Source organism: Arthrobacter sp. Bi83 (assembly GCF_918698095.1).
Taxonomy (GTDB): Bacteria; Actinomycetota; Actinomycetes; order Actinomycetales; family Micrococcaceae; genus Arthrobacter.
The window spans coordinates 172,441-287,783 of the sequence record NZ_CAKKLY010000002.1 but is presented as its reverse complement, the minus strand read 5'-3'; the positions used below and the strand labels follow the sequence as shown (position 1 = coordinate 287,783).

Below are 115,343 nucleotides of genomic sequence, written 5' to 3'. Positions count from 1 at the left end.
TTCGTGGCCGACCGAGAACCGAGCGTGACGCTGTGCCCAACCTCCACCAGTCTGCCTGCCAGGGTTCTGCCCACAATGCCCGTGCCAAGAACTGCGATCTTCATGCCAACCTCCATCGTCGGTGTGTTGCGGAACACTTACATTCTCCGTCCGGCGGAGGCCGGTGCGGGCGCTTAACACCGGCGGAGTTCCCGGCTCTGCCCATAGACTGGAACCATGACCGAGCTAAACCATGATCTGCCTGACACTGAGTCCTACGACCCCGCCGCGAGCTCGCTGGCCGGGCACGTGGATCCCGAAGTGATGGCGGAGCTGTTGTCGATCCGGTCCAGCATCGACAACATCGATGCAACCCTCGTCTACCTCCTGGCGGAACGGTTCAAGGCGACGCAGAAAGTGGGCTTCCTCAAGGCGGCCCACCGGCTTCCCGCGGGCGACCCCGGCCGGGAAACGGCGCAGATTGCACGGCTGAGACGGCTCGCGGAAGATGCCCAGCTTGACCCTGCCTTCGCGGAAAAATTCCTGAACTTCATTATCGGCGAGGTGATCCGCCACCATGAGGCGATCGCCGAGGACCATCTCAATGCCGCCGCGCGGGGTACTAACGGCCAGGCCGATGCCGTCCGGCCGGCCGGCCCGGTCTCCGGCCCCTCAACACCGCTCAACGCCTAAGCCGTGCCTGCAGCAGAAGAGGCGCAGCAGCTCCAGGTGACTGCCACCGCGCTGGGCCCATGGCCGGGGCATGATCCGGTTGAGGCCGCCCGCATCATCCGCGGCGAACTGGGCAGCCCGCATCTTCCGTTCCTCGCCGAACTGCCGGACCGTGGCGTCGGCGCCGACGCCATAGGGCGCACGGCGTCCCTGCTCGTGGAGATGGCGGTGGACGTCCAGCCCTACGGCTGGCGCATTGTCGACCGGCCCGGTCGCGATCTCACCAGGGCGAGGTCGGCGCTCTCCACGGACATCAACGTGCAGGCGGATGTTGCAGGGGCAGAGGACACCCCGGCGGCTGAATTCAAGGTTCAGCTTGTGGGCCCATTGAGCCTGGCCGCCGGACTGCACCTCCACAACGGTGAGCGGGCCCTGATTGACTATGGCGCACGGCGCGACATCGCAGCCTCCCTTGCTGCCGGCGTGGGGGAGCACCTTGGACGCGTGGCCAGCGCTGTTCCGGGCGCACGGCTCGTAGTTCAGCTGGACGAACCGGATATCGCGTCGGTACTGGCCGGCACCATTCCGACGTCCAGTGGTTACCGGACGCTGCGCTCCGTCGCCGGCCAGGAGGTGGCGGATCTTTGGCGGGTAGTGGTGGATGCCCTCCGGGCCGCCGGCGCCGCCGAGACTGTCATTGCCGTACCGGAAATCGAGGCGCCGTTTGAACAGATTCTCGCCGCCGGTGCCGACGGGATAGCCGTTCCGCTCAAGGCACTGACGTCACGCCAGTGGGAACAGCTGGCCGAGGCCGTCGAAGCCGGCAAGCGGCTCTGGGCCGGTGCCCTGGCAGTGGAGAACCCTGCCTCTGAATTGCCGAGGGCCGCGGAGGTCGCAGACGCGGTGTGGCGACCTTGGCGGCAACTTGGGCTGCCGGCGGCGTCGTTGGGCACGCTCCGGATCACCCCTTCCGCGGGACTTGAGGGGTACGCGCCGTCGGGTGCTTCAGCGGTGCTCACCCGGCTGACGCACGCGGCCGATGCCCTGAACCAGCTCGCATTGGGCTGAACCCGCAACCGGGCTGAACCCGTCACCGGACTGACCCGCAACCGGACTGACCGCGGACCGGCAAGAAACCCGGACCGGGCAGAACCTGCAACGCGGCAGGGTTTCTCGGGCGGTCAGCTCCGCTGCTCCCACCGGTCCGGCGCGGCGTACGGTGGAAGGAATCCAGGCGCTGAAGTGCCGTCCGGATAGGACTCGAGCCTGTAGTCGAAGCTTCCGGCGTAGACCAGGACGAGGCCGATCTGGGGCTGGATGACCTTCACCTGGATCCGGTGGCGGCCATAGTGGCCCGCCGAAGCGTCCCACCATTGCTCGGCATAGGCTTTTGCGTCCAGCGACGCCGGCAGCGGCAGGCGCAGCGGCCCCAGGAACAGCCGGGACGCATCGGAGATACCCCGGAGCCTGCCCTCGGGCGTGGCGCTGAGGTTCAGGTCGGTGACCAGCCGGCGATATCTGCCCACATAATCCACGAGCTGCGGCCGTCCCTCCGCCCCGCGGGCGGTCGGGGAGCGCACGCTTGTCGTGTCCTGGAAGATCCTGGTGCGGCCGGGGAGGAATATCTGCCGCCGGGCTGTCAGGCTGGACCGGCCGAACGGGTCGAGGTGCGCGTGGTTTTCTATCCGGAATGGCACGCGCTCGCCGTATTCGGGAAAAAATGCCTGCTCCCCGGATGTGATCCGCAGCAGTGGGCTCAGCCAGCGTTGCCGGCAGCCCACGACATCGAAGATGCCTTCACCCACGCCATAGCGGCCTGAACCGGGCGCCAGCGAAAAGTAGTCCTGCAGCTCCGGCTGCAACCTGGCGAAGCCGGCGCCCATGGCCTGTTCGTAAATCGGCGTGTTCACGGGGACCTCCTGATGGGCGGATCTGTCTGGCTGAATCCTAGCGGCTGCCCGCATCCCCGGACGGAATCGATGTGCGGTCCTGCGCCGCCGCCATGCCGAGGATCCCGTCAATAAGACAAAGCAAGGGCAATAAGGGAATATATAACTATGAAGGCACGCATTCTGGTAGTTGATGATGACGAGGCGTTGGCTGAAATGATCGGCATTGTCCTGCGCAATGACGGCTTCGAGCCTGTCTTTTGCGCGGACGGCGGGCAGGCCTTGGAAGTCTTTCGCTCCTCGAAGCCGGATCTTGTGCTGCTGGATCTGATGCTCCCCGGGACCGACGGTATCGAAGTGTGCCGGCAGATCCGTGCGGAGTCCGATGTTCCCATCGTCATGCTGACTGCCAAGTCGGACACCTCGGACGTCGTCCGGGGCCTGGAGTCCGGCGCCGACGATTACGTGCCTAAGCCCTTCAAACCCGCCGAACTGGTGGCCCGTGTCCGGGCGAGGCTCCGGCCCGGCGACCAGAAGGCTCCGGAGACGCTCCGCATCGCGGATATCACGATTGACGTCGCAGGCCACGCGGTGAACCGCGGCAGCGAACGGATTTCCCTGACGCCCCTGGAGTTCGATCTTCTGGTAGCCCTGGCCCGCAAGCCCTGGCAGGTGTTCACCCGCGAACTGCTCCTTGAGCAGGTCTGGGGTTACCGCCATGCGGCGGATACCCGGCTGGTCAATGTCCATGTCCAGCGGCTGCGGTCGAAGATTGAACGTGATCCGGAAGCACCGGAAGTAGTATTGACGGTTCGTGGTGTCGGCTATAAAGCAGGTTCCTGAACCCCAGGGCCAGAATCCCTCTGACGCCCCGGAGGGTAGCGGCACCGGCGCCAAGGCGCCGGATTCCGTGGCGCCGGGACGCCCTGCGACTGACCTTGAGGGGACCGGCTCCGATGTCACCGGCGCCGCTGAAACTGACGGCGTAGTGACCGCCGCGGACAGTTCCCGGAAGCCCCATTCTCATCCGGCTCCGGAGCATACTGACGCCCTCGCAGCCAGCCTCGCCCGGTTACCGTCGCAGGCCCGGATCTGGCGGCGGCGGGCACTGATCGTCTCACTCCGGGTTGCGCGCCTGGTGCGTAGCGGACTGGACAGGGTTTTCCCCGGCATCCGGTTCCTGCTGTACTCCTTGCAGCGAAGGTGGCGGCGTTCGCTGCAGTTCAGGACAGTCCTGACGACACTTCTGCTTTCGATGAGTTCATTTGCGATCGTCGGGGCGTACCTGTCCAACCAGATTGCCAACAACCTCTTCCAGGAACGCCTGACCCAGGCGGAGTCCGAAACCCGCTACAACGTCAAGCAGGTGCAGGACACGTTCGACGGCGCCCAGGTCACCGACCAGTCCAGCGTGATCACGCTTGTCTACGACACCCTGAATGCAGTTGAGGGCAAGGGCTCGGTGATCCAGCGCCGATACGTGTTTGAGGCGATGCCCGAGCAAACCAAGCCCCGCAACCGCTGGGTCGAGTCCCGGGCATCTGACCAGCTAACGGTCAGTGTCATTCCCAAAGAGCTCCGGGCCGCGGTGCAGGATTCCGGCAAGGAGCAGTTCTGGGCGTCCACAGAGTTCCCGGTGGGAACGGAAGACCGCCCGGGTATCGCCGTCGGCAACAAGGTGACGTTCAACGGCACCGTCTACGAGCTGTATCTGATCTACGATCTGAACACGGCGCAACAGACACTGAACGAGATCCAGAACGTCCTGTGGGCTGGCGGTGCAGCCCTGATCCTTATGATCGGCGCCATCGCGTGGTACGTCACCCGGAACGTTGTTAGCCCCGTCAGCCATGCGGCGGTAGTGTCCGAAAAACTCGCCGCCGGACAGCTGCAGGAGCGGATGGTGGTCAAGGGTGAGGATGAAGTGGCGCGTTTGGGAGCGTCCTTCAACCACATGGCGGCCAGCCTCCAGGAACAGATCACCCAGCTCGCAACACTGTCGCAGATGCAGCAGCGCTTCGTTTCCGACGTCTCCCATGAGCTCCGGACCCCGCTGACCACCGTGCGCATGGCAGCTGAGGTGTTGTACGACGCCCGCCACGATTTTGACCCTATTAACAAAAGGTCCGCGGAGCTGCTGTACAACCAGGTGGAACGGTTCCAGTCGCTGCTGGCGGACCTGCTCGAGATCTCCCGGTTCGACGCCGGCGTCGCCATGCTGGACGCCGAAGCCACAGACATTGTTCAGCTCATTGCCCACGTAATGGAGGGAGTAGCTCCCGTTGCCGAAGAGTACGGTTCGGGCATGACACTCAATGCGCCGGAGGGAAGCATCGTGGTGGAAATGGACGCCCGGCGCATCGACCGCATTCTGCGGAACCTTGTGCTGAATGCCCTGGAACACGGGGAGGGAAAGCCGGTCAACATCTCGGTGGCGTCCAACGGCACCGCAGTGGCTGTCACCGTCAGGGACCACGGGATTGGCATGAGTCCGGCTGAAGCGGCGCGGGTCTTCGACCGCTTCTGGCGCGCCGATCCCGCCCGGGCCCGGACTACGGGAGGCAGTGGCCTGGGCCTGTCCATCGCGACGGAGGACACGAAACTCCACAATGGCTGGCTCCAGGCGTGGGGCAGTAAGGGCGCCGGCTCCAACTTCCGGCTGACCCTGCCCCTGAAGCAGGGCGACACGATCACGAAGTCGCCGCTTCAGCTTGAGCCGGCGGAGGTTGGCCTGACCTCTTCCACCGACCACACCGTGCTCGTGCTGGGACACAGCGTGCCTGCAGCGGCTGATCCGGGCGAGCCCCACGAAGCCGCGCAGGTGATTGAAGCTGTTCAGGCCGGCGAAACGTCGGCGCGCGAAGCAGCCGGCACAAGGGAGAGGCCATGAGCGGCAGGGCACTGTGTGGCAGGGGCATCCTGGCAACCATTTTCGCCGTCGTGCTTCTGTTTGCGACGTCCTGCGCCCAAATCCCGAGATCGGGACCCGTCGGGAAGAGTACCGACGAGAGCGCGGGAAATCCGAATGCCCCGGTATTTTTCCCGGTGGCGCCCCGGACGGGCTCAAGTCCCGAAGCGGTCATCGAGGATTTCTATCTTGCGGGCAGCGGCTACGAGGACGACTACGCGGTGGCCCGGCAGTACCTCACCCAGGCCTCTTCGGTCGCTTGGAAGCCTGACCAGCGGACCCTGGTGTTCCGATCGGAGCAGGTGGTAAAGACCGGCGTCGAGGGTGTCTTCAACTATGAACTTGACGTTGCGTATTCAGTGGATTCCGACGGCGTCGCCACCCAGATGCCGGCGGGAACCAGGGAGAGCATCCCGGTCACACTGACCCAGGTCGACGGGGAATGGCGGATTTCCAAACTTCCGGACGGCACCGCCATTCCCGAAGAGACATTCAAGGTCATTTACGGTGCCTACCCGATCTACTTCTACGATCCCGCCTTCACCTACGCCGTTCCTGATGTGCGATGGTTCATCAAGAAGAAGACCGTCAAGTCGATGACGAGTGCCCTGCTCGCCGGCCCCGCGCCCTATCTCAAGGGCGCCGTGGTCAGTGCCTTCCCGTCAGGCATGAAACTGGCGCGGGAGTCGGTTCCGGTGGTCTCAGGAGCGGCCCAGGTGGACCTGTCAGCCAAGGAACTCACCGAAGCCTCCACCGAGGACAGGCTCCGGATGCAGACCCAGCTGGCCCTGACGTTCCGCAGCCAGCCGGATGTCATCAATGTGGAGCTAAGGGCCAATCAGGACCTTGTGCGTGTTGAAGATAATGGGACGGTGCTGCCGCCGGTCCAAAACAGGAATGCCCCGGCACGCCAGATCGCCGTCAGCAACAACGAGTTGGTGCGCTACGAAAACAACAGGATTTCTCCGCTTCCTGACATGCAGTCCGTTGCGGGCCTGAAGCCGCGGTCGCCTGCAGAGTCGCCGGTTTCGCAGTCGGTGGCCTTCCTGGACGGCAGCCGCAGCACACTGTATTCCATGGTTCCCGGGCAACCCCCGAGGGCCCTGATCACGCGGAGCACGCTGTCCCATCCGTCGTTCAGCCTGCATGACTGGGTCTGGACCGCGGGACCCGGAGTGCAAGGGGTCACCGAGCTCACTGCCTTCCGTCCCACCGGGATAGCGCAAGCTGCCTCCGTGCCGTCGGTGACACTGGCTCCCTCCTGGCTTGCGGGCCGTACGGTCAAGGATTTCCGCGTCTCCCGCGAGGGCGTCCGGGCGCTGGTTATTTCCGAGCAAAACGGTTCCACCCGGGTCCAGGTGACAGGCATCATCCGCAGCGCGGACGGGACTCCCAAGGAACTGACGGCCCCGATCACGCTGCAGGCCAGTGACAGCCCCAACCAGGGCGTCTGGGTCAACGACACGACCGTTGCGGTGATGAAGGGCGCCGCCTCTGCGAATGTCACCCCGGAGCTGCTTTCCCTCACCTCGCCCCAGCCCCAGAAGCTGGCCCCGTGGCCAGGCTTGGTTGCTCTCAGCGCCGGCAACGGACCCGAGGAGATCTTCGCGCAGTCCGCGGACGGCGTCTTCCAGCGGCTCGGAAATGGTTGGTCCCCTCAGCTGAAAGGACCCAAGGACCCCTCGTTTCCCGGCTGAGTGATTCGACGGGTTTTCCACAAACGGCCCTTGGTTTCTTTCCCGGCGCCGCCATTCAAGGGACGCTTGCTGTGTGGAGATTCGACGCAGGGCGCCGGCAGTCAGCATGCCAAGGGACCCGGACCTGCTGCCTGAGCCGGTCTGGCCTGCCAGGCACCGCGGCCAACATCCGCAGCGGCTGCTGAGGGCCGCCGATTCGCTGGCCGGCGCGGCGGCCGAGGTCGTGGCCTTGGCAGTGCCGGTTGAGTGCGTCTGCTGCGGCAAGGAGGACCGGGCTATCTGCCCGGGCTGCGAGCGGCAGGTCCGGCTGCTGACGCGGCACCCGTTCCGGGCCGAGCCTGCGGCACATGCCCTGATGGACGTGGACGGGTCAATCATTCTGCCCGTGGTGGCAGCGGGCATCTACCGAGAAGAGTTGGCTCAGTCGGTCCTTGCGTTCAAACGGCATGGACAGCGGCCGCTCACGGCTGTTCTGGCGAAGGCCCTTGGCCGGGCGATCCTCGCCGCGGCTGCCGGAGCCGGGGACATCTGGCTCGTGCCCGTGCCCAGCAGCCATGGCGCCTACCGCAAACGAGGGTTCAGCCCGGTCCACCTGATGCTGAACTTCCTCATCCGCAGCAACGCCCTCCACGGCATGAGCTGCCACGATGTGTTGCGGAAGGTGAGGACGCCCGGAGTAGCCTCAGCCGTTCCCGGCGGTCAGAAAGGCTTGGGAAGAGGGGACAGGTCCCGGCGCGTCCGTGGTTCCATGCGCGCTGTCAGGAAGGGGCGTGCGGGCGGATTGCGGGGCCGCCCGTGCATCATTGTCGACGACGTCCTCACCACGGGTTCGACGCTCGCTGAAGCCGCCCGGGCAGTGCATCAGGCAGGGGGAGTGGTCCGCGGGGCGGTGGTCCTGGCTGCCGCCCGTGCGCCTGATGCTGCACCCCCGCTGGCCCGGTCCGAAGCGGACTGCCGGTACCGGAGACATACAAAAAAATAAACAGCGAAAGGATGAATAACTCGTTGCTATGAACTAACGTCGGGTATGGGTACCAAGATCAGTTGTACCTTTCGATAGCGGCTCGGAAAGGGGCTCGACTGTCATTCAGATCGTCCCCACGAAGCGCCGCCGTCGTGTCACCGAAGTCATTTGGAGGGCACCATGGAGTTCATGATCAGCGGACGAAATCTGACGGTCTCGGACCGATTCCGCGAATACGCCGGCGAGAAGATCTCGAAGATCGAGTCGCTCGGGGACAAGGTCCAGAGGGTGGACGCGAAGGTTTCCAAGGAAACGAACGCGCGCCAGACCGGTGACCAGCTCACAGTCGAAGTGACAGTCCTGGGCCGAGGCCCCGTAATCCGTGCCGAAGCAAGCGCCGCAGACAAGTTCGCCGCGTTCGATCTCGCCTACAACAAGCTGCTTGAGCGGCTCCGCAGGGCCAAGGACCGCAAGAAGGTCCATCACGGTCGGCATACGCCCAAAGCAGTACGCGAGGCCACGGCAACATTGGAGCCTGCCAGCTCTAACGAACCTATTTACGTCGAAGCGAGCCACCGTGACGAGCCTGCTCAGGAGCCGGTTGAGAAGTCTCCGTACGACGTCGACAACGACATTCCCGCCGGCGACTCGCCGGTCTTGATCCGCCGCAAGGTGTTCCCTGCCGCTTCCCTCACGCTGGATGATGCCGTGGACAGCATGGAACTTATCGGGCACGACTTTTACCTCTTCGTGGACAAGGCCACGAATGCGCCGTCTGTGGTCTACCGGCGCCGGGGCTGGACCTACGGTGTCATCACACTCGACCATTACTGCGAGCCCGGCGAGAACACCGCCGAGGAGAAGATCCACGCCTACCGCTCCGACGATGCGGCTGCAACAGCCTAGGATGGTGCCCTAACAAACGAAAGGGCTGACATGGGTGCAACGCTGAGCCTTTCACAGGCCCGGCGGATTGCCCTGGCAGCCCAGGGACTGGACAAAGGACGGCCCGCCGCGCCCGTGACTTCACGGACGGTGGGCCGTACCTTTGCCCGGATCCAGCTGGTCCAGATCGACTCCGTCAATGTCCTGGCCAGAAGCCATTTCCTTCCCTTCTTCTCGAGGCTTGGCAATTACGACCGCACCATCCTTCAGCAGATGGCGGGCAAGCATCCGCGCCGGATGATGGAATATTGGGCCCACGAAGCGAGCTTCATCAGGCCTGAACAATTCCAGGACCTTGTGGTGTGGCAGAACCGCACTTGGGTTGGCGCTTCCGCAATGGATCCAGGCCTGAAATCCGGCGTCACCCGACTGGTGCTGGATGCCCTCGCTGGCGGAAAGCCGATGACTGCCTCCGAGCTCACAGCGGCCATCGGCCACGTGGAGGACCGTAAACACGTCAACTGGGGCTGGAACTGGAATGCCGTCAAGCGCGTCCTGGAGCACCTGTTTGAAGAGGGTGTCGTCTCTTCGGCTGCGCGCACGGAGCAGTTCGAGCGCAAGTATGCGCTGACCCGCGACGTGTTGCCGGCCACGGCCGCGCAAGCGGCACCGGACCCCGCTGCAGCCATGGACAGGCTTATCGACGCGGCCGCACAGGCGCACGGGATAGGGACCGTACGGTGTTTCGCCGACTACTTCAGGACACCGATCAAAGCCGCGGCTGTATCGGTTCAGCATCTCGAGGAGAGCGGACGGCTTGAAGCGGTGACGGTGCAGGGCTGGGACCGGAAGCTGTACCGCCATGTTGACGCCCGGTTACCGCGCGCTGCAACCGGCCGGGCTTTGCTCAGCCCTTTCGACTCACTGGTTTTCGAACGCCGGAGGCTGGAAGAGCTTTTCGGGTTCCACTACCGGATCGAGATCTACACCCCTGAACCAAAGCGCCGGTTCGGTTACTACGTTCTCCCTTTCCTGCTCCGGGACCGCCTCGTGGCCAGGGTGGACCTCAAAGCAGACCGGGCCGGCGGCAAACTGCTGGTCCGGGCGTGCTTTGGCGAGCCGGACGCACCGGAGGACACCGCCGTCGAACTTGCCGCCGAGCTTCGGCTGATGGCCGAGTGGCTGGGGCTGGAGGACGTGGTGGTGTCTCCGGCCGGAGACCTCGCCGGAAGTGTCTCGGCCGCCGTCCAGGAAACAGGAGAGCAGTATCCGCTCTCAGGGAACAGGGGCAACGTGCTCTGCGTCTCTCCCGTAGACTAAACACGCCAGAATTCGGCAGCATGAGACTGGGAGCAACTTCACGTGGCATCACTAATCGAAAAACTTCTCCGCACGGGTGACAAAAAAACCCTGAAGCAACTGCGGAACTATGCCGATTCCATTAACGCCCTTGAAGACTCATTCAAAACCTTCACCGACGCCGAACTGCGTGAAGAAACGGACCGGCTCCGGGCCCGCCACCAGGATGGCGAAAAGCTGGATGATCTCCTCCCAGAGGCTTTCGCCGCCGTGCGCGAGGCGTCTTCCCGCACCCTTGGCATGCGGCACTTCGACGTGCAGCTCATGGGTGGTGCCGCACTTCACCTGGGCAACATCGCCGAAATGAAGACCGGTGAAGGCAAGACCCTCGTGGCCACAGCTCCTGCCTACCTCAACGCCCTGGCCGGCAACGGCGTGCACGTCATCACGGTCAACGACTACCTGGCCGAATACCAGTCCGAGCTCATGGGCCGCGTCTACCGCTTCCTCGGCCTCACCAGCGGCTGCATTCTTTCCAATCAGGACCCGTCCGTCCGCCGCGAGCAGTACGCCGCGGACATCACCTATGGCACCAACAACGAGTTCGGCTTCGATTACCTGCGCGACAACATGGCATGGGATAAGTCGGAGCTCGTCCAGCGCGGACACCACTTCGCGATCGTCGATGAGGTCGACTCCATTCTTATCGACGAGGCCCGGACCCCGCTCATCATCTCCGGTCCCGCCCAGGGCGACACCAACCGGTGGTACAGCGAATTCGCCAAGGTCGTACTGCGGCTGCAGCCGGAGAAGGACTACGAGGTCGACGAAAAGAAGCGCACCGTCGGCGTCCTGGAAGGCGGGATTGAAAAGGTCGAGGACTACCTGGGCATCCAGAACCTCTACGAGTCCGCCAACACTCCGCTGATCGGCTTCCTGAACAACGCCATCAAGGCCAAGGAACTGTTCAAGCGGGACAAGGACTACGTCATCCTTGACGGCGAGGTTCTCATTGTCGACGAGCACACCGGCCGCATCCTGGCCGGCCGCCGCTACAACGAGGGCATGCACCAGGCCATCGAAGCCAAAGAAGGCGTCGAGATCAAGGCCGAGAACCAGACGCTCGCCACCGTGACCCTGCAGAACTACTTCCGCATGTACGGCAAACTGTCCGGCATGACCGGCACGGCGGAAACTGAAGCCGCCGAATTCATGAGCACGTACAAGCTCGGAGTGGTTGCCATCCCCACCAACCGGGACATGCAGCGCCTCGACCGCTCGGATCTCGTATACAAGAACGAAACCGTCAAGTTCGATGCAGTGGTCAGGGATATCGCCGAACGCCATGAAAAGGGCCAGCCTGTCCTGGTTGGTACCACCAGCGTCGAGAAGAGCGAGTACCTCTCACGGCTGCTCGCCAAGGAGGGCATCCGGCACGAGGTCCTTAACGCCAAGAACCATGCCCGGGAAGCGGCCATAGTAGCCCAGGCCGGCCGCAAGGCCGCCGTGACGGTGGCCACCAACATGGCTGGCCGTGGAACGGACATCATGCTGGGCGGCAACGCCGAGTTCACGGCCATCGCCGAACTCGCCAAGCAGGGGCTGGATCCGGAAGAGAACTCGGAAGAGTACGAGGCCGCGTGGCCGCAGGCCCAGGAGGCCGCCAAGCAGGCGGTCAAGGAAGAGCACGAGGAAGTACTGAATCTCGGCGGGCTCTACGTTTTGGGCACCGAACGGCACGAGTCACGCCGGATCGATAACCAGCTCCGCGGTCGCTCGGGCCGTCAGGGCGACCCCGGCGAGTCCCGTTTCTACCTCTCGTTGACTGACGACCTCATGCGCCTGTTCAATTCCGGAGCAGCGGAACGCCTGATGAACAGCTCTGTCCCCGATGATGTGGCCCTTGAATCCAAGCTTGTTTCCCGCGCCATTGCCTCGGCCCAGGGTCAGGTGGAGGGCCGGAACGCTGAGCAGCGCAAGAACGTACTGAAGTACGACGACGTCCTCAACCGGCAGCGCGAAGCCATTTACGGCGACCGTCGCCGGATCCTTGAGGGTGACGACCTGCACGAAAAAGTGCAGTTCTTCCTTGAGGACACCATCAACGCCCTCATCGACGGAGCCACCGCTGAGGGCAACGGCGACGACTGGGACTTCGACCAGCTTTGGACGAACCTCAAGACGCTCTATCCCGTGAGCGTGACCGCGCACGATGTGATCGATGAGGCGGGCGGAAAATCGCGCATCACGGTCGAGTTCCTCCGGGAAGAGATCCTGTCCGACGCCAAGTTGGTGTACCAGGCCCGTGAGGAAACCATTGGCTCCGAGAGCATGCGCGAGCTTGAGCGGCGCGTTGTTCTGTCGGTCATCGGTCGGAAATGGCAGGAACATCTATATGAGATGGACTACCTCAAGGAAGGCATCGGCCTGCGTGCCATGGCCCAGCGTGATCCGCTGGTCGAATACCAGCGCGAGGGCTTCACGATGTTCCAGGCCATGATGGAAGCCATCCGGGAGGAGAGCGTCGGTTTCCTCTTCAACCTTGAGGTCGAAGTTACGCCTGCGGAAGACGTAGTGGTTGCCGATGCCGCCGGTGCGCACACGGAACACCACGAGCCGCAGATCCACGCCGCCGGGCTGGAAGCGCCTGAAAAGCCGGCACAACTGCAGTACACGGCGCCCGCGGAAGGCGGCGGGACCCAGACCCGGATCGAGGGTCGCGCGACGGGACGCTCGGGAAACCCTGCCAAGGCAGCCTCGCAGGACCGCCGTGACGGCAAGAAGAAGCGCTAAGAGCCGCACAGTCTGAATGACAGCGAGGGACCGGAGCAAATGTTCCGGTCCCTCGCTGTTTGCGCTTCCTCATCCGATTTCCAGGGCCGTCACCCGCCAGACTTGTTTGCTGCGTTCGAGCCGGACAGCGACTGCGCGGGTCCGAAGTTCGTCGATGACCACCGCACTTGCTTCATAGATGTCCGGAGTTACCTCGCAGGCGCGCACAGACCGGACCGTCGGGTTCCGATGGAGGCGTCCCAGCTTGCGGGGAGTCCGGGAAGCTTCCCGCCTGGTAAGGCAAGCCCGGTGCTGCAGCGCCACTAGGCACCGTTGGTCTAGCCGCCGCGCCAACTGGTTTATGGGCCTGGTTCCGGCAAGCACTTCTATGGCTGCCTGGACTGTGGATCTGGTAATGGCACAAATCTCCCGCAACTCGTCGGACGCATTGATGCCTATGGACGGGATTGCCGGGTGCGCTATGGTGCCCGCGCTCCGGACTGAGGTTACGGCCGTCATGATTCGGTCCTTTGGTTGAAGTGGAACTGCGGGCACGGCGTATTGCGGTGACGAAGGTGCGCAGAGGCGATAGTGCGAAGGGGCGCGGGTGCGAAGGTGCGATAGTGCGAAGGGGCGCGGGTGCGAAGGCGCGCAGGGGCTGCCGGAATCAGGGAGCCCTGAGGACTTGGCCAGGCAGGAGCACATCAGGGTTGTTGCCTATGGCTGCCCTGTTTGCGTCAAACCAGCGGGGCCACTCCAGGGCGATTTCGACGTCGGACGCCTCCGGCCCCAACGCCCTTGCGGCGATGGTCCAGAGCGAATCACCGGCCCTGACCGCTACCTTATGGTGCGCCGCGTCGGGAAGTTCGAGGGCCGCTCGGACCGGCGCGGAGGTCACCAGCCGGGGAGCTGCAACGGGCGGGCGCGGCTGCCACTGCGGCTGAACGTCCGATGTGGAGGGCACCGACTGCCCGGCGTCCGGCACCGACTGCCCGGCGTCCGGAACCGACTGCCCGGTGCCGACGGCGTCAGGCCTAGAAGGCGCGGCGGACTGGCGGATCAAGGCCGGGATCGGGCCGGTGAGGGACTGGCCGTCAGTCGGCGCCCACGCGGCCGAGACCGCCGCGGCGCTAGTGGAAGACAGGCTGGCGTCAGGCGGGGCAGCGTGAGCAAGGGGCGCACCAATGAGCTGTACTCCCACGGCAGCGAGTGCCAGCCGCCGCATGAAGGCGGGACTGAAACGGCCACTCAGCGCGGCGGCACGATTTCGGCCCGTCCGTTCAAGCAATGCTGCCGCAAACGCCGCCACGAGCGACGCTACCCACCAGACCGCGATGATGAACCCGGCAGCTATCGCCACCAGGCCGAGAAGATCCTCGAAGACCATCGACTGCCGCCGCGATGCGGATCGCTGCCAGCGGTCGAGGAGGCCGGCGCCGGACAACACCAGGAAACAGCCGAGTCCCAGGACAAGGAGCGCCATGGCTGCATCGCACCGGACTGTCCTGGGATTAGATGGCTGCATGGCTTTGCCCTTCGTTTAATGCTGTTTGATGTTGTTTGATCAATATTGATGCGATTGGTCTCCGTTTGCAATAGTTGGCTGATACTTGTCTTCAGAAGGCGGTTGCATTGACCCGCCTCTCCGGTCCGCCTACGCTGGCGCCATGCGATGGAATGCTCTATTTGAGGACTTGGAGGCGCAGATAGCCGAGGCCGAGGTCTTGGGACGCGAGTCCGAAATATCGGAGCGATCCAGGGCGGACACGGCTTCCATCGGGTTGGCCGACCGGCTCCGCGGATCACTGGGCCGGTACGTCGGCGTTCATCTTGGCTCCGGATCGGCGTTCACCGGGACGCTAAGCCACGCGGGTGCGGAAAGCCTGGTGCTCGACGAAGCGGCGCACCAGGTATTGATTCCCTACGCCGCTGTGTCCCGCTACGTGGGGATGGGCCGGATGGCCGTGGGCGAACCGTCGGCAGTGCGGCGGAAGGTGGGCCTGGCAAATGCGCTGCGGAGCCTTGCCCGTGACAGGGCGGGGCTGACGGTACTGATGGCCAGCGGCGCGGCGGGGGAGGTGCGGATCCCCGGAGTCATTGACCGCGTGGGGCAGGACTTTTTTGATCTCGCGATCACGGCGCCGGGCGAAGCGCGCCGGGCGTCCAACGTCATGGACGTGGCTACGATTCCGTTCGGCTCGTTGGGTGCCTTGCGGTCGATGCGGCCTGGAGAACTCTAGCGATTCCGGTGTGGCGCGGGATCAGACTGACTTGGACTTCGCCTCTTCGATCATCCGGCTGGCCTCCGCGTAGCGCTCTTCTATGTACTGCTCGAGCATCTTCTCTTCGACGCGCCACTGACCGCGGCCGCCCACCTGGATGGCCTTCAGTTCCCCGCTGCGGACAAGCGCGTAGGCTGCGGGCGAGTTGATCTGGAGCTGCTCGGCTACATCTGCAAGCGTGAGGAAACGGGGCATAGGTCAATTCTGCCACCCGTGATGCCGAATGATGCCGTTATCCACAGTTTGATGATGTTTGCGCCTATGACTTTCCGTTTGGGCATGCATGCCGTAACAATGATCATGACCGGCGCACCGAAGGCGCCCTACGCGTCAAGGGGGAGCAGTACGCATGAGTGCCAGCGCCACGGCCACCGGGGCCCGTCTGAAGAAGCCTTCATGGAAGGATCCCCGGCTTTTGGTTGGGGTGCTGCTGGTCCTTGCCTCGGTGGTTGGTGTCATATCGCTCGTCGGCAGTGCAGACAAGACCACCGAAGTGTTTGCCGCCCGTGAGGCGATTGCGGTGGGAGAGAGGCTCACGCCGGAAAACGTCAGCCGGGTCAAAGTGCGGCTGGGGGAGGTGGAGCCGCACTACATCACGGCGGAGACCGGCATGCCCGACGGCCTGGTGGCGGTCCAGCGGATCGGTAAGGACCAGCTGTTGCCGAGGGAAAGTCTGGGCAGCGTGGACGCCCTCGGCAGGAAGCCGGTCGCCATCACCGTTCAGGAGGCGCTGCCGGAGCAGGCTGTTGCAGGGACCCGCGTTGACGTATGGGTTTCTCTGCCCGATGCCCGGAACGGCTTTGCGCAGCCGAAGCTGCTGCTGCCGGGTGCGGAAATCGCCCACGTAGCACCGGGATCGACAGCCCTAGGTTCCTCCAAATCCACTGTTCTGATGGTCCTTGTCGGAGACAACCAGATGCCGTCCCTTCTCGGCGCGCAGGCGAACGAGGCCAAGATCTCCGTGGTGTGGAATCCTGCCGGCGGTGCCAAATGAGCATCCCCGTTGTCACGGTGGGACAGGCCCAGGAGGACCTGGTTGGCGGCCTGGAGAGGCTCCACGGGCCAGTCACCGTGGTGCGGAGGTGCACGGAGCTGACAGAACTGCTCGCTGCCTGCCAAAGCGGGCTCGCCCGGGCAGCCGTCGTGGCCGGGGGGAGCGAGGAACTGACAGCCTCCCTCGTCGACAGGCTCGGCGCGGTGGGAGTCGCGATCATCGCCCTGACCGACAATGTGGAGGAGGCGGCGCGGCTGCGCGGCATCGGTGTGTCCGCAGCCATTTCCACCGTCGAATCCGCAGCATTGGCCGAACGCATCTCCGAAGCGGTGGCACAGTTCTCCGGACACGGGATCACCGCCCCGGTTCCGGGCGAGCGGGGCTTCGCCGAGACGGGTGCCGCCTTGAGGGCGGATGCCACCGACGTCGACGACGCCCCGGCGCCGGCCGGAACCGGAAAGATCATCGCCGTGTGGGGGCCGGCCGGTTCTCCCGGGCGCACCCTGGTGGCCGTGAACATTGCCGGTGAACTTGCTGCAGAGGGAAAGTCCGTCCTGCTCGTCGACGCCGACAGCTACGCTGCAAGCATTGGCGCAGTCCTCGGACTGCTGGACGAAGCGGCCGGCCTGGCGCAGGCATGCAGGCTGGCCGACCAGGGCCTCCTGGACCGTGAAGCGCTGCTTCGCGTTGCCATGCCGGTTGCCATTAAGTCGGGGACCTTCCGCGTTCTGACCGGCATAACACGGGCAGACCGCTGGACCGAGCTCCGGGCGGCTGCAATGGCACTTGTACTGGAACGGGCCAGGGAAGTGGCCGATGTTGTCGTTGTGGACACGGGCTTTTGTCTCGAGGCCGACGAGGAGCTGAGCTTCGACACTATGGCGCCCCGTCGGAATGCCGCTACGCTCAGGAGCCTGGAAATGGCCGACACTGTCTTCGCCGTCGGGTCTGCGGATTCTGTGGGCGTCCCTCGGCTTGTGCGGGGACTCGCCGAGCTGGACACTGCGGTGCCCGGCGCGAACCCGGAGGTGGTGATGAACAAAGTCCGGGCCGCCGCCGTGGGCCGCTCACCCGAACGGCAGCTGCGGGAGGCGTGGGAGCGCTACGGGCCGGCAATCGGCATCAAGGCGTTCCTTCCCGCGGACCCAGGGGCCAGTGACGCCGCCCTGATTTCCGGGTCGTTACTCCTGGAGGCGGCTCCGGAATCTCGGCTGCGGTCCGCCATTGCCGCTCTCGTTTGTGCACCTGTCCAGCGAAATAGCCGATCCTCTGTGTTCCCTTCCACAGCAAAGCGCAGGCTAAGGGGCTAGGCTCACGATTAGGGCTGCAACGGTGCGGCCGCGAACTTGTGATGGAGGCGTTTGTCGATGTCGTCTGGGTCCAGCGTGGAGGATCAGTCCCGTTCAATCGGAGCCGAAGAGGGCTTCTTTGGGGACTACTATGAGCACCTCGCGGAGGAGGATGCCCGTTCGTACCCTCGTGAGATTTTGAGCTCACGTGCAGAGACGCACCGCCGGGTCGCGGCGACCCGTCAGCCCGGCACTGCCAACATCTCGATTGTTGAAGAAGCCGACTGCAGCGTGGTGTACATCGTCACCGACGACATGCCCTTCCTCGTGGATTCGGTCAACGCAGAGCTGGTCCGGCAGAACTCTGCCATTCACCTCGTGCTCCACCCCATGTTCGTGGTCACGCGCAACCGTCAGACCAATGAGCTGGTCAAAGTGGACAGGGTTCCGTCCAATATTGGTATTTCCAGCGGTGACACCGCTGCATTGCCCAGTCTGTCCCGCCTGATTGCCCAGGGCGACAATGCTTCGCACATGGAATCCTGGATCGCAGTGGAGATTGGCCGCACCAGCGCGGAAGCCAGGGGGCGCCTGACCGGAGGACTGGAACGGGTGCTTGGCGATGTCCGCGCCGCCGTCGAAGACTGGCCGAAGATGCGGAACAAGGCCCGGCAGATAGCCGAGAGGCTCGACAAGATTGCCCATCCGGCCCAGATTGCAGAGCTGCGGCAGGCCCAGGATCTGCTTCGGTGGCTGGACCAGGGGAACTTCACCTTCCTCGGCTACCGCGAGTACGATCTCGTCAACGATGCCGGCGAGGATGTCCTGGAACTCCGGGAGGACAGCGGGCTGGGGTTGCTCCGTGCCCGCCGCGAAACTCCCCACATCCAGCACCTCACGGATGCGGGCCGGCGGAAAGCGCGCGAAAAAAGAGCTTTGGTGATCACCAAGGCCAACTCGCGCTCGACGGTGCACCGGCCGGCCTACCTCGACTACATCGGCGTCAAGAGCTTTGATGCCGCAGGAAACGTCAACGGCGAACAGCGTTTCATCGGGCTTTTCGCCACGAGTGCCTACACCGGTTCAGTGCGGAACATTCCGATCGTCCGGGAAAAAGTCGAAGCTGTCCTCCGCAGCGCCGGCTTCCCGCCTGATTCGCACTCAGGTAAGGACTTGGTGGGAATCCTCGAGACGTACCCACGCGACGAACTCTTCCAGATTGAAATCCCGGACCTCGCGGCGACGGCGACCGGCATCCAACGCCTGCAGGAACGCCGCCGCACCCGCCTGTTCCTGCGGCCCGACATCTACGGACGATTCATGTCCGCCGTCGTCTACCTGCCGCGCGACCGGTACACCACGAACGTCCGCCTCCGGATCGAGAGGGAACTTCGCGAGACCTTCCACGCCGAATCCATCGACTACGAAGCACGGATGACGGAGTCGGCGCTTGCCCGCCTCTTCTTCAGGATCCGGTTGCCAAAGGGCGCAGACGTCGGGCACGTCAACGCCGAGGACCTTGAGAAGCGGCTCGTCCGGGCGGCGCGGTCCTGGGGCGAAGGCATCAGTGAAGTCCTGCGCGACAGGAGCGCCAACGCCGGCACCAAAGAACTCGCCGACATCTGGGCGGAAGCGTTCCCGGCAACCTACCGGGTGGACTACGAGGTTGAAGACGCCCTGGAGGACATCGAAAGGTTTGAAAAGTACGGGGCCGCAGCCGAGCGACGTGCCGGAGCGAAGCAGGAGCGCCCAGGCGTCCACGTCTATCTTCCGGAAGGCGCCGGGGCAACGCTCGAAGAGGATGCCCGCGTCAAGCTCTACATGCTCGAACCCAAAAGCCTGAGCCAGATCCTTCCCTATTTCCACAACCTGGGGCTTGAGGTGCTGGATGAGCGGCCCTTCGAGATCGAAACCTCAGACAGCCGGGATTTCTTTCTGTATGACCTCGGACTGAAGTACCCGGCGGGGGTGGAGCCGCTGTCAACGGGCCAGCTGCTGGCGGACTCCTTCGGTGCGGCGGTTTCCGGCGCCGTCGAATCGGACAGCTTCGACCGCCTCGTGCTTCGTGAAGGCATGAGCTGGCGTCAGATTGTTGTGCTGCGGGCATATGCGAAGTACATGCGGCAAATGGGCAACACCAATTCTTTCGAGTTCATGGCAGACACGCTGCTGGCCAATCCGGAAGTCACGAAGGGGCTCAGCGCGCTGTTTGAGGCGCGCTTCGACCCAGCTCTGACGGAACTGGAGCGCTCCGAACGGCAGGAAAAGGTCCGTGCCGAGCTGGCCGCATCCATCGAAAGTGTCGCGACCCTCGACGCGGACCGCGTTCTCCGGACCTTCACCAACCTGATCGAGTCAACGCTGCGCACCAACTTCTACCAGGACAAGCCCTACCTGAGCTTCAAGCTGAACCCCTCAGGCATTGAAGGCCTGCCCTACCCGCGGCCCAGGTTCGAGATCTGGGTCTACTCGCCGCGGGTCGAGGGCGTCCACCTGCGCTTCGGCAAAGTGGCGCGCGGCGGTCTCCGCTGGTCCGACCGGCGGGAGGACTTCCGCACGGAGATCCTGGGGTTGGTCAAGGCCCAGACCGTCAAGAACGCGGTGATCGTTCCGACGGGCGCCAAGGGAGGCTTTTTCGCCAAACGGTTGCCTGATCCGGCGGCGGACAGGGCAGCCTGGATGGCCGAAGGCATCGAAAGCTACAAGACGTTCATCCGCGGCTTGCTCGACCTCACCGACAACCTCGTTACGGGCACCGAGGGTGAACAGCTCGTTCCGCCGGGGAATGTTGTCAGGCACGACGACGACGACTCGTACCTTGTGGTGGCGGCGGACAAGGGCACGGCAACCTTCTCGGACATCGCGAACGGGCTTGCGGCTGAATACGGATTCTGGCTGGGTGACGCCTTCGCCTCCGGCGGGTCGGTGGGCTACGACCACAAGGCCATGGGCATTACGGCCAGGGGAGCGTGGGAGTCAGTCAAGCGCCACTTCAGTGAGTTTGACCTGGATACGCAGTCCGAGCCGTTCACCGTCGTCGGAGTGGGCGACATGTCAGGTGATGTTTTCGGAAACGGGATGCTGCTGTCCAAGCACATCCGGCTGCTGGCCGCCTTCGACCACCGGCACATCTTCCTGGATCCCAACCCGGACGAGACCAGCTCCTATGCTGAACGCCAGCGTCTGTTCGAGCTGCCGCGCTCGTCGTGGGACGACTACGACAAGGGACTCATCAGCGAAGGCGGCGGGGTTTACCCGCGCCAGGCCAAATCGATTCCTGTCTCCGCGCAGGTCCGCGCCGCACTGGGCCTGCCCGAGAGCACCACCCAGCTGAGCCCGCCTGAACTGCTGCGGGCCATCCTGCTGGCGCCGGCCGACCTGCTGTACAACGGGGGCATCGGCACGTATGTGAAAGCGAGCACCGAGAGCCACGCCATGGTCGGAGACAAGGCTAACGATGCCATCCGCGTCGATGGGCGCGACCTTCGCGTGAAGGTGGTGGGCGAAGGCGGAAACCTGGGCATGACGCAGCGTGGCCGCATCGAGGCGGCCCTGCAGGGCGTCATCCTCAACACGGACGCCATCGACAACTCGGCAGGCGTCGACTGCTCGGACCACGAGGTCAACATCAAGATCTTCGTGGACCGGATGGTCGCGGCAGGAAAACTTGAGCCGGACGAACGTGCCGAGTTCCTTGCCTCCATGACCGATGAAGTGGGGCGTCTTGTCCTCGAAGACAACATCGACCAGAACATCCTGCTGCTCAACGACCGTCAGCGTGTGGCCGAATGGAGTCCAAGCTACGAACGGCTGATGGACTGGCTGGAAAAGTCGGCGGATCTGAACAGGGACCTTGAGGCGCTGCCGTCCACTGCGGTCCTTCGCGAACGGCTCGAGCAGGGGCAGGGGCTGACATCCCCGGAGCTGTCGGTGCTCGCCGCCTATGCCAAGATCGAGCTCGCAACTGCTCTTCGTGACAGTGATCTCGCTGACGATCCGTGGTTCAGGCAGACGCTGCGCGGATACTTCCCCGAGCAGCTGCGGGAGCGGTTCGACGCCGAACTGGACACGCATCCGCTGCGCCGGGAAATCATCGCAACGGTCGTCGCCAACGACATGATCAACATGGGCGGCATCACTTTCGCCTTCCGGACCATGGAGGAAACGTCAGCGAGCGAAGTGGCCGTGGCCAAGGCGTTCGTTGCGCTCCGTGAGGTGTATGAGCTGGACGTCATCGTGTCCGAACTCAATGACCTTCCGGCGTCATTCCCCACCGAACACTGGAGCACGGTCCACCTCGACATCCGGCGGCTTCTGGACCGGGCCGTGCGCTGGGTGCTCGGGCAGGGAACCACGTCCCGCCCCATTGCCGACATCGTCGCCGAGTTCAAGCCGCTCATCGATCCGATGCGTGCGCGTGTCTTGGACTACCTGCGAGGGGACGACCGCGAGCGGGTGGCCGCGTGGCTTGAAAAGGCGCGGTCGTGGGGTCTGCCAGAAGATCTTGCCCACCGCTGGGCCGAGCTTTTCGAGAGCTTCGTCCTGCTGGACATTGCCAAGATCGCACACGCCCGCCAGGAGCCGGTGGAGGAAATCGCGCACGTGTACTACACGGTGTTTAACCGCTTCCATGCCGACTCCCTGCTCGAACGGATCAGTTCGCTGCCGAGGAGGGACCGGTGGCAGGCTCTGGCCCGGGCTGCGCTGCGTGATGACCTCTACTCGACCGTTTCGGACATGACGACGGCGGTGCTTGAGTCGACTGCCTCAGGGTCACCGGCCGGAGATCGCCTCAAGGGCTGGGAGCAGCTGAATGCCGAACAGCTGGGCCGCGCGAAGAGCATGTTCGACGAGGTCAATGCCCTTGAAGCGGACGATATGGCCTCGCTGTCGGTAGCATTGAGGCTCTTGAGGTCAATCGTCCGACGCTAGGGCGTTGCCCGGTGTCGAAAACTGGAGGTGCAGTGGCAATCTTTACGGACCCCATCAGGGAACACGCTGATTTCGGGCCGGGGGATGCCGAATGGCTGCACCTCCTGGTGGGTGACTGGCAGATGGTCGCCGACCTCGCTTTTGCCGACCTCGCCCTCTGGTTTCCGCATCCGGATTACGGTTACGTGGCGCTTGCCCACGTGCGGCCCTCCACGACGCACACGGTATTCCATGCCGACTTCGTCGGGGAGGGCATCCGGTCCGATCTTCAGCCCCTAGTGGACAAGGCGTGGGCCAGCCGCACGATCGAGCGCTCCAGTGAAACGAACTGGAGCAGTGACATGGCGCTGCGGGTGGAGGCCGTGCCGATGGTCAGAAACGGCCGGACGCTGGCCGTGGTCACGTCACACATGGATCTTTCGAGTTCGCGGATGCCGTCCCGGCTTGAACTGACCTACCGACAGTGTGCCTACGACCTGCTGCGCATGGGCACCTTGGGCCTGTGGCCCGATTTTGCCTCGCCCACGGGTTCGCGCCGGGGGGCCCCGCGGGTGGGCGACGGGCTCATCCGGCTCGATGCCGAGGGGATCGTGCAATACGCGAGCCCGAACGGTGTCTCCGCGTTCCGAAGGTTGGGCGACGGCGAGTCACTGGAAGGACGCTCCCTCGCGGAAGTCACCGCCGGCCTGCTGAAGGACCGACGCCTGGTGGACGAAACACTCCCGCTGGTTGTCACCGGACGCATGCCGTGGCGCAGCGAGATCGAATCCAGGGGAGTCAGCCTGTCCCTGCGGGCGATCCCTCTCCGCGATGAGCAGCAGCGGTTCGGGGCACTCGTGCTGTGCCGCGATGTGTCCGAGCTGCGGCGCAGGGAAATGGAGCTTGTTACCAAGGACGCCACCATCCGGGAAATCCACCACCGGGTCAAGAACAACCTTCAGACCGTCGCGGCCCTGCTGAGGATGCAGTCCCGCCGGATGGTGAGCGACGAGGCGAAGCAAGGGCTGGAACAGGCCATGCGGCGAGTCGCAACCATTGCCCTGGTCCATGAGACTCTCTCCCAGGGACTCACGCAGAGCGTCGACTTCGACGAGCTCATTGGGCGCCAGTTCCGGCTCTCGGCCGAGGTGGCATCACCGTCCCAGCAGGTGCGGACGCAGAAATCAGGGCTGTTCGGGGAGCTTCCAAGCGACTTTGCCACCCCGCTGGCGCTCGTGATCAATGAACTGGTGACGAACGCCGTCGAGCACGGCCTGGAAGGGCGGACCGGAACTGTCTGGCTGCTGGCTGACAGATCCGAAGGCGATGACGGGGCTGAGCTGCTTACGGTGACCGTTGCGGACGACGGGGTAGGTCTGCCGGACACCCCGCACGTCGAGGGCCTCGGACTGCAGATCGTCCGGACCCTGGTGACGAGCGAGCTGGCCGGCACCATCCATTGGAAGCCCCGGGACGGCGGCGGTACCGCCGTGCAGATCGTGCTGAGTCTCGCAGGCCGCTGATGCCGCCGGGCATCGAACGCCCGGGCATCAAAGCAAAATTATGAAAAGGCGACGGCCGCGGACCCTCGGTCCGCGGCCGTCGCCGAATCTGTTGAACTGTCCGTCAGGAGGCGCGGCGTGCGCGGGCAGCCCGGCGCTTCAGCGCCCGGCGCTCGTCCTCGCTCATGCCGCCCCAGACGCCGGCATCCTGGCCGGACTCCAGTGCCCACTGCAGGCAGGTGTCGACGACGGGGCACCTGCGGCAGACGCTCTTTGCTTCCTCAATCTGAAGGAGCGCGGGGCCGGTGTTTCCCACCGGGAAGAAAAGCTCCGGGTCCTTGTCGAGGCACGCTGCGCGGTTACGCCAATCCATGCTGATCAGTCACTCCATTCCTGGTAAGTCATTTGCCACTTGTGAAAATATTCACTAGGGCCTACAAAGGAAAGGGGCCCAGCGGGCCCCCTTGGTCATCTGGATCAAGCGTTTCATGTTAACGCTGTGTAAACAAGGGGTAGTGGTCCACGAAATCCCCCTGAAACGTGAGCGATGCATCACACCGGGCAACAGCCCCCACCGTCTGTCCGACTATGTCCGGTATGGTGCCAGTGTGTCAAGACCCCCAGCCAGCCCGTCCAGCCCCGACTCTGAGCCCAGCGATGACGGGTTTCCCCGGCGCCCCGACAGGCCTGAGCACTCCACTAGCGGCACTGCGCGCCCGCGCTCCATGGCCGTCATTTCAGGGATTGTCGCAGCCGAGGCCACCGCCCTGCTGGCGGCTGCCGCGTGGTACGGAGTCCAACTCCTGACCGGAGCCCCTGTCCTGTCCTTCTGGGGTGCCGTCTTCACACTTGCGTTGCTGCTGGCGTTCGCTTCCTGGCTGTACGCCGTTGCGGTGTTCCTGTTCCGGGGCTTCCGCTGGCCGCGGGCAGGTGCCCTGGTGGCACAGCTGTTCGTGCTCACCATTGGATTCCCCACCCTGACGGGTGGCTACCCGCTGGCGGGTGCGGCCATGCTGATCCCCGCCGCTGCGGCCATCGTGCTGCTCTTCGACAAACGGGTCATACGCTTCGCGTCCCGGGCCGCCGGTTCGCCTCCCGCGCTCTGATGCCTTTGCGCGTCAGCCGGGCTCGGGATTATCGGCGTTCGGCGTCGGCCGGGCTCGTGCCAGTAGATCCTGCGTCTGCGTTTTGAGGGCGCCCGGCTGGCTGCAAGCGAGCTGAACGGGCATTGCCCTGCCGTCCGCAAGAAGGACTGCCCGGCCCGGGGGCGGATTGGGTTCCAGCTCGAACCTAATGCCAAAGAGGTCTCCGTCCATCGGGCTCCGCGGCGCGATGAGGATCCCGCTCCCATGATTGCGTGCGGCCATGGCGAGGGGGACTCGCTGCATCAGGGCCTGCCCAAAGCCCGCGGACAGAACGACGGCCCAGCCGAGGGTGTTCAGTTCGAGAAGCTGCTGGTTCGTGGAGACGGACAGCAGATCCGCGTCGTCGACGAGCAGGACCGCATCCCTGGCCAGACGTCCTTGGACCGCTTCCCGGTGGATTTGTGCCCAGAAGTCTGCTGCGCTGGGGTCCGGGTCCGGGTCCGGGTGCAGGTCCGGGTGCAGCCAGCCCGCCGCCGATGGGTTCAGGGCGGGAAGAGCACCCAGCAACGAGGTCTTGCCAGTCCCCACGCCGCCCACAACGGCGAGGACGCCGCCGGCGGGCAGGCGGACCGCGACGGGGGTCAGCTCATCGCCGCCCACACCTATGTACAGCCGTCGGTTTCGGTGGCCACGTTCATCCGCCGCGTCCGCCGGATGGAGAGTGTCCGGAGCAGGCACGGCTTGTGTTCGACCGATCAGCATGAGGAGATTCGCCAGCGGAACCTGAGTAGGCAAGGGTTCCACTCTGAAAGGAATGCTGCGTAACGGAGCCTGGGCCGCTCCGGCGATGCTGCCCTGGCCATCGCCGGCATGGAACTGGCACACCGCAGGGTGGCTGCCGGACAAGGACCCGAAGGCCACGGCGCGGCCGGCGACCGCCGGAACTTCGGACATTTTGGGCCACGCGAACCGGCTCTCTTCGCTGGTACCCCTAGGAAAGTACACGCGGTTGGGAACGGCGGAGATGAAACGCGAGGTAACCAGTTCACGGTCTCCCGAAATGAGGACGGTGATGGCGGCGCGGTGTCCGTCGCGCACAATGTCCTGGACCAGCTCTTCGGCCCACATCAGCGGACCGGCGCGCATGGCGGAAACCCAGGAACCCCACCCTGAAATCGCGAGGACCAGGGGAGTGGCCTGCGCCGCTGCCGCCCCGCTAAGCCGGCGGGACATCTCACTGCCCAGCCGTTCCAGCACTCGGACTCCACGGCGCAGTTCGTGGAGGCCGACGACGGCCCCGGCCCGGCTCGAGGAAACCAGGCCGGACAGGGAGCCGTCGGCGTCCAGGACGTAGAGGTGGGATTCTGCCGGCTGCGTCGCCAGCTGCCCCAGAGCCAGCGTCATCGCGTCGGTCGCATCGCCTGACGTGCCGCCGATCAAAGCGAGGTGGCCGTCGTTTGCAGGGCGCCACCAGAGCGTGGCGACCCTCTGTTCGTGGGGCAGGTCAAGCCAGCCGAGCTCCACGCAGCAGCCATCATCTTGCCTACCGGAGGAAGCCGGCGGCGCGGATGAGGCCGAACGGACGTCTGCCGGGGAAGGGCCGAATGCAGTGTCACTTCCCGTTCGGGGGCGGCGCGGGAAGGTGGGTGCATCCGGCAGTGGTGGAGCGACCGGGCTGCGGACGGTGCCGCCCGCCGCTGTCCACAGCGACGCTGTCAACTCGATCAGGGGCCTGACGGCGGCTGCCGGCGTGAGCGGCGCGGGGCCGCGACGGTCAGCGGTACGGGATGCCGTCCTCCCGAGTTCATCGCTGGTGCGGCGCACAATGACCCTGCCCTGCCGAAGGCCCGGGGATGGGGAAAGGGAGAGCGCTGCCCCCTGGAACTCTTCCGGGGCCTGTGTTCCCCGAGCAAGGTAGGCCCGGCCTGGTGCTTCTACGGAAATCGTGGCAGCAGCGCTGATTCCTATGACGTCAGCCGACTCGTGGGCGGACTGGACACGGAGGGCAATGCTGGTGGTGACGTTGGCGCGGATGTCAGCGTTGAGCGCACCCTGCGGACGCTGGGTAGCCATAATCAGATGGACGCCCAAGGACCGGCCGATGGTGGCGATCCGCATCAGTTCGTTCAGGCTCTCCGGCGCGTCTTCCACCAGCATCCTGAACTCATCGATGATAAGGACCAGCTGAGGGAGAGGAGGTAGGCCAGGTGTTCCGGACAGTCGATAAGCGCGGAGGTCCGGTGCCTGGACTCTCGCGAGGAGTTGCTCCCGGTAGCGGACTTCCGCGCGCAGCGACGCCATGGTGCGGTCAAGTTCGCTCCTCGTAAGGTCCGTAAGCATGCCCACGCAGTGGGGGAGTGCGGTCATGGGGCCCAGTCCTGACCCGCCCTTGAAGTCGAAAAAGAGGAGGTTGACGCGGTCCGGCGGATAGCTGAGGGCCAGTGCCACAGTGAGGCTCCGCAGCAGCTCTGACTTGCCGGAGCCGGTGGTGCCTGCCACGAGCACATGCGGACCGTCAGCCTCAAGATCCAGCAGCCGGGGACCGCCGGCGCCAAGTCCGATGGGGATGGCAAGGCCCGGCGCGAGTCTTCCTCTGGCCCAGCGCCGCGCTGTGGCGTCGGTTGACGGGTCAAGGAGGTCACTAAGCGGACATGCCGCCGGAACTGAGGGACGGGCAGCCGGGGCGCCGCCCCTGCCTTTTACGAACTGCCTGCAGTATCGGTCGAAGACGTCAGGGGGCACCAGATCGGCGACGAAGGGTTGGATTGCGCCACGGGACCGAAACCAGGCCTGGCGTTCACCCAGTTCAATGTCGGTGGCTGAAGGTCCGCCTCCGGAACCCGTGAACCTGATGACGCGCCAGCCGCGACGCCGTGCGGTCTCAGCTACCCTGTCCTGGCACTTTGTCCCAGTGACCAACAGGATTCCTGCAGCTCCTCCGTCGAGGCGGGAACCGGCAAGGACCACCTCGATCTCGCCGGCGGCCGCATGCAACGTGACGGCCGGAAGATACCTGGCCGCCAGGGGCAGGGCTGCGACCGGCCCGCAGACCGCAATCTGAGTTCCCCGGGCCTGCGGATATCCGCTGAGCTGCATGAGAAACGAGCGCATCAAGCCGAGGACGTCCGTGTCCGATCCCCGAATCGAGACGATCGGAATCCCCGGATCCAGCACGAGTGGAACACGTCCAAGCGGCGGCGGCCGGAACTCCGGATCGTCGGGCTCCAGGCGGACGTTTGCTACCTGTTCGGCCAGCCCGAGCCGGAGCCAGACGCCGGCGGCGTCCGGAATCTCATCGTGTTTTCCCGAACCTGAGGCGTCCAAAGCCAGATGGGCAGCCGACGGAGCTGACCGCCGTCGTCGTTCCTTGTCCGTTGCCGACGCTGCTGCAACGGCCGACCGCATTTCGCGCCGGTGCCTCCGGCCCGTGATCAAGGGGACCAGAAGTGTCACTGCCGAGACTGCTGTGAACGCCAGAAACATCCACATACCGGTCAACAGAGCGAGTCCGACCCCGGCAAGAAGGGGGAGCCCGGCGCTGAGAAACAATGTGGTCCGGTTTTCCTGCCGCGCCGGCCGCGGCACCGTCAAAGGCTCTGCCACCGACAGCCCAGCGGCGCTGAATCCGGAGCTCCGGGAGCCAGAACTGCTGGCCACCACAACGGACATGGTGGAATTTCCGCAGCGGATGAGCGAACCGGTCGAGATGACGGCATTCCTGACGCGTGTGCCGTCCACTTCAGTCCCGTTCGCGCTGTCGAGATCCTCAATCGTCAGGGCCGTGTCCGAGACATCGATCCGTGCGTGTTCCCGGGACAGGTCCGCATCCGGGATGGTCAGCTCCGTGTCGGTCCGCCCAATCCGGTAGCTTCCCCGTCGCAGTGGAAGCACCGTTCCGGCGCCCGGGCCGCTGTGAACGGCCAACAGCAGGACTGCTGGGACCTCCTCGGGTGTCCGCCTCCGTGGTCTTCTGGCCTCAATGGCCCCGTCGACCAGGACCGCGCCATTGACAAGGGGAACCTGTCCAACGGTCAGGGCCGTGAGCGGCAGGCCGTCCACCGTCAGCATCCGGGTCGCAAACCCGAGGGAAAGTTCATGGTCCAGTTCGGATCCCGGGCATCCGTCCCCGGCCGAAACCGTCAGTTCCACGGGTGCGTCGGCCAGCCCGGATCCGGGTCCGCGGACCAGAGTGCAGTGCAGGGTCACCGGCCGGCTCTCCGTTCTTGAGGGCAACTTGGGACCACGCTAATGCGGCTGCCGCAGGAACCGCCCTGATGAATGTGCGTATGTGGATAACCAGCCACGCCTGGCCGGGCGACCGCCTGAACCCCTGTGGCGGTCCTTAGCCGAGTCGGCGTTCCGTCAGGTCAGCGGATAGTGTTAAGGCAAAACCGGGGGGTCGCCGTGTGGCTCCTCCCTGCCAGTCATGAGAGAAAAGGCATCAGAATCGTGAAGATTGCTGTAATTGCGTTGGGGAAAATCGGGCTGCCGCTGGCGGTCCAGTTTGCTTCCAAAGGCCATGACGTTGTCGGCGTCGATGTAAATCAGCAGGTCGTTGACCTCATTAACGCCGGAACCGAACCGTTCCCCGGTGAGGCCCACCTGCAGGAGAAACTCTCTGAACTCGTGCCGGCAGGCAAGCTCCGCGCCACCACCGACTACGCCGAAGCTGTCCCCGGCGCCGATGCTGTGGTGCTCGTGGTGCCGCTGTTCGTCGACGCGGAAGCAAAGCCTGACTTTGGCTGGATGGACAGCGCAACGGCTGAACTGGCCAAGCACCTGACCCCGGGCACCCTCGTCTCCTACGAAACAACCCTCCCGGTCGGGATCACCCGCACACGGTGGAAGCCTGCGCTCGAGGCGGGCTCCGGCCTCGTCGAGGGCACGGATTTCCACCTCGTCTTTTCCCCCGAGCGTGTCCTGACCGGCCGCGTGTTCGAGGATCTGCGCAAGTACCCCAAGCTCGTCGGCGGTCTGTCCGCGGCGGGTGCGGCCAAGGCCGTCGCGTTCTACGAGGCCGTCCTGGACTTCGATGAGCGTCCTGACCTCCGCCGTCCAAACGGCGTCTGGGACCTGGGCTCGGCGGAGGCCTCCGAGCTGGCGAAGCTGGCCGAGACCACGTACCGCGACGTCAACATCGGGCTCGCCAACCAGTTTGCCCGCTTCGCGGCCACAGCCGGCATCGACATCTACCAGGTCATCGAAGCATCCAACTCCCAGCCATACAGCCACATCCACCAGCCGGGCATCGCGGTAGGCGGCCACTGCATCCCGGTGTACCCGCGCCTTTACCTCTGGAACGACCCGGAGGCCACCGTGGTGCGGGCCGCCCGTGCTGCCAATGCCGACATGCCCGACTACACTGTGGGCCTCCTTGAAGGTGCCTACGGCGACCTGACCGGCGCCCGGGTTGTCGTTTTGGGCGCGGCCTACCGCGGCGGCGTCAAGGAGACGGCGTTCTCCGGTGTCTTCGATGCCGTGGCTTCCCTCGAGAAGCGCGGCGCTGCCGTGTCGGTTCATGACCCCCTGTACACGGATGCGGAACTGGACAAGCTCGGCTTCGCGGCCTACCACGTCGGCGAGCCCGTTGATGCAGCCGTCGTCCAGGCAGACCACGCCGAGTACCGGGAACTGACACCCGCGGACCTGCCCGGCATCAAGGCCTTCATCGACGGCCGCCGCGTGAGCTCTGCTGACCGCTGGGACGGGGTCACCTACCGCGTCATTGGCAAGGCCTGACACTGACTTGCTGCTGCGGCCCTGCCGGGCCTCAGCGTCAGCACCTTTTGAAAGGAACCAAACTATGACGACGACCATTGCTCCGAGCGCTGATGTTTCGGATCAGGCCATCCTCGGCGACGGCACGAAGGTATGGCACCTTGCCCAGGTCCGCGAGCAGGCGAATCTTGGTGAAAACTGCATCGTAGGGCGCGGTGCCTACGTCGGCACCGGTGTGCAGATCGGCGCCAACACGAAGATCCAGAACTACGCCCTGGTCTACGAACCCGCACGGCTGGGCAAGGGCGTTTTCATCGGACCGGCGGTGGTGCTGACCAACGACACCTACCCGCGGTCGGTCAGCCCTGACGGCTCGCTTAAGAGCGCCCACGACTGGACGCCGGTGGGCGTGACCATAGAGGACGGCGCCTCGATCGGTGCCCGCGCCGTGTGCGTGGCCCCCCTGACAGTCGGCCGCTGGGCGACGGTGGCGGCCGGTGCCGTCGTCACCAAGGATGTTCCCGCGTTCGCCCTCGTGGCGGGCGTTCCGGCCCGCCGACTCGGTTGGGTCGGCAAGGCCGGCCAACCGCTGCGGCAGGAGGGCGACTTCTGGGTCTGCCCCGCCACCGGCGCCAAGTACATTGAAGACGGAAATTCCCTGAAAGAATCTGAGGAGAACGCATGAGCTACGACTTTATCCCCGCCGCGAAGCCGATCATCGGCGACGACGAGCGGGCCGCCGTCGACGCTGTTCTGGCCACCGGCATGCTCGCCCAGGGCACGCAGGTCGCGGAGTTTGAGAAGGAATTTTCTGCGGTCCTTCTCGATGGCCGTTCCTCGGTAGCCGTCAACTCAGGCACCTCCGGGCTCCACCTGGGGCTCCTGGCCTCCGGGGTTGGCGCCGGCGATGAAGTCATCGTTCCCTCGTTCACCTTTGCCGCGACCGGCAACTCTGTTGCGCTCACGGGTGCCACTCCGGTGTTCGCCGACATCGAACTGGACCACTACACGCTCGACGTTGACCACGTTGCCTCGCTCATCACGGACAAGACCAAGGGCATCATGCCCGTCCACCTGTACGGCCACCCGTTCGACGTCGAGGGCTTCACCAAACTTGCCGCCGAGCGTGGCATCGACCTGTACGAGGACGCGGCCCAGGCTCACGGCGCCAGCTTTAACGGCCAGATGGTGGGAACGTTCGGCAAATTTGCCATGTTCAGCCTTTACCCCACCAAGAACATGACCTCCGGTGAGGGCGGCATGGTCTCCACCCCCGACGCAACGGTCGAACGGAACCTGCGTCTCCTGCGGAACCAGGGCATGGAAAAGCAGTACGAAAACGAACTTATCGGCTTCAATGCCCGGATGACTGACCTGCACGCCTCCATCGGACGGGTCCAGCTCAAGAAGGTCCTGGGTTGGACTGAACAGCGCCAGCAGAACGCTGCTTTCCTCACCGAGAACCTGCAGGGTGTTGGCACGCCTAAGGTTGCCGAGGGCGCATCCCACGTTTACCACCAGTACACGATCCGGGTCACCGAGGACCGCGACGGACTGGCCAAGGCCCTGCGCGAGGAGTACAACATCGGTACCGGCGTGTACTACCCGGTCCCGAACCACCGCCTCCCGTCGTTCAACCGCACGGAAGACCTGCCCAACACTGAAACCGCGGCCAAGGAAGTACTCTCCCTGCCGGTGCACCCCTCATTGGGTCAGGGTGACCTGGAACGCATCGTCACGGCGGTCAACAAGCTTGTCCAGGCAGGTGCCTGATGGCAAACCTTCGCGTTGGCCTGATCGGGCTGGGCATGATGGGCCGTCACCATGCCCGCGTGGTGCGGGAACTCGACGGCGTCGACCTCGTGGCTGTCGCGGACTCCTTCGGGGATCCTCACGGTGTCGCAGGCCAGCTGGACTTGCTCTCTTCCGTTGAGGAACTCATTGCAGCCGGCATCGACATGGCCGTCGTGGCCGTACCCACCGGCCTGCACGAGGAAGTAGGGCTGGCTCTGGCCGAGGCCGGCGTCCACACGCTCGTTGAAAAGCCCATCGCCGACAGCGCCGAGGCCGGGCAGCGTCTCGTCGACGCCTTCGCGGCAAAGGGCCTCGTGGGGGCTGTTGGCCACATCGAGCGGTTCAACCCTGCCCTGCAGTCGCTGCGCAAGCGCATTGAAGCCGGCGAGCTCGGCGATGTCTACCAGATTGCGACCCGGCGTCAGGGGCCGTTCCCCGCCCGGATCGCCGACGTCGGCGTGGTCAAGGACCTTGGCACGCACGACATCGACCTCACAGCCTGGCTCGCGCAGAGCCGGTTCGAGTCGATTTTCGCCCGCACCACCACCCGCAGCGGCCGTCCGCATGAGGACATGGTCGCGGCCACCGGGCAGCTCAGGAACGGCGTCATCACCAACCACCTGGTCAACTGGCTCTCCCCGATGAAGGAGCGCCTGACCATTGTCACCGGTGAGAAGGGCGCCTTCGTGGCTGACACCATCACCGCCGACCTGACGTTCTTCGAAAACGGCACGGTTGCCACAGAGTGGGAGTCCATGGCGGCGTTCCGCGGAGTCTCCGAAGGCAACGTCACGCGCCTCGCCATCGCCAAGCCCGAGCCGCTGCGGACCGAACACGAAGCCTTCCGCGACGCCGTCCTTGGCCTGCGCAGTGACGTGGTCACAATGCAGGAGGGGCTGGATACCCTCAGGGTTGCCGAGGCAGTCCTGGAGTCCGCAACGAGCCGGCAGATCGTGAAGATTGCCAATTCGTGACTGCTAAGAAACCCCCGAAGGTCGCCGTAGCCTCACGCCTCTTCACCCCGGAGGTGGGGGCGGCATCCTTCAGGCTGCAGGCGCTGGTGGATGGCCTGAGGGCAAACGGCGCGGAAGTCAGCGTCGTGACCACCAGGCCGCCCAAGGGCTCCCCGGCCTTCAGCCCGCAGTACAGGCTTTCCCGCTGGCCGGTGCTGCGGGATGCCGGCGGCAACGTGCGCGGCTATGTCCAGTACATGAGTTTCGACGTGCCGGCCTTCTTTCGGCTGCTTTTCACCAATGCCGACGTCGTCGTGTCCGAACCGCCCCCCACGACGGGCGTGGTGGTTGCCCTGAGTTCGGCGCTGCGACGTCGTCCGTTCGTCTACTACGCGGCGGATGTCTGGACCGAGGCCCTGTCAGCAACGGATGTTCCGGGCGTCGTCATCCGGGTGATGCGCGCGGCCGAGGGCTTTGCGCTGCGCAGGGCCGCCAAGGTGATTGCGATCTCGGACGCCGTGGCCGAAAAGGTCCGGCAGTTCGGCGTCCACGCGGACCGCGTGGCCGTCGTCGGGAACGGCATCGACACTTCGGTCTTCGGGCCGGCCGGGGATTCAGCGGAAACCCAGGCACCGTATTTCGTCTACACGGGGACCATGTCGGAGTGGCAGGGCGCGGACGTCTTTATCCGGGCGCTGCCTGCCGTTCTGGCTGAGCACCCGGGTGCGGGCATCCGGTTCTTCGGCCAGGGTTCCGATGAGCCGCATCTCAGGGAACTCGCCGCGGAAACCGTTCCCGGACACGTGCACTTCGGCGGGGTCATTCCTCCGGCGGATGCGGCGCAGTGGATCCGCGGCGCTGCGGCAGCCCTGGTCAGCATCAAGCCGGGCCAGGGCTACGACTTCGCGAAGCCGACCAAAATCTACGCCGCCGCCGGATGCGGCACCCCCGTGGTCTTCGCTGGCGCCGGAGAGGGCGCTGCCCTGGTTGCGGACAACGGACTGGGTGAAGCGCCAGGTTACGACGTCGACAGTGTCGCCGGGGCCATGCTCCGCGTGCTGGCCGCTGAATACTCAGGAAATGACGACGGCGGCCGGGCCGCCAGAGCGGGCTGGGTGCAGCAGCACGCCTCGCTGGAAACCTCGGGGCAGCATGCCGCGCAGGAGGTTATTTCGACCGTAGTCCGTTCAGAACCTGCGGCCAGCGAGCCGAAAGTAGGAGAAAAACAATGACCAGCGACTATGCGGTCACCGTCGTTATTCCGGTGCATCAGCTGAACCGTCCCATCGCCCGGGCCGTGGAATCGGCGCTTGCTGCCGGTAAACCTGGGCAGGTGAAAGCCCTTGTGGTCTGCCATGAGATTTCCGGGGACGATGTCCGCAAGCGACTCACGGAACTGCCGCAGGAACATATCGAGCTGCTGGAATTCGCGGACGGTATTCCCTCGCCCGCCGGACCCATGAATGCCGGGCTGAAGAAGGTTGCGACCCGCTATGTCGCCCTCCTCGGCTCCGACGACTTCCTAGAGGCAGGCGCCCTTTCACAGTGGATTGGTCAGGCCGACTCCAGCCGGGCCGATGCCGTGGTCGCCCGGCTGCGCACGCAGGGCGGAATGCCGATCCGCTCTCCACGGCTGCGCCTGTTGCGCACCGGAGCGCTGCATCCCGTTCGTGACCGCGTCGCATACAGGACTGCGCCCCTTGGCCTCATGAGGCTGTCCACCGTCGAGCGGCTCGGCCTGCAGTTTATCGGCGGCCTCCGCACCGGTGAGGACATGGAATTCAGCCTCCGTTTGTGGTTTAGCGGTGGCAGGATCGAAATGGGCCGGCCCGGCGGAACCTACGTCGTGGGGGAGGACGCCGTCGAGCGCGTGACGGGCCAAATGCTGCCGTTGACGGAAGAGTTCCGGGCGCTTATGGGCGTGGTCACGGCGGAGTGGGTCCGGGAACTGCGGGGCCCCGCCCGGCACGCCATCGCCGTTAAGATCCTTCGCGTTCACGTACTGTCGGCGATGTACCGGCGCGGAGGGACCTTTCCTTGGACTGCCGATGACCGGGCAGCCTTGGCTGCGGCGGTGGATGCCATCAAGGCTGTGGCTCCGTCGGTGGAGCGGCCGCTCAGCGTCGCCGAGCTGGAGCTGCTGCGGCTCGCGGAAACGCCTCAATCCAGTCTGGAGACCTTTTCGAACGGATTGTCCGTCTGGCCGTCGGGAGGCTACCGGACGCAGATCCTGACACCCCGGCTGTGGGACAACCTACGGTTTGAAAGCAATTTCAGGTACTACGGCGCCGAAAAGTTCGCTTCGATCCGCCGCTGAGTGCCAGACCTCGGGGCAGCGGCCGATACCGGCCACGCAAAGCGGATCGGGTAATCTTGACCGGGCGGACATAGACAAATTGCCTGCCAACAAAAATACACAGGAGAGTTGTGAACGCTGATCTCGTCGTAGTCGGTTCAGGTTTTTTTGGCCTGACAATCGCGGAACGCGCCGCCACGGAGCTTGGGCTTAAGGTTGCAGTCCTGGACCGCCGTCACCATATCGGTGGCAATGCATACAGCGAAAATGAACCGAAGACCGGCATTGAGGTCCACCGCTACGGCGCCCACCTCTTCCACACCTCGAACGAACGGGTCTGGGAGTACGTGAACCGCTTCACGGCCTTCACCAACTACCAGCACAAGGTGTACACCAGCCATAAGGGCGAGGTGTACCAGATGCCCATCAACCTTGGCACCATCAACCAGTTTTTCCGCGCGTCCATGGGACCCGCGGAAGCCAGGGCGCTGATCCAGGAGCAGGCAGGGGAGCTTGCGGGCACTGATCCGCAGAACCTGAACGACAAGGGCATCCAGCTGATCGGCCGGCCCCTCTATGAGGCGTTCATCAAGTACTACACCGGCAAGCAGTGGCAGACGGACCCCAAGGACCTGCCGGCGGAGATCATTTCCCGCCTTCCCGTCCGCTACAACTACGACAACCGCTACTTCAACGACTCGTATGAAGGTCTCCCGGTTGACGGCTACACGGCGTGGATCGAGCGCATGGCCGATCACCCGAACATCGAGGTTCACCTCAACACTGATTTCTTCGACGGCGGGGAATTCGGCCAGGCTTCTGTGCGTGGCCAGGTCCCCGTCATTTACACGGGACCGGTGGACCGGTACTTCAACTACGCCGAAGGTGACCTCTCCTGGCGCACCATCGACCTTGAGGAAGAGGTCCTGCCCGTGGAGGACTTCCAGGGCTGCGCAGTGATGAACTACCCGGACGAGGAAGTCCCCTACACACGAATCCACGAATTCCGGCACTTCCACCCCGAACGCGACTACACCAAGGACGCCACGGTGATCATGCGGGAGTTCTCCCGTTTTGCGGAGAAGGGCGACGAACCCTATTACCCGGTGAACACCGCCGTCGACCGTTCGAAGCTGCTGGCCTACCGGGACCTGGCCCGCGGTGAAGATTCCGTGCTGTTCGGCGGACGGCTGGGGACGTACAAGTACCTCGACATGCACATGGCCATTGGATCGGCCCTGAGCATGTTTGACAACAAGATCAAGCCGCACTTCAGCGGCGGTGCGAAGCTGGAAAGCGGAGGAGTAGACGCATGAGCGTAGCGACAGAGTTCCGGCAGGGAGCCGAATCGGCCACAGACGATACCGTCTGGAAGACAGTCCACCGGGTGGTTTTCCCGGTCGACGGCGACACGGACACCCTGCCCCTGTACGTTGACTTCGATGCCGCGCGCCGTGTCGTCGACGGCCAGGAGTCGACCTCCAAGCGCGGCGGAGCCACGCCTATCGCCACTCAGCGCAGCCAGGTCCGTTCGGACTTCATCCTCGGCCGCCGCCGGCTGTCGCTGCCGGCCCACCGCAGGGTCTCGTTTGGAACGTACTTCAACGCATTCCCCGCCAGCTACTGGCGAGCCCACACGGACGTGCAGAAAGTCCGGCTCAGCATTGAGGTGGATGCCGAGGCAACGGTCATTGTGTACAAGTCCAGCCCCCGCGGAAGTTCCAACCGCGTTCAAAGCATGCATGTCACGGGAGGGGCCACCGCGACGTGTGAACTGTCGCTGACCACCTTCGCCGACGGCGGCTGGTACTGGTTCGACCTCGTCGCCCACGGCGACGACGTGACCCTGCAGCAGGCTGACTGGGCGGTTCCGGAACCGGAAGGCTTCAGCCCTGGCACGCTTTCCATCGCGGTCACCACGTTCAACCGTCCGGATTACTGCGTCAAGCACCTGCGGACGTTCGCCGAATCAGAAGACCTGCTCGCGGTCATGGACCGGCTCATCGTCACCGACCAGGGTAACCAGAAGGTCAGGGACGAGCAGGGCTTCGAGGAAGCCGCCGCTGTGCTCGGCGACAAGTTCAAGCTGATTGAACAGGGAAACCTCGGAGGCTCCGGCGGGTTCGCCCGCGGAATGCACGAGTCAGTACAGGACGGCCAGAGCAAGTATGTGATGCTCCTGGATGATGACGTCGTGGTGGAGACCGAGGGCGTGCTGCGTGCCGTCAACTTTGCAGACTTCACGCGGAGCGCCACCATTGTGGGCGGCCACATGTTCAACCTGTTTGAGCGATCGGTGATCCACAACTTTGGTGAAGGCATCAACGAGTACCGGTTCCAGTACGAACCGATCGGCGAGGGGCAGATAGCCCACGACTTCGCTGCCAGCAACCTCCGGACCACGCCCTGGATGCACCGGCGGATCGACGTCGACTACAACGGCTGGTGGATGTGCCTGATCCCGACCTCGATCATCAAGGAGATCGGGCTCGCCCTCCCCGTCTTCATCAAGTGGGACGACGTCGAATACGGCATCCGCGCCAAGGCCAACGGATACACCACCGTGAGCCTGCCCGGAGCAGCCGTGTGGCATATGCCGTGGACGGAGAAGGACGACACCATTGACTGGCAGGCGTACTTCCACCAGCGGAACCGGTGGGTGGCGGCCTTGCTGTACTCACAGTACGAGAAGGGCGGACGGCTGCCGGTCGAAAGCTTCCTGCAGGACGTCCGCCACCTGCTCTCGCTGCAGTACTCGGCCGTGGAGCTCCGCAACCGCGCCCTCCAGGACCTGCTCGACGGGCCTTCGCACCTGCACCGGACCATCGGCGGCAAGCTTCCGGAAATCCGCCAGGTCCGTTCGGGCTTCCCGGACGCCCAGGTCACCAAGGACATCACCGAGTTCCCCGCCGTCAAGCGCGTGCACCTGCCCAAGTTCGGCATGGTCCCGACGCGGCCCAAGAACATCGTTCAGACAGTGTCCAGTGCGCTTTCCGGTGCTGTTCGCCAGCTGCGAGGCGTAAACCCGGAGGCCTCCCAGCACCCCGAAGCAGTCGTGCCTGCGGCAGACGCGCGCTGGTGGCGGCTGTCGCACCTGGACTCGGCCATCGTCTCTGCTTCCGACGGAACCGGCGCATCCTGGTACCGCCGGGACAACGTCCGTTTCCGCAAGCAGCTGCTGCGGAGCATGACGCTGCACGCAAGGGTCCTGGCGCGCTGGGACGAACTCTCGGCGGCATACAAGGGTGGACTCAGTGAGTTCACGTCACCCGAAGCCTGGACGAAGACCTTTGAGTCCATGTCCGACTCCAGCCCTGAACAGCAGAAGCCCAATAAGTGACGAACGGACGTACATCCCCGACACGCCAGGGCGCTGACCGCGCCCTGGTCGTTCCGGGAACCGGGAACGGTCTTGCCGACGTTTTCCGGTCCAGGTTCCTTCTGAAACTCCTGGTCCGCAAGGAGCTCAGGATCCGCTACCGCGGATCCGTCCTCGGACTGCTCTGGACCTACGTCAAGCCTGGCGTGCAGTTTGTTGCCTTCTACCTGGCGCTGGGCGTTTTCCTTGGCCTCGAGCAGAGCCCGACAAACAGGGGCGGCTTGCCGAATTACGCCGTCTACCTGTTCTCCGGGATCATCATGGTGAACTTCTTCACGGAGTCCCTGAGCACTGCCACCCGCTCGATCGTCAACAACAGTGGCCTGATCAACAAGATCTACCTGCCCCGCGAGCTGTTTCCGGTCTCGTCGGTTTGGGTGTCGGCGGTGCATTTCCTGCCGCAGGCGTTCGTGCTGGTGGTCGCTTGCCTGTTCAGTGGGTGGCGGCCGGGCCTTCTCGAGGCGTACACAGCCGTTGCGGGGTTCCTGATCATTGCCCTCCTCGCCACGGGCCTGGGGCTCTTTTTCGGGGCCGTGAACGTCTATTTCCGGGACTCGGAGAATTTCGTCGACCTGCTGCTGATGGTTGCCACCTGGGTTTCGCCTGTGCTGTATTCCTGGCGGATGGTCCAGGCCAAGGCGGGGGACTTCTGGTTCTCCGTGTACCAGCTCAACCCCATCACGATCGCCGTCGAGTCGTTTCACCACGCGTTCTGGCTTCCCACCACGGCGGGGGCGGAGGGCAGCCCGCCCAACCTGGTCACCGTCTGGATCCCGGTGGGCCTGCTCGTGTCCCTGCTCATTCTGTTCCTCGGCCAGTGGACCTTCCGCAGGCTCGAAGGCCGTTTCGCGCAGGAGCTGTGACATGACCACCGCCATAGAAATACGCAACATCAACAAGCAGTTTGTCCTGCGCCACACCAGATCACTCAAGGAAGCACTCGTGTGGCTGATCCGGGGACGCAAGGGCGACCTCTCCAAAAAGTTCCATGCCCTCAGGGACCTTTCGATCGACGTCGAACACGGTGAGACAGTGGCGCTCCTGGGCCTCAACGGTTCCGGCAAATCGACGCTGCTCAAGCACATTTCCGGGGTCATGCTGCCCGATTCGGGCACAGTCCGCACCGGTGGCCGGGTGGCAGGGCTGATTGAGGTAGGTGCGGGATTCCATCCTGACCTGTCAGGACGGGACAACGTCTACCTGAACGGCGCGATCCTCGGCATGACGGAAGCGCAGATCAAGGAAAAGTTCGACTCGATTGTTGAGTTTGCCGAGATTGGCGAATTCATCGACACCGAAGTGAAGTTCTATTCCTCCGGCATGTACCTTCGGCTGGCGTTTTCCGTTGCAGTCCACACGGACCCGGACGTGTTCCTCGTTGACGAGATCCTGGCCGTAGGCGACGAGCCGTTCCAGAAGAAGTGCCTTGCGAAGATCAAGGAGCTGGCCGCCGCGGGGAAGACCCTGATTGTCGTCAGCCATGACCTGGATCTGGTGTCCCATGTCTGCGAACGCGGAGTGATGCTTGAACATGGCTCGGTGGTCATGGACGGCCCCGTTGACGAAGTCATCAGCAGGCTCCGGAACCGATAGATCCGGGTCAGGACCGCCGGCCGAGGCCCATGCTTGGCCGGCCGGGAACTGACCCACCGTTTTTCTGCGGACCGGACGAATTCGGACGGACCGTGTACCTACATAACCCAATCTTGGAGGAAATGTGTCCTGGCTGACGTCGCTGCCGGCCCTGTTCATCGCGGTAGCAGTGGTGCTCCTCCCGGGCGCAGCCCTGGGATGGGCGCTGGGCTTCCGGCGGACCAGCCTTCTCGGTTTTGCACCGGCCCTGTCGCTGTCCATTGCGGGCATCGGCGCTATTCTCGCCCCGTTTGTCCACGTGGGCTGGAGCATCTGGGTTGTTATTGCGACCACCCTGGTGGCTTCCGCCGCTGCATGGGCCATCATGCGGACGCGCTGGACCCGACCCCGCCGGACGCCGACGGATGATACCCAGGAAAAGTGGACCGTGCTGGCAACGGCAGCGATTGGGCTTGCTGCCGGCGCCTTTCTGATTGCGCGCCGGTACGTCCAGCTGGTCGGGGTTCCGGACAACATTTCCCAGCGCTATGACAATGTCTTTCATTTGAACGCTGTCCGCTTCGTGCTGGACACGGGCAACGCCTCCACGTTGAACCTGGGAAGCATGGCAGGGGGAACAGGAGGTCTGTCCTCGGTGTACCCCGCCGTGTGGCACTCGCTGGCCGCACTCGTGACCCAGTTGACGGGCGCATCCGTGCCGGTATCAGTCAATGCGGTGAATCTGGTGGCCTCGGCGGTGATCTGGCCAATATCGGTGGTGTTCCTGACGCGGGTGGTTCTTGGACCGCGGCCGATCGGCCTGCTGGCGGCCGGCGTCATATCGGCCGGGTTCCTTGCCTTCCCCTACCTCCTGCTCGTGTGGGGACCGCTGTTCCCCAACCTGCTCTCGGTCGCTGTGTTGCCGGCCGGTGTTGCCGCAGTGGTCCTTGTCTGCCGGCTGGCGCCCACGTTGCAGGACGTCCCGGTCCGGAGCTGGCTCGTACTCGTGCTTGCACTTCCCGGACTGGCGCTGTCCCACATGAGCGCCATCAACGCACTGCTTGCCTTCAGCGTCCCCATCGTGCTGTGGAGGCTGGCACTGCACGTCCGGACGATGGTCCGCGCCAAGGCTTCTCCTGGGAGGTTCGCCGTCACCGCAGTGGCAACGGCAGCCGGGATTGCACTTGCACTGGTCATCTGGGACAAACTCAGGCCGGCAGCCTACAACGGCTGGACCGCCCATCAGACGGTGGCCGGAGCCATTGGTGAAGTCGTCGCGAATGCGCCGATGAAAACCGACGTTACCGTGGCGATCTCCATTCTGGCTTTGATCGGACTGGCCCGAATCGTCCGCCAGCGGCCCCAGTTCTGGCTGTTTGGCTGCTTTTTCGTCGCTGGATTCCTCTACGTTGTGGACGCCGGTTTCGAGGCGGGGTGGGCCAGGGCATTCTTCACGGGAACCTGGTACCAGGACACGTACCGGCTGGCCGCGTACGTGCCCATCTTCAGCGTCGTGCTCGCTGCCCTGGGTGTCCTGGTCCTTGCGGACTGGGCCACGGGAGCTTTCGAGCGCCTGACACCGCGGCTGCGGGGGAGCGCCCTGATGAAGGGCCGCGGAGCCCTTCTTCCCGGCCTCGCCGGCATGGTCATCGCCTGCGTGGTTCTCGCCTGGGCCACCCAGACCGGCCCCGTCCGCGACTATGTCGCGTCCAACCATATTTTCTATGAGCGCGACACCAAGGATTCGATCCTTTCCTCGGACGAGTACAAGCTGCTGGCCCGTATCGATTCCCGGGTTCCGGAGGATGCTGTCATCGCAGTCAACCCCTGGAACGGCGGGGCGCTGGCCTATGCATTTGCGGACCGGAAGGTCCTTGAGTTCCACATGGGTCAGCGGGAATCAAAGAGTGAACGTGTCATCGCGGACTCGCTCTCCAAGGCGGACTCGTCGCCGGCTGTGTGCGATGCCGTGCGGGAGACGAAGGTTTCGTACGCGCTCGACTTCGGCAAGCAGTACCTGTTGAACCATCCGTCCAGCCGCACGTTCCCGGGACTGCAGAACCTGGATGCCTCCAAGGCCGTGGAACTGGTGGACCAGGAGGGAGCGGCCAAGCTGTTCAAAGTGGTGGCCTGCGACCCGGCCACCGCCGCCAAATAGCTTTCTACCGCAAGCGGGACCAGAACCCACGCGAAAGGCCTCCGGAGAGGCAGCCTGTCAGCTGCCGTTCCGAAGGCCTTTTCCATGGGCGGGGCCCAGGGAACCTAGCGGCCGAACGCCTCGATCAGCGCCGCGACCGTACGCTCGGCGGCGTGGCCGTCGCCGTAGGGCGTGGCGTCGGTTGCGGGCGGCGCGGGACGGCGGACAGTGTCTGCCAGGATGCTCAGGTCCTCGCTGACCAGGACGTTCCAGCCCAGTTCGACCGTCTCCACCCATTCAGTTTCCGGACGGATGGTGGTGCAGGGGGTGCGGAGCAGGAAGGCTTCCTTCTGGAGTCCGCCGGAATCGGTGATCACGCCGGCGCTGTTCCGGACGGCATGGACCAGCTGCGGGTAGGCCAGCGGTGCAGCAACCCGGACGGAACCCTGCTCCAGATCGAGGCCGTGCTTGGCCGCCAGGCTGACGAGCCGCGGGTGGGCCAGCACGAAGACCGGCTTTTCCAAGCTGGCCAGGGACTCGATGATGGCTCCCAGTCGCTCAGGAGAATCGGTGTTGTCGGGCCGGTGGATGGTGCAGACGTAGTATTCGCCCGGCGCTGCATCGACGGGCAGGGGCTGCTCGGTGGCGTCGAGCATGTCGCGGACCTTGAAAAGCACGTCGGTCATGACGTCGCCGACAAGTACCGTCCGCTCCGCGAGGCCTTCCGTGGCGAGGTGCTTCACCGCCACCTCGGTGGGTGCAAGCAGGAGGTCAGCGCTGTGGTCCGTCAGGACGCGGTTGTGCTCTTCCGGCATCCGGCGGTTGAAGGACCGGAGCCCGGCCTCCAGGTGGGCAACGGGGATGTGCATCTTGATGGCCGCGATGGCCGCCGCGAGGGTTGAGTTGGTGTCGCCATAAACCAGGACACAGTCCGGGGCTGACTCCTCAAGGATGCCTTCCAGGCCGTGCAGCATGGCACCTGTCTGGGCACCGTGCTTGCCGGAGCCGACGCCAAGATTGAAATCCGGTGCCGGGATGCCGAGATCGCGGAAGAACACATCGCTCATGAGCTCGTCATAGTGCTGGCCCGTGTGGGCGATCAGGTGTTCGGCCTGTCCGGCCATCGCCGCCGCTATCGGTGCAAGTTTCACAAACTGGGGACGTGCGCCAACGACGCTGAGAATTCGCATGGATTCAAGTTTAGAGGCAGGCCGTCCATATTTCCGCCCGCGTGGGCTCCGGGCGGGCACCGGGACCCGCATCGGCGTCGGCCCGGCCACCGGTTCCGACGGCGGCTGCGGCCATCAGGAAACCCTGAAGACGCCCGCTTTCGCGCGGAGGCGTTCAGCCAGATAGTGCCTCAGGACAGAGTCGCGTGACAGGACAGCCAGCGGCTTGGCGGTGACAAAATCGCCGCTTCTGCCGGCATTCCTGTGATGTTCGACGGCGGCACGCAGTGCCGGGACATCCGCCGCCTTTGCGGCGGCGCGGGCCAGGTCAGCGTCGCGGCGGCTCAGCGCCGGCAGTGACCCGCCTGCGAAGGCCAGCAGCCGGTCGGAGACGTCAGCCCAATAGCTGCGTTCAGCGTCGTCCCACAAAGCCCTGCCTTGAGCGTCAGCCGCCGCTGAGCCCCGCCGGACCAGGGCGCCGATGCCATGGACACGCAGGATTTTCAACGCCACGGCCCGGCGCTCGGAAACGGTCGCGGCGCGGAGCCAACCCGAGGTGAGGAGACGCTCGAGCCAGCGGAATTCATCTGCCAACGGGCTAATGGAGCTGGTAACGCGGCCGGCCCCGGAGTCATCGGTCTGGTGGTACGCGGCCGCTCCGTAGGGGTAGCAGACGGCGCCGGAGCGGAACCACAGCTTGAGGGTGGCTTCGATGTCTTCGCCGGTGCGCAGGCCTTCGGCATACCGGAACCCGACTGCTGACAGGGCAGAGCGCCGCAGCAGGCCGTAGGGAACACTTCGGTACGCGAGGCCGTCCTTAAGCGGATCCAAAACCGCCGGCTTGGAGGGCCGGATCCGGGGAGACGGAAGGATGGTGCCCTCAGGGGTGCGCAATGGCGCGATGACGGCGGAAGCGCCAGCGGCCTGCGCTGCCTTCCACCAGGCCGCCAGCGATCCGGGCTCAAGGTAGTCGTCGGAATCGAGGAAGCAGAGGTACGTTGCCGTGCTTTCGTCCAAGGCGAGGTTGCGGGGACCGGCAGGGGAGGGGATGCCGTCGTCGCACCGCAGCCAGGTGACGCCGTCGGAAGCAATGCCTTCCTGGGTCAGGTCGGGGGCGCCGGCCCCTCCAATGTTGTGCAGCACAACCGTCGTCCCCAGGGCCACCCCGAGCTCCGCAAGCCCCGGAGCCTGGTCGAGCACGGACCGGACCGCGCGAACGAAGGGCCGCTCCAGATCATGGACAGGGATGACTACTTCGATGCTCTGGCTCATGGGGTGCGTGCTCCTCGGCAGGGTTTCATGGGTCCCGCGATAACCTTACTGGGTGGACAACGAAATACAGGACTCAGTGCTGCTCGACCTGGTGATCGCCGTGCACACCCCCGACCGGCCCGTGGGGCGCGCCGTTGCGTCGCTGGTCGACGGCGGTCTGCCTACGGCTCCCGGTGCGCAGCGGCGGCTGCGGATCAACGTGGTTTGCCACAACACGGATGTGGATCCGATCCGGGAGCGTGTGGCTCCCGAGCACCGTGGCCTCGTGCGCTTTCACCACTACGTGGACGGCATCAAGAGCCCCGCGGGCCCCTTCAACCACGGAATCGCCGAGTCCTCCGGCACGTGGGTGGCCATTATGGGCAGCGATGATTCCGTCGAACCGGGCGCGCTGGCACGATGGGTTGAAGCTGCTGAGCGCGATCATGCCGACGTGCTGATAGCCCCCATGGGCCACGCCGGCGGTGGTCCCATCCGCACACCGGTGGTCAGGCGCACCCGCCACGCCCGGCTCGATCCAGTGGCCGACCGCCTGACGTACCGGACAGCGCCGCTCGGACTGTTGCGGCTTACGCTCGTGCGCCGGCTGGGACTCACATTTCCGACCCGCTACGCCACCGGCGAGGACCAGTCGTTTTCGGCGAAGCTGTGGTTTTCGGGCGCGAACATCAGCTACGGCCGCGGCCTCCCGCGATACCTGGTGCACGCCGACGCTGCCCTCCGTGTCACCCACACGCCGCGCCCCGTGGCAGAGGACTTGGCATTCGCAACCGACTTGGTCACGTCCGGATGGTTCGAGGATTTGCCTCACCGGGCCAGGGAAGCAATTGTCACGAAGATCATCAGGGTGCACATCTTTGGGCACGTCCTGCTGCGTGCCGAGGCCGGAACATGGAGTTCGGCCGATGCCGCCGAGATGGCGCGCGAATTGCAGAAACTGCTGTTCCGGGCACCGCACGCTGCGCGACCGCTTTCACTCGCGGACAGAAGACTGCTCGACGCCGTGGCCCGCGAAGAGGCGGACGTGGTCGTGATGAAGGCGCTGGCATTGGCCCGGCGCCGGTTTGCGAGCCCGCAGACCTGGCTGCCGCGCAGCCTGTCGCACGCCCTGCATCCCGAGGCGCCACTGAGGTTCATGAGCGCCTCGGCGCTGGTCTAGCGCGTAACGCCGGGATGAGCACGGCTTCCACGCTCCGGCGCCCCCTGAAAACTCTCCGATTCCGTCGAAAGAACACATGAAGATCCTTGTAGTCGCAACGTGGTATCCCCATGACGAAAATCCCACCGAGGCGCCGTTTAACTCCGAGCACGTGGAAGCCATCCGGGGACGCGGACACGAGGTCCGCGTGATCCACGTCCGGCTCGGCACCACCCTCGCCATGCCGCGGCAGTCTTCCGGCCTGTGGGAGGGCACGCCCGTGCGGCGGGTGGCCGCGGACCCGAAACGGCCGTCTACCGTCCTGGCTGCCAGCCGGACGCTGGCCAAGGAAATGGCTTGGGCTGACGTGGTCCACACCATGGCGTTCTCCTCGATCCTCGTCACGATGATGCCGTGGGCCGCACGCGCGCTGACGGGCCGCCGGCCAGCATGGGTCCATACAGAGCACTGGAACGGCGTCGTGAACCCGGCCAGTGTCTCGCCACTCTGGGCCAAGCTGTCCTGGGTGCGCGGCGTCCTGCGTTTGCCCCACGTCGTCACCGGTGTGACCGGGCAGCTCACGCGCGAAATGCAGCGGTTTGCGCGCCCCCACGCCGCCGTCGTGGTGCCGTGCGTGGTCAAAGCCCGCGGCGCCGTCGTCCCTTCCTCCTTCGGTACGCCGCTCCGCCTCGCTGCCGTGGGCGGGCTCATTGCCCGCAAGCGGCCGCTGGAAGCGGTGCGGGCCATTGCCTGGCTGCGCGACCACGGCACGGACGTGCACCTGACGTGGGTGGGTGAAGGCCCGCTTCGCGGGGAATGTGAGGCCCTGGTTGCGAGGCTCGGGCTTGAGGACCAGGTGACGTTGACAGGCTCGGTGAGGCCTGCAGAAGTTGCCGGTCAACTGTCTGACGCCGACCTCTTCTTTCTTCCCACTGCCCAGGAAAACTTCTTCACTTCGGCCGCAGAGGCACTGGCGGCGGGCCGCGCTGTCGTGGCCACCCGGGTGGGCGGCTTCAGCGACTATGCCGACGGCTCCAACAGCAGACTGGTCGACGACGTGTCCCCTGAGACGTTGGGAGGAGCGGTCCTGGATGCCCGGGACGCATTCAAGGATGTGCCTGCCGGAGACATTGCCGGTCCCATCCGCGAACGGTTTTCGCCGGAGGCAGTGGGGGAGCTCTTCGACCGCGCATATACGGCTGCTCTGGCCCGTGCCTGAGGCCACGGGCGTTACAGGCATCATTGCACACACTCTCGGAGGGGAACTGTGAAGTCAGAACCCAAGGTTCTTCAGTTCAATGACTGCGCCTTTGTGGCGCGGAACATGGTCCGCGCTGCGGCGCGCGCGGGCATCAGCTGGGACTACCTGCCGCCGGAGCAGGTCCGTCCGATGACAGTGGCGCCGAAGAATCCGCTGCTTGCCAAGGCCCGGTTCATCCCGTACGTTGCACGGCGGGCCGTCAAGCTCCGGGCAGCCGACGTCGTGCACGTGCACTACGGCACGAGCGTCAGGCTGATTAAGGAACGCGGAATGCCGCGGCGCCCGTACGTCCTCACCCTGCATGGAACCGACATTCGGAAGCAATGGGCTGATCCGCAGTTCCACGGGGAGATCCAAAGGGCGATCGACGAAGCAGCCCATGTTTTCTTCGCGAACAATGACACCGCTGAGAACGCGCGTCGCGCCCGCCCCGATGCTGAGTTCCTCCCCGCGCTCGTGGACGCAGCGGCGCTTCCTTCGTGGAACCCGGCCGGGCGGCCATCCATTCTGTTCGTCTCCCGCTGGGATGACGATAAGGGAGTGGAGCGGCAGTTGGGCCTGGCCCGCAAGCTGACTGCCGCCGTCGGCAGCCGGGCTGAAATCCTTGGCCTGAACTGGGGACCCGGGGCCGAAGCCGCCCGCCGGAGTGGGGTGACTCTTCTGGAACGGATGCCGCAGGAAGAGTTCCACCGGATCATGTCGCAGGCCCACATGACTGTGGGCCAGGCCACCAACAACTTTGCCACCAGTGAGTTTGAGGCACTGTGCATGGGTGCCCCGCTCGCGGCCCTTGGGGCGCGGCTCCCGCGGCCCGACGATGGCACGACGCCGCCGGTGATCGAGGGAACCGAAGACGACGTTGTAGAGCAGGTCGTAGCGGCCTTGGAGGATCCCGTGGCGGTGTCCGATCGCCTGGGCGGGTCCGCCTGGGCGCTGCCGCGGTACGATGCGGCCGCCTTCGTGCAAAGACTGGATGCGCTATACACGGGGATCGCGGCCGGAAAGGCCTAGCGGCCGGTGAGGCCCGGCGGCCGGGAGTGGTTAGCTGCCGGCCGCGTCCTCGTCCTGCCGTGCCGGCGCCGGTCCGGCAGAAACTGCCGCGAACGGTTCCTCGCCGGCTTGGGTGTGCAGTCCGGCAAGGGCCGCCTGCTGGGCAAAATCCGGGTTGGTGCGCACAACCTCGTCAAAGGTTCCCTGCGAGAGGATGGTGCCTTCCTTCATGAAGCACACTTGATCGTTGTTGCGGATTGTCGAGAGGCGGTGCGCGACGGAAATAACAGTGATCTCGCCGTGCAGTTCATTGATGGCCTTGGCGACGGCCGCCTCCGTGGCAGTGTCCAGTGCGCTTGTCGCTTCATCCAAAACCAGTACCAGCGGATCCATGTACAGGGCGCGCGCGATTCCGAGGCGCTGGCGCTGGCCGCCGGACAGGGCGAGACCGCGTTCTCCGACCCGGCCGTGGATGCCGTCCTTGCGCGACTCGATGGTTTCCAGGAGTTGGGCCCGCTGCAGGGCTGTGCGGACGCGCTCTTCGTCGATGTCACTGCCCCAGGTGAGGGCGACGTTCTGGGCGACGCTTCCGTCGAAGATTGAGACTTCCTGGGGCACGTAGCCGACCCGCTTGCGCCAGTCGGCGAGGACGTCCTCAAGCGGGACGCCGTCGAGGGTCATCGTCCCGGCAGACGGAGTCAGCAAACCCAGGAAGATGTCGATCAGGGTGGACTTGCCCGCACCGGACTGGCCCACCACTCCTATCGACGAGCCCATGGGAAGCTGCAGATTGATGTTCCGGACGGCGGGCTGGCCGGCACCGGGATACGTGAACTCGACATTCCTCAGTTCCAGCATCTTGGGCTCGTGCCGGATGGGCGTCCTGCCCAGTTTCTCCGCGTGCTTGCGGAATTCGGCGGCGTCTCTGATATCCCGCATCACGGTTTCTGTGTAGGGAAGGGTGGACTGCACCACGGTCAGTTGCGACTGCATAGCGGTGAGGGCGGGAACCATCTTGAAGCCGGCTAAGCCGAAGATTGCCACGGACGACATCGCCGTCTCGATGCCGCCGATCAAGTAGCCGACGGTGCCAATGAGCAGGAAGCCGCCGATGAGTGCCATGTCGATCACGAACTTGGGCACCGCGCCCATGAAGCGGATGTTCGAGCGGGAGCGTGCGGCCGTTTCGCGGCTGTCCATCACGATGGCACCGACTTCGTCCGCCTTGTCCCGGAGCGTGATTTCCTTCAGGGCCGCCAGCATCTCGGACACCAGGGTGGTCATGCGCATGGCGGCGTCGCGGTTCACCTTGCCGGCCTCGTAGGACTTTTTGGAGAGCCAGAGGTAGAGGAATGCGGCGATGGCACCAAGGTATATGAGGGTGGCGACTGCTGTTTGCCACGATGCTCCGATGAGGACCACCAGGACGGAGACAAAGGTCAGTGCCATTGCCGGCAGGGTCACCGCAGGTAGCAGGACGCCGGACACGGTATTGGCGATGCCGACGTCGATCATCCGCACAAGCTCAGCGGTGGAACGCTTCATCCGTTCGGTCCATGGCGCGCGGATGTAGCTCTGGAAAAGTATGGTTCCGATATCGAGTTCGTAGTCTGCGAACTTCCTGGTCGAGACCCACTGCAGCCAGATGTTCAGCACCGACTTCAGGATCATCGCCATGGCGGAGCCGACGAGCAGGAGCAATCCGAACTCCTGACTCATGGATCCGAGAATCGGCAGGCTCATGTCCCCGCCCTTGAGGATCTGGTTCAGCACCAAGGCGAACACGCCGAGGGCACCCGCGTCGAGAAGCGCTAGGACAGCCGACAGAACACCGAAGAGCAGGAGGAACCTCCGCGCATTCGGGGGCAGAAGGGGCAGCAGTTCGCGCATGGTGTGGCGCAGGTGTCTCAAGAATTACTCCGAACGGAAGGGACAGAATCCTTCCCAATACTACGCGCCGCGCCCTGCGCCGGCTGTGCCAGCGCCGCCGACTCCCGCCCGTTATCCGGGCAGGCGCTTCGCCGGATCACTGCGGCGGACCGCCGTTGCCGCAAATCGCCCATGCCCGGTCTGAATGAGAGGATAAAGGGCATGAGCGACCAAATCCGTGTTACCCAGCTATTCGACTGTGCCGACGTTGGTAAGACAATCGTGAAGGCCGGCGTCAGCCGTGGAAAGCCGTGGAAGATAATCCAAGGTCCCTGGACAAGGGGCGGAACGAAGGCTGCGTATTACCGCTTTCGGCTGGAGCAGGCAGCGGCTTACCCACGCACGCAGCTTTGGCACGTGAATATGGGTGGCAGGGCCAAATGGGCGCGCGGAGTATTCTCCCGTCCGTACGCCCTCACCCTTCACGGAACAGATATCCGGGAAAATTACTGGCAGGTCCAGCACCACGCAGTGATGAAAAGCGATATCGACGGCGCCGGGCACGTGTGGTATATGACTCCCGACCTTCGGGATAAAGCTGAAAGTGTCAGGGCAGACGCTGAATACTTCCCGATACCGGTCGAGCCGGATGAACTGCCGGCGTGGCGCCCCGCGGCCAGGCCACGCGTGTTTTTTCCCTCGCGGTGGGATGCGTCGAAAGGCGGCGATTCCCTGCTTAAGGTCGCGGCGGACGTGGTTGCCGCGGTTGGACACAGCGGTGTTGACGTTGTCGGGCTGGACTGGGGCGACCGGGCTGCCGAAGCCGCCGGCCTGGGCGTCACGCTGTTGCCCAGGATGCCCAAGACCGAGTTTCTCCAAGAACTGGCAACCGCCCATGTCGCGGTGGGGCAGGTGGCCGGAATCCTAGCCACCAGCGAGCTTGAGGCCTTAGGAATCGGCGTTCCTGTGGTCTTCGCGGATCCCGTCTCCGGATACCCGGATGACCTGGCCACCGTGTCCGTCGCGAGGGCCGACGTCGGTCAGGCCGTGCTCGAATCGCTTAAGGATCCGCAGGCGCTGTCCCGGCAATTGGACGGACCCGCTTACGTACGTAGGAGCCATAGCGCCGAGGTCATGCTCCCGAGGCTTGAGGCAGGCTACGCCAAAGCCCTGGAGAATGCGCGATGACCAAACCGCATTTGCTCTACATTGCCTTTGCCTTTCCGCCCAGCACCGCGTCCTCGGTCTACCGCTGCACAGCCGTGGCCAACGCCTTCGCCGACGACGGCTGGGACGTGACAGTGGTTACTGTCGACCCACAGGTCTGGTCACAGATCTCGGGGGTGGATGAGAAGCTCGCGGAATCCGTCCACCCCGGCGTTCGCATTGTCGCCGTCACCGACGGCGGTGCTGAGGAACCCGCAAGGGGCGACCTGCGCCGGTACTCGCGGTTCAGGGTCGAGGCGCCGTACCTGTGGAAAGAGGCACTGCGCCGCCGTAGCCGCCGGAAGTTCCCGGAAGATTTCCACGGATCCTGGCTGGAGCCCGCCAGCGAGGCAGTCCGCTCCGTCAATGCAGACAAGCCCGTGGACCTGGTCATGGCCTCTGCCAGCCCCTATGTAGCCTTTGGTGTGGCCCGGGCCCTTGAAGGCGTCCCGTATGTCATGGACTACCGCGACGCCTGGGCTTTCAACACCATCAGTGGTGCAGAGGACTTTACTCCGGGTAGCGCGCTCGGACAGCGCGAGGCCCAATACCTGCAGGATGCGGCGCAGGTCTGGTTCGTCAACAGCCAGATCCGTGACGAATACGCGTGGCGCTATCCGGAGTCCGCGCACCGGATGCGGGTGGTGGCCAACGGCTTCGACCCCCAGCCGGGTCACGCGAAGCCCGCTGTCCGACCGACTGAGCGCCCGCGCTTTGGGTACCTCGGCACGCTCCAATACGTGAACATGCCGCTTCAGGAATTCCTCTTCGGCTGGAGTGGCGCCTTCGGGCCGGACGATCCGATGGCTGAGGCAGTCTTCCGCGGAAAGCTGAGTGCTTCCGGAGCCGCCGGCGCGGAGATTCTGGAGATCTTTGGAGCATCGAGCGACAACGGCCTTCGGTACGACGGGCCGATCTCCAAACGCGACGTCGCAGGGTTCTACGGAAGCATGGATGCCCTGATTCTCCTGCTTTCCAGCGGAAAATACGTTACCGGTGGGAAGACCACGGAGTACCTTGCCACTGGGCTGCCGATCGTCTCCGTCCACGACATGGAGAACGCAGCAACAGACCTCCTCCGGGACTATCCGCTTTGGTTCCCGGCGAAGGAACTCACGCCGGAAGGCATTGCCGTCGCCCTGCGCGATTGCGCCGCGGCTTTGAAGGACCCGGACGAAAAGCGGTGGGACGCTGCCTGGGCCTATGGCCAGCAGTTCCTCCGGAGCACGATCCTGGAACCGGTGATAGCCGAGCTCCGGGGGATTGCCGGGTACGGCGGGGCACGTGCGCTGCCAGCCAAGGAAGAAAGGACTCAGGCGTGAAGCCAGCAAGACCGATTTACCTGAGCATCGTCGTAGGCCGCAGCAGCCACCCGCAGGCCGTCATCGATGATTTGTGGAAGCGCGCCGTCGGCGCAGTCGGCCACGACGCCGGGCCGGTGACGGGCACCGCCGTCTACACCGTCGACGGTGAGAAGACCGTCACGGTTCTGGACGACCGACTGAGCGTGGTGGCGCTGCCAATAGCGGGTGGCGGGCGCGTCTCCTCGCTGGTGTCGGCCGCAGCTGGGAAGCCGGGGCCGGTTGGAGTTGCCGGCCGGCTTTTCAGGGACAACTTGGAGTCCCGGCGCCTGGCGCGGTCGCTGGCGGGACGAGCCGACCTGCAGGAGAGGCTCCGCGGTTCCGACGTCGTCGTTGCCGCCGACCTCACGGCGGACCGCGTCGTCTGGCAGTTGCGGAAACGCACCGACGCCGAGCTCGTACATGGCCCCATCGCGATGCTGCACGCGCTCAGGCAGAGTGTGGGAAAGCGATCCCTAAGCCTCTCGTCGATGAGCCCGAGCCATGGCGCCTGTGGAATACTTGACGGGTGAGTCGAACCTGGATAGTCATCCCCATGTACAACGAGGCGTCTGTCGTCGGCACGGTCATCGAGGGGCTGCGGAAAGAATTTCCCAACGTTGTGTGCGTTGATGACGGCAGTACGGACGGGTCCCAGGATGTTGCACGGCAAGCCGGGGCAGTGGTCGTCCAGCATCCTGTGAATCTGGGGCAGGGCGCGGCACTGCAGACTGGCATTGAGTATTCGCTTCAGGATCCTGAGGTGGACTGCATCGTGACCTTCGATGCCGACGGACAGCATCGCGTGGCAGACGCATTGGCTATGGCAGACCGCATACGTTCCGGGGAAGCCGACGTCGTACTCGGGTCCAGGTTCCTGGACAACAGGACGAAGCTGACGCCGCTGAAGCGCCTCGTCCTCCGGACGGCCGCCGTGCAGTCGCGCATGGCAACGGGCATGGCGCTCACCGACGCGCATAACGGCCTGCGGGCTTTCAGCCCTGGTGTTGCCCGTGGCATAAACCTGCAGCAAAACCGCATGGCGCACGCTTCTGAACTTGTCCACCAGCTTGCGGAGATGAACCCGCGCTGGGTCGAACAACCGGTTGAAATCGTCTATACGGACTATTCCAAATCGAAGGGCCAGTCCTTGCTGAACTCGGTCAATATCGTCGCTGACCTCTTTTTTAGGTGAAATTGTGCAGATCATTGTCCAGATAGTTCTTGTCCTGGCCGTTGTAGTCATGTCGCTGGCACTGATGCGCGGCGGCTCGAATGCCCGGCACCTCGCCATCCGGCGCATCATGCTGGTTCTGTTTGCCTTGGTAGCAGCGTTTTCGATCTTCTTCCCCGAACTGCTAACCCGGGTGGCGCACCTCATGGGCATAGGTCGCGGAACGGACCTCGTGCTTTACGGCCTTGTGGTGAGTTTTCTGGTGTTCATGGCCACCACGTACCAGCGGTTCCGCCACATGGAGGCGACGCTCACAAAGCTGTCACGCAGGATCGCACTTGATGAGTTGCCGCCTCCGGGTAAAGATATGGCTCTGCGCAGCAAGAGCACGGACTCCGATCGCCACCTGACCCCGCCGGCGCGCGGGGGACAGTAGTGCCTGTTCGGGTCAGCGAGCCCAGCGAACTGCACGCTCCCGACCGCAGCCCCGATCGTGCCCCTTTCGGGAATGTGGGCTGGACATCCTGCGCGTCGGGAGCATCTGCGGCGTCGTGTCGATCCACGTCTTCGGCTACATCGTGGGCCGGGCGCCGCGCGAGAGCCTGCGCTGGTGGATCGCCGTGGTGCTAGACGTAGGTTGGATCTGGGTTGTGCCCGTTTTTGCCATGATCTCCGGGGCGCTCATCCTCGGGTCCCGCATGGTCTCGAACCAGCCGCGTCTGTTCTACCGGCGCCGGGCAGTTCGGCTCATCCCCTACTCGTTGCGTGGAACCTTATCTATCTCATCGGAGTAAGGCTTTGGACGCGGGCGAGGACCTGCCACTGCTTCCGCCTTCCTTGCAGTGGCGCTGGTTGTTTACATGCTTCCGGGGGTACTGGGCCCCTATGGGGCCGTTAGTCCCGTCCGCCTCAACTTTCTGACGCACTGGACTCCGTACGTGGGCTACTTCTTGGCCGTGTACGCGTTGCGCAATGTGCGCCTCACGGCGTGAAGCTGGCATTGGCAACCGTGACAACGGGCGGAATTATTGCCGGAACCATCTGGCACTACGGCAACAGGGGAGAATTCCGCCTGCTCCACGCCGTAGTTTCCGTCTCCTACCTCGGGATCGGCGTTGCCATACGGGACTGGGAGTGTTCGTCGTGACGCTGTCTCTTGCTGCCAAACTGAAAGTCAGCCGCGCCGGGAAGGCTCTGACAGAACTGTCGAATGCAACTTTCGGCGTCTTCTTGGTACACCTCGTCATCTTTGAAGTCATCCGGCTTCAATTTCCGGAAGTTGCAGCCGGTAAATCCCTCACCGCCATCTTCGCTGCCTATGCCGTTACACTGGTCGGCAGATGTTAACGCCAACCGAAAATAGGGCCAGGAACGCCAACTGAAAATAGGGCCACCGACCATTATGGAAGGTGATCAATTTGGATGATTGGGCGGAGATACGCCACCTGTTTTCGACGGGCAAGCACTCGAAGCGGGAGATCGGCAGGATCGTGGGGGTTTCCCGCGGAACCGTGGATCGGGCGCTGGAGTCGGATCGGGCGCCGAAGTATCAGCGGGCGTCGGGTGTGTCGAGTTTTGATGCGTTTGCTCCTCGGGTTCGGGAGTTGTTGGCGAAGACGCCGACGATGCCGGCGGCGACGTTGGCGGAGCGGGTGGGCTGGTCTGGTTCCGCGTCTTTGTTCCGTGCGAAGGTCGCCGTGATCCGGCCTGAATACGCACCGCCGGACCCGGCCGACCGTCTGGTCCACGAGCCGGGGTTCCAGGTCCAGTGCGATCTCTGGTTCCCGCACGAGCCGCTGCCCGTCGGTGCGGGCCAGAACGACACGCCCCCGGTACTGGTGATGACCTCTGCGTTCTCGGGATTTATCCAGGCCCGGATGCTGCCGTCGCGGACAACGCCGGATCTTCTGGGCGGAATGTGGACTCTGCTGCAGGACGCACAGGCGGTCCCGTTCCGGCTCTTGTGGGACAACGAGTCCGGCATCGGCAGGCGCAAACCGACAGAGCCGGTGGCCGCGTTCGCCGGGTCGCTGGGTTTGGAGATCAAGCTGCTTCCGCCGCGGGATCCGGAGTCCAAGGGCATGGTCGAGCGGATGAACAGGTTCTTCCGGCAACGCTTCATGCCCGGCCGGGAGTTCCGGTCACCAGCGGACTTCAACGGCCAGCTGGAGGACTGGCTGCCCAAAGCTAATCACCGCTACTCGCGGTCCCGCCACGGACGCCCTGATGAGCTGATCGTCCTGGACCGGGAAAGGATGCGGGAACTGCCGCCGGTGAGCCCGGAGGCGGTGTTCCGGAACGCCGTGCGGCTCCCGCGGGACTACTACGTTCGCGTGTTCTCCAACGACTATTCCGTGGACCCTTCGTTCATCGGGCGGATCGTTGACGTCGTCGCTGACCTGGACACCATCTGGGTGACCCACGAGGGTGTCATCATCGCCACCCATGTCCGGGCATGGGCCCGGCATCTGGTGGTGACCGATCCTGTCCGTGTGGCCCGCGCGGCGGTGATGCGCCGGGACTTCCGGACCCAAAGGGTGCGCCGCCCCGAACCAGAGGAAGCAGTGCAGGTGCGGGACTTGGCCGCCTACGACGAGATTTTCGGCATCGATCTCGGCCAGCCGAACCTGGTCCTGGAGGTGGCCTCATGAGCGGGACACCGTCACAGATCGAGTACTACGCCCGCGCCCTGCGCGCCCCGCGGATCAGCGACGGGTTCCGCCGGCTTGGGGACCAGGCCCGGGACGCCGGCTGGTCCCATGAGGAGTACCTGGCCGCGGTCCTCTCCCGTGAAGTCTCCGAACGCGAAGCCTCCGGGGCTGCCACCAGGATCAAGGCCGCGAGGTTCCCGGACCACAAGGACCTCGAGGAGTTCAACTTCGACCACCAGCCCTCCGCGGACCGGAACCTCATCGCGCACCTGGGCACCGGGGTGTTCCTCTCCGAAGCCAAAAACGTGGTCCTGCTCGGGCCACCCGGCACCGGCAAAACCCACCTCGCGGTCGGCATCGGCATCAAGGCAGCCAAGGCCGGGCATCGGGTCCTCTTCGACTCAGCGACCGGCTGGGTCGCCCGACTGCAGGAAGCCCACTCCCGTGGGAAACTCGCCCAGGAACTGGTCAAACTCCGCCGCTATGGATTGCTCATAGTCGATGAAGTGGGCTATATCCCGTTCGATCAGGACGCCGCGAACCTGTTCTTCCAGCTCGTATCGAGCCGCTACGAACACGCATCCATGATCCTGACCTCGAACCTTCCGTTCGCCCGCTGGGGCGACGTCTTCGGTGACCTGACCATCGCCTCGGCCATGATCGACCGGATCGTCCACCACGCCGAGGTCATCAGCCTCAAAGGCAACAGCTATCGGCTCAAGAAACACCAGCCCGCCGCCAGAACGGCACAATAGAACCACAACCCCGTGGCCCCGTTTTCAATTGGCACTAATGGCCCTATTTTCGGTTGGCGTTAACAGCAGATTTGCCGTTTCGCAGGCTGCTCGCCGCGTTCCGCTGCTCAGAAGCATCTTCTAGTCCTTCCGGCCGTCCCACGCATTCGCCCGAGGGGCGCCCGGTACATCGTCAGTGCCCGGCTGAACGGCGCACGGGCGTCTGGGATAATGAGTCATATGACTGAGCTCCCCTCGCTGCTGATCCTGACCTTCTCACCCCTACGCTCGGATCCGAGGGTCCTCAAGCAGGTCGAGCTGTTCAAAGACACGTACCGGGTGTTCACGTGTGCCTACGGTGGGGCCCCGGAGGGAACCGAAGGTCACTTCGCTTTGCCCGATGACTCGCGCGGCTGGCCGTCGGACAAGCTGGGCCTTGTGTCGCGCCGCTATTCCCGCGTTTATGACGGATTGACTGCCGTGTCGGCTGCACGGAAGGTCTTGCCGCACGGCGAATTCGACATCATCCTGGCGAATGACCTGAACACGTTGCCGCTGGCGCTGGAGCTCGAGCCGCGGCTCGGGGTCCATGCGGACCTCCACGAATTCGCACCGCGCGAAAAAGAGGACGACCTGAAATGGCGCCTGTTCGTTGCACCGTTCATGCGATGGCTTTGCCGCCGCTACTTGTCCCTCGCCGCCTCCGTCACCACCGTCTCGCAAGGCATAGCTGACGAGTACACCAAGGACTACGGGGTGGCGGCCGGAGTCGTGACTAACGCGGCACCATACTCCGAGCGGGACGTGCGCCCTGTCGGCTCGCCGGTGCGCCTGATCCACAGCGCTGCCGGGCAGCGCTACCGGAAGCTTGAAAACTTCATCGAGGCAATGCGGGACGCACCGGATTGGCTCACCCTTGACATGATCGTCATGCCCAACGAGCCGGATTACGTCGCTGAGCTCAAGGAGAAGGCCGCAGCAGTGCCGGCGATCCGCTTCCGCGACCCAGTGCCGTACAGCCGGCTGGTGTCCACCCTGAGCGAATATGACGTCTCACTCGTGTTCCTGCCGCCCACCAACTTCAATCTCAAGAACGCGTTGCCGAATAAGTTCTTCGAAGCCGTCCAGGCGCGCATCGGCCTGATCGTAGGCCCATCACCGGCCATGGTGTCACTCGTGGAGCAGTACGGATTGGGCGCCGTGACACCCGATTTTTCTGCCGGCTCTTTGCGCGAAACACTCCATAGCCTAACCGCCGAAAAGATATCCATGTGGAAGAGGGCTGCGGATGCTGCAGCCCGGCCGCTCTCGGCCCAATCCCAGGTGATGGCGTGGCAGAAAGCGGTCGAGGACATCGTGGGTTCCCGCCACGCCCGCGCCTAGGCTGTTACAAGCCCGCCGACGCCATTGAAGAACGGCGGCTCCCCAATGGGAGCCGCCCTTCTTGCCTGGGGCCGGCGTCTAGCCCGCGGCGGACGACGCCGAAACGAGTGCCGCCGTGCCCACCGATCCTGCCGTCCACGCTGTGCCCCACCTGCTGCCGGCCAGCACCGGGTAGTAGCGTAGCTCTCCCGAGGTACGCACAGCCAAGACACCCTTGCTGGCAGCGCCGGAAAAACCTGCGGTGGCGGAGAACTGGCGGAAGTTCTGCCATCCGGAGCCGACTACTTTTCTGGTTTCCGGGATGAATTTGTTGAGTCCGGTGGAGCGGTAGAGCTTCATGGAACCCGCTGTATTGACAGCCAGAAGGTCCTGCTTTCCATCGAAATCGTAGTCAATCATGGCCAACTTCAAGCCTCCCCAGCCGACGCCAATACGAACAGGGGCGCCGACCGCCCCTCCGGATGCATTTGCCCAATAACTCAACTCACCGTTGGCGCCATAACCGACTAGGCCCGGATATGTGGACCCGGAAACCCATTTGCCGGGAACGATCGTGCTTCGGTCAAAGCCTGCTGTGGCGACAGCAATCTGTCCGCTGAAGCCGCCCGTTCTTGAACCCAGGTACGCAGACAGCGCGCCGGTGGACCTTTGGGCGAGGACGTCTGGAACGCCATCGCTGTTCCAGTCCACAACGTTGAGCGATTTCATTCCTGACCAGCCGATCCCAATCTGGTAGGCGCCGCCGACGCCCGCAGAGCCGCCTGCCGGGCGGCTCCATAGTCCGCCTGCCGAATCAACTGTGAGCACATCCGCTGTGCTTGTGATCGCCCGCTCTGAGGCCAGGAGGGCGCTTCCGGAAATGAGGACGCCGGACCAGCCTGCCGTGAGCACGGACTTGGCACCCAGGACGCCCTGGTTCAGGGGGTAGTAGTTCAGTGTTCCTGCACGGTCCCGCGCCAGAATTCCATGTGAACCCGGGGCTGTGAAGCCCTTGGCAGGACTGATGCTGTTCATCGTGTTCCACCCGGTGGCAAGGAGCTTCCGGGACTCGGCGACAAGCGCTCCTGAGCCGCTGGAGCGGAAGAGCGTCATCCGTCCCAGATAGTCAACGGCGACCACGTCCTGGTTGCCGTCACCGTCTGCATCGGTCATGGACACATGCATCCGGGCGAACCCGGAACCGAGGCTGGTGGCCGGGCCAAGGCCTGCCCCCGATGCATTCGGGTAGAACTGGAGGTTGCCGGTAGCCGTGCGGATAACCACGCCCGGATACTTGGAAGTCCGGACCCAGGGGCCCACCGTGATGTCCGCGCCGGAAAGGCCTGACGCCAAAACGGTCCTCCCGGCAAAGCCTCCGGCTGACAGCCCGGCCTGGACGCCGAGCACTCCCGTTGTGCTGAACGTGACTAGGTCCTGGATTCCGTCGGCGTTCCAATCGGCAACGTGAACGGAAGCGATCCCTGTAAATCCTGTGCCGATCTTTGTGGCGGCTCCCATGGATCCTGTGCCTGTGGCGCGGCGGTAGAGGCTGCCCGCTGCATCTACGGTCACGACGTCAGTGGCCGCGGTTATAGATGGCGTGGGCACCGGCGCCGGAGGCGGCGGGGTGGTGTTGATGGTCTCGCCGCCCGCGATGAGGTAGCCGTTCCAGCCGACGCCGATGCTCGTGACGGTGCCCCACCTTGAGTTGCCGGGCACCGGATAGTAAGAAAGCTGGCCCTCGGTGTTACGCGCCATGAGGCCGTTCGTTCCGGCCCCCTTGAAATTCGTGGTGACCGTAACGCTCGTCATTTTGTTCCAGCCACTGCCAATAGTCGTGCGGGCCTCGGACAGGAAGGCGCCACTGCCGCCTGAACGGAACAGACGGAGTGCGCCGGTGGAGTTCTGGGCGAGGATGTCCTGATTGCCGTCGCCGTCGAAGTCGATCATGGTCAGGTTCTGTCCGCCCCAGCCCTGGCCGATGGAGGTTCCGGCGCTGAGTGCTGAACCCGAGGCATTGCGCCACAGGCGCAAGCCGCCTGCATCATCCCGTGTCATGACCTGCGGAAAGTAGCTGCTGTTCAGCCAGTAGCCGATCGTCAGCTGGTAGTTGTTCCACCCCGACGCCGCTAGCACGGGGCCCGTGGCGAACCCGCCTGCTGCGATCCCCAGATAGACGTTGACGCGGCCCGAATTCCATTGGGCGACGAGGTCCAGGACACCATCTGCGTTCCAGTCGATGGCATTGATCGAACGCAGGCCCCTCCAACCCTGGCCAATTTGCTTCCGCGTGCGAAATGTTCCGCTCCCGGTCGCAGGATAGTCCCACAGGATGCCCGACGCGTCCGCTGCAACCACGTCTCCCAAGGACATGATGGACGGTGTAGGCACGGCGCCGTCTGCCTGGGATGCAAACTTCTGCAGCCCGGCGAGCGTGCCGTTCCAGGCATTCGAGTCGCCCGCGAACGGGCCGGTGCTGCTGTACTGCCAGACGCTGTATGTTCCCCAGCCGTTGGGCATGTTGCCCACGTAGCGCGAGTAAGCGGCAAGATGCAGCGGTTGCCTGCTGAAGGCGCCGGAGTTTCCGGTGCAAGTGGTCCACCAGTCAGTGGTGGTGTAGATCATGGGCAGCCGGCCTGTCCTGGCCAGAACCCTGTTAGAAAAGGCAGCGATCCAGTTGACCATCGCCGCTTGACTCATGTTGTAGCAAGTGTTGCCAAGCGAAGGGTACGGGTTGTACTCAATGTCCAGAAGGGGCGGCATTGTCTTGCCGTCCCCGCTCCATCCGCCGCCATTGTTCACAAAGTAGTCGGCCTGGGCGGACGCCGTCGATACGTTTGGGAGAGCGAAGTGGTAGGCGCCGCGGATCAGGCCGGCGCCCGCTGCTCCGTCGTACTGGGACCCGAAGGTTTCGCTCTTGTATGTGGTCCCCTCCGTCGCCTTAACGTAGGCAAACCTGGCGCCGAGGTTGAACTGGGCCGCCCAATTGACAGCGGATTGGTGGCTGCTGACATCAAGGCCCTGAATGCCGGGGGCCATCCACGTGTTGGCGGCTTCCGGGGACAATGCATACGTCGACGCTGTTCCGGACTGCCTGACAAGTTGGGCGGAACGGCTCTTGGCGCCTTGGCCCATGTAAGAGCCGTTCTTTCCGATTTCCGCCCGGAGAGCTTCCATATCAACTGCCGGGGGTGCGGGCTCCTGCGTGGACGCTGCTGTTGCTCCAGCGGCACCAGTTAGGGGTCCGGCAGTGCTGCCAGGGCTCGGGCCTTCCGGCGGTGCCGGAGCAGCCTGAACAGGGAGTACGCCGCCGATGCACAGCATCGCAGATAGAAGAGCCGAGCCCCCTAGAAGACTTAGGCGCCTGGCCCTCAGAACGAGGGCTGGGGACAGACTGCTGTTCGAGGAACGATTCATCTAGTACTCCGTAGCCTTAAACTGCCGGCTGAAGAGGCGTCAGGTGCTGGACTGTTCCCCCGAGCTGAGCCCCTCTTCACACCTGCAGCGATGGTCGCGGCAATCCTAGCATCGGCGGTAGGGAAGTGACGAATGTGACTGTTGTGACGTTTGTCTAGTTCGGACCACAATGCTCCGCCTAACTGCCATTCAATGCCGGGCGGGCCCTTAGACTTGTGGCCATGAAAGTTTTGGTCACCGGGGGCGCCGGCTATATCGGATCACACACCGCACTTTGCCTGCTTGAGGATGGGCATGAGGTGGTCGTGCTGGACAACCTCATGAATTCCAGTGTCGAGGCGGTGCGCCGCGTCGAGGAGCTCACCGGCAAGAAAGTGGATTTCCGTGAGGGCGACCTTCTGGACGCGGACGCCGTCGACGAGGTGTTCGTGGAAGGCGGCTTCGACGCCGTTATCCACTTCGCCGGCCTCAAGGCCGTGGGGGAGTCGGTCGAGAAGCCCCTCTGGTACTACAAGAACAATGTTGTGGGCACGCTGAACCTGCTGGAGAGCATGGAGAAGGCGGGCGTACGGCGGCTGGTCTTCAGCTCGTCCGCCACGGTTTATGGGGCATCGGAGCATGTTCCCCTGATCGAGAAGTCTCCCCTCGACGCGACTAATCCCTACGGGCGGACCAAGGAGCAGATCGAGGACATCCTCTCTGACCTGAGCGCCGCCGATCCGCGCTGGAGCATCGCGCTGCTGCGGTACTTTAATCCGGTGGGTGCGCACGAATCCGGGCGGATTGGTGAAGACCCGCACGGCATTCCCAACAACCTGCTGCCGTTCGTGGCCCAGGTGGCGGTGGGCCGCCGGGAGAAGGTCATGGTGTTCGGCAACGACTATCCCACGCCCGACGGCACAGGAGTGCGGGACTACATCCACGTCATGGACCTCGCGGCCGGCCACCTGGCCGCCCTGCACTACCTGGAGACCAAGACCGGCGCTTTCCGGTGGAACCTCGGGACCGGAAGGGGCTCCTCCGTGCTGGAAGTCATCGAGGCCTTCGGCGCCGCGGCCGGGCATCCTATTCCGTACGAGTTCGCACCCCGGCGGCCCGGCGATGCGGCAGTGAGTTACGCCGACGCCTCGGCGGCTTTGGCCGACCTGGGCTGGTCTGCGCACCGGGATCTCGCGCAGATGTGCCAGGATCACTGGCGCTGGCAGAGGATGAACCGTGAAGGTTACGACGGTTCTTAAAGCACATCGCTGACGTGGACTGCCGCTCAGAAGCGGTCGGATGCGGACAAATCACACGGACGGACCATCTGTGCGCCTATGTATCGGTATCGTGCCACGTTCGGCTCTGGGAGTTTGCGCCTGTACAGAAATCAGCCGCCTAGTTGCCGCCTGACGTCTCCCGCAACGTGGTCCCATCGAAGACAGAAGAATGCTCTGAAACGACAAGGAACAATTTCCCGATGTTGGATGAACAGCAGGCCAAACGGCATCCGCAGCAAAGATCGGGAGCCCTGGACTTTCTTCGCGTCGTGGGAATAACGGCAGTTGTGGCAGGACATGTCGCTGCCTGGGCGGGCCCAGCCACTCGTGACACCATTTATCCTTGGCACGTTCCGTTATTCTTTTTTCTTTCGGGCTACTTGTGGTCAGGAAGGCGGAACCTGGGAGCGGAATTTAAGAATCGCGCGAAGTCCCTGCTGATTCCTTACTTCTTCTGGCTGATTCCAGTCGCTGCATTTTGGTTTTGGCAGACGAAAATTATCAACCCGGGGGCGTTCAAGACTCTCCTGCTGGGAGGATACTATCTCCGTGGCCCGTTCGCTGCTTTCTGGTTCGTTACCGCCCTTTTTGCCGCCGTTGTTCTACTTCGACTAATTCAAGGCATTCCGGTGGTCTGGCAATGGGCCGCTGCTGTGGGTGCCCTTGTTGTAACTTATTTCGCAAGCGACTGGGTAGCCAAAATCCCGCTCGCGGTCGGCATTGGCTGTGCGTGCCTCGTTTTCGTTATAGCGGGCCGGGAGTTCAGGAAGGTGCGGTATCGGTTCAAACGACCTGTCCTGACTGGAATCCTCTTACTCCTGATTTCGGCAACCGTAATCGGAGCTGGGTGGTCGACCTTCCTCGACCTGAAATATGCGAAGTTTGGCGTGCCGATTGTTACTGTGATTGTTGCGGTAGCCATTTGTGCTGGAATGGTTTTAGTAGCTGAGGGCCTGGTCCCGCTCGCTGGCCAGCGACTTAACGCCGGGGTCAGCACTTTGGCTAGTTGTGGACTGATGGTTGTGCTTACGCATGCAGTTGCACAGGCGGTCTTCAACAGATTCGATGCAGATCCGGGGCTCGTCTTTGCTGGCTCGCTTCTTGCACCATGGTTGATGGCTCTTCTCGTTCTGAGAACTCCTTTGGCTCCGCTGATGTTGGGCACGCCTCGGATCGACAAGACAGGACCGAAGACGACGGCCGGGTCCCTCATCGCCACAAAGTAACGGTTGCTGAACCGTCTAACGACGTTCACTTGTTCAGCCTGAACGTGTGAACATCGCTGCCCTCCTGCTGCGGAACCAGCTGGGCAATGGCCTCGACACGTGAGATGCGTGCGCTTCCTGTTTATCCACAACTTCCCCCATATGACTTCATTCGGGGGTCGCCATCCTTTAGCTTTAACCCAATTGGACTGTCTCCGCTGGGGGCGGCAGTCGTTCGGGGGAACGCATGGATGCTGTACGGATAGTCGAGGACGAAGTCCGGGAGCTGATTCGCAGACGTGGTCTTGATCCGCTGCGGCAGACCGGCGAGGTCAGGCGGCTGGTGGACGCGGCAGTGAGCGATTACGACGAGCGTGCCCTGATGGGACCGCTTCCGCCCCTCGGCCCTTTGGAGCTGGCCCGCAGGTTCGTTTTCGACGCGGTTGCCGGCTTCGGTGCCCTGCAGCCTCTTCTGGATGATCCGAACATCGAGGAAATCTGGCTGAACGCCCCCACCGAAATTTACGTGGCCCGGAACGGCGAGTCCGAGCTGACGTCGCTCAGCCTCACGGACCAGCAGGTTCGGGACCTCGTGGAGCGAATGCTGAAGAGTTCTGGGCGGCGCCTGGACATGTCCTCACCGTTTGTGGATGCAGCGCTGCCGGACGGGTCTCGGCTCCACGTGGTCATCCCGGACGTGACGAGACGCCATTGGGCCATCAATATCCGTAAGTTCGTGGTCAAAGCGAGCCGCCTTGAGCACCTGGTTGAGCTGGGGACCCTGACACCCCAGTCTGCTCGGTTTCTGGGTGCAGCGGTGGCCAGCGGCCTCAACATTCTCGTGTCAGGATCCACCCAGGCGGGTAAAACGACCATGCTGAACTGCCTGGCCGCCAGCATCGGCAGCCGTGAGCGGGTCATCACGGTGGAGGAAATCTTTGAACTCCAATTTCCGCTGCGCGACGTCGTGGGACTTCAGTGCCGCCAGCCCAACCTCGAGGGCGAGGGCGAAATACCGCTGCGGCGGCTGGTCAAAGAGGCCCTCCGAATGCGGCCGGACCGACTGGTGGTCGGAGAGGTCCGGGAAGCAGAAAGCCTCGATATGCTCATTGCCCTGAATTCGGGGCTTCCTGGCATGTGCACGGTCCACGCGAACTCTGCGCACGACGCGGTGACCAAGATCTGCACGCTTCCGTTGCTGGCGGGCGACAACATAGCTAGCGCATTCGTTGTCCCGACTGTGGCTTCGTGCATTGACCTCGTGGTCCATTGCAGCCGGCAGGCGAACGGTCGCAGGCAGGTGACGGAGATCCTCTCCCTCGGCAGGCGCGTCGAGAACGGCATCATTGAGTCGTCCATGGTTTTCTCCGTGACCGACGGCCAGCTTCAGCCAAAAGCCAGCTCGATGCCCGCAGCCGAAAAGTTCGCGAGGGCAGGTTACGACGTCGCGGCCCTCTTGGAGTCCCGTTGACGGCGCCGCTGCTTGGCGTGCTGACCGGGGCGGGACTGTTCCTGATCTGGTGGTCGGCTTGGGAGCAGCCTGCGGCCGCCAAGCGCGACCCCCGGACCAGCCGCCTGCAGGATTTGCTGCTTGCCGCCGGCATTGAAAGTGTCACGGGGGCAGGTCTCGTCGGCAGTTGCCTGGGGCTCGGATTATTCGTAACCCTGGTGTTCTTCGTCCTGAGTAAATCGTGGCCGATTTCCTTCTGCTTCGGTCTGTTCGGGGCCTGGCTTCCGGTGGTGGTGGTCAGATGGAGGGCCCGACGCCGGACGGCAGTTTTGCGGCGGTTGTGGCCAGACGTGGTGGATCACCTCAGATCCGCCATCAGGGCAGGGCTGTCACTGCCCGAAGCTCTTATTCAGCTGGGGGAGAAAGGGCCGGAGGAACTCCGCCACGTGTTCCGCGACTTCGGCTCCGACTATCGGGCGGGCGGCCAGTTCGATGCCTCGCTGAACAAACTCAAGGAACGCCTGGCTGATCCGGTCGCCGATCGCATCATCGAGGCGCTCAGGCTCACGAGGGAAGTCGGAGGCTCGGATCTCGGCAAGCTGCTCGGGACCCTGGCCGAATTCCTCCGCGAAAGTGCCAGGACCCGGAGTGAACTGGAAGCCAGGCAGTCCTGGACCGTCAACGCGGCCCGCCTCGCAGTAGCCGCCCCGTGGATCGTGATGGTGTTGCTGGCGAGCCGCCCGGAAGCGGTTGCCGCCTACAACACCCCCATGGGGGCCGGGGTCCTGCTCGTCGGGCTGGTGGTCTCCTTGGTCTGCTACTCCATCATGCTGCGGATCGGTGCTCTGCCCGAGGAAGAGAGGGTTCTGCGATGACGACCGTCCCGGCCGCCGCTGTCGTGTGCGGCATAGTTCTTGGCGCCGGACTGTGGCTCCTGCTAGTCCGGCTCCCGTTCATGCGGCCCACCACCTTTGTCGAACGCATCGAACCGCAGCTCAAATCCCAGAACATGGAGTCCCGCCTGCTGAGGGCTGCCGACCACAACCTCACGCCCTTCGGACCGCTCGAACGTATTGTGCGTCCGCTTATCAGGGACGGGATGGCGAAGCTGGCCAGGTTCAACCTTGGAACTTCCGCGCTTGCCCGGAAACTGGCGCAGGCCGGGATCAGCAAATCGCCTGTTCATTTCCGTGCCGAACAACTGCTCTGGGCCGTGTCCGGGTTCGTGGCGGCTGTCGGCATCATCGCCTTGGGCGCCGCGGCCGGCAGATTTAGTCCGGTGCTGGCCGTCGTGGCTTCGGCCGGAAGCGCGCTGGGCGGAATCCTCTTCCGTGACTATTGGCTGGGAGTCCAGATCAAAAAACGGGAAACCAGGATGATGGCTGAATTTCCGAGCCTTGCCGAGCTGATGGCGCTCGCTGTGGGCGCGGGGGAAAGTGCCACCGGTGCTCTGGACCGTGTCTGCAGAAGCGCCCGCGGGGAGCTGTCCAAGGAGTTCGAAAAAGTGCTTGCAGAAACCCGTGCCGGCAAGCCTTTGGTGGAAGCGCTTCAAGAGTTCTCCGCCCGGACGGACCTCGGACCGCTGATCCGCTTTGTCGACGGCATCATCGTCGCGGTGGAGAGGGGCACACCCCTGGCCGACGTCCTGCGGGCCCAGGCCCAGGACGTCAGGGACACCGCCAAACGCGAATTGATGGAGTCCGCCGGAAAGAAAGAAATCGCCATGATGGTTCCCCTGGTCTTTGGAGTGTTGCCGCTCACGGTTGTCTTCGCCGTGTTCCCCGGCCTCGCTGCGCTGAGCCTGAGCCTTTGATGCCGCCCCTACCCGACCTCCCTGCAGAAGACCGAATTCCTCTAACCAGCAACCGCTATCGCAAAGAAACGGGAAGTAAATGACATTCATAGCCAAGCACGGAATCGCACTTTTCGGCGCGCTGATGGCTCGCGTCAGGAGACCGACGGCCTCGAGGCTCCCGACTCCCGGCGACCAAACGGTCCACAGCGATCACGCGGAGCGGGGCGACGTTCCAGGCTGGGTCATGATTACCCTCATGTCGGCGGTGCTCGTGGCTGCGCTGCTTGCGCTCGCCGGACCGGCACTTGAAGCAATGTTCAACCAGGCCATGGACACGGTCGGAAAATAGCTCGTGATCCTGGGTGCCGCGGACGGCTCCGAGCGCGAGCGTGGTTCTGCTGTCGTCGACTTCGTCCTGGTGGGCGGGCTGCTCACGATGTTCTTTCTGGCCATCATTCAGCTCGCACTGGTGCTGCATGTCCGTAATACGTTGATCGACGCCGCGGCTTCGGGCGCGCGGTACGGGACCTTGGCGGACCGCAGCGCCATTGATGCACGGCAACGCACGGGCGAACTCATCGGGACTGCGCTTAACGCCGACTTCGCCCAGGACATACAGACAAGTGAAGTCACGTTTCAGGGCGTGCGCACACTGGAAGTAACGGTACGGGCGCCGATGCCGGTGATCGGTCTGATCGGCCCGCGGGACCTGCTGGAGGTCAGGGGCCATGCGGCCATCAACAACTGAGCGGCCATCCGCAGCCGAACGGTCCAGGCGGGAATTGTCGCCGCCGTCCGGGCGCCGGTCACGGCCTGGTACTCTAACTGGCCCCCTAACAAGGCCAATCGTGCGCCGCCTCCGCGAAGCGCTGTGCCTTGACCGCCGGGTCCCGGAACAAAGCGGGAACGGCGCCGACCCGCATCTGCGGGCGCAATCCGTCCTGGATGCAGGGCCTGGCACTGCAACGCGGCAGCCGTCCTGCGGGCCCGACTTGGAGGACCGGGGGAGTGCTGTCGTCGAGTTCACGTTCCTGGGCCTGCTCCTCATGGTGCCGGTGGTGTACTTCATCATCACCGTGGCACAGATCCAGGGCGGCTCATTCGCGGTGGTCGGCGCGGCAGACCAGGCGGCTAAGGTTTTCGTGGCCCAACCCGACGAACCGGCCGGTCGGGCAGCAGCAGAGCAGGCAGCCGTCCTGGCCATCGCGGACTACGGCCATCCCGCCGAAAACGCCCGCGTGGAAGTGAGCTGTGATCGTGGGGACTGCATGGCCGCGGGATCTGCGGTCACCGTGACGGTCCATCTCAGCGTGCCTCTGCCTTTTGTCCCCTTCAGCGAAGCATTCCACCTCAACGCCAGCCAGCTGAACGCCTCGGCGACCCAAGTTGTGGGCAGGTTCCGTTGAGTGTCCCCGTACTGCGCCGACCGTGCGCCGCCGCTGAGGGCAGCGTAGCCGCCGGGCCCGAAGACGGGCAGATGACCGTGCTCATCATTGGATTCGTCATGTTGGCACTCCTGGTCAGCACCGTGGTGATGGCCGCGTCCAGCCTCTACATCGAGCACAAGAAGCTCCTGTCCCTGGCGGACGGTGCGTCCGTTGCCGCCGCGGGCAGCTACACCCTGGGCCAGGTGGAATCGGCCGGGGGCACTCCTTCGGCCGTGCTGAGTGGGGACCGCGTCAGGAACGTCGCCTCTGACTACCTCAGCCGGAACGGTGCGTTCGGGCGCCTTGACGGGCTGGCCGTCGCTCCGGCGACCGGCACGCCTGACGGTGCCACCGCCGTCGTGGTTCTCAGCGCGGCGGTGCATCCTCCGGTGGTCAACTTCCTCGTGCCGGACGGCATACGGATTGAAGCGGCCTCCACCGCGCGGTCCAGGCTCACTCGCTGACGTGCGCGCACCTACCGCCCATCCCACCGTCCGGCCGAAGGAGGCGGATAGCGTAGGCTTAAACCACCATGGCTCAAATAGATTTTTCTGCAGAGATCCGCGCCTTGCGCGCCACCTACACCTCCATTGAGAACGTCACCAACGTGGAGGCGCTGAAGGAAGACATCGCAGAACTGAGCGAGCGCGCCGGCGAACCGAATCTGTGGGATGACCCCGCAGCCGCTCAGGTGATCACCTCACGGCTGTCGCACCGCCAGTCAGAACTTGAGCGGCTGAACACGCTGGTCTCCCGCATCGACGACCTTGAGGTCCTCGTGGAGCTGGGCCAGGACGAGGACGACGCCGATTCGATGGGCGAGGCCGCCGCGGAGCTCGAGTCGATCAGGAAGTCCCTCAAGGAGCTTGAGGTCGTCACGCTCCTCGCAGGCGAATACGACGAGCGCGAGGCCGTGGTAACCATTCGCTCGGGTGCCGGCGGCGTCGATGCTGCCGACTTCGCGGAAATGCTCCTCCGGATGTACCTGCGCTGGGCCGAGCGGCATGGATACCCCACCACAGTCATGGACACTTCCTATGCAGAGGAAGCCGGGCTTAAGTCCGCCACCTTCGAGGTCAATGCACCGTACGCTTTCGGCACGCTGAGCGTCGAGGCCGGCACACACCGGCTGGTCCGGATCAGCCCCTTTGACAACCAGGGCCGCCGCCAGACGTCCTTCGCGGCGGTGGAAGTCATTCCGCTCATCGAGCAGACCGACTCCATCGACATCCCGGACAATGAGATCCGGGTGGACGTCTTCAGGTCCTCCGGCCCCGGCGGCCAGTCGGTCAACACGACCGACTCTGCCGTCCGGCTGACACATATCCCCACCGGCACTGTGGTGTCGATGCAGAATGAAAAGTCACAGCTGCAGAACCGCGCCGCTGCATTGCGCGTGCTCCAGTCCCGCCTCCTTTTGCTGAAGAAAGAACAGGAGGACGCCGAGAAGAAGGCGTTCGCCGGTGACGTCAAAGCATCCTGGGGCGACCAGATGCGCTCCTATGTCCTGAACCCGTACCAGATGGTCAAGGACCTCCGGACCGAACACGAAGTGGGCAACACGTCAGCAGTGTTCGACGGCGCAATCGACGACTTCATCGAGGCCGGCATCCGTTGGCGCACCGACAACCGCAACGCTGACAAGTAGGCGAGCCGGCCGGCCGGCAACGCGGGCGTGGCTGCGCGACGGACGGGAGGCCGCCCACCAGCCGCCCGGCCTCCGGTTTCAATACAGCGACTTTCAATACAGCGACCTTCTATACTGCGACCTATACTGCGACACGCCCCTCTGACTCACCCGGGAGTTCCTGCCCCCGTAGGTATAGTCGAGAAGCCGGAGCTCTCCTTCCCCCAAGAGAAAGCCCCCGCACCGGTTGCAGACCAGGCCCACAGGGCCGTGTCCTGCAGGGTACATAGGGTCATGATCCGATTCGAAAATGTCACCAAGGTCTACGACCAGACAACCCGGCCCGCGCTGGACTCTGTCACCCTTGAAATCGACCGTGGTGAATTTGCCTTCCTTGTCGGCGCATCCGGATCCGGCAAGTCGACGTTCCTGCGCCTGGTGCTCAAGGAAGACCGCGCCACGTCCGGCACCGTCTATGTCGCAGGGCAAAACGTCGCCAACATCTCAAGCTGGCGCGTTCCGAGGCTGCGCCGCGGAATCGGCGTCGTGTTCCAGGACTTCCGCCTGCTCCCGCAAAAGAACGTGTTCGCGAACGTCGCCTTCGCCATGCAGGTCATCGGCAAAAGCCGCAGCGTCATCCGGGACACCGTCCCCGAAGTACTCAAGACCGTGGGGCTGGAGGGGAAAGAGAAGCGCATGCCGCACGAGCTCTCCGGCGGAGAGCAGCAGCGCGTGGCAATCGCCCGCGCCGTGGTGAACCGTCCCGGCATCCTGCTGGCCGACGAGCCCACCGGCAACCTCGATCCCACCACGTCCATGGGGATCATGGGCGTTCTGGACAAGATCAACCAGAACGGCACCACCGTGGTCATGGCCACGCACGACGACGACATCGTGAATGAAATGCGCAAGCGCGTCGTAGAGCTGAAGAACGGCGTGGTCATCCGCGACGAAGCCCGCGCGCTGTACACGTCGATGATTCCGATCGTCGGCCAGTCCCGCAGGCTCCGCGATGCCAGTGGCCGGGAGGAGGCCGGCGGGGGATTCCCCGCGCCGGACGACCCACGCAACGTGTCGCCGGAAAGGCATACATCCAACCGTTCAGGGGAGGGCCGGCTGTGAGGCTCCAGTTCATCCTCGGGGAAATCGGCAGCGGCCTGCGCCGGAACATGTCCATGGTGGTTTCGGTCATCCTGGTTACCTTCGTGTCACTCACGTTCGTCGGCGCCGCCGGCATGCTCCAGCTGCAGATCAACCAGATGAAGGGCTACTGGTACGACAAAGTCCAGGTAGCGGTCTTCCTCTGCGGTGAAGGTTCGACGGCGGCCGGTTGCGCTTCGGGTTCAGCGACGCCTGAGCAGCAGGACAACTTGCGGACGCTCCTTGAGTCACCGGCCGTTTCCCAGTACATCAACGACTTCCAGTTCGAGTCCAAGGACGACGCCTACAAGCATTTCAAGGAGCAGTTCTCGAACTCTCCCATCGTGGACTCCGTCACCCCGGACCAGCTTCCTGCGTCCTTCCGGATCAACATGAAGGATCCGGAAAAGTACCAGATCATCAGTGAAACCTTCTCCTCGCAGCCCGGGGTGGAAACGGTCATTGACCAGCGGCAGGTCCTGGAGCGGTTGTTTTCTGTCATGAACGCAGCATCCCTGGTGGCTGTGAGCATCGCCGGCGTCATGACGGTGTGCGCGATTTTGCTCATTGCCACCACCATCAGGCTGTCAGCCTTCAGCCGGCGCCGCGAGACCGGGATCATGAGACTCGTGGGCGCGTCAAAGACGGTGATCCAGCTGCCGTTCATCCTGGAGGGCGTCATCGCCGCCGTGATCGGTGCAGCGCTGGCGTCAGGCACCCTCTGGGCGGTGGCGCACTTCTTCCTCGGCGAATACATGTCCAAGCAGTACCCGGACACTGCATTTATCTCCCCAGCGCAGACCCTGCTGCTGGCGCCGGCGCTCATCGGCCTGGGCGTAGTTCTGGCCGGTACTTCATCTCTGTTGACCCTCCGCCGATACTTGAGGGTATAGGCCATGCATATCGAAGGAACGCCCATGATTGCAAAGCCCGGCCGGCAGCTGCCGAGCGTCCCTTCGGGACGCCAACGCAGGATCATCAGCGCCGCACTCGCGGTGGTGCTGGCCGCCGGGCTCGGATCGTCGGCCCCCGCATTTGCCGGCGACCTGGAAGACCAGCAGGCCGCGCTCAAGGACGAAGCGGCCCGCGTCCAGCAGTCCCTGGAGTTCGTTGATGCGAAGATCTCCAAAGCAGCGGGAGACCTGGTCATTTTCCGTGGCCAGCTCCCCGGCGCCCAGCAGGCGCTGCTCGAGGCCCAGGGCCGGGTGGCGAGTGCGGTGAAAGAGGTGGAAGCCCTTGCTGCCCGCGTGGATCTGGCCCAGCAAAACAAGGCGAAGATCACCCAGCAGCTTGATTCCGACAAACAGAAAATTGCCAGCACCAAGAAGCTGATCGGCCAGATCGCCACCCAGGCGTACAAGTCCGGCGGTGTGCCTTCGAACCTGACGCTTTTCTTCGGCTCGAACAACACCGGCAGCCTCACCGACACCATCGACCTTGCAGACCAGGCCATGCGCAGCCAGAACTCCGCCATGGACAAGCTGAGCCAGCAAAATGCGACCAACGTGAATTCGCAGGCCCGGCTGGAAGCTGTTGAGGCGGAGATCCAGGACCTGAAGGCCAAGGCCGACGCCGCCCTGGAGAAGGAAAAAGCCGCCCGCGACGAGGCAGCTGCCAAGAAGGCCAGGGTGGACAAGCTCATCGCGGACACCGCACGCCTGAACAAGCAGCTCGAAGCTGCCAAACCCGGCATCCAGAGCAAACTTGCCGCAGTCAAAGCGCGCCAGGACAAAGTTGCTGCCGAGATCGTTGAACGGGACCGGAAGCTGCGCGAAGCCTGGCTGGCGGAACAGCGGCGCATCGCCGAGGCCGCCGCAGCGGCGGCGCGCGCCCAGGCCGAGGCTGCTGCCCGCGCCCGCGGTGACGAGGAAGCCGCTGCCCGGGCCCGGATCGTGCAGCCGTACGTGCCGCCGGCGGCGGGTCCGCCGTCGGCCTTCGGTCTCCGCCACCCGTTCGACGCCGGCGTCCCGATCACCTCCGGTTTTGGCTGGCGGGCAACGCCGCCGGGCACGATCGACTTCTACGGCGCCGGCGGCTACATGCACACCGGCATCGACTTCGGTGCCGCCTGCGGCACGCCCGTCTATGCGCCCGCCGCCGGCACCGTGATCTCGGCCGGCTGGGCCGACGACGGCGGCGGCAACAACGTCAAGATCTCCCACGGCGTGGTCCAGGGCAATTCGCTGACAACGATTTTCTACCACAACACGAGCGTCGTGGTTTCCGTGGGGCAACAGGTCAGCCAGGGGCAGCTGATCGCGTACTCGGGTACCACCGGTAACTCCACCGGCTGCCACTCGCACTTTGAGACGTGGCTGAACGGCGAAGCAGTCGACCCCATGCGCCTGCTGTGATGCCCTGACCCCGCCGCAACCGGCCGAACGACTGCCGTACACTGGAATGACTTTGCTCCGCGACAGCCGAAGCACCCAACTTTCAAAGATCTGAGGAGTTCTACCGTGCCGAAAGAAAGTGGCCGTAAGGTAGTGGCCACCAACCGGAAGGCCCGGCATGACTACCATGTCCTGGACACCTACGAGGCCGGCATCGCCCTGATGGGCACCGAGGTAAAGTCCCTCCGGGAGGGCCACGCCTCCATGGTTGACGGCTTCTGCACGTTCTACAACGACGAGCTGTGGATGGAGGGTATCCATATCCCCGAGTACAACCAGGGGAGCTGGACCAACCACGCCGCCCGCCGGCGCCGCAAACTGCTGCTGCACCGCGAGGAGCTGATCAAGATCTCGCACAAGGTCAGGGAGTCCGGTTTTACGATCGTGCCGCTCCAGCTGTACTTCCTGGACGGCCGTGCCAAAGTGGAGATCGGGATCGCCCGAGGCAAGAAGGAATATGACAAGCGCCAGACCCTGAGGGAACAGCAGGACAAGCGCGAGGCGCTCCGCGTGATGCGGGAACGCAACCGCGGCTAGGAATTTTTCGCCCGACGGATGCGTTATGATGAATAGTCCGGCAGGAACTTGTGGTTCCCGCCGGTTTGGTAACAAAATACGGGGATGATCGGTTTCGACGATGTTAGTCGCGACAGGTGAAGCGGGCCGAGGATGCAGAATTATCTCGTAAACGCTGTCTGCAAACCAATAAGTGCCGAATCTAAGCGCACTGACTTCGCTCTTGCTGCCTAAGCAGTAAGACAGTCCGTCAGCCCGAGGCTGCTATCGCCCCGGATCCTGGCGTCATTTAGATAGCCACTGCTGTTTGCCCCCGTCATCGGGGTAAACGGGACTCTTAGATGACTGGGCCCGGATCAGCCGCCTGTTTGCAGGACGGCTGGGGCCGAGAAAATCCGACGCAAACTGCGCCCGGAGAAGCCCTGACAACACGACATCGGACGGGGGTTCAATTCCCCCCATCTCCACGGTATAAAAGCCGAACACGTACAGCCCGGACCCGCGTCCGGGCTGTACGCGTTTAAGCGCTGTCTTCGGGCGGCGATGTGACCTACGCCGGTGTTCACCGACGGCGTAGGCCGCCGGGGACTAGCCGGGCCGCAGCAGGGGTTGTTCCAGATACCAATCAATTTTCGCCAAGCACGAAACGGCCAAGGGAGGCGCGCCATGTCCACGGCGCCTGCAACTTCACCGGGTCCTGACAGAGACGACGGGCCCCTCGATTCCTACTCCGAGACGGTGATCCGGGTGGCCAGTACGGTCACGCCGCACGTCGCCGCGATCGAAATGACAGGCAACGGGCGCAACGGACGGTTCCGGGTGGGAGCCGGCTCCGCCGTGCTGTTTACGGAAGACGGTTACCTGTTGACCAACGCCCATGTGGTCGCCGGAACGCAGAAGGGCCGTGCCGTGTTCGCGGACGGCTCCGCGACTGACCTTGAAATGGTGGGGGCGGATCCCCTTTCAGACCTCGCCGTGGTCCGCGGCCGGGCGCCGCACGTGGCGCCCGCGGAATTCGGCGATGCCGAATCCCTCCGTGTGGGTCAGCTGGTCATCGCGGTCGGCAACCCGCTCGGCCTCGCAGGTTCTGTGACGGCGGGCGTGGTCAGCGGCTTGGGTAGGGCCATCCCCGTCTGGGCCGGGCGCAACCGCAGGGTCATCGAGGATGTCATCCAGACGGACGCCGCCCTGAACGCCGGCAGTTCAGGCGGTGCCCTGGCGGATGCCCGCAGCAGGATCGTGGGGATCAACACCGCCGTGGCCGGCGCGGGGCTGGGCCTGGCGGTGCCGATCAATAAAACCACCCGACGGATCATCGCCGCGCTTTTGGCTGACGGGCGGGTACGCCGCGCTTACCTGGGCGTGATCAGCACACCCATCAGGCTCGGCCCCAGCGCGGTGATCCGCACCGGCCAGCGCGACGGCCTGCGCGTGGTTGAAGTGCTCTCGGGTTCCCCTGCCGAGCACGCCGGCCTGAAGGTGGGCGACGTGCTGCTGAGGGCGGCATCGCGACCGGTGAGCAACGCCGAGAGCCTGCAAAAGCTGCTCTTCGCCGACGCCATCGGCGAACCCATGGTCATCGTGGTCCTGCGGGACGGGCACGAGCTGGAGATTGTGGCCGTCCCGGCGGAAATGGCGGAACCCGGCTAGGACGGCACCAGGACCGCTCAAGGGAGCGGGACCGCCAAACATGAAGAGCGGGGCCGGAACCGGCCCCGCTCTTCATTGCATTTACGTGCGGCTATGAACGTTTCTTCAGATGCGCGACGGGATCCGGGGCTCCCTCAAGGGGCCCCTTCGCTTTCTTGTCCGCGCGTTTTTGTTTGATGGTCTTGCCCGCTTTTTTCAGCTGATGCGTGTGCGGCGACTTGTCCGGCATGGCGTGCTCCCTCGTCCGAGGAGCAGGAGAGTGCCCCTCCCTACGTAAATTACGCCTGTTTCGCGCCGAATGTAACTGCCCGGCGAAGGCACCTGCGGCTCAGACGGAAACGTCCGAGATGCCCACGAAGCGGCTGCCCACGCCGTCGAATTCGCTTCTGACGAACCCCGCAGCCGGTGCCGGAATGTCAGCCGGGCTGTGGTGGCTGCAGCTGACGTAGGTAAACTCCGGCCACCATTTTTTGGGCCTCGCGGCCTCCTCGTAGCCACAGACGTCGCAGCGCAGATGAACCCACACCGGGCGCTTTCCCGTGCGGTTGGCCCGCGACTGGAGTAGCCACTGTGGGGGATTGTCCAGGATTTCACCCAGCTCGGCTTCCGTCAGCCGGCTGGGAATGCCGTGGCGCTGGGCCATTTCCATAGGTACATCAAGGGCAATTGCCGCATCGCGTCTGCTAATCATCACAGTCCACGATACGGTAAAGCATGACCGATGCAGCCTCCCGCGCTGTTCCTACCCGACTGCAGCGCCAGGTCCTCATGGTGGCCATCGTGGCGTCGTTCATGGCCATCCTGGACAGCTTTGTGGTCAGCATTGCACTCCCCGCAATAGGCCGGGAACTCGGCGGCGGGCTGCCCATCCAGCAGTGGGTAGTGGACGCGTACCTCCTGACGCTGGGTGCCCTGATCCTCGCCGCCGGCTCACTCTCGGATCACTTCGGCCGCGCCAGGGTGCTGCAATGGGGTCTGGCCGGGTTCGCCGCAACGTCAGTTCTCTGCGGTGCGGCGTGGACCGCGGAGGTCCTGGTGATAAGCCGCGGCCTGCAGGGAGTCGCCGGTGCGCTGCTGGTTCCCAGCTCCCTGGCCCTGATCGTCAACCACTTTTCCGACAGCGCGCAGGGTGCGGCGATCGGCAAGTGGTCTGCCTGGACCAGCGCCGCCGCCATTGTCGCCCCGCTGATCGGGGGAGTGTCCGTGGATCTCCTCTCGTGGCGCGTCATCTTTTTCATCAACGTCCTCCCTGCTGCCGCCATCTGGCCGGTGCTGGCGAAGCTGCGGAGCTCGGACGCTGCGCCCGATCCGGCGAGCAGCATCGACGTTACGGGAGCGCTGCTGGCAGTCGGGGCACTGGGCGGGCCGGTCTATGCCCTGATCGAGCAGGGGACGGCGGGCTGGGCCAGCCCGCAGGTCTGGCTTCCCCTCGCCGCGGGCATCGTGTGCCTGATTCTGTTTCTTGTTCACGAATCCCGGACGGCCTCACCAATCCTGCCGCTGGGAATGTTCACCGTCCGGAACTTCGGCTGGGGCAACGTTGCCACTGCAGCCATCTACGGCGGATTCTCCCTCGGCTTCTTTGCGTTGGGCATCTACATCCAGCAGATCGGCGGCATGAAGGCGACCACGGCGGGCTTTGCGCTCTTGCCGTCCACCGTGATCCTCATGGTATCGGCGTCATTTTTTGGCCGCTTGGCAGGCAAACACGGTCCCCGCTGGTTCATGGCATGCGGGCCGGCACTGTGTGCAGTGGGCTTCCTGCTCACCCTGACGGTGGGCACGCCACTGAGCTACTGGACCCAGGTGCTGCCCGGGCAGCTGGTTTTCGGTCTGGGCCTGGCAATGACCGTTGCGCCTCTCACCACGGCGATCCTCGGTGCCGTTCCGCAGGACCAAGCCGGCGTCGGTTCGGCCGTCAACAACGCCGTCTCGAGGATTGCCGGTCTCGTGTGCATCGCCTTTGCCGGGTTCATCATCGGCCCGGTCCTGACGACAGAGGGCCTGCACCGGGCCCTGATTGCCACGGCGGCGCTGCTGTTGCTCGGGGCGGCCGCCTCGGCCGTCGGAATCCGCAACCCTGTCCGGCAGCAGCAAGCCTGAAAGCGGAGCACGACGGCGGTGCTGGCGCCGCCTGGGCGGCCGGCCCGCCTCCGGGGGACTACCCGCCGCTGAATGCGATGCCTGCCGCCGCGGCCGCCAGCCCGGCCACGAGGTTGATCCCGACATTGAGCGCTGCGGCAGGGTACCGATCCTCGCTGACCAGCCGGACAGTGGCCGTGGTCCAGGAGCTGAAGGTGGTCAGGCCGCCGGCCAGTCCGGTGGCCAGCGCTGCATGCCATTCCGGTCCGACGCGGCTGCTGAGACCGATCGACAGTCCGATGACAAGGGACCCCGCGACATTGACCAGCAACGTGGCCCAGGGCCAGTGGCGGCGGGGCGTTGGCTTGCCGGCCAGCCAGGTGTCCGCGGCAAACCTGATGAGGGCGCCGGCAATGCCGAACAGTCCCACCAGCAGCGGCGTAGCCAGGACCCCGGCCGTCATGGACTGCCCCAGTTTCCTGCACCGAACGCTTTCCCGGCTTTCCAGCCTACTGCCGCGGCGCCAAGGCCCAGCAGGACGGACAGGGACAGGTAGAGAACCCATACTGCGTGGAGCCCACCGCGAGCCAGCTGGTCCACTGAAGCAACCACCGCTGAGAAGGTGGTGAAGGATCCGAGCAGACCTGGCCCGATGGCGGCACGGAGCCAGAAGGCAGTGTGCGGCCGCGCGATCCAGATGGTGGTCAGCATGCCAAGGACGAAGCTTCCGGCGACGTTGATGGCCAGTGTGGTCCACGGCACGGCGCCGGCGGACTCCGGAAACAGCACGCCGAGACCGTACCGCAGCTCTGTGCCCGCCAGCCCTCCCGCGGCGACGGCGGCCCAGGTCCGCCAGCCGTGGCTGCCGGCCGCTGTCACTGCGGTTCCTTTATCAGCCGACGCAGCCTTCATGCTGCCGCAGTCATGGGGCGCCCGGCGATGGCGTGGCCGTTCATCCGGAGCCGGCCATCCGGCAGCCCGGGTGCACTTCTTCGCTCTGCACCCACAGTGCCGAGGTGACCTCGTCGGCGAGATCAAAGTCGCGGCTTCTGCCCGCCGAAGCGATACGCACCACGAGGGCGCCGCCGAACGGTTTGCGCCCCATGACCTCGACGTCGGAGTCCAGGTCGATCTCTTCGGCGGCCAAGTAGCGCAGCAGCTCCGGATTTTCGTCGCTGATCCGGGTGATCCTGCCAGTATGGCCCTCGTCGAGTTCGCTCATCCGGTGGGCCAGCGGCATCTGTACCGTGCCGTCAGCGGAGGGGATGGGGTCACCGTGGGGATCCCGGGTCGGGTTGCCGAGCCTGGCCGCCATCCGTTCGATGAATGTGTCGGAGACGGCATGCTCGAGCAGCTCGGCTTCGTCGTGCACCTCATCCCAGCTGTACCCCAGGTCCTGCACCAGGTACGTCTCGATGAGCCGGTGCCGCCGGACCATGGAAAGGGCCAGGCGCATGCCCTCCTGGGTCAGGGTGATGGCGCTGTAGGGCTTGTGAAGGACCAGGCCCTGGTCCTTGAGTTTGCGGACCATCTCGGACACCGAGGAATTGGCTACGCCAAGGCGCTGGGCCAGCTGCGTCGACGTAATGGGTTTGTCCTGCCACTCCGTGAAAGAGTAGATGACCTTGACGTAGTCCTCGATCGAGGAGGATGGCGTGCTGGTCTTCACAGATCCAAGCCTACCCGTTGCGGGTGCGGCATCACGCCCTGACGGCCCGCCATGTCTGGGTGAGGTAGGGGAGGCTCAACAGTTCGCCGCGGGCGTGACCCAGATGGTCGTGGAGGTACCAGTCGAGGTTTCCGGTGACCTTGGCGCGGGTGGCCCCGTTGGCGGCGAGATAGTAGCTGCGCGTCTTGGTCAGCTCGAGGATGTCGGCCGTGGTGACCGGGTCGTCCCACAGGGTCAGGTGGCTTTCCAGGCCCGTGAATTCGGGGCCTATGGGCGGACGGAAGTCCGGCTTGTGGACATCGCCGGCGTGCATGATGCGCGAGAGTCTGTGGACCCATGGCACTGACGTATCCAGCTGGTTCCAGATCAGGCCGAGCACTCCGTCGGGTCTCAGTACCCGGGCGATTTCGGTGCTGGCCCGCAGCGGCTCGCACCAGTGCCATGCCTGTGCCACCGTCACGACGTCGAAGGCCGAGCCGGGCAGCCCCGTGTCCTCAGCGGTGCCCTCACGCGCCGCCACTGCCGGATAGGCGACGCGGAGCTGATCAAGCATGTCCGGCGAGGGATCCACGGCGCTGACCGCCAGGCCGCGTTCCACGAGCAAGGCGGTGAACTTGCCGGTACCGGCGCCTATGTCAGCAGCTGTCCGGGCGCCGGCAGGAATGATCCAGTCCGCGGACTCGGCAGGGTAGCCGGGACGGACGCGGTGGTAGTGTTCGCCGCCGTCCTGGAAACTCTGCCCGAGTTCCTGACGCCGCCACTGGTCGAGTTTGGGGCCACCGCGTGCCACGCGCCGTCTCCTTAGGGCAGGCTGAAAATTTACCCTTCGAATTTACCGCATGGAGCACCCTGGCGGAGTGCCGGGATCAGTCCAGCGCGCAGGGGGCCGCGCCGGCGGTGCCGGGGGTGTTGGGTGCCCAGTCCGGGTAGCTGCGGGTGTCGTTGGCCGGAACCCAGCGTCCCGAGTCCACCACATAGTCCCAGCCGAGGCCGGTGCGGCGCAGTTCTTCGATGCCGGCGAGGAGCCGCTGGGCGTCCTCGAGCCGCGAACCTACGCCAAAGCTGGCGCGCAGGGAGCCGGACGGAAGTCCCAGGCGCTTGAGCAGCGGGTGGGCGCAGAAGCGGCCGTCGCGGAGTCCGACGCCGTGTTCGGCGGAAAGGTAGGCCGCCACCAGGCCGGCGTCGTAGCCTTCCACTGAGAAGTTCACTACGCCGATCGTGTCGTTGTCCGCGTCGGTGTCCGAGAAGATCTGGTGCACGGTGACGCCTTCGATCCTCCGCAGCCCCTCGACGAGGAAGGACCGGATGGCCGCCTCGTGGGCGTGCCAGCGCTCCTGGTCCAGGGCAGCGACCACCTGCGTTGCGCGGGCCAGGGTGGCAGCGCCCAGGACGTTGGGCGAACCGCCTTCATGGCGGGCGGGGCCGGTGGTCCAGCTGACGCCGTCGAGCCGGGCTTCACTGACAGCGCCGCCGCCCGCAAGGTGCGGGGTGCCGGCGTCGAGCCAGTCAGGGCGTCCCACCAGGACGCCGGAACCGAACGGCGCGTAGAGCTTGTGGCCGGAAAAGGCGAGATAATCGACGTCGTCCGCGGCGATGTTGATGCGGCGGTGCGGAGCGAGCTGTGCCGCGTCCACCACGATCCGGGCGCCGAACTCGTGTGCCAGCGCGGCAAGGCGGCGGATTGGCAGTATTTCGCCGGTGACGTTGGAGGCGCCGGTCACGGCGAGGAGGCTGACGTCGCCATGCTCCAGTTCAGCCCGGAGGCTGGCGATGGTGGCCTCGAGGGTGGCGGATGCCACCACGCTGCGGTGCGGCACGCCCTGCCAGGGCAACAGGTTGGCGTGGTGCTCGATGTCGAGGTACAGGACTTCCCCCGTGTGGTGGTGGTCCTCCACCGGGAGGCAGCCTGCCAGCAGGTTGAGGGAGTCCGTGGTGTTGCGCGTGAAGATTACGGAGTCATCCGGGCGGCCGCCGACAAAGTCGCGGACGATGTTCCGGGCGTTCTCATAGACCGACGTGCTGATCTGCGATGCGTAACCCGCGCCGCGGTGCACGCTGGCGTAGAACGGCAGGATCTCGTTGAGGTAAGCCGACACCACGGACAGCGCAGGTGCCGACGCGCCGTAATCGAGGTTGGCGTAACGCACGTGGCCGCCCTGGATCAGCGGAGCCTGGATCTCGGCGCCGGTAACTGCGGCCAGCGGCCGTCCGGCAGCGGCAATGCGATCGTCGAGCAGGCCGGCGCCGGTGTTGGAGGAGAACGTTGCAGTAGTCATGGGACCTCGCTGTGAAAGGACCCCTTTGTGACGGGGATCCGCGCTTGCCGGGTCCGTTCCGGACCGGCCTGGTCGTCACCCGGGGCACCCCACCGCGAATGGAGGGTTGCCGGCCAGCAAACCGGGGTTTCGCGCTGGCACTCGTGACCTGTAAAGAGCGTAGGACATCCCGGCGGGCGATGGAAAAGGCCAACGTGAATGTTAAGCGGTTTGTTACAGCCCCGCTTCATCTGGCCGGAATGCCGAACATACGCCGGCGGACGCCCTCCTGAGGGGGCGCCCGCCGTCGATAATTCTTCGGAAAGTTTGTTGGACCGAACTACAGCAGGTCGTCCAGCTGTGGGTTGAGCCGCTTGAGGACCTCCGAATGAAGGATGGAGTTGGTGGCCAATGCGTTGCCGCCGAAGGGACCGTCGGTTCCTTCGAGTGAGGTGAAGCGGCCGCCGGCTTCCGTGACGATGGGCACCAGCGCAGCCATGTCATACAGGTTCAGTTCCGGCTCGCAGGCGATGTCCACGGACCCTTCCGCCACCATGCAGTAGGACCAGAAATCCCCGAAGGCGCGGGTGCGCCAGACGTCTTCGGTGAGGGCGAGGAACTCGTCGAGGTTCCCGCGTTCTTTCCAGCCGCCGAGGCTCGAGTAGGACAGCGAAGCGTCCGAAAGATTCGAGACATTCGAGACTTTCAGCCGGGTGGCTGCGGCAAGGGAGCGCCCCATGTAGGCGCCCGCGCCCTTGGCTGCCCACCAGCGTTTGCCGAGTGCCGGGGCGCTGACGACACCCACCACGGGCTCGCCTTCATCGACGAGCGCAATCAGCGTGGCCCACACCGGCACCCCGCGGACGAAGTTCTTGGTGCCGTCGATGGGGTCAATGATCCAGCGCCGGGAACCGTGGCCCGAACTGCCGAACTCCTCGCCGAGGACGGCATCGCGGGGGCGGGAGCGGGAGAGCTGGCCCCGGATGGACTCCTCGGCGGCTTTGTCGGCATCCGTGACCGGCGTCAGGTCGGGCTTGGTTTCGATCTTAAGGTCCAGCGCCTTGAACCGGCTCATGGTCTGGTCATCCACGGAATCCGCCAGTACATGGGCCAGTCGCAGGTCATCGTTGTAGCTCGAAGCGGGTTGGGTCATGGTTCCAAACTACCGTCAAAGGACCGGCGGGGCGGGGATGTCCGCATGCCGGAGCCGCCGGGGAGACTAGCTGACGCTTCCCAGTTCCTTGGCTTCCTGGGCCTCCATGCGCGGATCGGTGCCCAGCAGGCGGCGCAGGGACGCTAGCCTCGCAGGCCCGGAAGGGCCTGCGTGGCCGGCTTCCACCCAGGCATCCACGCCGCAGTTGACGGCGGTTGCATCGTGCTTGCAGCCGCGTTCGCAGGCTTCGGTGCCGGGCTCCAGGTCAGGGAAGGAATGCAGGATTCGGTCCGGGTCCACATGCGCGAGGCCAAACGAGCGGATCCCCGGGGTGTCGATGATCCAGCTCCCGGTGGGCGCGTCCGCGAGCTTGAGCGCGAGGGCCGACGACGACGTGTGCCGGCCGCGTCCCGTGACGGCGTTAACGCCGCCGGTTGCCCGCTCCGCGCCGGTCAATGCATTCACCATGGTGGACTTGCCGACGCCGGAGTGGCCCAGCATGACAGTCACCTTGCCGTCCAGGTGGGCGCGCAGCTGGGAGACGGCGTCAAGGTCGAGGCGTGCGGACAAGCCATCATCGGAGCGGGCGTCGATGCCCGACGCCGCAGAGTCCGCTGTGCGGCTAATGATGACGGGGAAGTCGAGATGGCGGTAGTTGTCCAGCAGCTCGGTGGGGTCCTTGACGTCTGCCTTCGTCACGAGCAGCAGCGGCTCGATGCCGGCGTCGTAGGCGGCCACCAGCGCGCGGTCGATGAAACCGGTGCGGGGCTCCGGATTGGCGGCAGCCACCACGACGACCAGCTGGTCCGCATTGGCCACCACGGCGCGTTCAATCGGGTCAGTGTCGTCCGCGCTCCGGCGCAGGAGCGTTTTCCGGGCCTGGATCTTTACGAGCCGGGCGAGCGTGTCCGGAGCACCTGACACGTCACCCACGAGGGATACGAAGTCGCCGGCCACCACGGGGGAGCGGCGGAGCTCGCGGGCCCGGGCAGCGATGATCGTCCGCTCGTCGCCGGAGTCCTCACCCACCACTGCCGTATACCGGCCACGGTCAACGGTGATGATGCGTCCGGTGACGGCATCGTCATGGCTGGGACGGTCTTTGGTGCGCGGACGGGAGCCCTTCTTGTTCGGGCGGATCCGGACGTCGGATTCGTCCCAGGACTCAGTGCTGCGTGCCACCGCTGGTCCCTGCGTTGTTCCTCTGGGTGCGGCCGGTCCGCTGTGTGAGCATGTCCGCCCACAGCTGCGGGAAGTCCGGCATGGTCTTGGCCGTTGTGCTGATGTCCTGGACTTCGACGCCCTTCACGGCCAGTCCGAGGATGGCGCCTGCAGTGGCCATCCGGTGGTCAGCGTAGCTGCGGACCACACCGCCATGGAGCTTTGCGGGCCGGATGATCAGCCCGTCGCCCGTCTCTTCGGCGTCTCCGCCCAGCCGGTTGATTTCCGTGACGAGTGCGGCGAGGCGGTCTGTCTCGTGCCCGCGGAGGTGTGCGATGCCGCTAAGCCGTGACGGGCCGGTGGCGAGGGCGCAGAGCGCCGCGACAGTGGGGGCCAGTTCGCTCGTTTCCGCGAAGTCGGCGCCCGTGATCTCGCTGCCTCCGGTGACGGTCAGCGTTCCGTCCTGCAGTGTCACGGCCGCGCCCATATCCGTCAGGATGCTCCGCCAAAGATCGCCCACCTGAGTGGTGTGTTCGGGCCAGTCCGGGATCCGCACAGTGCCGCCCGAGGCGAGGGCCGCGGCCAGGAACGGCCCGGCGTTGGACAGGTCCTGTTCGATTTTCTCATCAAAGGCACGGATCGGCCCGGGGCTGACGATCCAGTGGTTCGGAGTGGAGTTGTCCACTTCCACACCCACGCCGCGCAGCACGGCCACGGTCATGTTGATGTGGTCAAGGCTTGGGACAGGGTCTCCGGAGTGTTCGAGGTGCAGGCCTTCGGTGAAGCGTGCGCCGACGAGCAGCAGCGCGGAGACAAACTGGGATGACGCGCTCGCGTCGATGACGAGATGGCCGCCGCGGACCTCTCCCGTCCCGTCAACGCGGAAAGGCAGGGAAGAGGGTGTCCCGCCGGCGTCGCCGCGAACGGTGACGCCGAGGGCCGCCAGCGCCTCGATGATGGTTCCCATCGGCCGCTCCCGGGCGTGCGGGTCGCCGTCGAACACAGCGACACCGTGGCGCAGGGCTGCCAGAGGCGGAACGAAACGCATGACAGTGCCGGCCAGGCCGCAGTCGATGGCGACGTCCAGGGCGCCGGAACCGGACGGGATGGGCGTCACCTCGAGGTCGGGGCCGAAGGTACTGTCGCCCGGCACCTCGCGGACGTCGGCGCCGAGTTGCCGGAGCGCACCGATCATCAGCGCGGAATCCCGGGAGTGCAGCGGGGCACGCAGGCGGGAGGGCCCGTCGGCCAGCGCCGCAAGCACGAGATACCTGTTGGTCAGTGACTTCGAACCGGGGACGCGCACGGTGGCGTCCACCGGCTGCTCCGCAAACGGCGCGGGCCAGTGCGGAGCGGCGCCGGTGTGGTCAGCGGGCGCGTCCGTGATGGATCCTGTCATTCGAGCCTATGCCCCTACCGCGTGGTCTACGGCCTTGCGGACTGCCTTGTCGGCCTTGTGCAGCTTCTTTCCGGTGGTCTTGCGGGCGTCCGCGGCGAGGTGGCTTGCCGTTTTCCGGGCGTCAGCTGCGAGGTGCTCCGCGCGCCAGGCAAGGCTAGGCTTGCCCGCGGTATCAACGGAGGCCAGCAGCACGCCACCGGTAAGGGTGACGTTCTTGAGCAGCTGGTTGCGGCGGGCGTCCCGGCCTTCCTTGCTGCTGATGTCCGCACTGCGCCATTCAACGAACGCGTTCAGCGCTGAGATGATGGCCAGGAGGGTAGCGGACAACCGCGCGAACTTGCCGACGGCGAACAGGACGCCGGCGCCCACCTGGGTTCCGCCGATCACCCGGGCCAGGACCTTCTCGTTGGTCTGGAACGGAAGTGTTTCCGCGGCGCGGCGCAGGAGGGGGGACAACTGTTCCACAGTGTCGTCCGCATTCCTGAGCTTGTCCACGCCGGCGAGGACGAAACTTGAAGCCAGCATCGGCCGGGCGAGAAAACGGACAAAGGACATGAATTTCCTCCTGGATGGACGAGCCGCGGTGACTGCGGCGGAGTCGGTTCTAGTCTTGCACTTTTGCGGAATATTTGCCCGCTTGGCGTCGTTGTGCACTGCAGATCCGGAACACCCCGGGACAGCAGTCCTGGACCGTTGCCGGCATCGAAACATGGTTGGGCGGCGTCCCGGACGGCCTTTTGCCGCAGAAGCCTGCGCAAGGGACCGGTCCGCGGGAGACGTGCCGCCGGACAGGGCTTTGGCGGCCTGGGGCGCACGGAGCACCCGGGGTGTCGAGTGCCCGACATGCGGGAAAGTGGAGTGGAGATGGAGCTTTGACTTTGGTGAAAGACGCTGTAGAGCTGCGGGGACCTATTGACGTGTCGGCATTTGACGTGCCGCTGGAGGAGTCCGCCGAACTTCCCTATGGCGCCAACCCTGGCCCAAGGGCAGTTCCGCGGGTGACAGTAGACTTGAAGGCAATGAGCACCGTGGATCCGGCCCTAGAGGCCACGCAAGAGGACGCAGGGAACGCCGCCGACGACATCAGCGCGCCGGAGATCAGCGCGCCGCAGGCCGGGGAGCTGGCGGAGGAAATCGACGTCGCCACTGAAAGTCCGGAGGCGCGGCGGGCCCGGTTTGAGCGCGACGCCATGCAGTACGTGGACCAGTTGTACTCGGCCGCAATGCGCATGGCCCGGAACCCGTCGGACGCGGAGGATCTCGTCCAGGAGGCCTACACCAAGGCGTTTTCGGCATTCCATCAGTACAAGCCAGGGACCAACCTGAAGGCCTGGCTGTACCGGATCCTGACGAACACCTACATCAATCTCTATCGGAAGCGGCAGCGTGAGCCGCTGCAGTCCAACTCGGACACCATCGAGGACTGGCAGCTCGCCAGGGCTGAGTCGCATACGTCCAGCGGGCTCCGTTCGGCGGAGGCAGAGGCCCTCGACCACCTGCCGGATTCGGACGTCAAGCGCGCGCTGCAGGCGATTCCGGAGGAATTCCGGCTGGCTGTCTACTTCGCCGACGTCGAAGGCTTCGCATACAAAGAAATTTCAGACATCATGAACACCCCCATCGGCACCGTCATGTCCCGGCTTCACCGCGGCCGAAAGATGCTGCGGGACATGCTCGCGGATTACGCCGCTGAACGGGGATTCAAGGCTGCTGAACCCAACGCAGCAGCGGAAAGCAACAAACAGGAGAACAGGAAATGAGCGACTGCCAGGGATTGGGCGATTGCGACGACGCCCGGATGCAACGTATCTACGAGTATCTGGATGGTGCCCTGACCCGCAGTGATATTGCGGAGATCAAACATCACCTGGACGAGTGCCCGGAATGCACGCAGCAGTATGACCTCGAGTGCGTCATCCGCAACATGGTCAAGCGGTCCTGCACGGAAGCCGCTCCGGAAAACCTCAAGAACGCAATCCTGGACAGAATCCACAGCATCCGGCCAGTGGACGCCTGACGCCGGCCACCAAAGCGAAGTGCCCCGGAACCGACAGGTTCCGGGGCACTTCGTTTAAGCTTCGGTTCAAGCCGTGGCTTAGGTGTTGGGGCGCTTCCCGTGGTTAGCGCCGCCACGCTTACGGTCACGACGTTTACGTGCACGTTTGCTCATAGCTGGCCTCCTTAATATCGGTACTCAAAAGAGCTGCCCTCAAGTCTCCCACATCACGGGACAGGCCGCGAACCGGCGCCATTGGCGGCACATTGGGGAGTCTTCACGGCTTAGGCCTTTAGTGAATTCCTGATCGAAATGCGCGCCTGCTCAAGGACTGTCCTTACAGTCTCCACTGTGACGGGGGTGATGGGATGTGCGCCCGCCCGGGTGCGGAGCTCCACCCGCAGATCGTCCCGGAAAGCCTGGAGCAGCATCTCGGCTTCCTTGAGCATGCGTTGCGCGTCAGGGGAGGACCGGGACGAGGAGCCGCGATAGTCGCCTGACGTGGCAGCAAACCGTGCGGCTTCCGCCGTGGCCGCGAGGTCGGCCCGGAGTCCCCGCATGTTGCTCCGGATGTCCGCGCGGAGGTCGTCAGCCAGCCGGCGCACGGAAGCCGAAATGTCGTTCTCCACGCCGGCGAGCTCATCCCTGCGGCCGTTCAGCTCGGCCAGGCCGGCGTCGGTGATGCGGTAATTGGTGCGCCGGCCCTCCGATTCGGTGGCCACCAGACCCTCTTCTTCCAGTTTGCCAAGCCGCGGATAGATGGTGCCGGCGCTGGGGGAGTACGTGCCGCCGAACCGTTCGCTCAACGCCTTGATCAGTTCGTAGCCGTGTTTGGGGCCAGACTCGAGGAGCGCCAGCAGGTAGAGGCGGAGCGCGCCGTGGGCGAAGACCGGAGGCATCAGAGGCCCGTTCCGACGTCCGCGGGGGCCTGGCTGTGGAAGATGGACGTCTTGCCCGACAGTGAATTGGTCCGGACCAGCGTCAGCTTGGCGTCCGGGCCTGCAATGGTTTGCACCCTGCCGCCGGGCTGGGCGTATCTCTGGTCATCGATCACCACAGCGCCGCTGGCAGTATTGGCTACTATGTCCACGCCCACGTCGTGGGGGAGCCTGATGGTCACGTCGCCGGAAACCGAGTTGGCTCCGAAGTCGTGGGTGAAGCCCTGAAGGTCAAAGCTCAGGTCGCCGCTGACGGTGTTGGCGCGGATGTTGCTGAATTTGCCCGACGCCGTGACCTCGCCAGAGACACTTTTTGCCGTCAGTACGCCACTGTGGTTCCTGGCGATGACCTCGCCGCTGACGGTATTTACATGGAGATCACCCGACGTCCTGTCCGACATGACGGAGCCGGATACGGTGTTGAGCCTGGTGTGCCCGGTGATTCCTGAGACGAGTCCGTCGCCGCTGACGGTTCCCGCTTCAACGTCGACGCCGGCCGGTACGGCAATGCTGATCACCGCCGAGTTGTTGCTGCTGTTGTTGACCGAACCCATGAGGTTCTTGAACCAGCCCTGGGGGCCGTGCAGCTGGTGCCTGACCTCCAGCCGTCCGCCTACCACCGTGACAGCCAGCGGGTCGCCGTGGACCTCCGAGACCTCGATCCTGGCCACGTCCTCGTCGTGGGTCACGATGTCGAACCGACCGCGGACAATGCCGAGCCTTAGCGATGAGACGCCGTCGACGTCGATGGTCTGCGGACCGGTGACGGTCCACGATTTCTCTGTCATGATTCCTCCGGTTGCGATATATCGTGACTGTAAAATCACGATATATCGCAACTGCCGGAAGATCAAGATATATCGCGAGTGGTTTCGGTTACTCGGGAGCGTCCATTCCCAGCCACTGGAACCAGCCGCGGTGGAGAACTAGCCAGGCCATCAGTCCGTAGCCGGCCTGGCCCGGAGTGCCCCCATTGGCTGCGAGGTCCTGGCGCCACTGCTCGTGGTTGAGCAAGGGTGAAAACGTGTCCACATAGAGGTGCTTGCGACGCGTGGTGACATCGGCAAACGCGGTGTTCAGCTCACCGAGACGGCCGTTCTGCGCCGGGTCGAGCGTGGGGGGCGGTCCCACGACAAATACCTCAAGCCTCTTCTGAGTGGCTGAGTCAAGAATGTTGGCGAGGTTGAGCCTGCTCCGGGCGGTCGACAGCCCGAATTCAACGTCACGACCCGAGAGGCCGATCACGAGCCGGTTATCGTGCCCGTCACTGAACCGACGGCCGGCTTCCTCGAGCCAGCGGGCGGCAAGGCCTTCGGTGCCCTCCTGGGGGCAGGGAAGGGCGTAGCTTTCAAGCGTCATGCCGTCCTGCGGAGTGCGGGCCAGGACACGGCCCAGCCAGCCCAGCGCCCGAGGGTCTCCGAGCCCGGCCAGCAGTTCATCTCCAACCGCCGCAATACGCAGCTTCCTGTCTTCCACTACTACCTCTTCACTTATTTTGAGGGCGTGCCCTGAGTGCTGGACTGTACTGCACGGCGGCCCAATCCGGAGACTGTGCCGGCGTTACTGGCTGTGTCCATTAACTCACGCCGATTAAACAGAACTGCCCGGCTGGAATCGGTATGTCACCGTCCGGCCGGGCAGCTGCTCTGCTACTTACGGGCGAATGCCTGCTTGAGGAGGGAATCCTGCTCTGCGGCGTGGCGCTTCATGGAACCCGCCGCCGTGGACGCCGAGGCCGGCCGCGAGATCAGGCGAACCTGGCGGTCCAGTGCCTGCGGCAGGTTCAGGCCCATGAACGGCCAAGGGCCCTGGTTCGCGGGTTCGTCCTGCGCCCAGACCACTTCGGCGTTGGGGTACTTGGCCAGTTCAGCTTCGATTTCCGCCTGCGGCAGCGGGTAGAGCTGCTCCACACGGACGATCGCCGTCGAGGTGTCGCCCGTCTTCTGCCGGGTGGACAGCAGATCGTAGTAGAGGCGGCCGGAGACGAGGAGAACGCGTTCGACGGCGTCCGCCTGCAGCTGCTCATGCTCACCAATGACCGGCCGGAAGCCGCCTGTGGTGAAGTCTTCCACGGCAGAAGCCGCAGCCTTGAGGCGCAGCAGCTGCTTCGGCGTGAAGATGATGAGCGGCTTGCGCGGGCGGCTGTACGCCTGGCGGCGCAGCAGGTGGAAGTGCGAGGCCGCCGTCGTGGGATTGGCCACGATCATGTTTTCCTCGGCACACATCAGCAGGAACCGCTCGATGCGGGCGGAGGAGTGGTCCGGGCCCTGGCCCTCGTAGCCGTGCGGAAGCATCAGCACGAGCGACGAGCGCTGGCCCCACTTCTGTTCGGCGGAGGAGATGAATTCATCGATGATGGTCTGCGCACCGTTGACGAAGTCGCCGAACTGCGCTTCCCAGAGCACCAGGGCATCCGGACGCTCCACCGAGTAGCCGTATTCGAAGCCCATGGCCGCGTATTCGGACAGCAGGGAGTCGTAGATCCACAGCTTGGCCTGGTTGTCCGAGAGATTGCCCAGGGGCAGCCACTCGTTGCCGTTGGCGCGGTCGTGGAAAACTGCGTGGCGCTGCACGAACGTGCCGCGGCGGGAGTCCTGGCCGGCGAGGCGCACGGGTACGCCCTCCATGATGAGCGAACCGAAGGCCGCGATCTCGCCGAAGCCCCAGTCGATGCCGCCTTCGCGGGACATCTGCTCACGCTTCTCAAGCAGCTGCTTGAGCTTCGCATGGACGGTGAAGCCCTCGGGAATCTCCACGTGGGCCTTGCCGATCCGGGCCAGCGTATCTGCCGAGACTGCGGTGGATGCCGGGGCGTTGGTACCGAAGTCCGACTGCTGAGCCTGGGGCCGCTCGATGTCCGAGACCGCAGCGGAGTCCGCCGTGATGATCGGGATCGGCGAGGTCTGCGCCGCGTGGGTTTCGGCGAACACGCGCTCAAGGCGTTCCTGGTAGTCGCGCAGCAGCTGCTCGGCTTCGTCCTCGGTGATGTCGCCGCGGCCGATCAGTGATTCGGTGTAGAGCTTGCGGACCGAGCGCTTGGCCTCGATGAGGTTGTACATGAGCGGCTGGGTCATCGAGGGGTCGTCGCCCTCGTTGTGGCCGCGGCGCCGGTAGCAGACCATGTCGATGACAACGTCCTTGTGGAACTTCTGGCGGAATTCGTAGGCGAGCTGGCCGATGCGGACCACTGCCTCCGGATCGTCGCCGTTCACGTGGAACACCGGTGCCTGGATCATCTTGGCGACATCCGTGGAGTAGGTGGAGGAACGCGAAGAGGACGGTGCGGTGGTGAAGCCGACCTGGTTGTTGACCACGACGTGGATGGTGCCTCCGGTGCGGTAGCCGCGCAGCTGGGAGAGGTTGAGGGTCTCAGCAACCACACCCTGGCCGGCGAAGGCTGCGTCACCGTGGACCATGATGGGCAGCACGGGGAAGGCCTCGCCCTGGTCCAGGCGGTCCTGCTTGGCGCGGACGATGCCCTCAAGCACGGAGTCAACAGCCTCGAGGTGCGAGGGGTTGGCGGCCAGGTAGACCTTGGTCTCGTTGCCGCTGTCCGATGTGAACGTGCCCTCGGTGCCCAGGTGGTACTTGACGTCGCCGGAGCCCTGCACGGAGCGGGGATCCTGGGTGCCCTCGAACTCGCGGAAAACCTGGGCGTAGGTCTTGCCGGCGATGTTGGTGAGCACATTGAGCCGTCCGCGGTGGGCCATGCCAATGGCCACTTCGTCCAGTCCGTCGTCGGCGGCATCGGAGATGATGGCGTCAAGCAGCGGAATCAGGGACTCGCCACCCTCAAGGGAGAAGCGCTTCTGGCCGACGAACTTGGTCTGCAGGAAGGTCTCGAAGGCCTCTGCGGCGTTGAGCTTGGAGACGATACGCAGCTGCTCTTCGCGGCTCGGCTTGGAATACGGGTGTTCCAGCTGGTCCTGGAACCACTTGCGCTCGGCGGGCTCCTGGATGTGCATGTACTCGATGCCGGTGGTGCGGCAGTACGCGTCACGAAGCACGCCGAGGATGTCGCGGAAGGCCAGCATGGGTTTGCCGCCGAAGCCGCCAGTCGGCCATTCACGGTCCAGGTCCCACAGCGTCAGGCCGTAGGTAAGGACGTCGAGGTCGGGGTGCTTGCGCTGGACGTACTCCAGCGGATCGGTGTCCGCCATGAGGTGTCCGCGGACACGGTAGGAGTGGATCAGCTGCTGGATCCTGGCGACCTTGTTGATCTGGTCGGAGGGATCCACCTGAAGGTCCGGGCTCCAGCGCACCGGCTCGTAGGGGATGCGCAGGGATTCGAAGATTTCGTCGTAGAAGTCCTGGGCGCCGAGCAGGAGCTGGTGAACGAGCTTGAGGAACTCGCCGCTGCCTGCACCCTGGATGACGCGGTGGTCATAGGTGGACGTCAGCGTGAGGACCTTGCTGATGGCGTTGTGCGCAATGATCTTCTCGCTGGCACCCTGGAATTCAGCAGGGTAATCCAGGGCGCCGACGCCGATGATGGCAGCCTGGCCCTTGGAGAGGCGAGGCACGGAGTGGACGGTGCCGATGCCGCCGGGGTTGGTCAGCGACACCGTGGTGCCGGCGTGGTCGTCGGCCGTCAGCTTGCCGGAACGGGCCCTCTTGATGAGGTCCTCGTACGTGTGCCAGAACTCCGAGAAGTTGAGGGTCTCAGCCTTCTTGATGTTCGGAACCATGAGCAGGCGTGTGCCGTCAGGCTTCGGCATGTCGATGGCGATGCCGAAGTTCACGTGGGCCGGCTGGACGGCGACGGGCTTGCCGTCGACTTCGTCGTAGTACACGTTCATGGAGGGGAACTGCGAGAGCGCCCGGATGACCGCGTAGCCGATCAGGTGGGTGAAGGAGACTTTGCCGCCGCGTGCTCGGGCAAGGTTGGAGTTGATGACAACGCGGTTGTCGATCAGAAGCTTGGCCGGAATTGCCCGGACGGAGGTGGCCGTGGGCACTTCGAGGCTTGTGACCATGTTGGAGGCGATGGCCTTGGCAGGACCGCGAAGAACGGAGACGACGTCTTCCTCGGGCGCGGTGGGTGCCTTCACGTTTTTGGGGAGCTGGGCCGGAATGGGCTGGGCGCCGGTGCCCGCCTCAGTCTTCTTTGCGCCGTCGCGGGCGACTGTTGCCGGAGCCTTCTTTACGGGTGCGGCCTGTGCCGGCGACGATGCCGGCGGGGCTGCGGGGGGCTGTGGCGCGGGAGCCGCGGCGGCGGGGGCCTTGGCCGGAGCCGGAGGCGCTACCACGGGCATTTCGCGGGTAGCCGGATGGGCCGGCGCGGACGCCGCGCCCGGGGCGCCGTTGGAAGATGGGCCGTTGCCGCTATCAAAAGATTCGAACAAGGGCCACCATTTAGCGTCGACCGTATTCTTGTCCTGCTGGTAACGCTCGTACAGTTCGTCAACGAGCCACTCGTTTCCGCCAAATTCCTCTGGTAGACGGTGGCTAGGCTGCTCTGGCACTTGAAATACGCCTCTTCCATGAGTTTGAATTCCTCTGGTCGCCACGGTGCCACGGCACAACAATCGAACCAGTTTCTGTGTCCTATGAACCCAGACCTCTGCCAGTCTAGTTACGATCCCGGCTTAACTGCCAATAAGGGTGACTCAAATCATGTCGCCGCCGAATTGTGGCGCGGGCCTGGCTGAAAACCGGGTGGAAGCGTGCTTCGGCCGCACGCCTGAGCCCCCTCCGGGAGAGTTCGAGCTGCGGCGCACGCACCGTCTGTCCCGTCCCCGCTCCTGTAGACTGCAACTCTTATGGACAGTAAATCTAGGTGCCGGCCTGGGGGCTGTCAGCGGAGCAGAATCAGCACCGCCGCGCAGCCCACCCGCAGAGCCGGCAAACCCCGTTCACGATCCCGTCAACGTCCGTCGCTCCACTTTGCTGGAATCTCCCAGGAAGCAGCGCAGGCCTCGGCCGACCATCCTCCGCCTGGCCCTTCTCCATTGCTTGGTAGCTGCCCCGCTTGCAGGGACAGCTTCGCTCTGCGTATCCAGGCAGGCTGCTAGATGGAGTGGCTTCTCCTCGCAGCCGGGTTTCTGCTTATTCTCGGCACCGGCTTCTTCGTCGCCGTCGAATTTTCCCTCATAGCGCTTGACCAGCCCACCGTGCAGCGCGCGGTGGACAACGGCGACACGGCGGCAATTCCGCTGCTTAGATGCCTTAAGTCGCTGTCCACACAGCTGTCCAGTTGCCAGCTGGGCATCACCATGACGACCCTGCTCACCGGCTACGTCATGGAACCATCGGTCGGGGCGCTGGTCGAGGGGCCGCTTACCGCCTTCGGAACCCCCGAAGCAGTTGCCGGATCCGTCTCCCTTGTGATCGCCATGGCGGTGGCTACCCTCCTCTCGATGCTGCTGGGCGAACTGGTCCCAAAGAACATGGCGATTGCGCTGTCCTTCCGCATCGGACGGGCGGTGGCGCGGCCCCAGCTGATGTTCACGGCAATCTTCAAGCCCGCCATCGTTCTGCTTAACGGCTTCTCGAACAAGGTCCTCAATGCTTTCGGGCTGGAAGCGAAAGAGGAGATCTCCGGGGCGCGTACGCCTGCGGAACTGGCGTCCCTGGTGCGCAGGTCTGCCGCCATGGGGACCCTTGACGCGGGCACCGCGAACTTCATCGCTCGGACCCTGAATTTCTCGGGCCGTACCGCCGCAGACGTCATGACGCCACGCATCCGCGTGGAAACCATCGACGCCGACCAGCCGGTCTCCGACATTCTTGACGCCGCCCGCCGCACCGGATATTCGCGCTTTCCCGTGATCGGCGATTCCGCTGACGATATCCGCGGGCTGGTCCACGTCAAGAAGGCGATTGCGGTTCCGGCGGACAGGAGGCCCAACCTGGAAGCAGGAGCAATCATGACGGAGGTTCTCCGGGTACCGGAGACCATCCACCTCGATGCCCTGCTGGCGGAACTCCGGGAAGGCAACCTGCAGCTAGCTGTGGTGCTGGACGAGTACGGCGGAACCGCAGGCATCGCCACGCTGGAGGACCTCGTTGAGGAAATCGTGGGCGAAGTAGCCGATGAACACGACAAGGTGCGGCCGGGCCTGCTGCAAAGCGCCTCGGGTGACTGGTATTTCCCCGGCCTGCTGCGGCCGGATGAACTGTCCGAACAGATTCCCGGGCTCAGCGTTCCAGACGAAGCTGCCTATGAAACGGTAGGCGGCTACGTCATGAGCGAACTTGGGCGCATAGCCCTGGTGGGGGACACCGTAAAGGTCGGCGGCGGAACACTGAGCGTCACCCGGATGGACGGTCGCCGCATAGACCGGATCTGTTTCAAGCCCGACCACGAGCATCACGACGAGAACTCGGGGAACACAACGTCGCAGAATGCGAAGTCAGAGAACGCGAAGTCAGAGAACGTGAATTCACAGAACGCCACGTCCGGAAACGGCGGTGCGGCATGAGTGACTGGGCCGGAATTCTCTGGCTGGTAGTGCTCCTCATCGGCAACGCGTTCTTTGTGGCGGCCGAGTTCGCGGTCATGTCGGCGCGCCGCAGCCAGATCGAGCCGCTGGCGGACGCAGGTTCCATGCGCGCCCAGACCACACTGCGCGCCATGGAGAACGTCTCCCTGATGCTCGCCTGCGCGCAGCTGGGCATCACCGTCTGCTCCTTGCTCATCTTGCAGGTCGCGGAACCGGCAATCCACCACCTGCTGGCTGTGCCGCTGGAAGCATTCGGCGTGCCGGTGGAAATTGCCGACGTCGCGGCCTTCGGCGTGGCACTGATGGTGGTGACATTCCTGCACGTGACGTTCGGCGAGATGGTGCCGAAGAACATCTCCGTCTCCGTTGCGGACAAGGCGGCCCTGCTGCTGGCTCCGCCGCTCATGTTCATCGCACGGATCGTTAACCCTGCCATCGTCGCGCTGAACTGGTCCGCGAACCACATTTTGAGGCTGATGCGGATCGAGCCCAAGGACGAGGTCAACTCGTCGTTTACGCTGGAGGAAGTCCAGTCCATCGTGCAGGAATCCACCCGGCACGGCCTCGTGGACGACGACGCCGGGCTCATCACGGGCGCCCTCGAATTCTCCGAACATGCGGCAGCCCACGTCATGGTTCCGCTGGACAAGCTGGTCATGATGAAGGCCGCCACCACGCCCTTGGAATTCGAAAAAGCCGTCAGCCGCACCGGGTTCTCACGCTTCCCGATGCTCGACGACGACGGCATGCTGTCCGGTTATCTCCACATCAAGGATGTGCTCTCCATCCCCGAATCCGGGTACCAGCACCCTATTGCCGAAAGCCGCATCAGATCGCTGGCGAACCTCTCACGGGACGACGAGATTGAAAACGCGATGTCCGTCATGCAGCGCACTGGCTCGCACCTGGCACGCGTGATCGGGCCGGACGGCCGAACGGAGGGGGTGCTGTTCCTGGAGGACGTGATCGAGCAGCTCGTGGGCGAAATCCGCGATGCGACCCAGGCGAAGGGGATCCGCCGGCTGGGCCAGCCGGACGGGGAATAACAGAACTGCATGTGGAGCAAGGGCCGCGGGAAACGAACCCCGCGGCCCTTGCCAATCCCGGCCCGATCAGTCCTAAATAGGAATCATTCCCATTTAGGACTACACTTTGTAGGGTTGCAGATCCCGCAAAATGCCGCTTCCAGAACCGAGGTCTTTCCGTGCGCAGAATCGTCCGATCGTCCCTGACCGCCGCCGTGGCGGGCCTCGGGCTGCTGCTCACGGCGTGCGGTCCGACGGCGGGTGTCCCCGCCAAGGCGGACGGCAACGGCATCGCCGTGGTCGCCTCGACCAATGTGTACGGGGATATCGTCCGGGCGATCGGCGGGGACAAAGTCAAAGTCACGGCCATCATTTCCCGTCCCAGCCAGGACCCGCACTCCTACGAGGCCAGCGCCCAGGACCGGCTGGCGATTTCCAAGGCGAAGCTGGTGCTGGAAAACGGCGGCGGCTACGACGACTTCATCCACACCATGGCCGACGACAGCGGCATCCCTCACGAGAACATCATCAACGCCGTGGAAGTATCGGGGCTGGCCCCTGCAGCGGAGAGCACGGCATCGGCGCACGCCGAGAGCGGCCACGCCCATAGCCACGGTGAATTCAACGAACACGTCTGGTACAGCCTCCGGGCCATGTCCCGCCTCGCGGACTCAGTGGCAGCCAAACTGGAATCGATCGACTCCGGGTCCGCAGCAGAGTTCAGTGCAAACGCCGCTTCCTTCAAGGCAGGGCTCACCAAAATCGAAACCAGGCTTGCCACGGTCAAGGCCGCCCACGGCGGGTCGCAGGTGGCCGTGACCGAACCCGTACCCCTCTACCTCCTGGAATCGGCAGGGCTCGTCAACCGCACCCCTGCTGAGTACACGGCCGCGATTGAAGAAGGCACGGACGTGCCTCCCGCCGTCCTGAGGGCCGCCACCGCACTCGCTGCCTCGTCCGACATCCGTTTCCTCGCCTACAACGAGCAGACGGAGGGTCCCCAGACCGAGGCGCTGAAGAACGCGGCCAACGCGGCCGGTAAGCCGGTGCTGAACTTCAGCGAGACACTGCCCGAGGGCAAGACCTACCTGCAGTGGATGGCGGACAATGTGGGGAACATCAGCAACTCCCTGGAGCGAAAAAGTTGAACCCCGTCATTAGCCTGCGCAAGGCATCCCTGAAGTTTGGCAAGCGGGCGCTCTGGGAAGACCTCGACCTCGATATCAAACCAGGGGAGTTCTTTGCGGTCCTCGGCCCCAACGGCAGCGGAAAGACCAGCTTCCTTAAGGTGCTGCTGGGGTTGCAGGAACTGCATTCGGGCAAGGCCAGTCTTGGCGGCCATCCTGTTGAACGCGGGAGCCGGCTGATCGGATACATCCCGCAGCAAAAGCCGTTCCCTCCGGACACGCCCATGCGGGCCCGTGATCTCGTGGGGCTCGGCGTTGACGGCCACCGCTGGGGCATCCGGCTGGGAAACGCCAAGGCCAACCGCAGGATTGACGAACTGCTGGATCTGGTGGGGGCCAGCGACTACGCCAAGGTACCGGTGGGGCAGCTCTCGGGCGGCGAACAGCAAAGGCTGCGCGTGGCTCAGGCGCTCGCCTCCGACCCCAAGGTGCTGCTCTGCGACGAGCCGCTGCTGTCACTCGACCTGCACCACCAGCAGGCAGTCAGCGCACTCATCAACAAGCAATGCCATGAGCAGGAAAGCGCAGTGGTCTTTGTGACCCACGAAATCAATCCGATCATCGACTATGTCGACCGGATCCTGTACCTAGCCGGCGGGCGCTTCAGTGTGGGGACGCCGCACGAGGTCATGACCACGGACGTCCTCTCGGAGCTGTACGACAGCCACGTGGAAGTGATCCACGCGAACGGAAGAATCGTCGTCGTCGGACTCCCGGACGCCACCACCCACCATCACGACGATGCGCACGCAACGGCGGGGGAGGGTGCCTGATGGATCCGGAAGGCATCCTGCAGTCGATTTTCAACTTCGAAAATTACGGTGAGCTGCTGGTCCTGGTGCAGAACTCCCTCTGGGCCGGAGCCGTCCTCGGCCTCCTGGGCGGCCTCGTGGGCACCTTCGTCATGAAGCGCGATCTGGCCTTCGCCGTGCACGGCATCTCCGAACTCTCGTTCGCCGGCGCAGCCTTTGCGCTGCTCATAGGCGCGGACGTTGTGTTAGGGTCACTGATCGGCTCGGTGACGGCCGCCCTCCTGCTGGGACTCATGGGAGTGCGGGCACGGGACAAGAACTCCATTATCGGCGTCATCATGCCGTTCGGCCTCGGGCTGGGCATCCTGTTCCTGTCGCTCTATGAAGGGCGGGCGGCCAACAAGTTCGGGCTCCTGACCGGACAGATCGTCTCTGTGGACACCGTGCAGCTGCAGGTACTGGCCGGAACCGCGGTGGTGGTCATGGCTGCACTGTGCGCCATTTGGCGTCCGTTGAGCTTCGCGAGCGTCGATCCCGAACTCGCCGAAGCCCGCGGTGTTCCCGTGCGTACGCTGGCACTGGCCTTCATGGTGCTGCTGGGCGTGAGCGTGGCCCTGTCCATCCAGATCGTGGGTGCGCTGCTGGTGCTCGCCCTGCTGATCACCCCGGCCGCGGCCGCGCTGAGGATCACGTCGTCTCCGCGCCTGGTGGTGCTCCTGAGCGTGCTGTTTGCCGTCGCCGCGACGGTGGGCGGCATCCTCCTGGCCCTCGGCGGCCGCATCCCGATCAGCCCCTACGTGACCACACTGTCGTTCCTGATCTACGTGGTCTGCAGGGTGATCGGAAGCGTCCGGGCCAAGCGCGGCCTCAACGGACGCGTCATGCGGACGGTGCAGCGCCGGCCTGCGTAGCGCCGGTGGCAAGGTTCGGACGGCATAATGCCGTCTGGGCGGCGCCGCCAGTGCAGGCTATTTAGCGCCGGCCTTTCGGGCGGTGCAGTCGGGGCAGAGCCCAAAGATCTCCACCGTATGTGCCACCTCTGAGTACCCGTGCTCCTGGGCCGTCCGGGCGGCCCAGGTTTCCACCGCGGGGGCTTCGACTTCCACGGCCTTGCCGCAGCTCCGGCACAGGAGGTGGTGATGGTGCCCGGTCACTGCACACCGGCGGTAGACAGCCTCGCCGTCGGCGTTCCGCAGCACGTCCACGAGTCCGTCGTCCGCAAGGGACTGCAAAATTCGGTAGGCCGTGGCCAGCGAGACCGAGACCCCCTGGTTCTGGAGGATACGGTACAGCTCCTGTGTGCTCACGAAGTCATCAAGCTCGTCCAGCGCGGCACTTACGGCCAGCCGTTGCTTGGTGACGCGCTGCTCTTTTCCGCCGGCTGCCGCCAAAGGGGTCAGCGGACTGCCGTCAGCGCTGGCGCCGTGTGGCATGAATGGACTCGCTTCGCTAAGGGATACTGGCAAGGTCCTAGATTACCAGCCGGACGTCCGTGGACACTGACGGGGCCGGTTCCCTAGGCTGGCCAGATGAAGCTGACAAAGTACACCCACGCGTGCGTGCGCCTCGAAAAAGACGGGCAGGTGCTGGTGCTCGATCCGGGGACCTTCTCCGAGGCCGCCAAAGCGCTGGACGGCGCGCACGCCGTCCTCATCACGCACGAACACAAGGACCACATTGATGTGGCAGCCGTGAAATCTGCCCTCACGGCCAATGGGGACCTGCAGCTCTTCGCACCGGCAGGGGTGGCGGAAGACCTCCGCAGCGAAGCACCTGGCGCGGCGTCCCGCGTCCATGCCGTGGACCCCGGAACAAGTTTTGATGCTGCCGGATTCGGGATTCGGAGCTTCGGAGGGCAGCATGCGCTGATCCACCCGCACGTTCCCATGGTGGCCAACATCGGCTATCTCGTGGATGAAAACGTCTACCACCCCGGCGACTCGTTCATCATTCCGGATGGCATCAGCGTGCAGACGCTCCTGGTGCCGGTTCACGCGCCGTGGAACAAGGTCAGCGAGGTGGTGGATTTCGTGATTGGCGTGCGCGCGCCGCGGGCGTTTCCCATCCATGACGCACTCCTCAACGGCACCGGAATGGAGCTGGTGGAGGGCCACGTTAAGAGACTGGGCGCCAGGTACGGCACGGAGTACACCCACCTGTCCAGCGGCGAATCCGTCGACGTCTGAGTCCGTTGCCGTTTGGGTCCGTCGAAGGGCCGCCGGGCCGCCGGGCGGCTACGGCTTCCAGACGCCGGAATCGAAAAATGCCCTGAGCGTGCCCTCATGCGGCTCGGGATCGAGTCCCTGCGCTGCCAGCCACGCAGCGTTGTAGTAGTTGCCCGCATAGCGGTCACCGCCGTCGCACATCAGCGAAACGATGCTGCCCCGCTGCCCCTCGGCGACCATCTCCGCCACGAGCTGCCACACGCCCCAAAGGTTGGTGCCGGTGGAGGGCCCGGCGTGCAGTCCCGCCAGGGTATGGAGGTGCCGCATGGCGGCGACCGAGGCGGCATCCGGAACCTGGATCATGCGGTCGATGACGGCAGGGACGAAGCTTGGCTCCATCCGGGGCCGGCCGATGCCCTCGATCCGTGAGGGAAGGCCCGTGCTGAAGTCAGCGGCACCGCTGCGCCAGCCCGGATAAAAGGCCGAATTTTCCGGATCAACCACAGCCAGTTCCGTCTCATGCCGGTGATAGCGGAGGTACCGGCCGATCGTGGCGCTGGTCCCGCCCGTGCCCGCACCCACTACGATCCACCGGGGGACAGAGTGCTCCTCCAGGGCGAGCTGCTGGAAGATGGACTCTGCGATGTTGTTGTTGCCGCGCCAGTCTGTGGCGCGTTCCGCATAGGTGAACTGGTCCATGTAATGGCCGTTGCTGGTGTCCGCCACCTCGGCGGCTGCCGCGTAGACCTCCGAAGCGTGGTCCACGAGCAGGCAGGCGCCGCCGAACTGCTCGATCAGGGCGATCTTCTCAGGACTCGTAGTGCGGGTCATGACGGCAATGAACGGCAGCCCCAACAGCTGCGCAAAGTACGCTTCGGAGACCGCCGTGCTGCCGCTGGACGCCTCTACTATGGTGGTGCCCTCCTTAATCCAGCCGTTCACCAAACCGAACAGGAACAGGGAGCGGGCCAGCCGGTGCTTCAAGCTTCCGGAGCGGTGCGTGGACTCGTCCTTGAGGTAGAGCTGTACGCCCCAGTGCTCGGGCAGCGGCACGGAATACAGGTGTGTGTCCGCCGACCTGTTGTTTTCCGCGTTGATCTTGCGGATGGCCTCGTCTGCCCATGCCCGGTCCGCGCTGCGTGCTCTGCTCACCGATTCAGCCTACCGGTGAAGCGGGCGGGCACCGCTAGAGTTGTGCTGCCGGCCCCGGTGCCGCCAGCCACTGTTCGTCCGGGTGCAGTTCATCCAAGCCAAATTCATCCAAGCCACAGGAGATTCGATGGATACCCTGATAGACGTGTCCGCGCTGAACAGCAGGATGACCTCCGGGCAGCGCACCGTGCTGCTGGATATCCGCTGGGCGCTGGGTGATCCCCACGGCCACGGGCACTACCTCAAGGAGCACATCCCCGGTGCCGTCTACGTGGACCTTCCCACCGAATTGGCGGAGCCTGCGGAGCCCGCCCGTGGGCGCCATCCGCTGCCGCCGCTGCACAAGCTCCAGGACGCCGCCCGGCGCTGGGGGATCAGCACGGGCGATGTGGTGGTCGCCTACGACGATGCCGGCAACACCTCGGCGGCCCGCCTCTGGTGGATGCTCCGCAACGCCGGCTTCGGCAGCGTCTACCTGCTCGACGGCGGCCTGGCCGCCTGGCGCCGGGCAGGGTTGCCGCTTCGTGGCGGGCCGGAGGAGACCGCTTCCGGCGACGTGACGCTTACCGACGGCGGCATGCGCGTTATCGACGCTGCTCAGGCGGCGGAATGGGCAACGCGCGGCGTGCTGCTTGATGCCCGTGCCGGGGAGCGGTACCGCGGCGAGATCGAACCCGTGGACCCGCGCGCCGGCCACATTCCCGGGGCTGTCAGCGCGCCTACCACCGGGAACCTGGGCGACGACGGCCGCTTCCTGCCGGCGCAGGACCTCCGGCTCCGCTTCTCGCGGCTGGGAGTGGACGAAGCAACGCAGACTGCGGTCTACTGCGGCTCGGGCGTCACCGCCGCCCATGAGATCGCGGCACTTGAGATCGCCGGCATTCCCGCGGCGCTTTTCCCCGGCTCCTTCTCCCAATGGTCCAACGATGCCTCACGGCCCGTGGCAACCGGTGCAGAGCCCGGAGATGCCAGGCAAGGCTGAGGAGTTTGCGTGCCCGGCCTGGCGACCGGAACGATCCGACCGGAACGATCCGGCGGCACGTTCCGTCCGGCACAGTCCGGTGGGCGTGCGTCGGCTGGCATTGTTCTGGCCGCGGAGGGTAGCGTCGCAGTATGACTCCTGGACGCCCCGTACCACCGCCGCTTGCCCTGCAGATCCCGCTCGCCGAAGACGCTGGAACGGCATCGCCCCTTGAGGGGCGCCTTGCTGCCGCACGCGGCGCCGTGTCCAGCACCGGTGGACTGGTTCCGTTGACCGTCGCCCGGCGGGCTCCGAAGGCCGACGACGTCGAAATCGCCATTGAGTTTTGCGGGCTGTGCCACTCGGATGTGCATGCCACGCGCGGCGAATGGGGCACGCAGAACTATCCGCTGGTGCCCGGGCACGAGATTGTGGGCCGGGTCAGCCGCGTGGGTTCGGACGTGGACGATTTCGCCCCAGGGGACCTCGTGGGCGTGGGCTGCATTGTGGATTCCTGCCGCGAATGTGAAAGCTGCCGTGAGGGACTGGAGCAGTACTGCGAACGGGGCATGACCGGAACCTACGGTGCCAAGGACGCCCGGAACGGCGATTCCATCACCCAGGGCGGCTACGCGTCGTCCGTGGTGGTCGACCGCCGCTACGTCTTGCGTGTACCGGAAAACCTGGACCCCGCCGCCGTGGCGCCGCTCCTGTGCGCAGGCATCACCACGTTCTCGCCGCTGAGCCACTTCGGCGTCGAGGAAGGCGACGTTGTGGGCGTCGTGGGCCTCGGCGGCCTGGGACACATGGCGGTCAAGCTGGCCAAGGCCATGGGTGCAGAGGTTAGGGTCTTCACCACGTCCGAATCGAAGGTCTCGGCGGCCCTGGAACTCGGCGCCGACGCCGTCATCCTCTCCCGCGACGAGGACGCGATGGCCGCCGCGAACCGGAGCATCGACCTCATCATTGACACTGTGGCAGCACCGCACGACCTGAACCCGTTCTTCCGCACACTGCACCGGGACGGGGCCCTGTTCCAGCTGGGGCTTCCTTCCGACGCCATGCCGCCCGTGAACCCGGGCGCACTGATCAGGCGCCGGATCGCCTACGCCGGATCCCTGATCGGGGGCATCGCGGAAACCCAGGAGATGCTGGACTTCTGCGCCGAACACGGCGTGGTTTCCGACGTTGAGATCGTCGGGGCGGACCAGCTGAACGACGCCTACGACCGGATGGTGGCGGGCGACGTCAAGTACCGTTTCGTTCTGGACACAACCACCCTGCAGGCACCGGCGGAAAGGGCAGACGCATGAGCACGCTGTTCACCAAAATTCTCAACGGGGAGATCCCGGGCCGGTTTGTCTGGCGCGAACCGGACGTCGCCGCGTTCCTGACCATGGGCCCGCTGGCGGACGGCCACACACTGGTGGTTCCCACCGAGGAAGTGGACCGCTGGACGGACGCTTCGCCTGAGACGCTGGCCAGGGTCATGGAGGTGGCCCGCCGCATCGGCGCGGTCCAGGTCGAGACCTTCGGTGCAGCCCGCGCAGGCCTCATCGTGGCCGGCTACGAGATCAACCACCTGCACGTCCATGTCTGGCCGTCCAACAGCATGGCCGACTTCGATTTCGCCTCCGCGGACCATAACCCGGACCCTGCCACGCTGGACGCCAACGCGGAAAAGCTCCGCGCCGGGCTCCGCGACGCCGGCCATGGGGAGTTCGTTCCCGACGCCTGAGAACTAGGCCGCCAGGGCCTTGTTGAGCACTGCCCGTATCCGCTTCTCCGAGACGGAGTAGGCGGTTCCAAGTTCGACGGCGAACAGGCTCACCCTCAGCTCCTCGATCATCCAGCGCACCTGCGTCAGCTCGGCTCCCGCCCGGCGGCCGGGCAACAGGGCTGACACGGCGTCGTCATACTCATCCTCCAGCCGCTGCACAGCGGCCATATTAAGCGCATCGCGCTGCACGTTACCCGGTAGCTTTTCGACGCGCTTTTCGATGGCAGCGAGGTAGCGCGGCAGCTGGCTCAGCTGGGCGTAGCCCGTCCGGGCGACGAACCCGGGGAAAACCAGCTGCTCCAGCTGGCTCTTGATGTCGTTGAGCGCGCTGATGAGCGCCAGGCTGGTGGTGCCTTTGAGCTGTTTTTCGATCCGCCGGGTGCTGGCAAGAATGCGCTCCACAACGGCAGTCACGCTAAAGACGGTGTCGATCAATTCCGCGCGGACCTGTTCGAACAGGACGTCGAATGAGGCCCTGTCCCAAGGCAGCCCCGCCGGAGTGAGCTTGTCTATGGCCGCGAGGGCACAATCGGCAATCAGGGCCGCGACAGACCCGTGCGGATTCTGGCTGAAGGTCAGTTTCTCCGTGTTGTTCAGGTGCTCCAGGACATAACGGTCGGGCGCGGGAACCCGCAACGCCAGGAGCCGGATCACTCCGCCGCGCATGGCCTCCTGCTGCTCCGAGGCCGACTGGAAGACGCGCAGCGCCACGGACTTCCCTTCATCCACGAGCCCCGGGTAGCCAGTCACAGTATGACCCTTGACGGTAACGCTGATTTCGCGCTGAATTGTGCCGAAGGACCACTCGGTCAGGCCGGCCTGTTCCGTGAAGCCCTGGCCAGCCGAATTTTGGTCAGCGAATCCCCGGTGTACCTGCTGCCGGTCTCCATGTGTCGGCACGGCGGCAGTGGGTGCTCCCTTCTTGGCGGCGCGCGGCGCGGCAGTGGCCGGTGTGGCGCCCAGCGATTCCGCGATGGCCCGCCGGGTGGCAGGCGCAAGCCGCTCCTGCAGTGCTTCAAGATCCTTGCCTTCATCCAGCACCTTGCCGCGGCTGTCCACCACCTTGAAGCTCACGCGAAGGTGCTGGGGAACGGCGTCCCAGTTCCAGGACCCGGGCGGAATGATGTGCCCGCGGATCCGCCGCAGCACCAGCTCCAGCGATGACTCGAGTTCGTCCCCGGCGGGATCAAATTCGGCCTCCAGCGCAGCAACTGCCTGCCTGGCAACGTCCGGAGCCGGAACGAAGTTTTTGCGGATCTGCTTGGGCAGCGATTTGATGAGTGCAGTGACCAGTTCCACGCGCTGGCCCGGGATCAGCCAGCGGAAGGCGGCGTCGTCGAGCTGGTTCAGGAAAAGGACCGGAACTTCCGCGGTAACGCCGTCGGAGGGATTGGGCGGCGATCCTGGCGCCACCGGGTGGAACTCGTAGCTCAGGGGCAGCTCGAATCCCTTGTGCAGCAATGTCTTGGGGTAGGCAGAGTCATCCAGTGCCTCGGCATCCTCGCTGAGGAGCAGCGACTGGTCAAAGTCCAGGAGCGCCGCGTCCTGCTGCCGGGCCTCCTTCCACCATTTGTCGAAGTGCCGCTCCGAGACAACGTCCTTGCCCACCCTGGCGTCGTAGAACTCGAAGAGTATTTCGTCGTCCACCAGCAGGTCGCGGCGGCGCATCCTCGCTTCGAGTTCCTCCACTTCCTGAAGGAGCGCGCGGTTGCGGTGGAAGAACTTGTGGTGCGTCTTCCAGTCACCCTCGACCAGCGCGTGCCGGATGAACAGCTCGCGGGCGAGGACGGGATCGACCTTGCCGTAGTTGATACGCCGCTGGGCGATGATGGGCACGCCATAAAGGGTGACCTTCTCGTAGGCCATGACGGCGCCCATTTTCGTGGACCAGTGCGGTTCACTGTAGGTGCGCTTGACGAGGTCCGGAGCCACCTGCTCGGCCCACGACGGCTCAAACTTGGCGGCCACCCTGGCCCAGAGCCTGCTGGTTTCCACGAGCTCCGCGGCCATGACAAAGGTGGGGGACTTTTTGAACAGGGCGGAGCCGGGGAAGATCGCGAAGCGGCTGCCGCGTGCACCGGCATACTCCCGCTTGCGCTCGTCCAGGATGCCTATGTGGCTGAGCAGGCCGGAGAGGAGACTGATGTGGATGCCCTCGTTGTTTCCCACCGGATCTGCCAGCCGCTTGTTATCCAGGCTGATGCCCAGGGGGCGGGCAAGCTGCCGGAGCTGGGCGAACAGATCCTGCCACTCACGGACCCGGAGGTAGTTGATGAACTCGTTCCGGCACAGGCGGCGGAACTGAGTGGAGGACAGTTCCTGCTGCTTTTCCTGGATGTAGTTCCATAGGTTCAGGAAGCCGGTGAAGTCGGAATTCTCATCACGGAAGCGGGCGTGCTTTTCCGCGGCGAGCTGCTGCTTGCCTGAGCCGTCCCCCTGGGGGCGCTCGCGCGGGTCCTGGATGGTCAGCGCGGCCGCCAGGACCATGACTTCGCGGACGCAGCCGCGTTTTCCTGCTTCGACGATCATGCGGCCCAGGCGCGGATCCACCGGCAGCTGCGCAAGCTGCTGACCGACGGCGGTAAGCCCGCCGCCGTTGCGGCCGGAACCGCCGCCCCGTCCGGCGGAGGTTGCGGCATCGGCAGCTTGGGGAGTGCTCAAGGCGCCAAGCTCCCGGAGGAGCGTGACGCCGTCGTTGATTGCGCGGGAGTCCGGCGGCTCCACGAACGGGAATTTTTCGATGTCCTTGGGCCCGCGGGCCACTCCCATGGCTGTCATCTGGAGGATTACGGCGGCCAGGTTGGTGCGCAGGATCTCCGGGTCCGTGTAGAGCGGCCTGGATTCGAAGTCCTCCTCAGAGTAGAGGCGGATGGCGATGCCGTCGGACACGCGCCCGCAGCGGCCTGACCGCTGGTTGGCCGAAGCCTGCGAAACGCGTTCAATCGGCAGCCGCTGGACCTTGGTGCGGTGTGAATATCGTGAGATGCGGGCGGTGCCGGTGTCGATGACGTACTTGATGCCCGGCACTGTCAGGGAGGTCTCGGCGACGTTCGTTGCGAGCACGATCCGCCGCTTGCTGCCGGGGTTGAACACGCGGTGCTGTTCCTCCAGGCTCAGCCGCGCAAAGAGCGGAAGCACTTCGGTGCCGGCGAGGCGCCGGTTGGACTGGATTCTGGCGTTCAGGGCTTCCGCGGCATCCCGGATTTCGCGCTCGCCGGAGAAGAAGATGAGGATGTCGCCGGGTGCCTCCAGGGCGAGCTCATCCACGGCGTCACACACCGCATCGAGAGGGTCCCGGTCTTCCTCGAGCTCGTCGTCGGAGGCGTTCTCGTCGTCTGCGCCGCCCCCGGCCGGCTGGGACAGCGGCCGGTAGCGGATCTCCACGGGAAACGTGCGCCCAGAGACCTCGACGATGGGCGCCTGTGCCTCCTCTGATCCGAAGTGCTTCGCGAAGCGCTCGGGATCGATGGTGGCGGAGGTGATGATCACCTTCAGGTCCGGGCGCTGCGGCAGGATCCGCTTGAGGTAGCCGAGGATGAAGTCGATGTTGAGGCTGCGCTCATGGGCCTCGTCGATGATGATGGCGTTGTATTTGCGCAGCAGTTTGTCGCGCTGGATTTCGGCCAGCAGGATGCCGTCGGTCATGAGTTTGACCTTGGTGGACCGGCTGACCTCGCCCGTAAACCGGACCTGGAATCCCACTTCCTGGCCGATCTCCACGCCGAGTTCGGAGGCAATGCGTTCAGCCACCGTGCGGGCAGCGAGCCGCCGCGGCTGCGTATGCCCGATCAGCCCGTTGTCTCCGAGGCCCAGTTCCAGGCACATCTTGGGGATCTGGGTGGTTTTTCCCGAGCCGGTCTCGCCGGCAATGATGGTCACCTGATTGGCGGCAATGGCCGCCATCAGGTCCTCGCGGCGCTCGGAGACCGGCAACTCGGCGGGGTAGGAGATATGAAAAGTCATGGCTGGTATCAGTCTACTGCGGCCCGGGAGGGGCTCGGCGATCCGTCGGAAGCGCCGGAGCAGGGCGGTGCAGCGGCAATCCCGGCGCCCACGGGCCCCATAGCGTGAAAGGACCCGGCTCGCTGTGAGCCGGGTCCTTTCTGTTGGAGGCGGAATATGGGCGGGGAGCCAGGTGCGCGATCAGAAGATGCGCATCGTGTAATTGCTGCTGGGCAGGTCCAGCGCGGACCAGTCCCGGATTGAATATTCGGGTGGGGTGTGTCCGCGGCCGTCCCGCACGACGGCGGTGAACGTGGCGGCGATTGAGATGAGGACCAGGACTACGAGGGCTATTGCGACGATTTCCATACCTCCATGGTTCTCTTAGCCGACCTCGGAAAAAAGTGGCAGAAATGCCTAAAAAGTGCAAATTTCTGCCATACTGGATTCATGCTTAAATCAGTAGCTGTGATCGTGGTTCCCAACTTCTCGATCTTTGAGTTCGGCACCGCGTTTGAAGTGTTCGGCATTGACCGGTCCGGCCGCGGAGCCGGTGTGCCCGAGTTTGATTTCCGGGTCTGCACGCCAGTGCCCGGCCACATCCCACTCAAGACCGGCCTGACCATGAACGTCAGTCTTGGCCTGGAGGCGGCCGCGGACGCGGACCTGGTGATCATGACGCCGTACGGCCGGGAGGAGGATGTTTCCGAGGAAGTGCTGGAAGCCCTGCGGGCTGCCCACGACCGCGGGGCCTGGGTCATGTCCATCTGCTCAGGGGCCTTTGCCCTGGCAAGGGCAGGGCTGCTGGACGGGCGCCGGTGCACCACGCACTGGCACTACTCCGGCGAGCTTGCCGCGCAGTTTCCGAAGGTCCTCGTTGACGAAAACGTTCTCTACGTCCAGGACGGCAGGATCATCTCCAGTGCGGGAACGGCGGCGGGCATCGACGCCTGTCTGCATCTGGTCCGTATTGAGTTTGGCGCCGCGGTGGCCGCGGCCATAGCCCGTGACATGGTGGTGCCTCCGCACCGCGACGGCGGCCAGGCCCAGTTCATCGACAGGCCCATGCCTGAGTGCGGCTCTCAGCCCATGGAGGAACTGCTGCGGTGGATGGTGCAGAACCTGGACGAGGAGCACCCCGTCCAAGAACTTGCCGCCCGGGTGCACATGTCCCCGCGGACCTTTGCCCGCCGGTTCCGGGCGGAGACGGGCGCCACTCCGGCGGCGTGGCTGAATTCCCAGCGGGTGCTGCGGGCGCAGGAGCTTCTTGAGTCCACTGAACTGAACATCGATGAGGTGGCGAGGCAATCCGGCTTCGGCCATCCGGTGCTGCTCCGGCACCACTTCGCCAAGGTGCTGGACACCAGCCCGCAGTCCTACCGCAGGGCATTCCGCGGCCAGCTGGCTTCGGCGGGCTAGGACCGGAAACCGGCCCCGCCGCCGCCGGTCCGCAGTTCCTCCGCGGCAGCCCTGGTTGTCTCCACCAGCACCCGCCAAGGGCCGGTGACGGCCCTCTCCGGCAGGGTGGCGCGGTGTTCGCCGGCGCGGATGGAATACATGAACCGGTCAGGCTGCCCTTCGGTGATTGGCCGGGATTCGGGCACGGCATCCCACGGGCAAGCCTCAACGATGGGCTGCCAGTGGTTCTTGTCGCTGGAGGTGGTGGCCTGCACCGTCCAGGTGCGGGTCAGCGCAGCAATCCCGCCGCTACGCTCAACTGTGATTTTCATGGCGGGGTCCTGGTTATTCCGGGGCCGCCGGAAACGCAGATCGGCCGCATTCCCGGCGTTGGGTTAGAGCTTTACCTTCACAGTTTCCCACGCCAGGCGCACGGCGTCATGCTCCGCTGACTCCGCACCGAACAGTTCCCTTGCAGATGCTGCAGTTGCCTTGGCGAAGACGCTGAACGTGGCAGTCGGCGGGAGGGAACCGCCCGTCAGTGTCTCGTACCAGATCTGCCCCGGAGCCTCCCAGGCATTCCCGCCCAGCGCCTGCGCCACGAGGCAGAAAGCACGGTTGGGGATGCCCGAATTGATGTGCACACCGCCGTTGTCCGCGCTGGTGCGAACGTACGAGTCCATCGAGTCCGGCTGCGGGTCCTTGCCCAGGACGTCGTCGTCATACGCGGTTCCGGGCGCCTTCATGGAGCGCAGCGCCGAACCCTCAACCTGCGGCATGAAGAGGCCTTCACCGATCAGCCAGCTGGCGTCGGCCGTGGACTGTTTCCGGAAGTACTGCTCCACCATGGCGCCAAAAACGTCTGACAGCGATTCGTTGATGGCGCCGGCCTGGTTCCGGTAGGCGAGTCCCGCCGAATACTGGGTCACCCCATGGGCCAGCTCGTGTCCGATGACACTCAGGGAGCGCGTGAACCGTTCAAAAATTTCGCCGTCGCCGTCGCCGAACACCATCTGCTGCCCGTCCCAAAACGCGTTGTCGTAGAGCTTGCTGAAGTGGACGGTGGCGTTGAGCGGCATTCCGCGGCCGTCGATGGAATTCCGGCCGAAGACTTCCGCGTAAAGGCTGTGGGTGCTGCCCAGCCCGTCGTAGGCTTCATCGGCGGCGGGGTCGCCGATGGCCGCTTCGCCTTCCTTCCTGACGAGCTGGCCGGGGAGCGATTCGCCGGATTTGGCGTCGAAGACGGATCTGTTGACGGGGGCCGGCTGCAGCTGCCTCATGCCAGGGGCAGTCACCGGGGCAGAGGGAGCGGCGCGGGCTGCCTGCACGGACTTCACGTGCAGCAGGGCCTCTTTGGCTGCCCTTGCGACGGCGGTGTACCGCGGCGAGTCCTGGGCGGCAAGGCGCCGCAGCATGTAGGGCGGAATGATTGAACAGATCATGCGAATCAGCCTACGAGCGGCCACCGACAATCCATGGAGGCGCACTGGAGATGCAGAAAACCCCGCTACTTACGGGAAGTAACGGGGTTTGTTCTGTGCCCTCGATAGGATTCGAACCTACGACCTTCTGCTCCGGAGGCAGACGCTCTATCCCCTGAGCTACGAGGGCAGTCAGGGATCCTGCCGTTCCCGGCTGGACGTCCTAGAGCTTAGCAGGAAGGTGGCCTCGAATGGAAAACCTCTCCCTCGGCTGCAGCCCGCGTCAGTAACCTGCGAAGGAATCCACGCGGATCCGGCGGGCGCCGGCCTGCCTGGCTGCACGCCGCAGGGAGCCGACGCTGGCCGGTGAGCCCGAGATGAAAACCGTGCGCCGGGCGATGTCCGGAACAAGACGCAGCAGCGCAGGTCCGTCCAGCCTGGCCATCGGCGCCGCTGCTGCCGCTTCGATGCCTGCCGCGCCTGAGTTCTCCACTCCGGCGGCCGCATCCTCGATGAAGTCCGGGGGAGTCGAGCCGTCGGCCAGCCGGGCAATGACGCGGGCCCCCGACTGCTTCAGTTCGTCGGAATACGCCAGTTCGGAGGCGTTGCGGGCGAGGTAGAGCAGGACAGTGTCCCGCGGCCCGGCTGAGCCGTCGGAGAGGTGCGCCAGGTACGGCGTGATGCCAATGCCCGCCGCAATCAGCAGGACCGGGCTTTTGGATCTCCGCGGCAAAACGAAGTCCCCGCCCACAGTGGTGGCCGTGAGTTCATCCCCCGGCTTGAGCGCCAGGAGCTTCTGCTTGGCGGCTGAGACGGGTTCGGCCGTGCCCACGCCGATCTTGACGTGCCGCGAATCGGGGTGACTTGTCAGGCTGAAGACACGGCGGCGGCCCTTTCCGTCCGGCTTCGCATGCGGGAGGTCGAGCTCCAGATACTGGCCCGGGGCGTGGCGGAGGCGGCGCCGCGGCTCGAAGACAAATTCAGTCGTCGTCGGGGTGAGCCGGCGCGAGTGCCTGAACAACAACCTGACGCTTCCGCGCTGACCGGCCAGGAAAGCCACCAAATTCCCGACCAGGAGGGCCAGCTCAGGGGAGTTCGCCACGAAGCCGAGGTTGAAAGGGCTTGCAAACAGCAGACCCACGACGGCGGCCAGCGCCAGCTGCTGCCACCGCCGAGGAGGCAAGGTCAGCGGTTCCGTCAGCATGAACCCGACAAAGAAGATGATGGGGCTTTGGGCCAGTGGTTGCCACAGCGCCCCTCCCGGGTCCACCCCCGATTGCAACAGCCCAGCCGCCACAATGGACGTGGCGACCACGGTGAAAACCGCGGCCATGAGCATTTTCCGCGTGCGGTAGAGCACCAGCAGGACCGCGGGAACCAGCAACCACAGCATTGCCGGGGTACCTGCCCACCACGTGGCGATATTCAACCCCGTCAGGCCAGTGATGAAGGCGCCGGCCGCCGCGGGGTTGAAGACATGGCGCCCGCGCCAGGCGAGCGCATACTTTGACGCGGACGCCAGCACGCAGGCCAGGGCCACTCCGGCCAGTTCGATGCCGGCCAGTTCGACGCCGGCGAACGCCTGCCCGAACTGCGCAGGCCAGAACAGGAAATAGAGCAGCAGCCCGGTGATCAGCGAAGACTCCGAATGGGGCTGGACGCGGAACAGGGCAGCCAGTGCCCGGTTGGACGCGTAGGTCAGCCCCACACACAACGCCAGGTGGGCCAACAGTTGGGGTATGCCGAATGTCAGCCAGCCAAGGGCGTCGAGGAGGAGGCTGTACGCGGCGAGCACAGCGAGAACCAGCAGCACCAGCCGGTACATGGTCAGGCGGCCCAGCATGGCGTCCAGCGCGGTGGCCGCCGACATCCGCGGCCGGAAGGTTGTCTGGCTCATGTGAACAGTGCTCCTTCGAATTCCGCGGAATACTCCGCACTGCCGTTGGAAAAAACCTTAAGCCAGGAAACCCGGAAATGGCGCTCCAGTACCTCACCGGGAACAAAGAACAGGGCGGTGGCCAGGGCATCGGCCTCCATCGCGGTTCGTGCCACGGCCCACGTGGCCACGACCGTGCGAACCGGGGTTCCGGTGGTTCCGTCCAGTACGTGGTGAAGGCCGTCGCCCCAGGCCCTGCGGTTTGAGGCCGAGGCGCACAGAGCTCCCTTCGCGAGGGGAACTGTGCCGATCGCCTTGCTGGAGTCGTACGGATGCTCCAGTGCCACTGTCACCGGTGCGTTTCCACCGTTCAGGAGGTCGCCGCCCGCATCGACGAAGAACTCGCGGACACCCTGGCTTTGCAGCACTTCAGCCAGGAGGTCCACCAGCTGGCCTTTTCCGGCCGCACCGATGTCCAGCACGACGGGCGCCTTGGTGGTCATTGACGTTCCGCGCCATTCCAGTACGTCGTCCCAGGCGGGCGGGGGTGTTGGGGCGCCGCGT

Annotated in this window: 102 protein-coding genes, 1 tRNA gene, 1 other RNA gene and 1 riboswitch (2 of these 105 only partly in view); of the genes, 69 read left to right on the top strand and 35 right to left on the bottom strand. The window is 64.7% G+C overall.

The genetic code is table 11. The annotated features are described in order from the left end of the window. Positions 1–104, bottom strand: partial view of an NAD(P)-binding domain-containing protein gene (locus tag LQ144_RS02770; protein WP_230117018.1) — the 5' portion only. The gene continues 556 nt to the left of window position 1, outside the view; 104 of the gene's 660 nt are visible here — the first part of the coding sequence; it begins with the start codon at positions 102–104; its stop codon lies off the left edge, out of view. Between the two features lie 112 nt (positions 105–216). Here LQ144_RS02770 and LQ144_RS02765 point away from each other — a divergent pair, with 112 nt between their 5' ends. Both LQ144_RS02765 and LQ144_RS02760 read left to right on the top strand, forming a co-directional pair. Continuing rightward, entirely contained in the window at positions 217–672 is a 456-nt protein-coding gene (locus LQ144_RS02765) for a chorismate mutase (RefSeq protein WP_230117017.1), read from the top strand. A gap of 3 nt (positions 673–675) precedes the next feature. Continuing rightward, positions 676–1,719, top strand: coding sequence for a hypothetical protein (locus LQ144_RS02760; RefSeq protein WP_230117016.1), 1,044 nt, complete (start codon positions 676–678; stop codon positions 1,717–1,719). 113 nt (positions 1,720–1,832) lie between these two features. On the opposite strand, the gene LQ144_RS02755 is transcribed toward LQ144_RS02760, so the two are convergent. Continuing rightward, positions 1,833–2,561: a DUF4166 domain-containing protein gene (locus LQ144_RS02755; protein WP_230117015.1), complete on the bottom strand. Its 729-nt coding sequence runs from the start codon at positions 2,559–2,561 to the stop codon at positions 1,833–1,835. 147 nt (positions 2,562–2,708) lie between these two features. Here LQ144_RS02755 and mtrA point away from each other — a divergent pair, with 147 nt between their 5' ends. From mtrA to secA, 7 genes are all read left to right on the top strand, one after another. Next, complete coding sequence (gene mtrA / locus LQ144_RS02750) at positions 2,709–3,383, top strand: MtrAB system response regulator MtrA (RefSeq protein WP_230117014.1); 675 nt, start codon at positions 2,709–2,711, stop codon at positions 3,381–3,383. Then, on the top strand, positions 3,355–5,430 hold the full coding sequence (mtrB, locus tag LQ144_RS02745) for an MtrAB system histidine kinase MtrB (RefSeq protein ID WP_230117013.1): 2,076 nt from the start codon (positions 3,355–3,357) through the stop codon (positions 5,428–5,430). Before mtrA ends, mtrB begins: the two co-directional genes overlap by 29 nt. Then, entirely contained in the window at positions 5,427–7,145 is a 1,719-nt protein-coding gene (locus LQ144_RS02740) for an LpqB family beta-propeller domain-containing protein (protein ID WP_230117012.1), read from the top strand. Before mtrB ends, LQ144_RS02740 begins: the two co-directional genes overlap by 4 nt. A gap of 106 nt (positions 7,146–7,251) precedes the next feature. Then, positions 7,252–8,127, top strand: a complete 876-nt coding sequence (locus LQ144_RS02735; RefSeq protein WP_230117011.1) for a phosphoribosyltransferase family protein — start codon at positions 7,252–7,254, stop codon at positions 8,125–8,127. Between the two features lie 162 nt (positions 8,128–8,289). Then, positions 8,290–9,015 carry a ribosome-associated translation inhibitor RaiA gene (gene raiA, locus LQ144_RS02730; RefSeq protein ID WP_230117010.1) on the top strand — a complete coding sequence of 242 codons (726 nt, stop codon included), beginning with the start codon at positions 8,290–8,292 and terminating at the stop codon, positions 9,013–9,015. A 30-nt stretch (positions 9,016–9,045) separates the two neighbouring features. Next, on the top strand, positions 9,046–10,314 hold the full coding sequence (locus LQ144_RS02725; RefSeq protein WP_230117009.1) for a crosslink repair DNA glycosylase YcaQ family protein: 1,269 nt from the start codon (positions 9,046–9,048) through the stop codon (positions 10,312–10,314). A 42-nt stretch (positions 10,315–10,356) separates the two neighbouring features. Then, positions 10,357–13,086: a preprotein translocase subunit SecA gene (secA, locus tag LQ144_RS02720; RefSeq protein ID WP_230117008.1), complete on the top strand. Its 2,730-nt coding sequence runs from the start codon at positions 10,357–10,359 to the stop codon at positions 13,084–13,086. A 69-nt stretch (positions 13,087–13,155) separates the two neighbouring features. On the opposite strand, the gene LQ144_RS02715 is transcribed toward secA, so the two are convergent. Together LQ144_RS02715 and LQ144_RS02710 are read right to left on the bottom strand one after the other, a co-directional pair. Further along, a complete protein-coding gene (locus tag LQ144_RS02715; protein ID WP_230117007.1) occupies positions 13,156–13,584 on the bottom strand; it encodes an Rv3235 family protein in 429 nt (142 codons plus the stop codon). Between the two features lie 148 nt (positions 13,585–13,732). Further along, positions 13,733–14,590, bottom strand: a complete 858-nt coding sequence (locus LQ144_RS02710) for a hypothetical protein (RefSeq protein WP_230117006.1) — start codon at positions 14,588–14,590, stop codon at positions 13,733–13,735. 142 nt (positions 14,591–14,732) lie between these two features. Between LQ144_RS02710 and LQ144_RS02705 the strand changes: the two genes are divergently transcribed. After that, positions 14,733–15,305 (top strand): hypothetical protein, encoded by a 573-nt coding sequence (locus tag LQ144_RS02705; RefSeq protein WP_230117005.1) that lies wholly within the window; start codon positions 14,733–14,735, stop codon positions 15,303–15,305. Positions 15,306–15,326: 21 nt separating this feature from the next. Here LQ144_RS02705 and LQ144_RS02700 read toward each other — a convergent pair whose 3' ends face one another. After that, positions 15,327–15,542, bottom strand: a complete 216-nt coding sequence (locus LQ144_RS02700; RefSeq protein ID WP_230117004.1) for a helix-turn-helix domain-containing protein — start codon at positions 15,540–15,542, stop codon at positions 15,327–15,329. Positions 15,543–15,696: 154 nt separating this feature from the next. Between LQ144_RS02700 and LQ144_RS02695 the strand changes: the two genes are divergently transcribed. The 4 genes from LQ144_RS02695 to LQ144_RS02680 are packed head-to-tail and all read left to right on the top strand — an operon-like array spanning position 15,697 to position 24,064. Then, positions 15,697–16,341, top strand: a complete 645-nt coding sequence (locus LQ144_RS02695) for a hypothetical protein (RefSeq protein ID WP_230117003.1) — start codon at positions 15,697–15,699, stop codon at positions 16,339–16,341. Continuing rightward, on the top strand, positions 16,338–17,651 hold the full coding sequence (locus LQ144_RS02690; RefSeq protein WP_230117002.1) for a chromosome partitioning protein: 1,314 nt from the start codon (positions 16,338–16,340) through the stop codon (positions 17,649–17,651). Before LQ144_RS02695 ends, LQ144_RS02690 begins: the two co-directional genes overlap by 4 nt. Positions 17,652–17,708: 57 nt before the next feature. Continuing rightward, the gene (locus tag LQ144_RS02685; protein WP_230117001.1) at positions 17,709–22,562 is read left to right on the top strand and encodes an NAD-glutamate dehydrogenase; all 4,854 of its coding nucleotides are present in this window, start codon (positions 17,709–17,711) and stop codon (positions 22,560–22,562) included. A gap of 32 nt (positions 22,563–22,594) precedes the next feature. Beyond that, positions 22,595–24,064: a PAS domain-containing sensor histidine kinase gene (locus LQ144_RS02680; protein ID WP_230117000.1), complete on the top strand. Its 1,470-nt coding sequence runs from the start codon at positions 22,595–22,597 to the stop codon at positions 24,062–24,064. A 103-nt stretch (positions 24,065–24,167) separates the two neighbouring features. Here LQ144_RS02680 and LQ144_RS02675 read toward each other — a convergent pair whose 3' ends face one another. After that, positions 24,168–24,416 carry a WhiB family transcriptional regulator gene (locus LQ144_RS02675; protein WP_003804966.1) on the bottom strand — a complete coding sequence of 83 codons (249 nt, stop codon included), beginning with the start codon at positions 24,414–24,416 and terminating at the stop codon, positions 24,168–24,170. Between the two features lie 235 nt (positions 24,417–24,651). Here LQ144_RS02675 and LQ144_RS02670 point away from each other — a divergent pair, with 235 nt between their 5' ends. Then, positions 24,652–25,149, top strand: coding sequence for a hypothetical protein (locus tag LQ144_RS02670; protein WP_230116999.1), 498 nt, complete (start codon positions 24,652–24,654; stop codon positions 25,147–25,149). Positions 25,150–25,161: 12 nt separating this feature from the next. Here LQ144_RS02670 and LQ144_RS02665 read toward each other — a convergent pair whose 3' ends face one another. After that, entirely contained in the window at positions 25,162–29,334 is a 4,173-nt protein-coding gene (locus tag LQ144_RS02665; RefSeq protein WP_230116998.1) for an FtsK/SpoIIIE domain-containing protein, read from the bottom strand. Between the two features lie 243 nt (positions 29,335–29,577). On the opposite strand from LQ144_RS02665, the gene LQ144_RS02660 reads away from it, so the two are divergent. The 11 genes from LQ144_RS02660 to LQ144_RS02610 all read left to right on the top strand — a co-directional run bounded on the left by LQ144_RS02660 (position 29,578) and on the right by LQ144_RS02610 (position 42,998). Beyond that, a complete protein-coding gene (locus tag LQ144_RS02660) occupies positions 29,578–30,867 on the top strand; it encodes a nucleotide sugar dehydrogenase (RefSeq protein WP_230116997.1) in 1,290 nt (429 codons plus the stop codon). A 64-nt stretch (positions 30,868–30,931) separates the two neighbouring features. Next, positions 30,932–31,531 carry an acyltransferase gene (locus LQ144_RS02655; RefSeq protein ID WP_230116996.1) on the top strand — a complete coding sequence of 200 codons (600 nt, stop codon included), beginning with the start codon at positions 30,932–30,934 and terminating at the stop codon, positions 31,529–31,531. Continuing rightward, positions 31,528–32,619 (top strand): DegT/DnrJ/EryC1/StrS family aminotransferase, encoded by a 1,092-nt coding sequence (locus LQ144_RS02650; protein ID WP_230116995.1) that lies wholly within the window; start codon positions 31,528–31,530, stop codon positions 32,617–32,619. The genes LQ144_RS02655 and LQ144_RS02650 overlap by 4 nt, the downstream gene beginning before the upstream one ends. Then, positions 32,619–33,614, top strand: coding sequence for a Gfo/Idh/MocA family oxidoreductase (locus LQ144_RS02645; RefSeq protein WP_230116994.1), 996 nt, complete (start codon positions 32,619–32,621; stop codon positions 33,612–33,614). Before LQ144_RS02650 ends, LQ144_RS02645 begins: the two co-directional genes overlap by 1 nt. Further along, positions 33,611–34,825, top strand: a complete 1,215-nt coding sequence (locus tag LQ144_RS02640) for a glycosyltransferase family 4 protein (RefSeq protein WP_230116993.1) — start codon at positions 33,611–33,613, stop codon at positions 34,823–34,825. Before LQ144_RS02645 ends, LQ144_RS02640 begins: the two co-directional genes overlap by 4 nt. Then, positions 34,822–35,910, top strand: coding sequence for a glycosyltransferase (locus LQ144_RS02635; protein WP_230116992.1), 1,089 nt, complete (start codon positions 34,822–34,824; stop codon positions 35,908–35,910). The genes LQ144_RS02640 and LQ144_RS02635 overlap by 4 nt, the downstream gene beginning before the upstream one ends. A gap of 110 nt (positions 35,911–36,020) precedes the next feature. Beyond that, on the top strand, positions 36,021–37,205 hold the full coding sequence (gene glf / locus LQ144_RS02630) for a UDP-galactopyranose mutase (protein WP_230116991.1): 1,185 nt from the start codon (positions 36,021–36,023) through the stop codon (positions 37,203–37,205). Then, positions 37,202–39,229 (top strand): glycosyltransferase, encoded by a 2,028-nt coding sequence (locus tag LQ144_RS02625; protein ID WP_230116990.1) that lies wholly within the window; start codon positions 37,202–37,204, stop codon positions 39,227–39,229. Before glf ends, LQ144_RS02625 begins: the two co-directional genes overlap by 4 nt. Then, a complete protein-coding gene (locus tag LQ144_RS02620) occupies positions 39,226–40,131 on the top strand; it encodes an ABC transporter permease (protein WP_230116989.1) in 906 nt (301 codons plus the stop codon). The genes LQ144_RS02625 and LQ144_RS02620 overlap by 4 nt, the downstream gene beginning before the upstream one ends. A 1-nt stretch (position 40,132) precedes the next feature. Continuing rightward, on the top strand, positions 40,133–40,861 hold the full coding sequence (locus tag LQ144_RS02615) for an ABC transporter ATP-binding protein (protein WP_230116988.1): 729 nt from the start codon (positions 40,133–40,135) through the stop codon (positions 40,859–40,861). Positions 40,862–40,985: 124 nt separating this feature from the next. After that, on the top strand, positions 40,986–42,998 hold the full coding sequence (locus LQ144_RS02610) for a DUF6541 family protein (RefSeq protein ID WP_230116987.1): 2,013 nt from the start codon (positions 40,986–40,988) through the stop codon (positions 42,996–42,998). A gap of 104 nt (positions 42,999–43,102) precedes the next feature. On the opposite strand, the gene wecB is transcribed toward LQ144_RS02610, so the two are convergent. Both wecB and LQ144_RS02600 read right to left on the bottom strand, forming a co-directional pair. Then, a complete protein-coding gene (gene wecB, locus LQ144_RS02605) occupies positions 43,103–44,167 on the bottom strand; it encodes a UDP-N-acetylglucosamine 2-epimerase (non-hydrolyzing) (RefSeq protein WP_230116986.1) in 1,065 nt (354 codons plus the stop codon). A 114-nt stretch (positions 44,168–44,281) separates the two neighbouring features. Next, on the bottom strand, positions 44,282–45,418 hold the full coding sequence (locus LQ144_RS02600) for a glycosyltransferase family 2 protein (RefSeq protein WP_230116985.1): 1,137 nt from the start codon (positions 45,416–45,418) through the stop codon (positions 44,282–44,284). A gap of 52 nt (positions 45,419–45,470) precedes the next feature. Between LQ144_RS02600 and LQ144_RS02595 the strand changes: the two genes are divergently transcribed. The 3 genes from LQ144_RS02595 (at position 45,471) to LQ144_RS02585 (ending at position 48,828) form a co-directional block, all read left to right on the top strand. Further along, positions 45,471–46,577 (top strand): glycosyltransferase family A protein, encoded by a 1,107-nt coding sequence (locus LQ144_RS02595; RefSeq protein ID WP_230116984.1) that lies wholly within the window; start codon positions 45,471–45,473, stop codon positions 46,575–46,577. Positions 46,578–46,653: 76 nt separating this feature from the next. Then, positions 46,654–47,775 carry a glycosyltransferase gene (locus LQ144_RS02590; protein ID WP_230116983.1) on the top strand — a complete coding sequence of 374 codons (1,122 nt, stop codon included), beginning with the start codon at positions 46,654–46,656 and terminating at the stop codon, positions 47,773–47,775. 48 nt (positions 47,776–47,823) lie between these two features. Then, the gene (locus LQ144_RS02585) at positions 47,824–48,828 is read left to right on the top strand and encodes a glycosyltransferase (RefSeq protein ID WP_230116982.1); all 1,005 of its coding nucleotides are present in this window, start codon (positions 47,824–47,826) and stop codon (positions 48,826–48,828) included. Positions 48,829–48,858: 30 nt separating this feature from the next. Here LQ144_RS02585 and LQ144_RS02580 read toward each other — a convergent pair whose 3' ends face one another. Next, positions 48,859–50,718: an ABC transporter ATP-binding protein gene (locus LQ144_RS02580; protein ID WP_230116981.1), complete on the bottom strand. Its 1,860-nt coding sequence runs from the start codon at positions 50,716–50,718 to the stop codon at positions 48,859–48,861. 375 nt (positions 50,719–51,093) lie between these two features. Between LQ144_RS02580 and LQ144_RS02575 the strand changes: the two genes are divergently transcribed. The 11 genes from LQ144_RS02575 (at position 51,094) to LQ144_RS02525 (ending at position 59,164) form a co-directional block, all read left to right on the top strand. Further along, on the top strand, positions 51,094–51,864 hold the full coding sequence (locus LQ144_RS02575) for a hypothetical protein (RefSeq protein ID WP_230116980.1): 771 nt from the start codon (positions 51,094–51,096) through the stop codon (positions 51,862–51,864). Continuing rightward, complete coding sequence (locus LQ144_RS02570) at positions 51,861–53,204, top strand: glycosyltransferase (RefSeq protein WP_230116979.1); 1,344 nt, start codon at positions 51,861–51,863, stop codon at positions 53,202–53,204. Before LQ144_RS02575 ends, LQ144_RS02570 begins: the two co-directional genes overlap by 4 nt. Further along, entirely contained in the window at positions 53,201–53,755 is a 555-nt protein-coding gene (locus tag LQ144_RS02565; RefSeq protein ID WP_230116978.1) for a hypothetical protein, read from the top strand. The genes LQ144_RS02570 and LQ144_RS02565 overlap by 4 nt, the downstream gene beginning before the upstream one ends. Continuing rightward, positions 53,752–54,417: a glycosyltransferase family 2 protein gene (locus LQ144_RS02560; RefSeq protein ID WP_230116977.1), complete on the top strand. Its 666-nt coding sequence runs from the start codon at positions 53,752–53,754 to the stop codon at positions 54,415–54,417. Before LQ144_RS02565 ends, LQ144_RS02560 begins: the two co-directional genes overlap by 4 nt. Positions 54,418–54,421: 4 nt before the next feature. Beyond that, complete coding sequence (locus LQ144_RS02555; protein WP_230116976.1) at positions 54,422–54,832, top strand: DUF2304 domain-containing protein; 411 nt, start codon at positions 54,422–54,424, stop codon at positions 54,830–54,832. 115 nt (positions 54,833–54,947) lie between these two features. After that, positions 54,948–55,190, top strand: a complete 243-nt coding sequence (locus LQ144_RS02550; RefSeq protein ID WP_230116975.1) for a hypothetical protein — start codon at positions 54,948–54,950, stop codon at positions 55,188–55,190. 194 nt (positions 55,191–55,384) lie between these two features. Further along, the gene (locus LQ144_RS02545) at positions 55,385–55,543 is read left to right on the top strand and encodes a hypothetical protein (RefSeq protein WP_230116974.1); all 159 of its coding nucleotides are present in this window, start codon (positions 55,385–55,387) and stop codon (positions 55,541–55,543) included. After that, entirely contained in the window at positions 55,540–55,743 is a 204-nt protein-coding gene (locus tag LQ144_RS02540; RefSeq protein WP_230116973.1) for a hypothetical protein, read from the top strand. The genes LQ144_RS02545 and LQ144_RS02540 overlap by 4 nt, the downstream gene beginning before the upstream one ends. A gap of 62 nt (positions 55,744–55,805) precedes the next feature. Then, positions 55,806–57,047, top strand: coding sequence for an IS21 family transposase (istA, locus tag LQ144_RS02535; RefSeq protein ID WP_230116972.1), 1,242 nt, complete (start codon positions 55,806–55,808; stop codon positions 57,045–57,047). Further along, positions 57,044–57,802: an IS21-like element helper ATPase IstB gene (gene istB, locus LQ144_RS02530; RefSeq protein WP_230116971.1), complete on the top strand. Its 759-nt coding sequence runs from the start codon at positions 57,044–57,046 to the stop codon at positions 57,800–57,802. Before istA ends, istB begins: the two co-directional genes overlap by 4 nt. A gap of 219 nt (positions 57,803–58,021) precedes the next feature. Continuing rightward, on the top strand, positions 58,022–59,164 hold the full coding sequence (locus tag LQ144_RS02525) for a glycosyltransferase (protein ID WP_230116970.1): 1,143 nt from the start codon (positions 58,022–58,024) through the stop codon (positions 59,162–59,164). 78 nt (positions 59,165–59,242) lie between these two features. Here the strand turns inward: LQ144_RS02525 and LQ144_RS02520 are convergent, their stop codons facing one another. Continuing rightward, the gene (locus LQ144_RS02520; protein WP_230116969.1) at positions 59,243–62,320 is read right to left on the bottom strand and encodes a GH25 family lysozyme; all 3,078 of its coding nucleotides are present in this window, start codon (positions 62,318–62,320) and stop codon (positions 59,243–59,245) included. Between the two features lie 461 nt (positions 62,321–62,781). Between LQ144_RS02520 and galE the strand changes: the two genes are divergently transcribed. The 16 genes from galE to LQ144_RS02440 all read left to right on the top strand — a co-directional run bounded on the left by galE (position 62,782) and on the right by LQ144_RS02440 (position 77,022). Next, the gene (galE, locus tag LQ144_RS02515; RefSeq protein ID WP_230116968.1) at positions 62,782–63,798 is read left to right on the top strand and encodes a UDP-glucose 4-epimerase GalE; all 1,017 of its coding nucleotides are present in this window, start codon (positions 62,782–62,784) and stop codon (positions 63,796–63,798) included. Positions 63,799–64,019: 221 nt separating this feature from the next. Then, positions 64,020–65,045, top strand: coding sequence for an acyltransferase family protein (locus LQ144_RS02510; RefSeq protein ID WP_230116967.1), 1,026 nt, complete (start codon positions 64,020–64,022; stop codon positions 65,043–65,045). 226 nt (positions 65,046–65,271) lie between these two features. Further along, on the top strand, positions 65,272–66,495 hold the full coding sequence (locus LQ144_RS02505) for an ATPase, T2SS/T4P/T4SS family (RefSeq protein WP_230116966.1): 1,224 nt from the start codon (positions 65,272–65,274) through the stop codon (positions 66,493–66,495). Continuing rightward, entirely contained in the window at positions 66,492–67,349 is an 858-nt protein-coding gene (locus LQ144_RS02500; protein ID WP_230116965.1) for a type II secretion system F family protein, read from the top strand. Before LQ144_RS02505 ends, LQ144_RS02500 begins: the two co-directional genes overlap by 4 nt. Next, complete coding sequence (locus LQ144_RS02495) at positions 67,346–68,287, top strand: type II secretion system F family protein (RefSeq protein WP_230116964.1); 942 nt, start codon at positions 67,346–67,348, stop codon at positions 68,285–68,287. Before LQ144_RS02500 ends, LQ144_RS02495 begins: the two co-directional genes overlap by 4 nt. A gap of 79 nt (positions 68,288–68,366) precedes the next feature. Continuing rightward, positions 68,367–68,618 carry a hypothetical protein gene (locus tag LQ144_RS02490; RefSeq protein ID WP_230116963.1) on the top strand — a complete coding sequence of 84 codons (252 nt, stop codon included), beginning with the start codon at positions 68,367–68,369 and terminating at the stop codon, positions 68,616–68,618. A gap of 3 nt (positions 68,619–68,621) precedes the next feature. Further along, complete coding sequence (locus LQ144_RS02485) at positions 68,622–69,017, top strand: TadE family protein (protein WP_290369698.1); 396 nt, start codon at positions 68,622–68,624, stop codon at positions 69,015–69,017. 244 nt (positions 69,018–69,261) lie between these two features. Beyond that, the gene (locus LQ144_RS02480) at positions 69,262–69,675 is read left to right on the top strand and encodes a hypothetical protein (RefSeq protein ID WP_354962122.1); all 414 of its coding nucleotides are present in this window, start codon (positions 69,262–69,264) and stop codon (positions 69,673–69,675) included. A gap of 71 nt (positions 69,676–69,746) precedes the next feature. After that, the gene (locus LQ144_RS02475; RefSeq protein ID WP_230116962.1) at positions 69,747–70,160 is read left to right on the top strand and encodes a pilus assembly protein TadG-related protein; all 414 of its coding nucleotides are present in this window, start codon (positions 69,747–69,749) and stop codon (positions 70,158–70,160) included. 68 nt (positions 70,161–70,228) lie between these two features. Then, on the top strand, positions 70,229–71,344 hold the full coding sequence (prfB, locus tag LQ144_RS02470; RefSeq protein WP_230116961.1) for a peptide chain release factor 2: 1,116 nt from the start codon (positions 70,229–70,231) through the stop codon (positions 71,342–71,344). 273 nt (positions 71,345–71,617) lie between these two features. After that, positions 71,618–72,445 (top strand): cell division ATP-binding protein FtsE, encoded by an 828-nt coding sequence (ftsE, locus tag LQ144_RS02465; RefSeq protein ID WP_230116960.1) that lies wholly within the window; start codon positions 71,618–71,620, stop codon positions 72,443–72,445. After that, positions 72,442–73,356 carry a permease-like cell division protein FtsX gene (gene ftsX / locus LQ144_RS02460; protein WP_230116959.1) on the top strand — a complete coding sequence of 305 codons (915 nt, stop codon included), beginning with the start codon at positions 72,442–72,444 and terminating at the stop codon, positions 73,354–73,356. Before ftsE ends, ftsX begins: the two co-directional genes overlap by 4 nt. A gap of 24 nt (positions 73,357–73,380) precedes the next feature. Beyond that, positions 73,381–74,817, top strand: a complete 1,437-nt coding sequence (locus tag LQ144_RS02455) for a M23 family metallopeptidase (RefSeq protein WP_230116958.1) — start codon at positions 73,381–73,383, stop codon at positions 74,815–74,817. A gap of 105 nt (positions 74,818–74,922) precedes the next feature. Beyond that, complete coding sequence (gene smpB, locus LQ144_RS02450) at positions 74,923–75,393, top strand: SsrA-binding protein SmpB (RefSeq protein WP_230116957.1); 471 nt, start codon at positions 74,923–74,925, stop codon at positions 75,391–75,393. Positions 75,394–75,473: 80 nt separating this feature from the next. Continuing rightward, positions 75,474–75,842, top strand: a transfer-messenger RNA (tmRNA) gene (gene ssrA / locus LQ144_RS02445). A gap of 196 nt (positions 75,843–76,038) precedes the next feature. Beyond that, entirely contained in the window at positions 76,039–77,022 is a 984-nt protein-coding gene (locus LQ144_RS02440) for a trypsin-like peptidase domain-containing protein (protein WP_230116956.1), read from the top strand. A 91-nt stretch (positions 77,023–77,113) separates the two neighbouring features. Here the strand turns inward: LQ144_RS02440 and LQ144_RS02435 are convergent, their stop codons facing one another. Both LQ144_RS02435 and LQ144_RS02430 read right to left on the bottom strand, forming a co-directional pair. Next, positions 77,114–77,251 (bottom strand): hypothetical protein, encoded by a 138-nt coding sequence (locus LQ144_RS02435; RefSeq protein WP_230116955.1) that lies wholly within the window; start codon positions 77,249–77,251, stop codon positions 77,114–77,116. Positions 77,252–77,350: 99 nt separating this feature from the next. After that, positions 77,351–77,713, bottom strand: coding sequence for a hypothetical protein (locus tag LQ144_RS02430; RefSeq protein WP_230117053.1), 363 nt, complete (start codon positions 77,711–77,713; stop codon positions 77,351–77,353). A 23-nt stretch (positions 77,714–77,736) separates the two neighbouring features. Between LQ144_RS02430 and LQ144_RS02425 the strand changes: the two genes are divergently transcribed. Next, positions 77,737–79,125: an MFS transporter gene (locus LQ144_RS02425; protein WP_230116954.1), complete on the top strand. Its 1,389-nt coding sequence runs from the start codon at positions 77,737–77,739 to the stop codon at positions 79,123–79,125. A 58-nt stretch (positions 79,126–79,183) separates the two neighbouring features. Here LQ144_RS02425 and LQ144_RS02420 read toward each other — a convergent pair whose 3' ends face one another. The 9 genes from LQ144_RS02420 to LQ144_RS02380 all read right to left on the bottom strand — a co-directional run bounded on the left by LQ144_RS02420 (position 79,184) and on the right by LQ144_RS02380 (position 87,296). Then, on the bottom strand, positions 79,184–79,567 hold the full coding sequence (locus LQ144_RS02420; protein ID WP_230116953.1) for a CrcB family protein: 384 nt from the start codon (positions 79,565–79,567) through the stop codon (positions 79,184–79,186). Next, the gene (locus LQ144_RS02415; protein WP_230116952.1) at positions 79,564–79,983 is read right to left on the bottom strand and encodes a CrcB family protein; all 420 of its coding nucleotides are present in this window, start codon (positions 79,981–79,983) and stop codon (positions 79,564–79,566) included. The genes LQ144_RS02420 and LQ144_RS02415 overlap by 4 nt, the downstream gene beginning before the upstream one ends. Positions 79,984–80,056: 73 nt before the next feature. Beyond that, positions 80,057–80,773 (bottom strand): metal-dependent transcriptional regulator, encoded by a 717-nt coding sequence (locus LQ144_RS02410; RefSeq protein ID WP_230116951.1) that lies wholly within the window; start codon positions 80,771–80,773, stop codon positions 80,057–80,059. 31 nt (positions 80,774–80,804) lie between these two features. Beyond that, entirely contained in the window at positions 80,805–81,563 is a 759-nt protein-coding gene (locus LQ144_RS02405; protein ID WP_230116950.1) for a class I SAM-dependent methyltransferase, read from the bottom strand. Positions 81,564–81,639: 76 nt separating this feature from the next. Next, the gene (locus LQ144_RS02400; RefSeq protein WP_230116949.1) at positions 81,640–83,049 is read right to left on the bottom strand and encodes an aminotransferase class V-fold PLP-dependent enzyme; all 1,410 of its coding nucleotides are present in this window, start codon (positions 83,047–83,049) and stop codon (positions 81,640–81,642) included. A 35-nt stretch (positions 83,050–83,084) separates the two neighbouring features. Continuing rightward, positions 83,085–83,198: riboswitch (SAM riboswitch) on the bottom strand. A gap of 170 nt (positions 83,199–83,368) precedes the next feature. Beyond that, positions 83,369–84,181 carry a histidinol-phosphatase gene (gene hisN / locus LQ144_RS02395; protein ID WP_230116948.1) on the bottom strand — a complete coding sequence of 271 codons (813 nt, stop codon included), beginning with the start codon at positions 84,179–84,181 and terminating at the stop codon, positions 83,369–83,371. 66 nt (positions 84,182–84,247) lie between these two features. After that, complete coding sequence (locus LQ144_RS02390; RefSeq protein ID WP_230116947.1) at positions 84,248–85,363, bottom strand: ribosome small subunit-dependent GTPase A; 1,116 nt, start codon at positions 85,361–85,363, stop codon at positions 84,248–84,250. Continuing rightward, positions 85,347–86,741 (bottom strand): 3-phosphoshikimate 1-carboxyvinyltransferase, encoded by a 1,395-nt coding sequence (gene aroA / locus LQ144_RS02385; protein ID WP_230116946.1) that lies wholly within the window; start codon positions 86,739–86,741, stop codon positions 85,347–85,349. The genes LQ144_RS02390 and aroA overlap by 17 nt, the downstream gene beginning before the upstream one ends. 6 nt (positions 86,742–86,747) lie before the next feature. Next, positions 86,748–87,296 carry a DoxX family protein gene (locus LQ144_RS02380; protein WP_230116945.1) on the bottom strand — a complete coding sequence of 183 codons (549 nt, stop codon included), beginning with the start codon at positions 87,294–87,296 and terminating at the stop codon, positions 86,748–86,750. Positions 87,297–87,760: 464 nt separating this feature from the next. On the opposite strand from LQ144_RS02380, the gene LQ144_RS02375 reads away from it, so the two are divergent. Together LQ144_RS02375 and rsrA are read left to right on the top strand one after the other, a co-directional pair. Further along, positions 87,761–88,501 carry a sigma-70 family RNA polymerase sigma factor gene (locus LQ144_RS02375; RefSeq protein WP_230116944.1) on the top strand — a complete coding sequence of 247 codons (741 nt, stop codon included), beginning with the start codon at positions 87,761–87,763 and terminating at the stop codon, positions 88,499–88,501. After that, the gene (gene rsrA / locus LQ144_RS02370; RefSeq protein ID WP_230116943.1) at positions 88,498–88,758 is read left to right on the top strand and encodes a mycothiol system anti-sigma-R factor; all 261 of its coding nucleotides are present in this window, start codon (positions 88,498–88,500) and stop codon (positions 88,756–88,758) included. Before LQ144_RS02375 ends, rsrA begins: the two co-directional genes overlap by 4 nt. Positions 88,759–89,021: 263 nt before the next feature. Here rsrA and LQ144_RS02365 read toward each other — a convergent pair whose 3' ends face one another. The 4 genes from LQ144_RS02365 to LQ144_RS02350 form a co-directional block, all read right to left on the bottom strand. Beyond that, positions 89,022–89,636, bottom strand: coding sequence for a PadR family transcriptional regulator (locus LQ144_RS02365; protein ID WP_230116942.1), 615 nt, complete (start codon positions 89,634–89,636; stop codon positions 89,022–89,024). Beyond that, positions 89,636–90,463, bottom strand: coding sequence for a DUF4097 family beta strand repeat-containing protein (locus LQ144_RS02360; protein WP_230116941.1), 828 nt, complete (start codon positions 90,461–90,463; stop codon positions 89,636–89,638). The genes LQ144_RS02365 and LQ144_RS02360 overlap by 1 nt, the downstream gene beginning before the upstream one ends. An 88-nt stretch (positions 90,464–90,551) precedes the next feature. Further along, positions 90,552–91,151, bottom strand: a complete 600-nt coding sequence (locus LQ144_RS02355; protein WP_230116940.1) for a GDSL-type esterase/lipase family protein — start codon at positions 91,149–91,151, stop codon at positions 90,552–90,554. Between the two features lie 173 nt (positions 91,152–91,324). Beyond that, positions 91,325–95,140, bottom strand: coding sequence for a multifunctional oxoglutarate decarboxylase/oxoglutarate dehydrogenase thiamine pyrophosphate-binding subunit/dihydrolipoyllysine-residue succinyltransferase subunit (locus LQ144_RS02350; protein ID WP_230116939.1), 3,816 nt, complete (start codon positions 95,138–95,140; stop codon positions 91,325–91,327). A 549-nt stretch (positions 95,141–95,689) separates the two neighbouring features. Here LQ144_RS02350 and LQ144_RS02345 point away from each other — a divergent pair. The 5 genes from LQ144_RS02345 (at position 95,690) to LQ144_RS02325 (ending at position 100,995) form a co-directional block, all read left to right on the top strand. Next, a complete protein-coding gene (locus LQ144_RS02345) occupies positions 95,690–97,099 on the top strand; it encodes a hemolysin family protein (protein ID WP_230116938.1) in 1,410 nt (469 codons plus the stop codon). Further along, positions 97,096–98,166: a hemolysin family protein gene (locus LQ144_RS02340; protein WP_230116937.1), complete on the top strand. Its 1,071-nt coding sequence runs from the start codon at positions 97,096–97,098 to the stop codon at positions 98,164–98,166. The genes LQ144_RS02345 and LQ144_RS02340 overlap by 4 nt, the downstream gene beginning before the upstream one ends. Positions 98,167–98,324: 158 nt before the next feature. Further along, entirely contained in the window at positions 98,325–99,293 is a 969-nt protein-coding gene (locus LQ144_RS02335; RefSeq protein WP_230116936.1) for a zinc ABC transporter substrate-binding protein, read from the top strand. After that, complete coding sequence (locus tag LQ144_RS02330) at positions 99,290–100,105, top strand: metal ABC transporter ATP-binding protein (protein ID WP_230116935.1); 816 nt, start codon at positions 99,290–99,292, stop codon at positions 100,103–100,105. Before LQ144_RS02335 ends, LQ144_RS02330 begins: the two co-directional genes overlap by 4 nt. Next, positions 100,105–100,995, top strand: coding sequence for a metal ABC transporter permease (locus LQ144_RS02325; protein WP_230116934.1), 891 nt, complete (start codon positions 100,105–100,107; stop codon positions 100,993–100,995). Before LQ144_RS02330 ends, LQ144_RS02325 begins: the two co-directional genes overlap by 1 nt. A 57-nt stretch (positions 100,996–101,052) precedes the next feature. On the opposite strand, the gene LQ144_RS02320 is transcribed toward LQ144_RS02325, so the two are convergent. Continuing rightward, positions 101,053–101,517, bottom strand: a complete 465-nt coding sequence (locus LQ144_RS02320; protein WP_290369697.1) for a Fur family transcriptional regulator — start codon at positions 101,515–101,517, stop codon at positions 101,053–101,055. Positions 101,518–101,613: 96 nt separating this feature from the next. On the opposite strand from LQ144_RS02320, the gene LQ144_RS02315 reads away from it, so the two are divergent. Further along, positions 101,614–102,270 carry an MBL fold metallo-hydrolase gene (locus LQ144_RS02315; protein ID WP_230116933.1) on the top strand — a complete coding sequence of 219 codons (657 nt, stop codon included), beginning with the start codon at positions 101,614–101,616 and terminating at the stop codon, positions 102,268–102,270. Between the two features lie 48 nt (positions 102,271–102,318). Here LQ144_RS02315 and LQ144_RS02310 read toward each other — a convergent pair whose 3' ends face one another. Beyond that, positions 102,319–103,401 (bottom strand): PLP-dependent cysteine synthase family protein, encoded by a 1,083-nt coding sequence (locus LQ144_RS02310; protein ID WP_230116932.1) that lies wholly within the window; start codon positions 103,399–103,401, stop codon positions 102,319–102,321. A 127-nt stretch (positions 103,402–103,528) separates the two neighbouring features. Between LQ144_RS02310 and LQ144_RS02305 the strand changes: the two genes are divergently transcribed. The 3 genes from LQ144_RS02305 to LQ144_RS02295 all read left to right on the top strand — a co-directional run bounded on the left by LQ144_RS02305 (position 103,529) and on the right by LQ144_RS02295 (position 106,100). Next, a complete protein-coding gene (locus LQ144_RS02305) occupies positions 103,529–104,383 on the top strand; it encodes a sulfurtransferase (protein WP_230116931.1) in 855 nt (284 codons plus the stop codon). 131 nt (positions 104,384–104,514) lie between these two features. After that, positions 104,515–105,675, top strand: coding sequence for an NAD(P)-dependent alcohol dehydrogenase (locus LQ144_RS02300; protein WP_230116930.1), 1,161 nt, complete (start codon positions 104,515–104,517; stop codon positions 105,673–105,675). Beyond that, the gene (locus LQ144_RS02295; protein ID WP_230116929.1) at positions 105,672–106,100 is read left to right on the top strand and encodes an HIT family protein; all 429 of its coding nucleotides are present in this window, start codon (positions 105,672–105,674) and stop codon (positions 106,098–106,100) included. Before LQ144_RS02300 ends, LQ144_RS02295 begins: the two co-directional genes overlap by 4 nt. 3 nt (positions 106,101–106,103) lie before the next feature. Here the strand turns inward: LQ144_RS02295 and hrpA are convergent, their stop codons facing one another. Both hrpA and LQ144_RS02285 read right to left on the bottom strand, forming a co-directional pair. Next, positions 106,104–110,105: an ATP-dependent RNA helicase HrpA gene (gene hrpA / locus LQ144_RS02290; RefSeq protein WP_230116928.1), complete on the bottom strand. Its 4,002-nt coding sequence runs from the start codon at positions 110,103–110,105 to the stop codon at positions 106,104–106,106. Positions 110,106–110,285: 180 nt separating this feature from the next. After that, positions 110,286–110,453: a hypothetical protein gene (locus LQ144_RS02285; RefSeq protein ID WP_230116927.1), complete on the bottom strand. Its 168-nt coding sequence runs from the start codon at positions 110,451–110,453 to the stop codon at positions 110,286–110,288. 81 nt (positions 110,454–110,534) lie between these two features. On the opposite strand from LQ144_RS02285, the gene LQ144_RS02280 reads away from it, so the two are divergent. Next, entirely contained in the window at positions 110,535–111,503 is a 969-nt protein-coding gene (locus LQ144_RS02280) for a helix-turn-helix domain-containing protein (protein WP_230116926.1), read from the top strand. Here the strand turns inward: LQ144_RS02280 and LQ144_RS02275 are convergent. From LQ144_RS02275 to LQ144_RS02255, 5 genes are all read right to left on the bottom strand, one after another. Continuing rightward, positions 111,500–111,814 carry a protealysin inhibitor emfourin gene (locus LQ144_RS02275; protein ID WP_230116925.1) on the bottom strand — a complete coding sequence of 105 codons (315 nt, stop codon included), beginning with the start codon at positions 111,812–111,814 and terminating at the stop codon, positions 111,500–111,502. The two genes, LQ144_RS02280 and LQ144_RS02275, sit on opposite strands and share 4 nt — an antisense overlap. Positions 111,815–111,877: 63 nt before the next feature. After that, a complete protein-coding gene (locus tag LQ144_RS02270; RefSeq protein WP_230116924.1) occupies positions 111,878–112,924 on the bottom strand; it encodes a M4 family metallopeptidase in 1,047 nt (348 codons plus the stop codon). A 96-nt stretch (positions 112,925–113,020) separates the two neighbouring features. Continuing rightward, a tRNA-Arg gene (locus LQ144_RS02265) sits at positions 113,021–113,093 on the bottom strand. 93 nt (positions 113,094–113,186) lie between these two features. Next, positions 113,187–114,800, bottom strand: coding sequence for an oxidoreductase (locus LQ144_RS02260; protein ID WP_230116923.1), 1,614 nt, complete (start codon positions 114,798–114,800; stop codon positions 113,187–113,189). After that, on the bottom strand, positions 114,797–115,343 hold the 3' portion of the coding sequence (locus LQ144_RS02255; RefSeq protein WP_230116922.1) for an FAD:protein FMN transferase. The gene runs 326 nt beyond the window's last position; the window shows 547 of its 873 coding nt (coding positions 327–873); its start codon lies beyond the right edge, outside the window; its stop codon occupies positions 114,797–114,799. The genes LQ144_RS02260 and LQ144_RS02255 overlap by 4 nt, the downstream gene beginning before the upstream one ends.

Bases quoted from the DNA above. Each gene is read 5' to 3' on its own strand.
- LQ144_RS02765 (WP_230117017.1), top strand. From the start codon at position 217: ATGACCGAGCTAAACCATGATCTGCCTGACACTGAGTCCTACGACCCC.
- mtrA (WP_230117014.1), top strand. From the start codon at position 2,709: ATGAAGGCACGCATTCTGGTAGTTGATGATGACGAGGCGTTGGCTGAA.
- LQ144_RS02740 (WP_230117012.1), top strand. From the start codon at position 5,427: ATGAGCGGCAGGGCACTGTGTGGCAGGGGCATCCTGGCAACCATTTTC.
- LQ144_RS02735 (WP_230117011.1), top strand. From the start codon at position 7,252: ATGCCAAGGGACCCGGACCTGCTGCCTGAGCCGGTCTGGCCTGCCAGG.
- raiA (WP_230117010.1), top strand. From the start codon at position 8,290: ATGGAGTTCATGATCAGCGGACGAAATCTGACGGTCTCGGACCGATTC.
- LQ144_RS02725 (WP_230117009.1), top strand. From the start codon at position 9,046: ATGGGTGCAACGCTGAGCCTTTCACAGGCCCGGCGGATTGCCCTGGCA.
- LQ144_RS02715 (WP_230117007.1), bottom strand. From the start codon at position 13,584: ATGACGGCCGTAACCTCAGTCCGGAGCGCGGGCACCATAGCGCACCCG.
- LQ144_RS02710 (WP_230117006.1), bottom strand. From the start codon at position 14,590: ATGCAGCCATCTAATCCCAGGACAGTCCGGTGCGATGCAGCCATGGCG.
- LQ144_RS02705 (WP_230117005.1), top strand. From the start codon at position 14,733: ATGCGATGGAATGCTCTATTTGAGGACTTGGAGGCGCAGATAGCCGAG.
- LQ144_RS02700 (WP_230117004.1), bottom strand. From the start codon at position 15,542: ATGCCCCGTTTCCTCACGCTTGCAGATGTAGCCGAGCAGCTCCAGATC.
- LQ144_RS02695 (WP_230117003.1), top strand. From the start codon at position 15,697: ATGAGTGCCAGCGCCACGGCCACCGGGGCCCGTCTGAAGAAGCCTTCA.
- LQ144_RS02690 (WP_230117002.1), top strand. From the start codon at position 16,338: ATGAGCATCCCCGTTGTCACGGTGGGACAGGCCCAGGAGGACCTGGTT.
- LQ144_RS02685 (WP_230117001.1), top strand. From the start codon at position 17,709: ATGTCGTCTGGGTCCAGCGTGGAGGATCAGTCCCGTTCAATCGGAGCC.
- LQ144_RS02675 (WP_003804966.1), bottom strand. From the start codon at position 24,416: ATGGATTGGCGTAACCGCGCAGCGTGCCTCGACAAGGACCCGGAGCTT.
- LQ144_RS02655 (WP_230116996.1), top strand. From the start codon at position 30,932: ATGACGACGACCATTGCTCCGAGCGCTGATGTTTCGGATCAGGCCATC.
- LQ144_RS02650 (WP_230116995.1), top strand. From the start codon at position 31,528: ATGAGCTACGACTTTATCCCCGCCGCGAAGCCGATCATCGGCGACGAC.
- LQ144_RS02645 (WP_230116994.1), top strand. From the start codon at position 32,619: ATGGCAAACCTTCGCGTTGGCCTGATCGGGCTGGGCATGATGGGCCGT.
- LQ144_RS02635 (WP_230116992.1), top strand. From the start codon at position 34,822: ATGACCAGCGACTATGCGGTCACCGTCGTTATTCCGGTGCATCAGCTG.
- LQ144_RS02625 (WP_230116990.1), top strand. From the start codon at position 37,202: ATGAGCGTAGCGACAGAGTTCCGGCAGGGAGCCGAATCGGCCACAGAC.
- LQ144_RS02615 (WP_230116988.1), top strand. From the start codon at position 40,133: ATGACCACCGCCATAGAAATACGCAACATCAACAAGCAGTTTGTCCTG.
- wecB (WP_230116986.1), bottom strand. From the start codon at position 44,167: ATGCGAATTCTCAGCGTCGTTGGCGCACGTCCCCAGTTTGTGAAACTT.
- LQ144_RS02600 (WP_230116985.1), bottom strand. From the start codon at position 45,418: ATGAGCCAGAGCATCGAAGTAGTCATCCCTGTCCATGATCTGGAGCGG.
- LQ144_RS02590 (WP_230116983.1), top strand. From the start codon at position 46,654: ATGAAGATCCTTGTAGTCGCAACGTGGTATCCCCATGACGAAAATCCC.
- LQ144_RS02570 (WP_230116979.1), top strand. From the start codon at position 51,861: ATGACCAAACCGCATTTGCTCTACATTGCCTTTGCCTTTCCGCCCAGC.
- istB (WP_230116971.1), top strand. From the start codon at position 57,044: ATGAGCGGGACACCGTCACAGATCGAGTACTACGCCCGCGCCCTGCGC.
- LQ144_RS02525 (WP_230116970.1), top strand. From the start codon at position 58,022: ATGACTGAGCTCCCCTCGCTGCTGATCCTGACCTTCTCACCCCTACGC.
- LQ144_RS02520 (WP_230116969.1), bottom strand. From the start codon at position 62,320: ATGGAAGCTCTCCGGGCGGAAATCGGAAAGAACGGCTCTTACATGGGC.
- galE (WP_230116968.1), top strand. From the start codon at position 62,782: ATGAAAGTTTTGGTCACCGGGGGCGCCGGCTATATCGGATCACACACC.
- LQ144_RS02510 (WP_230116967.1), top strand. From the start codon at position 64,020: ATGTTGGATGAACAGCAGGCCAAACGGCATCCGCAGCAAAGATCGGGA.
- LQ144_RS02505 (WP_230116966.1), top strand. From the start codon at position 65,272: ATGGATGCTGTACGGATAGTCGAGGACGAAGTCCGGGAGCTGATTCGC.
- LQ144_RS02495 (WP_230116964.1), top strand. From the start codon at position 67,346: ATGACGACCGTCCCGGCCGCCGCTGTCGTGTGCGGCATAGTTCTTGGC.
- LQ144_RS02490 (WP_230116963.1), top strand. From the start codon at position 68,367: ATGACATTCATAGCCAAGCACGGAATCGCACTTTTCGGCGCGCTGATG.
- LQ144_RS02475 (WP_230116962.1), top strand. From the start codon at position 69,747: ATGACCGTGCTCATCATTGGATTCGTCATGTTGGCACTCCTGGTCAGC.
- prfB (WP_230116961.1), top strand. From the start codon at position 70,229: ATGGCTCAAATAGATTTTTCTGCAGAGATCCGCGCCTTGCGCGCCACC.
- ftsE (WP_230116960.1), top strand. From the start codon at position 71,618: ATGATCCGATTCGAAAATGTCACCAAGGTCTACGACCAGACAACCCGG.
- LQ144_RS02455 (WP_230116958.1), top strand. From the start codon at position 73,381: ATGATTGCAAAGCCCGGCCGGCAGCTGCCGAGCGTCCCTTCGGGACGC.
- LQ144_RS02440 (WP_230116956.1), top strand. From the start codon at position 76,039: ATGTCCACGGCGCCTGCAACTTCACCGGGTCCTGACAGAGACGACGGG.
- LQ144_RS02435 (WP_230116955.1), bottom strand. From the start codon at position 77,251: ATGCCGGACAAGTCGCCGCACACGCATCAGCTGAAAAAAGCGGGCAAG.
- LQ144_RS02430 (WP_230117053.1), bottom strand. From the start codon at position 77,713: ATGATTAGCAGACGCGATGCGGCAATTGCCCTTGATGTACCTATGGAA.
- LQ144_RS02425 (WP_230116954.1), top strand. From the start codon at position 77,737: ATGACCGATGCAGCCTCCCGCGCTGTTCCTACCCGACTGCAGCGCCAG.
- LQ144_RS02420 (WP_230116953.1), bottom strand. From the start codon at position 79,567: ATGACGGCCGGGGTCCTGGCTACGCCGCTGCTGGTGGGACTGTTCGGC.
- LQ144_RS02400 (WP_230116949.1), bottom strand. From the start codon at position 83,049: ATGACTACTGCAACGTTCTCCTCCAACACCGGCGCCGGCCTGCTCGAC.
- hisN (WP_230116948.1), bottom strand. From the start codon at position 84,181: ATGACCCAACCCGCTTCGAGCTACAACGATGACCTGCGACTGGCCCAT.
- aroA (WP_230116946.1), bottom strand. From the start codon at position 86,741: ATGACAGGATCCATCACGGACGCGCCCGCTGACCACACCGGCGCCGCT.
- LQ144_RS02380 (WP_230116945.1), bottom strand. From the start codon at position 87,296: ATGTCCTTTGTCCGTTTTCTCGCCCGGCCGATGCTGGCTTCAAGTTTC.
- LQ144_RS02375 (WP_230116944.1), top strand. From the start codon at position 87,761: ATGAGCACCGTGGATCCGGCCCTAGAGGCCACGCAAGAGGACGCAGGG.
- rsrA (WP_230116943.1), top strand. From the start codon at position 88,498: ATGAGCGACTGCCAGGGATTGGGCGATTGCGACGACGCCCGGATGCAA.
- LQ144_RS02365 (WP_230116942.1), bottom strand. From the start codon at position 89,636: ATGCCTCCGGTCTTCGCCCACGGCGCGCTCCGCCTCTACCTGCTGGCG.
- LQ144_RS02360 (WP_230116941.1), bottom strand. From the start codon at position 90,463: ATGACAGAGAAATCGTGGACCGTCACCGGTCCGCAGACCATCGACGTC.
- LQ144_RS02345 (WP_230116938.1), top strand. From the start codon at position 95,690: ATGGAGTGGCTTCTCCTCGCAGCCGGGTTTCTGCTTATTCTCGGCACC.
- LQ144_RS02340 (WP_230116937.1), top strand. From the start codon at position 97,096: ATGAGTGACTGGGCCGGAATTCTCTGGCTGGTAGTGCTCCTCATCGGC.
- LQ144_RS02325 (WP_230116934.1), top strand. From the start codon at position 100,105: ATGGATCCGGAAGGCATCCTGCAGTCGATTTTCAACTTCGAAAATTAC.
- LQ144_RS02320 (WP_290369697.1), bottom strand. From the start codon at position 101,517: ATGCCACACGGCGCCAGCGCTGACGGCAGTCCGCTGACCCCTTTGGCG.
- LQ144_RS02315 (WP_230116933.1), top strand. From the start codon at position 101,614: ATGAAGCTGACAAAGTACACCCACGCGTGCGTGCGCCTCGAAAAAGAC.
- LQ144_RS02305 (WP_230116931.1), top strand. From the start codon at position 103,529: ATGGATACCCTGATAGACGTGTCCGCGCTGAACAGCAGGATGACCTCC.
- LQ144_RS02300 (WP_230116930.1), top strand. From the start codon at position 104,515: ATGACTCCTGGACGCCCCGTACCACCGCCGCTTGCCCTGCAGATCCCG.
- LQ144_RS02295 (WP_230116929.1), top strand. From the start codon at position 105,672: ATGAGCACGCTGTTCACCAAAATTCTCAACGGGGAGATCCCGGGCCGG.
- hrpA (WP_230116928.1), bottom strand. From the start codon at position 110,105: ATGACTTTTCATATCTCCTACCCCGCCGAGTTGCCGGTCTCCGAGCGC.
- LQ144_RS02285 (WP_230116927.1), bottom strand. From the start codon at position 110,453: ATGGAAATCGTCGCAATAGCCCTCGTAGTCCTGGTCCTCATCTCAATC.
- LQ144_RS02280 (WP_230116926.1), top strand. From the start codon at position 110,535: ATGCTTAAATCAGTAGCTGTGATCGTGGTTCCCAACTTCTCGATCTTT.
- LQ144_RS02275 (WP_230116925.1), bottom strand. From the start codon at position 111,814: ATGAAAATCACAGTTGAGCGTAGCGGCGGGATTGCTGCGCTGACCCGC.
- LQ144_RS02270 (WP_230116924.1), bottom strand. From the start codon at position 112,924: ATGATCTGTTCAATCATTCCGCCCTACATGCTGCGGCGCCTTGCCGCC.
- LQ144_RS02260 (WP_230116923.1), bottom strand. From the start codon at position 114,800: ATGAGCCAGACAACCTTCCGGCCGCGGATGTCGGCGGCCACCGCGCTG.